103 protein-coding genes, 2 tRNA genes, 1 pseudogene and 1 riboswitch (1 of these 107 cut by a window edge) are annotated in these 112,843 nt (G+C 69.0%); of the genes and pseudogenes, 63 read left to right on the top strand and 43 right to left on the bottom strand.

All coding sequences use genetic code 11. The annotated features are described in order from the left end of the window. The first annotated feature begins 89 nt into the window (after positions 1-89). Positions 90-1,319, top strand: coding sequence for a serine hydrolase domain-containing protein (locus tag AB0B91_RS18960; RefSeq protein WP_358320761.1), 1,230 nt, complete (start codon positions 90-92; stop codon positions 1,317-1,319). 15 nt (positions 1,320-1,334) lie between these two features. Here AB0B91_RS18960 and AB0B91_RS18955 read toward each other — a convergent pair whose 3' ends face one another. The 6 genes from AB0B91_RS18955 to AB0B91_RS18930 form a co-directional block, all read right to left on the bottom strand. Continuing rightward, complete coding sequence (locus tag AB0B91_RS18955; protein ID WP_358320759.1) at positions 1,335-2,093, bottom strand: class I SAM-dependent methyltransferase; 759 nt, start codon at positions 2,091-2,093, stop codon at positions 1,335-1,337. 335 nt (positions 2,094-2,428) lie between these two features. Further along, on the bottom strand, positions 2,429-3,988 hold the full coding sequence (locus tag AB0B91_RS18950; protein WP_358320756.1) for a DUF4038 domain-containing protein: 1,560 nt from the start codon (positions 3,986-3,988) through the stop codon (positions 2,429-2,431). Then, complete coding sequence (locus AB0B91_RS18945; protein ID WP_358320753.1) at positions 3,988-4,980, bottom strand: sugar phosphate isomerase/epimerase family protein; 993 nt, start codon at positions 4,978-4,980, stop codon at positions 3,988-3,990. Before AB0B91_RS18945 ends, AB0B91_RS18950 begins: the two co-directional genes overlap by 1 nt. 10 nt (positions 4,981-4,990) lie before the next feature. Next, positions 4,991-5,830, bottom strand: coding sequence for a carbohydrate ABC transporter permease (locus tag AB0B91_RS18940; RefSeq protein ID WP_358320751.1), 840 nt, complete (start codon positions 5,828-5,830; stop codon positions 4,991-4,993). Next, a complete protein-coding gene (locus AB0B91_RS18935) occupies positions 5,827-6,780 on the bottom strand; it encodes a sugar ABC transporter permease (protein WP_358320748.1) in 954 nt (317 codons plus the stop codon). Before AB0B91_RS18935 ends, AB0B91_RS18940 begins: the two co-directional genes overlap by 4 nt. Before the next feature lie 48 nt (positions 6,781-6,828). Further along, positions 6,829-8,109 (bottom strand): extracellular solute-binding protein, encoded by a 1,281-nt coding sequence (locus tag AB0B91_RS18930; protein WP_358320745.1) that lies wholly within the window; start codon positions 8,107-8,109, stop codon positions 6,829-6,831. Between the two features lie 295 nt (positions 8,110-8,404). On the opposite strand from AB0B91_RS18930, the gene AB0B91_RS18925 reads away from it, so the two are divergent. Then, positions 8,405-9,292 (top strand): transketolase, encoded by an 888-nt coding sequence (locus tag AB0B91_RS18925; protein WP_358320823.1) that lies wholly within the window; start codon positions 8,405-8,407, stop codon positions 9,290-9,292. Then, a complete protein-coding gene (locus AB0B91_RS18920; RefSeq protein ID WP_358320742.1) occupies positions 9,289-10,242 on the top strand; it encodes a transketolase C-terminal domain-containing protein in 954 nt (317 codons plus the stop codon). Before AB0B91_RS18925 ends, AB0B91_RS18920 begins: the two co-directional genes overlap by 4 nt. 6 nt (positions 10,243-10,248) lie before the next feature. On the opposite strand, the gene AB0B91_RS18915 is transcribed toward AB0B91_RS18920, so the two are convergent. Further along, positions 10,249-13,110: a BTAD domain-containing putative transcriptional regulator gene (locus AB0B91_RS18915; RefSeq protein ID WP_358320739.1), complete on the bottom strand. Its 2,862-nt coding sequence runs from the start codon at positions 13,108-13,110 to the stop codon at positions 10,249-10,251. A 176-nt stretch (positions 13,111-13,286) separates the two neighbouring features. On the opposite strand from AB0B91_RS18915, the gene AB0B91_RS18910 reads away from it, so the two are divergent. Continuing rightward, a complete protein-coding gene (locus AB0B91_RS18910) occupies positions 13,287-13,889 on the top strand; it encodes an RICIN domain-containing protein (protein ID WP_358320736.1) in 603 nt (200 codons plus the stop codon). Between the two features lie 263 nt (positions 13,890-14,152). After that, positions 14,153-14,452 (top strand): SMI1/KNR4 family protein, encoded by a 300-nt coding sequence (locus tag AB0B91_RS18905; protein WP_358320733.1) that lies wholly within the window; start codon positions 14,153-14,155, stop codon positions 14,450-14,452. Between the two features lie 50 nt (positions 14,453-14,502). On the opposite strand, the gene AB0B91_RS18900 is transcribed toward AB0B91_RS18905, so the two are convergent. Continuing rightward, on the bottom strand, positions 14,503-15,645 hold the full coding sequence (locus AB0B91_RS18900; RefSeq protein WP_358320730.1) for a serine hydrolase domain-containing protein: 1,143 nt from the start codon (positions 15,643-15,645) through the stop codon (positions 14,503-14,505). A gap of 141 nt (positions 15,646-15,786) precedes the next feature. Between AB0B91_RS18900 and AB0B91_RS18895 the strand changes: the two genes are divergently transcribed. Beyond that, positions 15,787-16,005 carry an NAD(P)-dependent oxidoreductase gene (locus AB0B91_RS18895; RefSeq protein WP_358320728.1) on the top strand — a complete coding sequence of 73 codons (219 nt, stop codon included), beginning with the start codon at positions 15,787-15,789 and terminating at the stop codon, positions 16,003-16,005. Between the two features lie 178 nt (positions 16,006-16,183). Next, the gene (locus AB0B91_RS18890; RefSeq protein ID WP_358320726.1) at positions 16,184-18,967 is read left to right on the top strand and encodes a LuxR family transcriptional regulator; all 2,784 of its coding nucleotides are present in this window, start codon (positions 16,184-16,186) and stop codon (positions 18,965-18,967) included. Here the strand turns inward: AB0B91_RS18890 and AB0B91_RS18885 are convergent. The 5 genes from AB0B91_RS18885 to AB0B91_RS18865 all read right to left on the bottom strand — a co-directional run bounded on the left by AB0B91_RS18885 (position 18,962) and on the right by AB0B91_RS18865 (position 25,356). Then, a complete protein-coding gene (locus AB0B91_RS18885) occupies positions 18,962-20,017 on the bottom strand; it encodes a ferritin-like protein (RefSeq protein WP_358320723.1) in 1,056 nt (351 codons plus the stop codon). The genes AB0B91_RS18890 and AB0B91_RS18885 overlap by 6 nt on opposite strands. An 18-nt stretch (positions 20,018-20,035) precedes the next feature. Beyond that, entirely contained in the window at positions 20,036-20,770 is a 735-nt protein-coding gene (locus AB0B91_RS18880; protein ID WP_358320722.1) for an alpha/beta hydrolase, read from the bottom strand. A gap of 7 nt (positions 20,771-20,777) precedes the next feature. After that, entirely contained in the window at positions 20,778-21,497 is a 720-nt protein-coding gene (locus AB0B91_RS18875) for an alpha/beta hydrolase (RefSeq protein ID WP_358320719.1), read from the bottom strand. Next, complete coding sequence (locus AB0B91_RS18870; RefSeq protein ID WP_358320716.1) at positions 21,497-22,456, bottom strand: alpha/beta hydrolase; 960 nt, start codon at positions 22,454-22,456, stop codon at positions 21,497-21,499. The genes AB0B91_RS18875 and AB0B91_RS18870 overlap by 1 nt, the downstream gene beginning before the upstream one ends. Positions 22,457-22,584: 128 nt before the next feature. Further along, a complete protein-coding gene (locus AB0B91_RS18865) occupies positions 22,585-25,356 on the bottom strand; it encodes an AAA family ATPase (protein ID WP_358320713.1) in 2,772 nt (923 codons plus the stop codon). Between the two features lie 159 nt (positions 25,357-25,515). Between AB0B91_RS18865 and AB0B91_RS18860 the strand changes: the two genes are divergently transcribed. Next, complete coding sequence (locus tag AB0B91_RS18860; protein ID WP_358320821.1) at positions 25,516-26,175, top strand: sigma factor; 660 nt, start codon at positions 25,516-25,518, stop codon at positions 26,173-26,175. A 23-nt stretch (positions 26,176-26,198) separates the two neighbouring features. Here the strand turns inward: AB0B91_RS18860 and AB0B91_RS18855 are convergent, their stop codons facing one another. The 4 genes from AB0B91_RS18855 to AB0B91_RS18840 form a co-directional block, all read right to left on the bottom strand. Further along, positions 26,199-26,936 (bottom strand): SDR family NAD(P)-dependent oxidoreductase, encoded by a 738-nt coding sequence (locus AB0B91_RS18855; protein ID WP_358320710.1) that lies wholly within the window; start codon positions 26,934-26,936, stop codon positions 26,199-26,201. 160 nt (positions 26,937-27,096) lie between these two features. After that, positions 27,097-27,573: a tannase/feruloyl esterase family alpha/beta hydrolase gene (locus tag AB0B91_RS18850; RefSeq protein ID WP_358320707.1), complete on the bottom strand. Its 477-nt coding sequence runs from the start codon at positions 27,571-27,573 to the stop codon at positions 27,097-27,099. A gap of 64 nt (positions 27,574-27,637) precedes the next feature. Next, the gene (locus tag AB0B91_RS18845; RefSeq protein WP_358320704.1) at positions 27,638-27,805 is read right to left on the bottom strand and encodes a hypothetical protein; all 168 of its coding nucleotides are present in this window, start codon (positions 27,803-27,805) and stop codon (positions 27,638-27,640) included. 151 nt (positions 27,806-27,956) lie between these two features. Further along, on the bottom strand, positions 27,957-29,834 hold the full coding sequence (locus AB0B91_RS18840; RefSeq protein WP_358320701.1) for a potassium transporter TrkA: 1,878 nt from the start codon (positions 29,832-29,834) through the stop codon (positions 27,957-27,959). Positions 29,835-30,689: 855 nt separating this feature from the next. Between AB0B91_RS18840 and AB0B91_RS18835 the strand changes: the two genes are divergently transcribed. Further along, positions 30,690-32,183: an arabinofuranosidase catalytic domain-containing protein gene (locus AB0B91_RS18835; RefSeq protein ID WP_358320698.1), complete on the top strand. Its 1,494-nt coding sequence runs from the start codon at positions 30,690-30,692 to the stop codon at positions 32,181-32,183. Positions 32,184-32,688: 505 nt separating this feature from the next. On the opposite strand, the gene AB0B91_RS18830 is transcribed toward AB0B91_RS18835, so the two are convergent. After that, positions 32,689-32,774, bottom strand: a tRNA-Leu gene (locus tag AB0B91_RS18830). A gap of 129 nt (positions 32,775-32,903) precedes the next feature. Here AB0B91_RS18830 and AB0B91_RS18825 point away from each other — a divergent pair. The 3 genes from AB0B91_RS18825 (at position 32,904) to AB0B91_RS18815 (ending at position 37,091) form a co-directional block, all read left to right on the top strand. After that, positions 32,904-34,175, top strand: a complete 1,272-nt coding sequence (locus tag AB0B91_RS18825) for a M20/M25/M40 family metallo-hydrolase (RefSeq protein ID WP_358320695.1) — start codon at positions 32,904-32,906, stop codon at positions 34,173-34,175. A 174-nt stretch (positions 34,176-34,349) separates the two neighbouring features. Further along, positions 34,350-34,913 carry a hypothetical protein gene (locus tag AB0B91_RS18820; RefSeq protein WP_358320692.1) on the top strand — a complete coding sequence of 188 codons (564 nt, stop codon included), beginning with the start codon at positions 34,350-34,352 and terminating at the stop codon, positions 34,911-34,913. A gap of 195 nt (positions 34,914-35,108) precedes the next feature. Then, entirely contained in the window at positions 35,109-37,091 is a 1,983-nt protein-coding gene (locus AB0B91_RS18815) for a chaplin family protein (protein WP_358320690.1), read from the top strand. Between the two features lie 98 nt (positions 37,092-37,189). On the opposite strand, the gene AB0B91_RS18810 is transcribed toward AB0B91_RS18815, so the two are convergent. Continuing rightward, positions 37,190-37,375: a DUF5703 family protein gene (locus tag AB0B91_RS18810; protein ID WP_175590066.1), complete on the bottom strand. Its 186-nt coding sequence runs from the start codon at positions 37,373-37,375 to the stop codon at positions 37,190-37,192. Positions 37,376-37,566: 191 nt separating this feature from the next. Here AB0B91_RS18810 and topA point away from each other — a divergent pair, with 191 nt between their 5' ends. The 11 genes from topA to AB0B91_RS18755 all read left to right on the top strand — a co-directional run bounded on the left by topA (position 37,567) and on the right by AB0B91_RS18755 (position 50,804). Next, positions 37,567-40,254 (top strand): type I DNA topoisomerase, encoded by a 2,688-nt coding sequence (gene topA / locus AB0B91_RS18805; RefSeq protein ID WP_358320687.1) that lies wholly within the window; start codon positions 37,567-37,569, stop codon positions 40,252-40,254. A gap of 14 nt (positions 40,255-40,268) precedes the next feature. After that, positions 40,269-41,495: a metallophosphoesterase gene (locus tag AB0B91_RS18800; RefSeq protein ID WP_358320684.1), complete on the top strand. Its 1,227-nt coding sequence runs from the start codon at positions 40,269-40,271 to the stop codon at positions 41,493-41,495. A gap of 68 nt (positions 41,496-41,563) precedes the next feature. Next, positions 41,564-42,157: a helix-turn-helix domain-containing protein gene (locus tag AB0B91_RS18795; protein ID WP_358320681.1), complete on the top strand. Its 594-nt coding sequence runs from the start codon at positions 41,564-41,566 to the stop codon at positions 42,155-42,157. 161 nt (positions 42,158-42,318) lie between these two features. Continuing rightward, complete coding sequence (gene tmk / locus AB0B91_RS18790; RefSeq protein WP_358320678.1) at positions 42,319-44,361, top strand: dTMP kinase; 2,043 nt, start codon at positions 42,319-42,321, stop codon at positions 44,359-44,361. A 9-nt stretch (positions 44,362-44,370) separates the two neighbouring features. Beyond that, positions 44,371-45,549, top strand: coding sequence for a DNA polymerase III subunit delta' (locus AB0B91_RS18785; RefSeq protein ID WP_358320675.1), 1,179 nt, complete (start codon positions 44,371-44,373; stop codon positions 45,547-45,549). A gap of 275 nt (positions 45,550-45,824) precedes the next feature. Continuing rightward, positions 45,825-46,352: a SigE family RNA polymerase sigma factor gene (locus AB0B91_RS18780; protein WP_308127204.1), complete on the top strand. Its 528-nt coding sequence runs from the start codon at positions 45,825-45,827 to the stop codon at positions 46,350-46,352. Between the two features lie 8 nt (positions 46,353-46,360). Further along, on the top strand, positions 46,361-47,431 hold the full coding sequence (locus AB0B91_RS18775; RefSeq protein ID WP_358320672.1) for a permease-like cell division protein FtsX: 1,071 nt from the start codon (positions 46,361-46,363) through the stop codon (positions 47,429-47,431). A gap of 95 nt (positions 47,432-47,526) precedes the next feature. Then, the gene (gene ricT / locus AB0B91_RS18770) at positions 47,527-48,372 is read left to right on the top strand and encodes a regulatory iron-sulfur-containing complex subunit RicT (protein ID WP_358320819.1); all 846 of its coding nucleotides are present in this window, start codon (positions 47,527-47,529) and stop codon (positions 48,370-48,372) included. Between the two features lie 237 nt (positions 48,373-48,609). Next, positions 48,610-50,061, top strand: a complete 1,452-nt coding sequence (locus AB0B91_RS18765; RefSeq protein ID WP_358320669.1) for an alpha/beta hydrolase — start codon at positions 48,610-48,612, stop codon at positions 50,059-50,061. Positions 50,062-50,117: 56 nt separating this feature from the next. After that, positions 50,118-50,191, top strand: a tRNA-Thr gene (locus tag AB0B91_RS18760). A 94-nt stretch (positions 50,192-50,285) separates the two neighbouring features. Further along, positions 50,286-50,804 carry a pyridoxamine 5'-phosphate oxidase family protein gene (locus AB0B91_RS18755; protein ID WP_358320667.1) on the top strand — a complete coding sequence of 173 codons (519 nt, stop codon included), beginning with the start codon at positions 50,286-50,288 and terminating at the stop codon, positions 50,802-50,804. Positions 50,805-50,930: 126 nt separating this feature from the next. Here AB0B91_RS18755 and AB0B91_RS18750 read toward each other — a convergent pair whose 3' ends face one another. The 3 genes from AB0B91_RS18750 to AB0B91_RS18740 form a co-directional block, all read right to left on the bottom strand. Beyond that, positions 50,931-52,127: a hypothetical protein gene (locus tag AB0B91_RS18750; RefSeq protein ID WP_358320665.1), complete on the bottom strand. Its 1,197-nt coding sequence runs from the start codon at positions 52,125-52,127 to the stop codon at positions 50,931-50,933. Then, the gene (locus tag AB0B91_RS18745) at positions 52,124-52,645 is read right to left on the bottom strand and encodes a SigE family RNA polymerase sigma factor (RefSeq protein WP_358320662.1); all 522 of its coding nucleotides are present in this window, start codon (positions 52,643-52,645) and stop codon (positions 52,124-52,126) included. The genes AB0B91_RS18750 and AB0B91_RS18745 overlap by 4 nt, the downstream gene beginning before the upstream one ends. A 228-nt stretch (positions 52,646-52,873) precedes the next feature. Beyond that, positions 52,874-53,833 carry an ankyrin repeat domain-containing protein gene (locus AB0B91_RS18740; protein WP_358320659.1) on the bottom strand — a complete coding sequence of 320 codons (960 nt, stop codon included), beginning with the start codon at positions 53,831-53,833 and terminating at the stop codon, positions 52,874-52,876. Positions 53,834-54,365: 532 nt separating this feature from the next. On the opposite strand from AB0B91_RS18740, the gene AB0B91_RS18735 reads away from it, so the two are divergent. After that, the gene (locus tag AB0B91_RS18735) at positions 54,366-54,788 is read left to right on the top strand and encodes a PepSY domain-containing protein (RefSeq protein ID WP_358320656.1); all 423 of its coding nucleotides are present in this window, start codon (positions 54,366-54,368) and stop codon (positions 54,786-54,788) included. Here AB0B91_RS18735 and AB0B91_RS18730 read toward each other — a convergent pair. Genes AB0B91_RS18730 through AB0B91_RS18720 form a run of 3 tightly spaced genes read right to left on the bottom strand, consistent with a single transcriptional unit; the run spans position 54,785 to position 58,139 of the window. Next, entirely contained in the window at positions 54,785-55,810 is a 1,026-nt protein-coding gene (locus AB0B91_RS18730; protein ID WP_358320653.1) for a class I mannose-6-phosphate isomerase, read from the bottom strand. The genes AB0B91_RS18735 and AB0B91_RS18730 overlap by 4 nt on opposite strands. Further along, on the bottom strand, positions 55,807-56,823 hold the full coding sequence (locus AB0B91_RS18725) for a tagatose 1,6-diphosphate aldolase (protein ID WP_358320650.1): 1,017 nt from the start codon (positions 56,821-56,823) through the stop codon (positions 55,807-55,809). The genes AB0B91_RS18730 and AB0B91_RS18725 overlap by 4 nt, the downstream gene beginning before the upstream one ends. Next, entirely contained in the window at positions 56,820-58,139 is a 1,320-nt protein-coding gene (locus AB0B91_RS18720; protein WP_358320647.1) for an ADP-dependent glucokinase/phosphofructokinase, read from the bottom strand. Before AB0B91_RS18720 ends, AB0B91_RS18725 begins: the two co-directional genes overlap by 4 nt. 29 nt (positions 58,140-58,168) lie before the next feature. Between AB0B91_RS18720 and AB0B91_RS18715 the strand changes: the two genes are divergently transcribed. After that, positions 58,169-58,525: a hypothetical protein gene (locus AB0B91_RS18715; protein WP_358320644.1), complete on the top strand. Its 357-nt coding sequence runs from the start codon at positions 58,169-58,171 to the stop codon at positions 58,523-58,525. Between the two features lie 32 nt (positions 58,526-58,557). Next, complete coding sequence (locus AB0B91_RS18710; protein WP_358320641.1) at positions 58,558-59,337, top strand: DeoR/GlpR family DNA-binding transcription regulator; 780 nt, start codon at positions 58,558-58,560, stop codon at positions 59,335-59,337. Positions 59,338-59,352: 15 nt separating this feature from the next. On the opposite strand, the gene AB0B91_RS18705 is transcribed toward AB0B91_RS18710, so the two are convergent. The 4 genes from AB0B91_RS18705 to AB0B91_RS18690 form a co-directional block, all read right to left on the bottom strand. Continuing rightward, positions 59,353-60,153 (bottom strand): ABC-2 family transporter protein, encoded by an 801-nt coding sequence (locus AB0B91_RS18705; RefSeq protein ID WP_358320638.1) that lies wholly within the window; start codon positions 60,151-60,153, stop codon positions 59,353-59,355. After that, positions 60,146-60,928: an ABC-2 family transporter protein gene (locus AB0B91_RS18700; protein WP_358320635.1), complete on the bottom strand. Its 783-nt coding sequence runs from the start codon at positions 60,926-60,928 to the stop codon at positions 60,146-60,148. The genes AB0B91_RS18705 and AB0B91_RS18700 overlap by 8 nt, the downstream gene beginning before the upstream one ends. After that, positions 60,925-61,866 carry an ATP-binding cassette domain-containing protein gene (locus AB0B91_RS18695; RefSeq protein ID WP_358320632.1) on the bottom strand — a complete coding sequence of 314 codons (942 nt, stop codon included), beginning with the start codon at positions 61,864-61,866 and terminating at the stop codon, positions 60,925-60,927. Before AB0B91_RS18695 ends, AB0B91_RS18700 begins: the two co-directional genes overlap by 4 nt. 242 nt (positions 61,867-62,108) lie before the next feature. Next, positions 62,109-63,092, bottom strand: coding sequence for an LLM class flavin-dependent oxidoreductase (locus AB0B91_RS18690; protein ID WP_358320631.1), 984 nt, complete (start codon positions 63,090-63,092; stop codon positions 62,109-62,111). 103 nt (positions 63,093-63,195) lie between these two features. Between AB0B91_RS18690 and AB0B91_RS18685 the strand changes: the two are divergent. The 3 genes and pseudogenes from AB0B91_RS18685 to AB0B91_RS18675 all read left to right on the top strand — a co-directional run. Next, a pseudogene (locus tag AB0B91_RS18685) lies at positions 63,196-63,531 on the top strand (Tc toxin subunit A); the annotation flags it as partial. Positions 63,532-63,817: 286 nt separating this feature from the next. After that, complete coding sequence (locus AB0B91_RS18680) at positions 63,818-65,470, top strand: hypothetical protein (RefSeq protein ID WP_358320628.1); 1,653 nt, start codon at positions 63,818-63,820, stop codon at positions 65,468-65,470. 8 nt (positions 65,471-65,478) lie between these two features. Further along, positions 65,479-65,991, top strand: a complete 513-nt coding sequence (locus AB0B91_RS18675; RefSeq protein ID WP_358320625.1) for a DUF305 domain-containing protein — start codon at positions 65,479-65,481, stop codon at positions 65,989-65,991. Here the strand turns inward: AB0B91_RS18675 and AB0B91_RS18670 are convergent. Then, complete coding sequence (locus AB0B91_RS18670) at positions 65,981-67,087, bottom strand: hypothetical protein (RefSeq protein ID WP_358320622.1); 1,107 nt, start codon at positions 67,085-67,087, stop codon at positions 65,981-65,983. The genes AB0B91_RS18675 and AB0B91_RS18670 overlap by 11 nt on opposite strands. 67 nt (positions 67,088-67,154) lie before the next feature. Between AB0B91_RS18670 and AB0B91_RS18665 the strand changes: the two genes are divergently transcribed. From AB0B91_RS18665 to AB0B91_RS18640, 6 genes are read left to right on the top strand one after another with little or no spacing between them, the layout of a single operon-like run. Beyond that, positions 67,155-67,856 (top strand): FCD domain-containing protein, encoded by a 702-nt coding sequence (locus AB0B91_RS18665; protein WP_219532939.1) that lies wholly within the window; start codon positions 67,155-67,157, stop codon positions 67,854-67,856. 17 nt (positions 67,857-67,873) lie between these two features. Further along, positions 67,874-69,121, top strand: coding sequence for an extracellular solute-binding protein (locus tag AB0B91_RS18660; RefSeq protein WP_358320619.1), 1,248 nt, complete (start codon positions 67,874-67,876; stop codon positions 69,119-69,121). Then, positions 69,121-69,960, top strand: a complete 840-nt coding sequence (locus tag AB0B91_RS18655; protein WP_358320616.1) for a sugar ABC transporter permease — start codon at positions 69,121-69,123, stop codon at positions 69,958-69,960. The genes AB0B91_RS18660 and AB0B91_RS18655 overlap by 1 nt, the downstream gene beginning before the upstream one ends. Continuing rightward, a complete protein-coding gene (locus AB0B91_RS18650) occupies positions 69,957-70,766 on the top strand; it encodes a carbohydrate ABC transporter permease (RefSeq protein WP_358320613.1) in 810 nt (269 codons plus the stop codon). Before AB0B91_RS18655 ends, AB0B91_RS18650 begins: the two co-directional genes overlap by 4 nt. Further along, on the top strand, positions 70,766-73,777 hold the full coding sequence (locus AB0B91_RS18645) for a glycoside hydrolase family 38 C-terminal domain-containing protein (RefSeq protein WP_358320610.1): 3,012 nt from the start codon (positions 70,766-70,768) through the stop codon (positions 73,775-73,777). Before AB0B91_RS18650 ends, AB0B91_RS18645 begins: the two co-directional genes overlap by 1 nt. Beyond that, entirely contained in the window at positions 73,774-75,006 is a 1,233-nt protein-coding gene (locus AB0B91_RS18640; RefSeq protein WP_358320607.1) for an enolase C-terminal domain-like protein, read from the top strand. The genes AB0B91_RS18645 and AB0B91_RS18640 overlap by 4 nt, the downstream gene beginning before the upstream one ends. A 4-nt stretch (positions 75,007-75,010) precedes the next feature. On the opposite strand, the gene AB0B91_RS18635 is transcribed toward AB0B91_RS18640, so the two are convergent. Then, positions 75,011-75,919 (bottom strand): aminoglycoside phosphotransferase family protein, encoded by a 909-nt coding sequence (locus tag AB0B91_RS18635; RefSeq protein WP_358320604.1) that lies wholly within the window; start codon positions 75,917-75,919, stop codon positions 75,011-75,013. Between the two features lie 69 nt (positions 75,920-75,988). Beyond that, positions 75,989-76,576 (bottom strand): TetR family transcriptional regulator, encoded by a 588-nt coding sequence (locus AB0B91_RS18630; protein WP_358320601.1) that lies wholly within the window; start codon positions 76,574-76,576, stop codon positions 75,989-75,991. Positions 76,577-76,688: 112 nt separating this feature from the next. On the opposite strand from AB0B91_RS18630, the gene AB0B91_RS18625 reads away from it, so the two are divergent. Genes AB0B91_RS18625 through AB0B91_RS18605 form a run of 5 tightly spaced genes read left to right on the top strand, consistent with a single transcriptional unit; the run spans position 76,689 to position 80,536 of the window. Beyond that, positions 76,689-77,552 (top strand): oxidoreductase, encoded by an 864-nt coding sequence (locus AB0B91_RS18625; protein ID WP_358320598.1) that lies wholly within the window; start codon positions 76,689-76,691, stop codon positions 77,550-77,552. Positions 77,553-77,591: 39 nt separating this feature from the next. Then, the gene (locus AB0B91_RS18620) at positions 77,592-78,203 is read left to right on the top strand and encodes a TetR/AcrR family transcriptional regulator (RefSeq protein ID WP_214641992.1); all 612 of its coding nucleotides are present in this window, start codon (positions 77,592-77,594) and stop codon (positions 78,201-78,203) included. After that, positions 78,200-78,889: a VC0807 family protein gene (locus tag AB0B91_RS18615; protein ID WP_358320595.1), complete on the top strand. Its 690-nt coding sequence runs from the start codon at positions 78,200-78,202 to the stop codon at positions 78,887-78,889. The genes AB0B91_RS18620 and AB0B91_RS18615 overlap by 4 nt, the downstream gene beginning before the upstream one ends. 55 nt (positions 78,890-78,944) lie before the next feature. Then, positions 78,945-79,910 (top strand): GlxA family transcriptional regulator, encoded by a 966-nt coding sequence (locus AB0B91_RS18610; RefSeq protein ID WP_358320592.1) that lies wholly within the window; start codon positions 78,945-78,947, stop codon positions 79,908-79,910. A 2-nt stretch (positions 79,911-79,912) separates the two neighbouring features. Next, a complete protein-coding gene (locus AB0B91_RS18605; RefSeq protein WP_358320590.1) occupies positions 79,913-80,536 on the top strand; it encodes a DJ-1/PfpI family protein in 624 nt (207 codons plus the stop codon). Here the strand turns inward: AB0B91_RS18605 and AB0B91_RS18600 are convergent. From AB0B91_RS18600 to AB0B91_RS18590, 3 genes are read right to left on the bottom strand one after another with little or no spacing between them, the layout of a single operon-like run. Further along, entirely contained in the window at positions 80,525-81,295 is a 771-nt protein-coding gene (locus AB0B91_RS18600) for an SDR family oxidoreductase (protein WP_219532950.1), read from the bottom strand. The genes AB0B91_RS18605 and AB0B91_RS18600 overlap by 12 nt on opposite strands. Beyond that, the gene (locus AB0B91_RS18595) at positions 81,292-82,305 is read right to left on the bottom strand and encodes a DUF4432 family protein (RefSeq protein ID WP_358320587.1); all 1,014 of its coding nucleotides are present in this window, start codon (positions 82,303-82,305) and stop codon (positions 81,292-81,294) included. Before AB0B91_RS18595 ends, AB0B91_RS18600 begins: the two co-directional genes overlap by 4 nt. After that, positions 82,302-83,471: a DUF4185 domain-containing protein gene (locus tag AB0B91_RS18590; protein WP_358320584.1), complete on the bottom strand. Its 1,170-nt coding sequence runs from the start codon at positions 83,469-83,471 to the stop codon at positions 82,302-82,304. Before AB0B91_RS18590 ends, AB0B91_RS18595 begins: the two co-directional genes overlap by 4 nt. Before the next feature lie 177 nt (positions 83,472-83,648). On the opposite strand from AB0B91_RS18590, the gene AB0B91_RS18585 reads away from it, so the two are divergent. Then, positions 83,649-85,121, top strand: a complete 1,473-nt coding sequence (locus tag AB0B91_RS18585; protein WP_358320582.1) for a protein kinase — start codon at positions 83,649-83,651, stop codon at positions 85,119-85,121. 166 nt (positions 85,122-85,287) lie between these two features. Here the strand turns inward: AB0B91_RS18585 and AB0B91_RS18580 are convergent, their stop codons facing one another. Further along, positions 85,288-85,749 (bottom strand): hypothetical protein, encoded by a 462-nt coding sequence (locus AB0B91_RS18580; protein WP_358320580.1) that lies wholly within the window; start codon positions 85,747-85,749, stop codon positions 85,288-85,290. A 155-nt stretch (positions 85,750-85,904) separates the two neighbouring features. Between AB0B91_RS18580 and AB0B91_RS18575 the strand changes: the two genes are divergently transcribed. The 5 genes from AB0B91_RS18575 (at position 85,905) to AB0B91_RS18555 (ending at position 91,862) form a co-directional block, all read left to right on the top strand. Beyond that, positions 85,905-87,515, top strand: coding sequence for an ATP-binding cassette domain-containing protein (locus AB0B91_RS18575; RefSeq protein WP_358320577.1), 1,611 nt, complete (start codon positions 85,905-85,907; stop codon positions 87,513-87,515). A 190-nt stretch (positions 87,516-87,705) separates the two neighbouring features. Next, positions 87,706-88,389, top strand: a complete 684-nt coding sequence (locus tag AB0B91_RS18570; protein WP_358320574.1) for a hypothetical protein — start codon at positions 87,706-87,708, stop codon at positions 88,387-88,389. A 172-nt stretch (positions 88,390-88,561) separates the two neighbouring features. After that, positions 88,562-90,004: a sigma factor-like helix-turn-helix DNA-binding protein gene (locus AB0B91_RS18565; RefSeq protein WP_358320571.1), complete on the top strand. Its 1,443-nt coding sequence runs from the start codon at positions 88,562-88,564 to the stop codon at positions 90,002-90,004. Between the two features lie 10 nt (positions 90,005-90,014). After that, positions 90,015-90,686: a hypothetical protein gene (locus tag AB0B91_RS18560; protein ID WP_358320568.1), complete on the top strand. Its 672-nt coding sequence runs from the start codon at positions 90,015-90,017 to the stop codon at positions 90,684-90,686. 54 nt (positions 90,687-90,740) lie between these two features. Beyond that, positions 90,741-91,862: a C40 family peptidase gene (locus tag AB0B91_RS18555; RefSeq protein ID WP_358320565.1), complete on the top strand. Its 1,122-nt coding sequence runs from the start codon at positions 90,741-90,743 to the stop codon at positions 91,860-91,862. Between the two features lie 48 nt (positions 91,863-91,910). On the opposite strand, the gene AB0B91_RS18550 is transcribed toward AB0B91_RS18555, so the two are convergent. Further along, a complete protein-coding gene (locus tag AB0B91_RS18550) occupies positions 91,911-92,405 on the bottom strand; it encodes an inorganic diphosphatase (RefSeq protein ID WP_214641977.1) in 495 nt (164 codons plus the stop codon). 72 nt (positions 92,406-92,477) lie between these two features. On the opposite strand from AB0B91_RS18550, the gene dacB reads away from it, so the two are divergent. From dacB to AB0B91_RS18495, 11 genes are all read left to right on the top strand, one after another. Continuing rightward, on the top strand, positions 92,478-93,899 hold the full coding sequence (dacB, locus tag AB0B91_RS18545; RefSeq protein ID WP_358320562.1) for a D-alanyl-D-alanine carboxypeptidase/D-alanyl-D-alanine-endopeptidase: 1,422 nt from the start codon (positions 92,478-92,480) through the stop codon (positions 93,897-93,899). A gap of 255 nt (positions 93,900-94,154) precedes the next feature. Then, positions 94,155-95,231, top strand: coding sequence for a zinc-dependent metalloprotease (locus tag AB0B91_RS18540; protein WP_358320560.1), 1,077 nt, complete (start codon positions 94,155-94,157; stop codon positions 95,229-95,231). 7 nt (positions 95,232-95,238) lie between these two features. Further along, complete coding sequence (tilS, locus tag AB0B91_RS18535) at positions 95,239-96,231, top strand: tRNA lysidine(34) synthetase TilS (RefSeq protein ID WP_358320557.1); 993 nt, start codon at positions 95,239-95,241, stop codon at positions 96,229-96,231. 11 nt (positions 96,232-96,242) lie between these two features. After that, on the top strand, positions 96,243-96,794 hold the full coding sequence (hpt, locus tag AB0B91_RS18530) for a hypoxanthine phosphoribosyltransferase (protein ID WP_358320555.1): 552 nt from the start codon (positions 96,243-96,245) through the stop codon (positions 96,792-96,794). 226 nt (positions 96,795-97,020) lie between these two features. Next, positions 97,021-99,015, top strand: coding sequence for an ATP-dependent zinc metalloprotease FtsH (gene ftsH, locus AB0B91_RS18525; RefSeq protein ID WP_358320553.1), 1,995 nt, complete (start codon positions 97,021-97,023; stop codon positions 99,013-99,015). Then, on the top strand, positions 99,012-99,590 hold the full coding sequence (gene folE / locus AB0B91_RS18520; protein WP_214641972.1) for a GTP cyclohydrolase I FolE: 579 nt from the start codon (positions 99,012-99,014) through the stop codon (positions 99,588-99,590). Before ftsH ends, folE begins: the two co-directional genes overlap by 4 nt. A gap of 149 nt (positions 99,591-99,739) precedes the next feature. Continuing rightward, positions 99,740-100,546: a dihydropteroate synthase gene (folP, locus tag AB0B91_RS18515; protein ID WP_358320818.1), complete on the top strand. Its 807-nt coding sequence runs from the start codon at positions 99,740-99,742 to the stop codon at positions 100,544-100,546. Continuing rightward, positions 100,543-100,986 carry a nuclear transport factor 2 family protein gene (locus AB0B91_RS18510; RefSeq protein WP_214641971.1) on the top strand — a complete coding sequence of 148 codons (444 nt, stop codon included), beginning with the start codon at positions 100,543-100,545 and terminating at the stop codon, positions 100,984-100,986. Before folP ends, AB0B91_RS18510 begins: the two co-directional genes overlap by 4 nt. Next, a complete protein-coding gene (gene folB / locus AB0B91_RS18505; protein ID WP_358320550.1) occupies positions 100,976-101,341 on the top strand; it encodes a dihydroneopterin aldolase in 366 nt (121 codons plus the stop codon). Before AB0B91_RS18510 ends, folB begins: the two co-directional genes overlap by 11 nt. A 25-nt stretch (positions 101,342-101,366) precedes the next feature. Then, complete coding sequence (folK, locus tag AB0B91_RS18500) at positions 101,367-101,870, top strand: 2-amino-4-hydroxy-6-hydroxymethyldihydropteridine diphosphokinase (RefSeq protein ID WP_358320547.1); 504 nt, start codon at positions 101,367-101,369, stop codon at positions 101,868-101,870. Beyond that, on the top strand, positions 101,867-102,322 hold the full coding sequence (locus AB0B91_RS18495; RefSeq protein WP_358320544.1) for a DUF3180 domain-containing protein: 456 nt from the start codon (positions 101,867-101,869) through the stop codon (positions 102,320-102,322). Before folK ends, AB0B91_RS18495 begins: the two co-directional genes overlap by 4 nt. On the opposite strand, the gene AB0B91_RS18490 is transcribed toward AB0B91_RS18495, so the two are convergent. The 4 genes from AB0B91_RS18490 to AB0B91_RS18475 are packed head-to-tail and all read right to left on the bottom strand — an operon-like array spanning position 102,307 to position 105,092. Beyond that, positions 102,307-102,624, bottom strand: a complete 318-nt coding sequence (locus AB0B91_RS18490) for a type II toxin-antitoxin system PemK/MazF family toxin (RefSeq protein WP_358320541.1) — start codon at positions 102,622-102,624, stop codon at positions 102,307-102,309. The genes AB0B91_RS18495 and AB0B91_RS18490 overlap by 16 nt on opposite strands. Then, entirely contained in the window at positions 102,621-102,821 is a 201-nt protein-coding gene (locus AB0B91_RS18485) for a hypothetical protein (RefSeq protein WP_358320538.1), read from the bottom strand. Before AB0B91_RS18485 ends, AB0B91_RS18490 begins: the two co-directional genes overlap by 4 nt. 22 nt (positions 102,822-102,843) lie before the next feature. Then, positions 102,844-103,950 carry an acyltransferase gene (locus AB0B91_RS18480; protein ID WP_358320537.1) on the bottom strand — a complete coding sequence of 369 codons (1,107 nt, stop codon included), beginning with the start codon at positions 103,948-103,950 and terminating at the stop codon, positions 102,844-102,846. Continuing rightward, positions 103,947-105,092 (bottom strand): NADH-quinone oxidoreductase subunit D, encoded by a 1,146-nt coding sequence (locus tag AB0B91_RS18475; RefSeq protein ID WP_358320534.1) that lies wholly within the window; start codon positions 105,090-105,092, stop codon positions 103,947-103,949. The genes AB0B91_RS18480 and AB0B91_RS18475 overlap by 4 nt, the downstream gene beginning before the upstream one ends. A gap of 121 nt (positions 105,093-105,213) precedes the next feature. On the opposite strand from AB0B91_RS18475, the gene AB0B91_RS18470 reads away from it, so the two are divergent. Next, positions 105,214-105,786 carry a DoxX family protein gene (locus AB0B91_RS18470; RefSeq protein WP_358320532.1) on the top strand — a complete coding sequence of 191 codons (573 nt, stop codon included), beginning with the start codon at positions 105,214-105,216 and terminating at the stop codon, positions 105,784-105,786. 2 nt (positions 105,787-105,788) lie between these two features. Here AB0B91_RS18470 and AB0B91_RS18465 read toward each other — a convergent pair whose 3' ends face one another. Further along, the gene (locus AB0B91_RS18465) at positions 105,789-107,099 is read right to left on the bottom strand and encodes an aminotransferase class V-fold PLP-dependent enzyme (RefSeq protein WP_358320529.1); all 1,311 of its coding nucleotides are present in this window, start codon (positions 107,097-107,099) and stop codon (positions 105,789-105,791) included. Between the two features lie 42 nt (positions 107,100-107,141). After that, positions 107,142-107,257: riboswitch (SAM riboswitch) on the bottom strand. A gap of 102 nt (positions 107,258-107,359) precedes the next feature. Here AB0B91_RS18465 and AB0B91_RS18460 point away from each other — a divergent pair. Next, positions 107,360-108,085, top strand: coding sequence for a TerC family protein (locus tag AB0B91_RS18460; RefSeq protein ID WP_358320526.1), 726 nt, complete (start codon positions 107,360-107,362; stop codon positions 108,083-108,085). A gap of 9 nt (positions 108,086-108,094) precedes the next feature. After that, positions 108,095-109,285, top strand: a complete 1,191-nt coding sequence (locus AB0B91_RS18455; protein WP_358320524.1) for a cytochrome P450 — start codon at positions 108,095-108,097, stop codon at positions 109,283-109,285. A gap of 211 nt (positions 109,286-109,496) precedes the next feature. Here AB0B91_RS18455 and AB0B91_RS18450 read toward each other — a convergent pair whose 3' ends face one another. Then, on the bottom strand, positions 109,497-110,459 hold the full coding sequence (locus tag AB0B91_RS18450; RefSeq protein ID WP_358320521.1) for an SAM-dependent methyltransferase: 963 nt from the start codon (positions 110,457-110,459) through the stop codon (positions 109,497-109,499). Between the two features lie 282 nt (positions 110,460-110,741). Between AB0B91_RS18450 and AB0B91_RS18445 the strand changes: the two genes are divergently transcribed. The 3 genes from AB0B91_RS18445 to AB0B91_RS18435 form a co-directional block, all read left to right on the top strand. After that, the gene (locus tag AB0B91_RS18445) at positions 110,742-111,632 is read left to right on the top strand and encodes a DUF2520 domain-containing protein (protein WP_358320518.1); all 891 of its coding nucleotides are present in this window, start codon (positions 110,742-110,744) and stop codon (positions 111,630-111,632) included. Continuing rightward, complete coding sequence (panC, locus tag AB0B91_RS18440; RefSeq protein ID WP_358320515.1) at positions 111,623-112,459, top strand: pantoate--beta-alanine ligase; 837 nt, start codon at positions 111,623-111,625, stop codon at positions 112,457-112,459. The genes AB0B91_RS18445 and panC overlap by 10 nt, the downstream gene beginning before the upstream one ends. Positions 112,460-112,539: 80 nt before the next feature. Further along, positions 112,540-112,843, top strand: partial view of an L-aspartate oxidase gene (locus AB0B91_RS18435; protein ID WP_358320512.1) — the beginning only. Its footprint extends 2,282 nt past the window's final position; 304 of the gene's 2,586 nt are visible here — the first part of the coding sequence; its start codon is at positions 112,540-112,542; its stop codon lies off the right edge, out of view.

The raw sequence follows: 112,843 nt of genomic DNA, 5'->3' as shown, positions 1-112,843 counted from the left end.
GAACTGTGTGTTGACGTATTTCTAAACGCAATGTACTGTCCCAGACGTTCAGCGATTCCCGAACGTTCGTGTGCGCAAGGAGATTGATGATGGAAACTGGCAAGGGCGGCTTCTCCGAGGCGGGGTTGCGCAGGCTTCGTGAGGTGCTGGCGCGGCATGTGGAGTCGGGGAAGATTCCCGGGCTTGTCGCCCTGGTCGGCCGGGGCGGTGTGACGCATGTCGAGGCGCTCGGGACGATGCGTCATGACGGTGGCGCGCCGATGCGCCGGGACACCATCTTCCGGATGGCCTCGACGTCCAAGCCGGTCGCGATGGCGGCGGCGATGGTCCTGCTGGACGAGTGCCGGCTGCGGCTGGATGACCTGGCAGAGCAGTGGCTGCCCGAACTCGCCGACCGGCAGGTGCTGAAGCGGATCGACAGCCCGCTGGACGACACCGTGCCGGCCCGGCGGCCGATCACCGTACGAGACCTCCTGACCTCCACCTTCGGGCTCGGCATGGACATGACGGCACTGGGCACCCCGATCATGGGCGCGATCTTCGAGCAGGGCCTCACCCCCGACCTGCCGGAGCCGATGCCCGGACCGGATGAGTGGATACGCCGTCTCGGCACGCTGCCGCTGATGTACCAGCCCGGCGAGCGCTGGCAGTACCAGATCAGCCACGACGTGCTCAGCGTGCTGGTGGCCAGGGTCACCGGCCAGCCGTTGGAGACGTTCCTGCGCGAACGCGTCTTCGGCCCGCTGGGCATGGCCGACACCGCCTTCCACGTACCCGCCGACAAGATCGACCGGCTGCCGACCCTGTACGCCCCCGACCCGCAGACCGGCGAGTTCCACGTGTGGGACGAGGCCGAAGGCGGACGCTGGAGCCGCCCTCCCGCCTTCCAGGGCAGCGGCGGCGGACTCGTCTCCACCGTCGACGACTACCACGCCTACTTCCAGATGCTGCTCAACGGCGGGACGCACGACGGCCGGCGGATCCTGTCCCGGCCCGCCGTCGAACTGATGACCACCAACCGCCTCACCCCCGAACAGAACGCCGCCCGCACCGCCATGGCCACCGACAACGTCCACCTCTCCTACGGCCAGGGCCAGCACGGCGGCTGGGGCATGGGCATGGCGGTACGCACCTACCGCGGCGACTACGCCCCCATCGGCCAGTTCGGCTGGGACGGCGGCAGCGGCACCTCCACCTACGCCGACCCGAGCAACCAGCTCACCGGACTCCTGCTCACCCAGGTCGGCATGTCAGTCCCGAATTCAGCCCGGCTCATCCACGACTTCTGGACCACGCTCTACCAGGCACTCGACGACTGATACGTGGGTGGTGGCCTACGGTCGTCGGGCCACCAAGAGCAGCCGGGGGCTGCCGAGCCGGAACGGTGTGCCGTCGGCGTCGCCGTACAGTTCGACGCCGTTGAACCCGGCCTCGGTGACCAGCCGGACGACCTCCGCCGCGGTGTAGACGTACTGCACGGAGGTCCCGCAGTGCTCCTGCCTACCCCGGCGGAAGGTGAACGAGGTGAGCCAGCGGCTGTTCGCCGCGTCGTACTCGTTGACCGAGACGGCCTCGACCCCGCCGAACGTCATCGGCGGCTCTTCCAGGGTCAGGTTCGGCAGCAGTGACTCGGCCACGAACCCGTAGTCCAGGATGAGCGTGCCTCCGGGCACGACGAGCCCGGCGAGGCCCGCGAGGAACCCCTGCGTGCCGGCGTGCTCCAGGTAGCCGAAGGCGTTGCCCATGCACATCGCCGCTTCGGCCCGGACCTCGGCGGGAAGCGCCCGCATGTCGCCTTGGCGCAGATCGAGGTCGAGCCGCTCGCCCGCGGCGGCGGCGCGGGCGTGGGCGATGGCCTCGGCCGAGACGTCCAGGCCGGTGACCTGGTAGCCGCGCCGGGCGAGTTCGAGGGCGTGCCGGCCGCTGCCGCAGGCCACGTCCAGCACCCGGGAACCGGGGCGGAGCCCGGCCAGGCGGGCGACGAAGTCAACCTCGGCGGCGGTCATCCACTCGGGTACGGCCGCCCGCCAGAAAGCGTTGGGCAGTTCGGTGAAGAAGTCCGCGTACCACGCGGACAGGGAGTCGTGCGACATTTCCGTGTGCTCCAGATCAGGTGCGCGGCGACCGGCACCGCGCGGACGAGACAATCTCCGCGAGACCGGGGCACGACGAACCCGTGCGTTCACACGCACCACACTGGCCGCCGGAACGGCCGTCTCGTCATCCGCCCCGGAGTGACCGGGCGGTGACCATGGCATCGCCTTCTCGTGATCGGCCGGGCCTGACCCGGCAGGAGCAACCAGAGCCAGCGTACGATCCACCCCACCGGCTCTTCAACGGGATAACCGGCCGGGACGCCCGCCGGCCGCCATGACGGCGATCGGCAGGCGACGTGCACGAGCACGTGGGGGGTTGGGCATATGCCCGGCTAAGAGGCGGGTTCGTCGTCGTAGAAGATGACGATCCGTGCGGTGTGCCGGTCGTCCTCGATCGGTTCGCCCGGTGACCGGCGGCCGGTGGCCAGAATGTCGCCGGTGCGGGGATCGACGACCCGGTAGGCCACGGGCAGTTCGTCCTCCCGCTTGAGACGGAGAGCGCCGCCGTGTTCTTGGTAGACGACGTGCAGCCGGCCTGGCACGCGCAGGGTTCGCGGGCTGATGAAGGTCTGCCAGTCCGGCTCCATGTCGGTGGTGGGCAGGCCGTCGAGGATCTTGCCGAGGAGGCCGACGTAGGTGGATCCCTCGAAGTCGAGGGACTCGCGCCAGCCGCCGGAAGGGGCCAGGAAGTACGGTTCGTGGCCGGGTTCGCCGTCGTGCAGCCTCCACTGCCAGATGTTGGCGCCACCGTAGACCACGCCCATGGTGCCGCCCGCGCACAGGTTGCTCCACGCCTCGTGGCCCTGCCACCAACCGGCGGCGTTGGTGGCCGAGCGGGTCTGCTCGTAGGTCGGCTCGCCGTTGGCGACGGCCTTGATGGGGGTGTTGCGCCACATGTCGGCCACCCGTTCGGGGACGTGCTCGCCGCCGTGGCCGGTCTGGCACCACTGGAAGTCCAGCCACTCGGCGTCCTGCCAGGCCCGGTTGTCGCCATGAGGGCGGTAGTGGATGCCGGTGGGCTGGGCGTAGCAGTCCCAGGCGTGGACCTCGGCGCCACCGGCCGGGATCTGCGGCTCGTGGCCGGAGCCGTCGGCCCCCACCAGGTAGATCGCCGGTCGGGCGCCGTAGCGGGCCACCAGGTAGCGGCAGTAGCGGGCGTACTCGGCGGGCGGGACGACGGTCCCGGCCACGTCCAGGCCCTTCCAGCCGAACCCCTGGAAGACCGGTTGCAGCACGGGGACGATCTCGTGCTCGACGAGGATGTCCAGCAGTCGGTCCAGGTACTGGAAGTAGGCGGGGTTGAGGGCGTTGATGTGGCCGGTGGGCAGGTCCTCGAAGGCGACGTCGAACCCCGTGTCGGCGCCGCGGTCGCGCGGTCCGACCGCGCGCATGTCGGGTTGGACGGACATGAGCAGCACCGCGTTGAAGCCCTTGGCCTGCCGGTCGGCCGCGTAGACGCGCACCTGTTCCTCGGTGGCGCGCCAGGGCAGCCCCCAGGCGGTGTCGGCCACGAGGATCGCCGGGGTGCCGTCGGCGTGGACGAGGTTGCGTCCGCCCGGTGACATCGTCCAGAAGCCGTGGCGCTGGAAACGATTGGTCGCCGGGCCGCCGGGTTCGACCTCGACGAACCCCGTCGCTCCGCGAAGACCGGGATCGTCGAGGGACGCGTCGGACGTCCACTGCCAACGCCCGTGCGGCAGCGGCGAGCTGAAGCGGATACGCCAGGTGCGGCCGCCGTCGTGGAAGGCGGGCCGGCGCAGGGTGAGACCGTTGTCGTGGGTGAATTCAGCCCAGACGTCTACACCGGTGTAGGCGTCGGGGATGTCGGCGGAGGCGGTGAGGGTGATCTCCGCTTCGCGCCAGGCGCCGCGGACTTGAGTGACTTCGCCCATCAGCCGTCGACCTCGGCGCTCAGCAGGGCCTTGCGGGCGATGCGCTGCGCGGCCAGGGCGTCCTGGCGGGCCTGGGCCTCGGCGAGGGCGTCGACGTCGAGGATCTGCAGGGCGCGCCAGATGGTACGCATGACCTCGACGCCGGCACGGGCCGCCTCGACGGAGTCCTCGCGGAAGGGGAACTGGTCGAGCTGCCAGACGCCCTGCCAGCCGGCCTGGCGCAGGGTGTGGAAGAACTCGAAGGTCTCCACCAGGTGGATGGAGCCGACGACCATGTCGTCGTCCCAGCCGCGGAAGTTGTCGTTGACGTCGATGGCGTACAGACGGTCGTGGTCGAGGATGAGCTGGGCGGCGTCGGCGGGGGATTCCAGGCCGTAGAGGGAGTGGCCGAAGTCGAGCAGGATGCCGACGTTGGGCACGTCCATCTTCTCGATGGCCAGCAGGGTGCGGGCCGCGGAGGAGAAGGTCATGCGGTTGCGCGGCTCGCGCGGCTTGTACTCGATGGCGAAGCGCAGGTCGGGATGGCGCTGCGCGAGCTCGCGGACGGCGTCGATGGACATCGCCCACAGGGCCTTGTAGTCGGCCTGGAAGGGGTAGTCCCAGCCGTCCTGGCCGGGCCAGAGCTTGACGTAGTCGCAGCCGAGCCGGCGGGACAGGTCCGCCGCGTCGCTGACCAGCTCGATCGCGGCGCGCCGGACCTCGGGGTCGGGGTTGGTGAAGCCGCCGCGACTGAACTTGCGGGTGTAGATCTCGGGCGTCAGGGCGATGGCGCGCAGCCCGTTGGCCTTCAGCCGCTCTTCCAGAAGCGCCACGTCGAGGTCGGCGGGGTTGAACGGGTAGTTGATGTCGACGACCGACAGGCTGCCGACCTGGCCGGCCCGGTCGACGGCCTCCAGCGTGGAGACGGGCGGGCCGTAGCCGTCGGTGGCGTAGCGGTCGCGGAACTGGCCGAAGTGCCAGAGTCCCGCGCCGAAGAGAGGTTCTGCGGCCATGGAACGGTTCCTATCCCTTGACGGCGCCGGCCAGGGCGCCTTGTGTGAAGAATCGCTGGAACATCAGGTAGACGATGAGAACGGGCAGGATGGACATGATGATGAAGGCGTTGAGCTGGCCGTAGTTGGAGGCGAACTGCGACTGGAAGGCCTGCAGCGCCAGCGGCACGGTGCGCACCTCCTGGTCCTGCAGCAAGACCAGAGCCATGCCGTACTCGTTCCAGGTCGCGACGAAGTCCAGGATGAACAGCGCGGCCAGCGCCGGCTTCGCGAGCGGCAGGCACACGCTCAGGAACAGCCGCCAGTTGCCGGAGCCGTCGATGCGGGCGGCCTCGTCGAGCTCTAGCGGCAGCGAGCGGAAGAACCCGTACAGGAAGAACACCTGGTACGGGATGCCGAAGGCGAGATACGGCAGGATGATGCCGTTGGTGGAGTTCAGCAGGCCCATGCTCGACAGCGTGGTGAACATCGGGGCGAGGGCCACCTGGACCGGGACCATCGACCCCAGGGTGATCACGATGAGCAGGGCCCGATGCCGCTTGAAGCGCAACCGGGCGATCGCGAAGGCGGCGGCGGCCGACACCAGCAGCCCCAGCGGCACCTTGATGAGCGCGATGTAGGCGCTGTTGGCGGCAACGGTCCACAGCTCGCCGCGTTCGGCGGCGTTGGCGTAGTTGTCCCAGTGCCACACCTCCGGCAGGGCCCAGATGGAGCTGTGGCCGATATCGGCGGTGGACTTCAACGACGTCAAGACCATGAAGGCGAACGGCGCCAGCCAGACCAACGCGCTGATGACCAAGGCGATCCACAGCCCGATGAGGGGGTAATTGGTACGGCGGACCGCGCTCATCGCTCGTCCTCCTTCAGGGTCCACATCAGGTACGGCAGCACGAGCGCCAAGGTGATCAGGAGCAGGACGACGGCGAGGGCGTTGCCGCCGCCGAAGTTGTGGTTGATGAACGACTGGCTGTAGGACCACAGGGCCAGGACCTGGCTGGACTGGGCGGGGCCGCCGTTGGTCATGCCGACGATGAGGTCGAACACCTTCAGCGAGCTGATGACGGTCAGGACCAGGACGACCGTGAAGGTGGGCCGCAGAGCCGGCAGGGTGACGTTGCGGAAGGTCTGCCAGGCGGAGGCGCCGTCGAGCTTGGCCGCCTCCACCAGGTCGACGGGCACCGTCTGCAGCCCGGCCAGGAAGAGCACCATGGAGAAACCGGTGGTCTGCCAGACGAAGGCGACGAAGACCGAATAGAGCGCGATCTGCGGGTCGCCGAGCCAGTCCTGAATCCACGACGACAGGCCGAGCGAGGTCAGCGTCCCGTTGACCAGGCCGGAGTTCGGGTTGTACATCCAGGTCCACATGGTCGCCACGGCGATCGAGGCGAGTACGGCGGGGATGTAGAACACCGACCTCAGCAGGTTGCGTCCCAGCAGCCTGCGGTTGAGGGCCAGGGCGAGCAGCAGGGCCAGCACGGTGGGCACGATGAGCGACAGCACCACCCAGATGAGGCTGTTGCGCAGGGCGGTGTGGAAGACGGTGTCGTTGGTGAGGATGTCCCGGTAGTTGGCCAGCCCCGCCCACACCTGCGGCACGGTGGGGAAACCGTTCCACCGCATGAAGCTCAGGTAGACGGCCGAGACGATCGGGAACAGCAGGAACACCGCGTACAGCGCCAAGGCCGGGGCCAGGAATGGCAGCGCGCCCAGGATCGGCATCTTCCCCCGTCTTCGTCGGGGGTGGTGAGGGCGATGATCGGTGGGGCGTGGCGTGGCCGGGGCGGTGGACACGGTGGCCATGGCCGCTCCTTGTCGGTTGATTGTTCGGTGCCGGTGGGGCCTGGCAGGTCAGTTCTTATGGGTGTCCATGAACTTCTGCAGCAGCGCGCCGGCTTCCTTGGGCGCGATGGAGCCGCTGGTGACCCCGTTCTGGATGCGCCAGTACTCGGTCGTCACGTCCGTCGGGAAGTTCTGGTCATTGTTGAGGAAGAAGCCCTTGGCCTGACCCGTGAGCTGGGCGATCTGGGCGTTGATGGGCTGAAGGGCGTTGGCCGACTTGCTCTCCTTGTTGACCGGCAAGGAGGAGAAGACGCCCAGGTACTTCCCCTCGACCGGCGCGGAGGAAAGGTAGTCCAGGAACTTGGCGGCCTCGTCGGGGTGCTTGCTGCTCTTGCTGATGTACATGCCTTCGAAGAAGCCGTAGAGCCGGCCGGTGCCCGTCGGCATCGGGAAGACGCCGACGTTGTTCTGATCGTCGCCGGCGTCGACGTTCTGCTGGGTGAACCAGTCGCCTTCGAGCTGCATCGCCGACTTGCCGGAGTTGAACAGGGCGGCCGCCTCGGCCGCCGGCAGCCCGGCGAAGCCCTTGTTGAAGTAGTTGGCGGACCACTGCTTGAGCTGCTCGAAGGACTTGTCGACGCAGGGCTGGCCGGCCCAGCTCGTCGCGCGGGTGTTGAGCTTGTCGCCCAGCTCGGCGCCGCAGTTGGTCTCGATGAAGGTGTCCAGCAGGCGCATGACGTGCCAGTTGTCCTTGCCGCCCATGGAGATCGGCGTGAGGCCCGCGTCCTTGAGCTTCTGCGCCGCCGCGGCCCACTCCGCATAGGTGGTGGGCGGTGCGCTGATGCCCGCCTTGGCGAACTGGTCCTTGTGGTAGTAGACGACCTCTGTCCGCTGCGTCCAGGGGATGCCGTGGTGGCCGCCGTACTGGGTGAACGCGGACAGCGTGGCGGCGTTGAAGCGGTTGTTCCACTGGTACTGCTGGTAGTACTTGCTGAGGTCGAGGCTCACGCCGGACTTGACCAGCTCACCCCCGAGACCGGGTCCTGCCCAGTTGTAGTAGATGTCCGGACCCGAGGTGCTGCCGGCCGTGGTGCGTAGCGCGTCCTTGTGGGCGTCCACGGCTCGGTACTGCAGATCCACCTTGATGTTCGGGTTCTGCTTCTCGAAGTCGGCGATGATCGACTTCAGTGCGGCGCCCGCCGTGTCGGCGTTCTGCGTGACCATCCACCAGCTGAGCTTGACCTGGCCCCCGCTCCCGCTGGTCGCACCGGTGTCTTGCACACGGCCGCTACAAGCGGCCAGGAGCAGCACGGAGGCTGCCAGCGCCGCGGCTTTCGTTGGGATGTTCATGTGCGTCTCCAAGAGCAGGGGAGAGTATTCGGTAGCGATTCGTGAGGCGCGCTCGGGTACGTCAACGTCGCCATGCGACGTTTCCGCTGGTCGGAGGACCATCGTAGGAGCGAAAGCAGAGTGTGAATATCTATTCAATGCTGCTTTGCTATTCAGCCGGAATGTAACGTCGGCGACTGCGCCCGTCAAGGAGCCGGCGCGTAAGTGATCATCACCCCCTCGTTGACACGAATCCGCCGACGGCCGTAGCTTCTAGTTATGTCTAGTCGCTATGGAATATATATTCACATCGGTGATGTCGATGCTCGCCCCTGATCTGGTGCGAGCGGCCGCCTACCGCAAGACGGTCGAGCGCATCCGGGAGACCGACCGGGAGAGCGCCGCGGCAGAGCTGGACCGGTTGGCCACGGACGTGCGCCGGAGCATCATCCAGACCATCGGTCGGGCCGGCATGGGACACATCGGCGGCGATCTGTCGGTGACCGACATCTTGGTGTCCTGTTTCTACGGAGCGTTGTCCGTCGACCCTGAGCGTCCGCACTGGTCCGGGCGCGACCGGTTCGTGCTGAGCAAGGGCCACTGTGCCGCCGCGCTCTACTCGACCCTGGCCCAGTGCGGCTTCTTCGCCCCGGCGGAGCTGGAGACGTTCATGGCGCCGCTGTCGGCGTTGAACGGCCATCCCAACCGGCTCAAGGTTCCCGGGGTCGAGACCAACACCGGCGCGCTCGGGCACGGCCTGCCGGTGGCGACCGGCTGTGCGCTGGCGGCCCAGCTGGATGGTCTGAGCTGGCGTACCTTCGTCGTGCTGGGCGACGGTGAGCTGCAGGAAGGCAGCAACTGGGAGGCCGCGATGGCCGCCTCTCACCATGGCCTGTCGTCGCTGACGGCGATCGTCGATCGCAACCGGCTGCAGCAGGGCGCCAGGACGGAGGAGACCAACGCTCTCGGCGCTCTGGGGGACAAGTGGCGCAGCTTCGGCTGGGAGGTGCGCGAGATCGACGGTCATGACCACCAAGCGCTGCTGCGGGCGATGAACGGCTCGCTCACCGGCCGGCCGGTCGTCGTCATCGCCGACACGATCAAGGGGAAGGGCGTTTCGTTCATGGAGGACAGGGTGGAGTGGCACCACAAGGTGCCCAGCCCGGACCAGGTCGAGACGGCGCTGGCGGAGCTGGCACGATGACCCTCACCGAGCAGCAGGCCGTCTTCGACTGCCGCCAGGACTTCGCCGACGAGTTGCTGGCCCTGGCCGGCGCGGACGAGCGGATCGTGGCGGTGTGCAACGACTCCGTGGGCTCCAGCAATCTCGTCGGGTTCCGTGAGCGCTATCCCGACCGCCTGATCAACGTTGGCATCGCCGAGCAGGATCTTGTGGGCGTGGCCGCCGGTCTGGCGAACGCGGGCAAGATCCCTTTCGTGTGCGCGGCGGCGCCGTTCCTGACCGGACGGGCCCTGGAGCAGATCAAAGCCGATGTCGCCTACAGCGAAGCCCATGTCGTGCTCTGCGGGCAGAGCCCCGGCATGGCCTATGGCGAGCTGGGGCCGACCCATCATTCGATCGAGGACCTGTCCTGGATGCGCGCGGTCGCGAACCTGGACGTGATCATCCCGGCCGACCCGGTGCAGACCCGGGCCGCCGTACGCTGGGCGGCGGCCTCACCAAGGCCCTCCTACCTGCGCATCCCACGCTTCAAGGTGCCGGTCGTCACTCCCGACGACGCGCCGTTCGAGCCGCGCCGCGCCGTGCTGCTGCAGGACGGCGGCGACGCCACCGTCATCGCGATCGGCTCGCTGACCTCCCGCGCTCTGGAGGCGGCGGCCCGGCTGCGCGGCGAGGGCGTGTCGGTGCGGGTGCTCAACATGCCCTTCCTCGAACCGCTGGACGAGGAGGCCGTCGTCGCTGCGGCCCGCGAGACCGGCCGGATCGTCACGGCCGAGGAGGCCACGGTCAGCGGGGGCCTGGGCGCGGCGGTGTCGGCGGCCGTCGTCACCCACCACCCGGTGCCGATGCGGATCCTCGGCGTGCCCCGCGTGTTCGCGCCGACCGGTGACACCGCTTTCCTGCTCGACCACTTCGGGCTGTCGGCCGAGGGCATCGTGGCCGCGGTGAAGGACCTGCTGCGCCAGGGCTAGGTGGTTCTACCGGTGAGGCCAATACAACCGTGGACCAGCGGCCGCGGTCTGGTGCGGTTCGGTGTCGGCGAGCTGGGCGCGGACATAACTGGCGTCGGGGTGCGCGAGCTCGTCGAGAATGACGAGGGCTTGCCGCCAGGTGTCGCGGGCGGTGTCGTGCTCGCCGTCGGTGTGGTGGGCGTTGCCGAGACGGATCAGCGCCTCGACTTCGCCGATGCGATCGCCCAGCTCCAGGTGCAGCTTGAGCGCCTGCCGGTGACAGCATTTGGCCAGGTCGTACTGACCGAGGTGGTGGTGTGCGTACCCAAGGCCGTCGAGAGACGCGGCCTGACCGTTGAGGTCGCCGAGTTCCTCGAACAGGGTGAGGGCTCGCCGGCAGTACCCGAGCGCTCGGTTGTGGTGTCCGAGGAGGGCGTGGCAGTTGCCGACCCCGTTGAGCGCCTTGGCGTGTCCAGGGCGGTGGCCGGCCGTTCGGAACAGGTCGAGGGCTTGCTCCGCGTGGTCGAGTGCCTCCCGGTAGCGACCCTGTCGCGACAGCGCCCAGGTGAGCTCGTGATGTGCGTGCGCCTGGCCAGGCTGATCGGCGAGCTCGACGGCCAGGCCGAGGGCCCGCGCAGCGTGTGTGTGGGCGCTGTCGAAGCGGCCGAGCAGGGTGAAGGCGCGGCTGAGGTGGCGGTGGGCGTGGGCTTGTCCGCGAGGATCGGCCAGCCGGCGCGAAGCGTCCAGGGCGGCCTGCTCGACGGTGACCCAGTCGAGCAGCAGGCCGCGCCATCGCAGGAATGCGCTCAGTGTCCAGGCCAGGTGCCGCACGGCTTCGTCGTACCTCTCGGCGGCCGCCTCCGCCACGGTCGCGAGCAGCACGGGGTGTTCGACGGTGAACCAGGTCAGCGCCTGCTCGGACCCGGCCATCGCCTCGGCGGTCACCCCCGGCGCGGCGGGGGCGTGCGCGATCGGGCGTCGGTGTGGGGCCAGCAGCAGTGTCGCGGCATGAGCGGTGTGCAGGTAGTGGTCGAGCAGCCGGCGGAACGCTTCCTGCCGGTCGGGTTCGGTGTCGATGGCGTGGACAAGCTCGACCGTGTAGGCACGGAGCAGGTCATGCAGGGTGTACCGGCCGGGCTGGTGTTCGATGATCAGGTGCGCGCCGGCCAGTTCGGCCAGCAGCGGCCGGACCTCGTCCACGGCCACGCCGGCCAGGCTGGCCGCGGCGGGTGGGGCGAGGTCCGGGCCGGTGAGCACCCCCAGGAACCGGAACAACCGTGCGGCCGCGGGACTCAGCGCGTCGTAGGACCAGGAGAACACCGCCCGCGGATCGGTGGCCGCGTCTTGACCGGCCAGGGCGTCGAGCCGACCACGGGCGTCGCTCAGTTCGCCGGCCAGCGCGGTGAGGGGGAACGCGGGGTGGGTGGCGGCTCGGGCGGCCACGATCACCAGGGCGAGAGGTAGCCCCGCACACCGGGCGATGATCTCATCCACCGCTTGGGGCTCGGCTGCCATCCGGGCCGGCCCCAGGCGGTGGACCAGCAACTCGTGTGCCTCGGCGTCCGACAGCGGATCCAGCCTCAGCGGGTGGGCGCCCTCCGAGGCGACCAGGCCGGAGAGCTGGTTGCGGCTGGTCACCACCACCAGGCAGCCTGGTGCGCCGGGCAGCAGCGGACGGACCTGCTCGGCGTCGCGGGCGTTGTCCAGCACCACCAGCATCCGGCGGTCCGCCAACAGACTGCGGTACAGGCCGGCCTGCCTGTCCGGGTCGGCCGGGACACGGTCCGGTGGCACCCCCAGCGCGTCCAGGAATCCGGCCAGCGCCTCCGCCGCACCCACGCAGGACCCGCCCGGGTCGAAGCCTCTCAGGTTCACGTACAACTGCCCGTCACCGAATCGGTGGCGTACCCGATGCGCCCAACGCATGGTCAGTGCGGTCTTGCCCACCCCCGCGATACCGGCGATCACGGAGACCCGCACCCGCCCGGGGCCGAGCAGGTCGTCCAGCCGATTGAGGTATCCGGTGCGGCCGGCGAACGCCTGCACCTCCGCCGGGAGCTGGGCCGGCTGCGGACGCTCCGACACGTGAACATCCTGTGGCTCGGGCACTGAGGGAGCCGTCGGCGCGCCGGCTGCGAGAGTGACGGCTTCTCCGCGGAGGATGGCCGTGTGCAGTGAGCGCAGCTCGGGACCGGGCTGGGCGCCGAGTTCGTCGTCGATTCGCCGGCATGCCCTCGCGTAGACCTCCAGAGCTTCCGCACCGCGGCCGGCCAGGCTCAGCGCCTGGATCAGCCGGACCACCAGGGACTCCGCCAGCGGGTAGTGGACGATCAGCTCCTCAAGGCGCTCGATCACCGGTGAGTAGCGGCCCAGCTCCAGCTCGGCCTCGGCCCAGTCGGTCAACGCACCCAGCCGCTGTTGCCGGAGCCCTTCGCGGACCCGCGCCGCCCACGCCCCGCTCATCCCGTCCAGTGGGGCCGACCGCCACAGGCCGACGGCCTCGGCAAACAGGGCGGCGCGCTCCGGCCGGCGGCGGTGATGGGCGCGCGCCCGCTCGACCAGCCGGCGAAACCGGTGAAGGTCGATGCGATCGAGGTCCATGATCAGCTGGTAGCCGTCCGCCCGGCGCTCCAGCGCGAGCTGTCCATCCTCGGGATGCCGCGCCCGTTCCAGCACACGGCGGGAGCGGGCGACATAGGTGTGCAGCACCTTGCGGGGTTCGCGCGGTGGGGCGTCGTCCCATATTCGGTCGATGAGCGTCTCTGTGGGCACCGGGTGCCCGGCGTCGACGGCCAAGGACGCGAACAGGATCCGTTGCTTGGCCGGCCCGAGATCGACGCTCTGGCCGCCGACCACCAACTCGAACGCGCCCAGCAGCCGAAACTCCACGGTGCATCCCCCCATTGGCGCGGAAACCGCGAACGCCATCGAACCACAATTGCCGACGGCCATTCAAGAAAGGCGAAAGCTTTTCGAAGGCGATCCTATTTACTCTTTGTCACGTCCGCGCTCGTAAATCGACTCGCAGAGTAGAAAGGACATCTCACATGAGACGAAGATTGGCGGTGCCCGTTCTGGCGGTACTGCTTCTGGCGCTCGGCGCAGGAGGCGGGACAAGCGCGTCCGCCGCCTCCGCGTCGAGTGCCGAGCTGGCCGACAGGTTCGCGGCGAGCATGGGGCTTCATGCCGTGCCGGTCGCGGTGGAGGCCGACTTGACGTACTACCTCTTCTTCACCAGAGCAGCGGGAAGCCTGGACTTCTGCCTCGATGCGAAAGCCCAGACCATCGGCAACGGCGGCATCGTCCAGCTCTGGACCTGCAACGGCGGGAACCAGCAGCAATGGGCGTTCTACCGCAACGTCGGTACGTACACGTACTTGAAGAACAGGGCGTCACCGGCCGGCCGGACACTCGTGCTCGACGCGAAAGCCCAGACGATCGGAAACGGTGGCACCATCCAGCTCTGGGACTACAACGGCCAGGCCCAGCAGCGGTGGGCACCGTACGGTAACGACGCCTTGAGGAATGTCGCCTCCCCAGCGGGGCACAATTACGTCCTCGACGCGAAGGCGCAGGAAATCCGCGACGGCGGCAAGATTCAGCTCTGGGAATACAACGGAGGGCCTCAACAGCAATGGGACACGGTGCAATGGGACGTCGGTCCGTGAATCGGTGATACGGGCGGGGAGCGGCATCAGTCTCGCTCCCCGCTCTTGGGATCAGGTTCGCTGGGCATGTCACCACGCTGATCGACCGGTTCGAGGGCAAGGACCTTCGACGGTGTCGCCCCACCCTCATGATCACGCCCGCCCGCGCCACTGCCTCAGCCCCGGGGCAGCACTGTCGACTTCGTTACCTTCCTGGCTGCCTGGCCCCCGAGCAGGTCACTGCGACGGTCGACCATCGCCTCCTCAGGGACGCGCACGATCAGATGATCTTCGACGGCCGGGTCTCCCGCGAACTCGACCCGGCCAAGGGCTACGTGCGGTGCGTGTGGTGGCATCGTGGCTGGATACGTTTCGCCGAAGACAGCGGTGGCAACCTGCTCTGCATCGACCTCGCGCCCGCTCACCACGGAAGCCGCGGTCAGGTGATCCAATGGGAGACCCACGGCGGACCGTACGGCCCCCAAGCCTGGTCGTTCGAGGATCACCTGCGCAAACACCATGACACGCTGATCAGCGTGCAGCATACCTACGACGTGCAGGGACGGCTGGGACGCCCCTGCTGACGGCCGAGCGCATGTGACTCGCCCTCGGGAACCCCAGAGAAGCGTTGCGTCTAGCCGGCGGCGGACGCAGGGCAGAACACCGATACGAGGGCCTGATCGACGCGCCTCCCAACAGCGCCGCGCTCGGCATCGTCTGCGGCCACCGTCACGGAGACCGCGAACTGCAGCTTCCCGTCCGGGGAGGTGTAGGTCACGGCGACGAAGCCGGGAGCGCTGCCGCCGCGTGGCTGGAAGCTGGGGTTACCCTCGCACAGGCCGCCCTTCGGCGGCGGCTGCTGGCCGGGCGCCGGGTCGGTGATCACTTTTTGCAGGGAGTCCGGCAGCAGTCTGCCCTGAACGAAGGCGCGTTCGAAGGCGCTGATGTCGTGCGCGGTGGAGATCACGCCGCCGGCGCCCAGCATGGTGGTGGCGTTGAGCTTGTCGACATCGAGCAGCTTGCCCGTCTCATCCACCATGTAGCCGTGCCCATGCGGGCCCTTGATCCCCTCGGCGGCCTTGACCGGCAGGTAGGTGTCTCGCATGCCCAGCGGGGTGAAGATCCTCCGCTTGAGCTCGGTCGCCAGCGAATGCCCGGTCAGCTTCTCGATGATCATGCCGACCAGGATGTAGTTGGTGTTGGAGTAGTTGAAGGTCCCGATCTCCGATGGCCGTTGCCGCTTGCGGGAGGCGGCCAGCAAGTCGGCGGGGCGATACGTGATCGTGGTGTCGAGCGGGTCGATGTCGGGGGTGAGGAAGTCGGGGATGCCCGAGGTCTGCTGGATCAGGTCGCGTACCGTGATCTCGTCGGCCCGTTCCACGAGATCCTTCTCCGCCACCTCGGGGAGCAGCTCGCTGAGCTTGTCGTCCAGCTTCAGCTTCCCGCTCCGCACGAGTTGCAGGGCCGCGGTGGCGGTCATGTTCTTGCTCTGTGAGCCGATCCGGTAGCGGGCGGTGGAGGGGATCGCGCCACCGTCGCCGTCGAGCAGCTGGGATCCGGCCGATCCCTTTCCGGCCCGCTTGCCGTTCACGTACACCTCGCCGATGGCGCCCACCACGTGGCCTGTCTTCACCAAGGCCTCCATCGCCTTCTGCACGTCCCCCACCTTGCCGGAGGCGTTGTCCGTCGACGCGGTGGCGGGCGCGGACACGCTCAGAGCCAACGCCGCGCATCCTGCGGAGACGACGCGGGCGACTGCCGATTGACGCGAAACCATGAGTCACTTCTCCTAGAAAGCCGAAGCTCCGATGTGATGCTCCAGTCCTAGTCAGGAGATCGTTTCCTCGGCGTTTCCATCGAGCCGGTACGAGCCAGGCCCGCGAGCGGCTGGGTCACCTTCGACTGCTACGGCACGCTGGTGAATCGGAAGGCGGCCCTGACGGGCGCCCTGCGCACCGCACAGCTCGCCGGCGCCGCCCTCGACGTCCTGGCGCTGGAACCACCGGATGAGCATGAGGACCTCATCGGCCCGCCCAATGTCGTCATCACCCCCCACGCAGGTTTCTGCTCCGAGCAGTCGCCGGCCGACCTCAGGTCCGTACGGCACTGCGCGGGGAGATCCCGCGGAACGCCGTGAACCGGCTCGGCGGCTAGGGAAGACAAGGAAAGACGTCGAGGAAAGGATCGCGCGTTCCTGTTCACCAGTGAGGCGGCCGGAAACGCCGAAGGCTCGCGGCCCGTGTCGCCGATGTCTCAGATAGGATCTGGCCCGCCAAAGGCACCATTTATCGGTAAATCCCCGCAAAGGTGGCATCGTGACAGAGACCGCGCCGCTGCGGGGACGGCATCGCGAGTTAATGGAGCTGGGCGCGCTGATGGACCGTGCCCGCGCAGGTCACAGCGGCGCGCTGATCGTCTCCGGCGAGGCCGGCGTCGGCAAGACGGCACTTCTGGACCGCATGGCGGCGCGCGCCGCGACCGACGTCCGGGTCGAGCGCATCGTCGCGTCGGAGTCCGAGATGGAGCTGGCCTACGCCGGTCTGCAGCAGTTGTGCGGGCACATGATGGGTTCTGCCGGGCGCCTGCCCGCCCCGCAGCGCGAGGCGATCGAGGCGGCGTTCGGCCTGCGCCAGGCTTCCGCGCCCAGCTCGTTCCTCATCGGGCTCGCGCTGCTCGGGTTGCTCACCGAGGCCGCGGGAGACCGGACGCTGCTCTGTATCGTCGACGACGCGCAGTGGCTCGACGAGGCGTCGGCGCGCGCTGTCGCGTTCGCCGCCCGGCGGCTCGACGTCGAGGGGATCGTCATCGTGCTCGCCATGCGCACGGTCAACGAGGTGTTCGCCGGGCTTCGGCAGCTGGTCGTCGAAGGGGTGGGCGACGACGACGCCCGCGAGCTCCTGCGCCTCGCGGTCCCCGGCGGCCTCGACCGGCGGGTACGCGACCAGCTGATCGCGGAGGCGCGCGGCAACCCGCTCGCGCTGCGGGAGCTGCCCCGGGCGCTGAGCCCGGCCGAGATCGCCGGCGGGTTCACTCTCACCGGCTCGATCCCGCTGGAGAGCCGCATTGAGCAGAGCCTGGTCGCGCAGCTCGAACCGCTGCCCGAGTCGGTGCGCCTGCTGTTGCTGCTGGCGGCCGCGGACCCGACCGGAGATCCCGGGCTGTTGTGGCGGGCGAGCGCGGCACTGGGACTGGGCCCGGAGGACTTCGACGCCGCCAGGAACGCCGACGCGCTCGCCGTCGGCACGCGCGTCGGCTTTCGCCATCCGCTCGTGCGGTCGGCGGTCTACCGGGCGGCGTCGCCGCAGGATCGGCGGCGCGTCCACGCCGCGCTGGCCGACGTCACCAGCGTCGAGCACGACCCGGATCGCCGGGCATGGCATCGGGCCAGCGCGACGCTGCGCCCGGACGAGGAGGTCGCTGCCGACCTCGAGCGGTCCGCGGTGCGTGCGCGGACCCGCGGCGGCGCGGCCGCCGCGGGCGCGTTCTTGGAGCGGGCGGCGGAGCTGACGCCCGCGCCGGTCCGCCGCGTGCAGCGGCTGATCGCGGCCGCCGAGGCCAAGCACGAGGCGGGCGCGCCCGCAGCGGCCCTGCACCTGCTCGACACCGCCCGCGACCATCCTCTCACCGCGTTGCAAGAGGCGCTGGTCGCCCGGCTGCGCGCCCGCGCCGGATACGCACTGCATCGAGACAGCAGCGGGCCGCAGCTCCTCCTCGCCGCGGCCCAGGGCCTCGAAGGGCTCGACCCGGTGCTCGCCCGCGACACCTACATCGAGGCGCTGTCGGCCGCGATCTACGGCGGTCGGCTCGGTGACGCCGAGCAGGTGGCCGCGGTCTCGAACGCGATCCTGGAGGCGACCGCCGCCGAGGAGCCCGACGCCGCCGAGGAGCCCAGCCCAGCCGAGGAGTCCGGCCGTGCGCGGGATCTGATTCTGCGCGGCCAGGCGCTGCTCGCCGCCAAAGGGCAGGAGGCCGCGATCGACACCCTGCGCCGGGCGCAGCGCGCGTTCCTCGAGCAGGCCCCGGACTCGCTCGAGCTGCACTGGATGTGGTTCGCCTCCCGCGCCGCGCAGGACCTCTGGGATGCCCGCGGGCTCCGCTCGCTCGCCGATCGGCAGGTCGAGCTCGCCCGCGCCGAAGGCGTCGTGACAGTGCTGCCGATCGCCCTGAGCCTGCTGATGGTGGCGCAGACGGTCGACGGCGAGCTGGACGCGGCCGAAGCCTCCTGCGACGAGATCGACGCCATCAAGGACGTCACCGGCCACCCGCTCCCGCAGTACGGGCGATTCTTCCTCGCGGCGTATCGAGGGCAGGCCGGCGAGGCGGAGCCCCTGGCGGAGCAGATCCGAGCCGACGCGCAGGCGCGTGGCGAGGGGTACGGGCTGAGCGCGGTCAACTTCGGGGAGGCCATCCTCTACAACGGCCTGGGACGCTTCGCCGAGGCGGTGGCCAGCGGTTGCCGTGAGCTGCCGTACACGCACGAGCTGAGTCACGCGATGCGCACGCTGCTCGAGCTCGTGGAGGCGGCCACGCACACCGGCGAGCTCGCGCTCGCCGAGCAGGCGTTCGAGCAACTGGCGAACGTCACGCGGCCGGTGGGGACCAACTGGGCGTTGGCCGTGCTGGTGATGGCCGAGGCGCAGTTGCGCGAAGGTGACGAGGCCCAGGCCCTGTACCTGGATGCGATCGACCGCTTCGAGCGCGAGCGGATTCCGATCATGGTCGGGCGCTGCCGCTTGCTGTACGGGGAGGAGCTGAACCGCCAGGGCCGGCACGCCGATGCCCGCGAGCAGCTCCGAGCCGCGTACGAGGTGTTGTCGGGCATCGGCTTGAGCGGCTTCGCCGGGCGCGCCGCACGCGAGCTGAGCGCGAGCGGCGAGACCTTGCGCGTGCGCGCGCATGGGTCAGCGGCGCAACTCACCGACCAGGAGCTCAATGTGGCGCGCCTCGCACGCGAAGGACTCACGAACCGGGACATCGGCGCGCGGCTGTTCATCAGCGCGCGCACCGCCGAGTACCACCTGCGCAAGGTCTTCATGAAGCTCGGCATCAGGGGGCGCGCCGAACTGAAGACCGCGCTCGCCGATGATGGACGCTCATGAGCGTTGCTCCGGTGGCACGTATTCGAAGGTGGGGCCCGCCGTGGTGCCGTCCTCGTCGGGCATCAGCATGAGGGCGCCGGCCTGGGCCTTGAGCGCGTACATGGTGCCGACGGCGGCCCCGAGCTGTTTCGGGTCGCCGTTGAAGGCCTGCTCCAGCTGGTTCAACAGGGTGCAGTAAGTACGGTTGAACTCTTCCTGCGCGGTACGGATGGCGCTGCCCGAGGCATGATCGGACAGCCGCGGGTTGGGCCGCATCGGGCGCGCGGCGGCCAGATTCATCGAGATCGGCTCGCCGGTGGGCCCGGACTGCGGGGTGTCGCCGCGCTGGTAGCGTCGGCCGAGTTTGAGTTCCTGGAAGCGGTAGTAGTGGGCGACCTCGTCCCGGTCGGGGTGGAAAACGTCCTGGTCGCCGTCCCAGACCTCGCCCCGGGCCGTGCCCTCGCCCTGTTCGACGATCTCCTCCAGCGCGCCCAGCGCCGACTCCAGATCCTCCACCGCGAACAGCGAACCAGCGGTGTGCCGGAAATGGCTGCCGTTCACCTGGCGGGCAGAGTCGCCGCAGAAGACCTCCCGCTCGCCGAGTTGCTCGCACAGGTGGCGCAGTCCTTGTTCTATCGCGTCGTAGAACTGCCCGATTGTCTCGTAGCCGTCGCCTTGCGCCGGGGCGCCGGGCGGAGCGGGCCGTTCCAGACGCAGGAACACCTCCAGGGCCTCCGGGCCGAACGGGAGCAGCGACAGTTCCACATCGCTGTGGGGCAGCCGCCGGGGATGCGGCGGCAACATCCCCGGCAGGTCGAGGCGCGGCCGGCCGCCGACGGCGTTGAGCAGGTTCGCGGCCAGCGCCAGGTGCAGCATCTCCTCGGCGAAGACGCTGCCCACCACCTCCATCGCCTCGGGGTTGCGCTCCGGGTCCAGGGAGTACAGCGCGCACAGGTACGGCGGCAACGTCGCGTGTTCCAGCTCGACGGCCCACTGCAGGTGCTCACGCAGACTGTCGAGGGTGTCGATCCGTCCTGCCCCGGAAACAGCGACAGGTTCCAGATTCTTCATCAAAGTCCTACCTCTATGTCAGGCGGCTTGGTGGCGCTGCCAGTGCTCCTCGAGAGCGGCGGCGACCCGCGCCGGCCGCTGCAGCAGCGGCCAGTGGTTACAGTCGAGCTTGAGTACGTGTTCCGTGTGGACGGCCCGGCCCAGTTCGTCGGCGAACTCGACCTGACAGGCGGGGTCGCGTGCACCCCAGAACACGAGGCCGGGCGCGGTCATCTTCGCCAGCTCGGGCTCCCACTCACTGCCCATCCGCACCGCGGAGCGGTAGAGCTTGAGAATGCTGTCCTTCATCGGCGCGTCCACGTGCCGCACCATCTCCTGGGCCAGGTCGTCGGGCACCTCGAAGCCGTTGATCAGGGCGTCGGCGAAGCCCTGCGGCGTCAGCCCGGCCATGAAGCGGTCCCCCTCGACGGGGTCCTGCCAGATCTTGGCCAGCGGATGCCAGACGTACCGGGCGCTGATGGGGCCGTTGCCGCCGGCCCAGGTGCGTACCAGGTCGGGGCGCAGTGACGCGACCCGGGCGGTGAGGATGCAGCCCCAGTCGTGGCCGACCAGGTCGACCGGCTCGCCGATTTCCGCCAGGCGGCCGATCAGCCAGTCGGCGTACTCCTCCTTGGTGCTGTTGAAGCCGTCCGGGCGTGGAGCGCCGAAGCCCGGCAGGTCCCAAGCCTCCACGTCCGTGCGCGTCAGGCGCCGGCGGACGCCGGCCCAGACGCGGTGGGTGTCGGGGACGCCGTGAATGAGGATCGCGGGCAAGGTGGTGTCACTCCTGCGCGTGGTCGGCGGCGTCGCGGATGACCGCGGTCACGGCGTCGGGCTGCGAGGCGGCGACCGCGTGCGAGGCGCTGGGGATCTCGCGGGTTCCGCGTGAGCCGGCGCGTTCGGCCATGAACCGCAGCGCCGCGGCCGGGATGTTGAGGTCGCGCTCGCCGTGGACGAACCAGGACGGTTTGCTGCGCCAGCCCGGCTCGCTCGCGGTCAGGGCGTCGGTCAGCGCCCGCTCGGTCACCGGCCGCTGGGTCGCGGCCATCTGAGCGGCCTCGCCGGTATCGAGGTCGGCGCAGAACTGGTGGTGGAACTTGTCCTCGGCGATACGGAACTCGTTCCCGCCGGAGGCGACCGGATACGCCTCCAGCGCGCCGGCCAGGGTGCTGCCTTCGAACTTGGCCGACAGCAGCAGCGCGCTCTCACCGGGTTCGGGAGCGAAGGCGGCGACGTAGACCAGAGCGCGGACCGCCGGGTTGCCGACGGCGGCCTGGGTGATCACCATGCCGCCGTAGGAGTGGCCCACCAGCACGACCGGGCGGCCGATGCCGGCGATCACGTCGCGCACGTACGCGGCGTCGCCTTCGACGCCGCGCAGCGGGTTGGCCACGGCGACGGCGGTGAGCCGGTCGCTGTGCAGGCGTTGGATGACGCGGTTCCAGCTGGCCGATTCGGCGAAGGCGCCGTGAACCAGGACGATGACCGGCCGTTCGCTCATCAGTTGGCCTTTCCGGTGTTCAGGGCGGCGTCGAGGACCTCGATGGCCTGGGCGGTGGCGGCGCGCGCGGCGTGGGTGTCGCGGACGGGGTTGAGCATCATGAAGTCGTGGAGGGTGCCGTTGTAGCGGACGCTGGTGGTCGGCACGCCGGCCGCGGTGAGCTTGCGGGCGTAGGCCTCGCCCTCGTCGCGCAGCACGTCGTTCTCGTCGACGATGACGAACGCGGGCGGCAGCCCTGCCAGGTCCTCCAGGCCGGCGCGCAGCGGTGAGGCGGTGATCTCGGCGCGCTGGGCGGGGTCGGTGGTGTAGGCGTCCCAGAACCAGGCCATGGCCTTGGCGGTCAGGTACGGGCCGTGGGCGAACTCGCGGTAGCTGCCGGTGTCCTGGGCGGCGTCGGTCACCGGGTAGTACAGCGACTGGTGCACGAAGGTCACGTCGCCGCGCCGCTTGGCCAGGATGGTCAGCGCGGCGGTCATGTTGCCACCGACCGAGTCACCGGCCACCGCCAGCCGGGAGGCGTCCAGCCCTTCGTCCGCGCCGTGCCTGGTGATCCACTGGGCGGTGGCGTAGGCCTGCTCGATGGCGACCGGGTAGCGGGCTTCGGGCGAGCGGTCGTACTCCACGAAAACGACCGCGGCGTTCGCGCCGACGGCCAGCTCGCGGACGAGGCGGTCGTGGGTGCCGGCGTTACCGAGGATCCAGCCGCCGCCGTGGACGTACAGGACGGTGGGCAGCGCGGCGGTCGTGCCGGCGGGCTTGACGATGCGTACTCGTACGTCGCCGACCTCGGCCGACACCGTGATCCACTTCTCGTCCACCCCGGGCTTGTCGACCGGGGCGGACTGGAGGTCGTCGAGGACCTTGCGGGCGCCTTCCACGCCCAGCTCGTACAGGAACGGGGGCTTGGAGGTGGCGTCGGCGAGCTCCTGCGCCGCCGGCTCCAGGACGTGGCTATTCATGCGGAATTCTCCGTTTCCAAGTTCGGGTCGACTCACCCACTTAGACCGGACAGCCCCCCGATCCGTGACACCGGGGATCGAGAGGAAAGGAGATGACCATGGGCACCGGGGCCCGACCAGGTCGCGGGTCAGGCCGTGGCCGCCGTGCCTTCGAGCAGCGTGGTGCTGATCTGTTTGCGGGACACGATGCCGAGCTTGACGAAGATTTTGCGTAGGTGCCATTCGACGGTGTGCGGGCTGATGAAGAGCTGAGCGCCGATCTCGGGGTTCGTCAGCCCGTCACCGGCCAGGCGGGCGATCTGCGCTTCCTGGGCGGTGAGAGTGGTTCGCGCCTCGGCGGTGCGCTTGCGTACCGTCAGGCCGGTGGCTTGGAGCTCGCGCCGGGCGCGTTCCGCGAACGCCTCGGCCCCCATCCGGCTGAACATCTCGTACGCGATGTCCAGTTGCTCGCGTGCGTCGACACGCCGGTTCTCCCGCCGCAGCCACTCGCCGTAGAGCAGTCGGCCACGGGCGAGCGTCACCCGGACCTCGGTGCGGTCGAGCCGCTCGATCGACTCACGGTACAGAGCGTCGGCGGCCGATCCGTCGCTCACCTGGGCACGCGCGCTCGCCGAGGTGCCGAGGGCCCAGTCGGTGCCACTGGCCCGGGCCATCTCGTCGAGTCGCCGGGCGGCTTCGGCGGCGCGGGCCGGCCTTCCGCTCCGGGCGGCGGCCTCGACAAGCTCGATCAAGGACCTGATGAACGGGCCCCCGAGCTCCTGTGGGTGCTCGCAGCCTCGCTCTGCCGCGACGTACGCCTCCTCGTAGCGACCGAGGCTGTTGTAGAGCACCGCGTTCGCCCATTGGGTGGCGGTCACCACCTTGCCTTCCCCGTGAAGGGCCGTGTCCTGCGTGAGCGCTTCGATCGCCTGTCGTGTCGCGGCCTCCCGGCCCCTCCAGGGCTCGAGCACCAGGGCCGCGTACTGGGCGAAGAAGCGGCTGCCCGTCACCTCGCCGATCGTCACCGCCTCAGCGAGCAGCGCGTCGGCGACGGCGAGTTCGCCGGCGAGGGCCCGGTTCGACACGAGCATGTGGAGAGCCGACGGCAGCACCGACAGAGCCCCCGTCTCGCGTGCCAGGTCGACCAGCCTGGCCGAGAGCGCCGACCAGCTGTCGAAATCCCAGACGTTATGGGCCATGCGGCACGCGAACGAGAGCCAGCCAAGGCTTTCTTCCCTGGAGACCCCTTCGGCGCGGAAGGCGACCAGGGCCTGGAGCACCATCGGCACACCCGCCGAGTACCCCTCAGTGGCCACCACGGCCACGCCGTTCAGGAACAGATCGTTGCGCTCCGGCGGCGGCCCCGGCGGTGCGGCGAGCGTCGCCTTGGCGACGTCCGCCAATTGAGCGCCTCTCGGCAGGCGGCCGGCCGTCAGGGCCGCGTTCAGCGCGTCTCGGTAGGTCTCGCGGGCCAGTCCGGGGTCCAGCGGCTCAAGTTGCTTGCCGGCTTTGAGCAGCAGCGGCAAGGCGGCGCCGGCACTTCTGGAGACGAACACGATCTGACCGCGCAGCAGCTGGGACCGGGCGAGTTCGCGTTCGTCCAGAGGGCTGAGTTCCGCCGCGTTCAGCAGCTCGAGCGCGGCGCCGTACCCACCGGCCTGATACTTGGCCCGGGCCGCCGCCAACGCTCTGGCGCCGCGGCGTGCGGAATCGGGGGTCAGCTCGGCCGCCCGCTCGAGGAACGCGGCCGCCGCCGCGACTCCGCCGCGCGCCTGCGCCCGGTCGGCGGAGCGCTCCAACTCGGCGGCCACCGTCTCGTCCGGGCTGGTCGTCGCGTTGGCCAGATGCCACGCCCGGCGGTCGGGATCCGACTGGGGGTCGGTCGCGTCGGCCAGCGCGCGGTGCACGTTGTGCCGGTCCTGCGGGGCCGCCACACGGTAGGCCGCCGAACGTACGAGGGGATGACGGAAACGTACCCGGGTCCCGATGGTGATCAACCCCGCCGCTTCGGCCGGCGACGCGCCGGCCCTCGCGATTCCCGACAGCTCGGCCGCTCGCGTCAACAAGGTCACATCGCCTACCGGCTCGGCCGCCGCGATGAGCAGCAACTGCTGCGTCTCGGCCGGTAGCGACCGGATCTGCCGGAGGAAGCTCTGCTCGATCTGGCCGGCCAGCGGCCGGGCGTCGGGCCGCCCGAACCCACCTGCCAGCTCCGCCGGTGTCAACCCCCGGGGCAGCTCGAGCAGGGCCAGCGGGTTTCCCCGCGTTTCGGCGATGATCTGGTCCCGGACCTGCTCGTCGAGTCGCCCGGGAGCCACGGAGTCGAGCAGGGCGCGGGCGTCGCTGTCACTCAAGCCCCCCACCTCAAGCTGCGGCAGCCCCGCCAACTCGAGTTCGAGGCTGTGCTCGCGCACCGCGAGCACCAGCCCGATCGGCTCCGCGAGCAGGCGCCGCGCGACGAAGGCGAGGGCCTGCGCGGAGGCTTCGTCCAGCCACTGGGCGTCATCGACGAGGCAGACCAGAGGCTCTTGCCCGGCTACGTCGGCGAGCAGGCTGAGCACCGCGAGCCCGACCAGGAAGCGGTCCGACGGGGTCCCTGAGCTCAGGCCGAATGCCGTCCCGAGCGCGTCGCGTTGCGGGCCCGGAAGGCGGTCGAGATGATCCAGGAACGGGGCGCACAGCTGATGCAGGCCGCCGAAGGCCAGCTCCATCTCCGACTCGACGCCCGCCGCTCTGGCGATCCGGCAGCCGGACGCGCTGCCCCGCGCGTACTCCAGCAAGGCCGTCTTGCCGATGCCGGCCTCGCCGCGCAGGACCAGGACAGAGCTATGGCCGACCCGCACAGCCGTCACGAGTTGGTCCAGCGTCTCGCACTCGATCCGCCGCCCACGAAGCCGCGACCCGGGACTTCTGCCTGCCATGGACACCGCCCCCGCCGACCGTTGACCGCTGACTGCAGCGGTCCGGACCAGGGTACCGACCAGGCTCTCCCCAGGGCGCGATGGAGGGGCCCATGAAGCGACCGTGATCACAGTGGCATCGCCGGATGCTGGGGTGCGAACGGAGCCGAGATCGTGACCATGAACCTGTTGGAGTCGTACAGAGGCCATGCGGAGCCGAGCGATGAGGGGTCGATCAGCGGATGGGACGGAGCCGTTTCAGCGTTCGTCAGTGCCGCGCCCCGGCTCTTCACGATCGGGCTGCGTGTCCTGCAAGACGTGGGGGAGACCGAAGACGTGGTGCAGGAGACCTGGCTGCGATGGGCCGGCGCCGATCGCTCGGTCGTCATCAGCCCGCCCGCGTTCCTTGCGCTGACCACCACCAGGCTCGCCCTCAACGTCGCCCAATCCGCCCGCAGGCGCCACGAGACCTCCGCCGGCCCTTGGCTTCCCGAGACGATAGACGGCTCTGTCAGCCCCGAGACGGCAGCCGAACGGCGCGATGCGGTCGACACCGCGATCCGGCTGCTGCTGGAGAGGGTGCCCCCCGCCGAACGCGCGGTCTATCTCCTGCGCATAGCCTTCGACTACCCCTACCGTCGGCCCTCCGAGATTTTCCACCTGGGCGAAGACCATGCGCGTCAACTCGCGCGACGCGCCCGCCACCACCTCGCCACCGAACGACGCCACCCGGTGAGCACCACCGCGCACCGGCGCCTCGTACAGACGTTCCTCGCCGCCGCGCAGACCGGCGACCTCGCCGAACTGGAAGAGCTGCTCGCCGCCGACGTCGTCCGCTAGGTCCGGGGGCTGGCGTCGCTCGCCTACTGGGTCTGGTCGGTCGGGCGAATGAGGATCTCGTTGACCGCGACGTGCTCCGGCTGGGTGACCGCGTACACGACGGCATTGGCGATGTCCTCGGGTTGCAGGGTGCGCATAGAGGTGGCCAGTTGCCGCGCGGCGGCCCGCATCGTGGGGTCGGTGATGTGGTCGGCCAGTTCGGTGGCGACGAAACCGGGCTCGACGACCACGACACGCACGCCTTGGGCGGTGACCTCCTGCCGCAGCGACTCGGAGAAGGCGGTGACGCCGAACTTCGTCGCGGCGTAGACGCCGTTGTAGGCCGAAGCGATCCGGCCCGAGGTAGAGGAGACCTGCACGACGGCGCCCTTGCGCTCCAGCAGCTGCGGCAACGCCGCGTGGACCGTGTACATCGACCCGAGCAGGTTGGTCTCGACCATGCGCGTCCATTCCGTGACGTCCGCCCCCACGATCGGGCCGGCGAGCATCACCCCGGCGTTGTTCACCAGGATGTCCAGGGCGCCGAAGCGTTCGACGGTCTTCGCGACCGCGGCCCGCACCGACTCCTGGTCGGTCACGTCGAGTTCGAGGGCCAGCACCTCGCCGGGCGCCTTGCGCACCAGAGCCTCCAACCGGTCGGCGCGCCGGGCCCCGACCGCGACCCGGGCCCCCTCTGCGGAGAGGGCCAGCGCAGTGGCCTCTCCGATGCCCGACGACGCTCCAGTGATGAGGACGACTCTTCCATCCAACGCGTTGCTCATGTGCTTCCTTTCGCAGGGGTCTCACAGGTTTCGTCATGCGCCGGGCCAGTCGTGGTAACGCGATCCCGTCTGTCCGCCGACCATCTCGTTGCCGCCCAGTCGCCAGCTAAGACCGGGCAGCCTCCAGGCTTGTGACAGCTACCGCCGAATTCCTTAACGGTCAGCGTTGCCCTTGGCCGCCACACGAGAAGTTCCTGGCCTGGCTGACGTCACCGTGGCCTTGGTACTTCGGCCACAGCGGGTATTCGCACAAGGGGCGTGTGCGGTTCTTCGTGGCGGGGTTGGCGTCGGTCGCCACCGGGTTGACCGGAGGGTTGTTCCGGCTCGTCCAGTCGTCCAGGGCAGTGAGGGAGTCCCACGCCAGGTCGAAGCGTCCGCCCCCGTGGGCGTAGCCGGGCTGGACGTAGTAGCGCACGAAGCGGCGGATCGATGGGCCGTAGCGTTCGGCCATCCGCTCGTAGTAGGAGTCGGTCAATGCTTCTGGGACCGCCATGTCGGTAGTGCCCTGGACGATGATGAGCTTGCCGCCGTGGCGCGCGAAACGGTCGATGTCGGGGTCCGTCGTGTTAAGGAGCCGGGACAGTTCCTTGACGAGGGCGGCCATTCCGGTGGCCAATAATCGCCTTGTCAAGCGCATGGTTCGGCCTTTCTGGACGAGGGGGTTCGGCCAGACGCCTTGCCTGGAGATCGTCAGCCGCTGCTCATCCGATGTCAACAACCGCTGCGTGTACGTCCCGCGCTTCGGCGGCGGCGATGGCAAGGCAGACGCGGTCGCGAGCCGACGGCAGCGTGCGGAACCGGATGCCGGTGGCATGCCGCGCCGCGTTGGCCGGCGCGGGAACCACCGGAGTGAACAGGCTCTCGCTCATCGACTTGGCTCCGAGCGGGCCGACGGTATCGGAGGCGCGATCCAGAAGCGCCGAGCGCGGGCACTCCGTTGCCGCGGCGCAGTGACTGTTCCTCCCGGGTGTGCGGACGTGCCAGGCGCTCCCGAGTACGCCCGAAGCGATGGATAAGGGATCAATCTTCGGCGAGGACGATGACCATGTCCCGGGGGCCGAGCGTGACCGGATCGGATTTGCCGGGGTTGAGCACCACGCCGAAGTTGGGTGGCGCGGTGGACTCGACCTGCAGCCGGTAGCCGATGGCGGTCTCGCCGCGCATCCGCGCCGAGGCGATGACGGTGGCGAAGCTGACCGTCATGCCGGGGTGAACGTAGTCGGTGGCGGGCTTGAGGTAGATCTCCGAACCTTCGGCATCGAACAGGTATTCGAACACGGCGCCCAGGTGCGGATTCTCCGAGAGCTGGGTCATCAGCAGGCTGATCAGCTTGTCGCCGACCACGAAGTCGTCGGCCTGGGTGACCTGGCCCAGGCGGCGGTTGCGGTCGTCGTTCATCTCGCTGACGATCGGGAACCGCTGCCCGGTCCGGGAGCCCATGTCGCGCAGGTGCAGCAGAGTGACCAGGGTCCGCGAGTCGGCGTACTGGGGCTCCAGATGCCCGTCGGCCAGCACGATGATGTGGTCGAACATGCCCGGGTTCAGCGACTCCAGCACGATCCGGTCGGTGGTGTCGCACTCCTTGACGTTCACCACCAGGTTGCGCAGTCCGGCGGTGAGCCGCTCCAGGTGCTCGGTGTCCTCGATGACGCCGGCCGCGATGTTCAGCGCCGAGCCGGGCGAGACGTACTGGGCGAGCTCGGTGACGACCTTCGGGGCACGCTTGTTCCAGCCCAGGAGGAGCGTGGTCTCCGGGGGCATGGGCTGGCGAGGGGGGTGAGTGATCGCCTGCTGGACGACGGGCGGGAAGCTGCGGACGAGCCGGATGGTCGAGTCGTCCTCGGCGATCACGATCATCTGGTCGCCGTCCATGATCTGGGTGTCCATCGGCGGATTCAGTACCACCGAGCCGTCGCCGTGCCGAATCCCGATCAGAGAGGCGGTCCCGTAGGCGAACAGCGCCTCCCCGTACGGGAAGCCGGTCAGCTTCGGCTCGGCCCGCATGTAGATCTCGTCGCCGCCGAAGTCCAGCAAATCGGTGCAGACCACCGACAGGCCCGACTGGCGGGAGGTCTGGACGATGAGTCGTGAGGCGATGTCGTCGCTGTCGACCACCTGTGCGTGGCCGCCTCCGGCCAGCTCGGCGGCGGCCAGGTTGTTGGTGTCGATCACCGAGGCGATGATCGGTGGGCGCCGCCTGCGCCAGTTGCGGTTGGTCAGCGCGAGCAGCGTCTTGATGACGTGCGCGTCGGAGTCCTCGCCGGGCGGCGAGAGCACGATGATCGAGCGGGCGCTGTCCAGGCTGAGCAGGTCGAGGTCGGACGGCTCGGCCGGGCTGCCGCTGCGTACGACGATCCGGGTCTTGCCGGTGTCGCCGACCCGGGCGCGCAGTTCCTCCTCCATCTCCAGCTTGTCGCCGTCGCCGAGGATGGCGATGCAGGACTTGGCCTCGCTCTCGTTGGCCTCGACCAGCTCCGGGATGATCGTGAAGATCTGGTCCGACCAGCCGATCAGCGCCGTGTGGCCGGACTCGACGATTCTGGAACGGCCCTTGCGCAGCTCGGTCAGCTTGTTGTCCAGGCCTGTGGTGAGCACGCCGACGAGGCTGGAGACGATGAGCAGCCCGCCGATCGTAATGGAGAACCCGAGGATCGTGAAGATCGTGCTGCCCTCGTTGTCGCCCGCCACAGTGCCGGCATCCATCGCGCGCATGAGGCTGCCCCACAGCGCTTCGTACCAGCTGTCGTGCACGTCCTTGTCGGCGAAGAGCATGGACAAGCCCGCGAACACCGTGACCATGACGACGGTGACCAGCGCGAGCCAGCCGATGAGAGCCGGTGTGCCTTTCGACATGCTGTTGTCGAACCGGTAGCGCAGACGTTCTCGTCGTGTGGCCATGACAACCCTGTCCTGTCGGCCCGGCCACCTGAAAGCTGCTCGATGAACTGTTGGCGGGCGAGCTGAGAGGAAGTGGCCAGGGAAGCGCGAATATTATCAATCGCCACAATTGTCACTTTGATGCTTTCCCATCACTTGCAGCTCCCTTACACCCAGGCCTCTCGGACTGGGACCAGCAGCGTCGCGGAGGTGGACGATGCCCAGCGGCCTCGTGCAGCTCGGCGGGTTCGTCGCCTTGACCGGCCACCTACCTGGCCTGCGCGATCACCGCCAAGGCCAGGCTCCAGCATCAGCCGCACTGAGTGAAGACGCGACGTCATACCGCCCAGCACCACGAGGCACCCTGCGCTAAGGGCCTTGATCGCGTTGGGGTATCAGGCCGACTGATCGTCAATGCCGAGGCCGGATCGACCCTTCACTGAACCACCTTGGCGATGTCGACGCCGTGTCGGACCGGATGTGTGTCCGAGGGCTGAGCACCACCAGTTCAGTCTTCGCGTAACGCCTTTTGCTGGTCACGGGCGACCGACTGAGTTCTCCTGTCGCACGTTGTGGCGGAATTGAAGCCGATCTTCGCCGGGTATTGACAGTCGCCGTGTCGTTGATGACACTTTGGTCGAAACACAGCGGAAATCTGCATGTTATGGCGGGACGCTCGTCGGCGCTTGACCTGCGGTTTACGTGACTGTGCGCAGAGCCATGCCGACGGTGCCATACCAAGGAACCGGCCAATTGCCCGTTGATAATAGAAACGCGTGTGGATATTTATGTTAACGCTAACAATTCAACTTTGTTTTATGAAGATGTTAGCGCTAACAGATTTGCTCTACCCCAATGGCACACGAAAGGCACGCTATGGGTTTCTGGTCTCTGCGCCACTGGCGGCGAACGGCCCTCTCGGTCGCCTCCTTCGCGGCGCTCGTCGTCACCGCGCTGGTCGCCGTGCCAGGCTCGGCACAGGCGGCCGGCACGTTGTCCTGCGACATCTACGCGAGCGGCGGTACGCCGTGCGTCGCCGCTCACAGCACCACCCGTGCGCTGTTCGGCTCCTACAACGGGGCGCTCTACCAGGTGCGGCGCTGGTCCGACGGTGCGACGACCAACATCGGCGTGCTCAGCGCCGGCGGTTACGCGAACGCCGCGACCCAGGACTCCTTCTGCTCGGGCACGTACTGCACGATCGTTCGCATCTACGACCAGACGTCGCGCCACAACGACCTCACGATCGCTCCCGGCGGCGGCGCCAATCCCACAGCCGACCAAGGCGCGAACGCGGCGGCTCTGCCTGTGACGGCAGGTGGCCACAAGGTCTACGGCGTCTACATCTCCGCGGGCAACGGCTACCGCAACAACGCGACGAACGGCGTCGCCACCGGCAGCCAGCCCGAGGGCATGTACATGGTGACCGAGGGCACCCACGTCAACAACCGGTGCTGCTTCGACTACGGCAACGCCGAGACCAACAACATGGACACCGGCAACGGCGACATGGACGCGATCTACTTCGGCACGCTGTGCTGGTTCACACCGTGCGCGGGCGGACCGCGCGTCGCGGCGGACCTCGAGAACGGGTTGTTCGCCGGCGGCGACGGTTCCTGGACCGCGAACACCGGCCGTAGCTCCGCATTCGTGACGGCGATGCTGAAGAACAACGGCACCTCGACATACGCCATCAAGGACGGCAACGCGCAGTCGGGCAGCCTGGCGACCCGGTACAACGGAGCGCTGCCGAGCCAGGCCGGCTACCGCCCGATGACCAAGCAAGGCGCGATCATCCTCGGCATCGGCGGCGACAACAGCAACGGCTCAGTCGGATCGTTCTTCGAAGGCGTGATGACCAGCGGCTATCCGAGCGACGCCACGGAGAACGCCGTGCAGGCCAACGTCGTCTCCGTCGGCTACGGCAAGAGCGTCACCTTCCCCGTGAACGGAGCCACCTACCGCCTCACGAACCTCACCAGCGGCAAGGTGCTCGACGCCGTCAACTGCGGCACGGCCAACGGCACGCAGATCGACCAGTGGCAGGCGCTCGGCAACACCTGCCAGCAGTGGCGCTTCAACAGCGTCGGCGCGAACAAGTGGACGATCACCAACGTCAACGCCGGCAAGGTGCTCGACGCTGTCAACTGCGGGCTGGCCCTCGGCACGGCCGTCAACCTGTGGGAGCCGCTCGGCAACACGTGCCAGCAGTGGGCGGTCATCCCCGCGGGCAACGGCCGATATGAGCTGGTGGTCGAGAACAGCGGCATGGTGCTCGACGACCAGAACTGCGGCACGGCGAACGGCACGCCGGCCCGGCTGTGGATGTGGCTCAACAACACCTGCCAGCTCTGGTCGATCGCACCGTAGGGCACCGGCTGGGCGCACTCGAACGGCATGAGCGTGGGACCGCCAGACGCCGGCGGTCCCACGCTCCATCTCGCACCGCAGATTCCGGCTGAGCGATCGAGTGCCCGTCACGACGATCGAAGAACGGCGATCGCGCCGGCCCCGCCGACCAGCACCGAGCGGTTCCGCCTTCCATCACTAAGCGCGTCTTGCCTCAGACGCTCAGTGCTGTCAGCAGCGACGATCGGCGTCGGACTGAACACGCTCAGGCTCGATCACCCCGAAGCTGCCGAGGTGAGCTCGGGGATGTGACAGGCGTGCATGGTGGCGTGCACCTGGCGAACAAGGTCGATGAGGCAGGCGTACAGGACCGCACGGGCAGCCGGCGGATGTCGAGCAGGGCCAACGTGACGCGTTGGACACTGCGGATCTCGAGAGGGTGAGCTGCCGCCTGGCTCTACAGGTCGCTACAGGCGCCGACATGCGAAACGGGAGAAGTCATCACTTCTCCCGCTTCAATATGAAGTGTCCGAGGGGGGACTTGAACCCCCATGCCCCGCAAAGGGCACTAGCACCTCAAGCTAGCGCGTCTGCCTATTCCGCCACCCGGACTTGGTGCCTGCACGCGAGACCGTCATCCCGCGTCGGCTCCGTAAGGTTAGCAAACTCTGAGGGGTGCGTCATACCAGGATTCCGGAGGGAGGATGAGACGGGAATTCGTACCCGAGCGAAGGAGCCGCCATGGCCGAGGACGAGGTCGTCGAGCTGTGCTGTGATCTGATCCGGATCGATTCGACCAACGCCGGTGACAACGCGGGGCCCGGGGAGAGGGCGGCGGCCGAGTACGTCGCGGCGAAGCTCGCCGAGGTGGGGCTTGAGGCGACGATCCTGGAGAGTGACGAGCGCCGGGCGAACGTCGTCGCGCGCGTCGAGGGCACCGATCCAGGGCGTGACGCGCTGCTGCTGCACGGGCATCTCGACGTGGCGCCGTTCGACGCGGGGGATTGGCGGCATCATCCGCTCTCGGCGGAAGTGGACGACGGGTGCGTCTGGGGGCGCGGGGCCGTGGACATGAAGGACATGGACGCGATGATCCTGGCGGTCGTGCGGCAGCGGCTCAGGGAGGGGCGCCGGCCTGGGCGGGACGTGGTGCTCATGTTCACCGCCGATGAGGAGGCAGGTGGGGAGTACGGGGCGAGGTTCCTGGTCGATGAGCATCCGGAGCTGTTCGAGGGGGTCACGGAGGCGATCGGGGAGGTCGGTGGGTTCAGCGTGTCGATCGGGACGGATCGTCGGCTCTACCTGATCGAGGCCGCGGAGAAGGGCATGGCGTGGATGCGGGTGGCCGCGAAGGGCCGGGCCGGGCACGGGTCGATGCTCAACCTGGACAACGCCGTGACCGAGCTCGCCGACGCCGTGGCGCGCGTGGGCAGGCATGAGTGGCCGGTACGGCTGACACCGACCATGAGCAGGTTCCTGGAAGAACTGGGCGCCGGCGATCCCGAGGTCGCGATCGCCAAGCTGGGGCCGGTGGCCAGGATGCTGGGCGCGGGGCTGCGCAACACGGTCAATCCGACCATGCTGGAGGCCGGTTACAAGTCGAACGTGGTGCCGCAGACGGCTTCGGCGGTGATCGACGGGCGGTTCCTGCCGGGGTTCGAGGAGGAGTTCTTCGCCACGATCGACGAGTTGCTCGGGCCCAACGTCACGAGGGAGTTCGTGCAGCACCAGGTGGCGCTGGAGTTCGGCTTCGAGGGGCCGCTGGTGACCGCCATGGTCGAGGCGCTGCTGGCCGAGGATCCGGACGGACGCGCCGTGCCGTACACGATGTCCGGAGGGACGGACCTCAAGTCGTTCAGCCGGCTGGGAATCCAGGGATACGGATTCGCGCCGCTCAAGTTGCCTGCTGACCTGGACTTCTCCGGGATGTTTCATGGGGTCGACGAGCGGGTGCCGGTTGATTCGCTCCGGTTTGGGGTGCGGGTGCTTGACCGCTTCCTGGATTACTGCTGAAAAGCCCTTGCGACGACTTTGAGTGATGCTACGGTTACGGATCGTTGAGGGGTGAGTCCATGGACCGGCCTCACACTGTGAGGTCGGTTCTGGAGCGCTTTGAGGGAGGGTCACGTGGCACGCATGCCGGTGCGGCAGTGGAGGCTGATGCCTCTCGCTGCTCGGCGCGTGCCCGTGAGCATCCCCGTAGAGGATGCGATCGCCGATCGGGCCGCCCGGATGGCGCGGTTCGCGGCCGGCGCCCGCGAGGTCATCGCACGAGCAGTCGCGGTCGGCGCCCTGCTGGCCGCGGGATGGCTGCTCGCCGTTCTCTTCGGAATGCTCTCCGCCGCTCCGGCGGCCGCGGATTCCACCGCGGCAGCAGGGACGGCGGCAGATACGGCTACAACAGTCGGCACACCTCACACCGTCACCGGGTCCATCATGGACGGTTTCCCCACGGCTGACGGAAAGGTCGCGGCGTCGGACAACGCCGAGGCGATGGCGGGGCGGACGGTCGACGGGCTCAACAGCCAGTCCGATCCCGGCCTGCCACCTTCTTCCACTGCCAGCGACATCCTGGACACCAATGGTCTGGTGCCCAACGGCGGTGGCAGTGGCCCCTTCGGGCCAGGCATGGGAGACATCGCGAGGTCCTGCTACGACCCGCGTATCGAGGCTCGGCGCGCCCCCCTGGCGTCCGTGCTTCCTCCGGTCGTCCGCACAGCGGCGGATGACCCCTCTTTCTCACCTGACTGACCCCCGCCACAGATTCCGGTAAGTACGGCGGCGGAGCGCGGCTCGATCCCCTCCGCCAGCGGGTGACATGTCAGTCATCTTGGTTCGCGATTTCCCCGAGGTCTCCGCTGTGCGCGGCGTTCTGCGACCTCGCATGCCCTCGGCTGCCCGCGAACTGTCAGGTATCTCCCCATGAACCAAGTAGGAGCATTCATCATGCGTACGTGGGCGAAGGCTTCGGCCCCCGCGGCTCTGCTAGCTGTCGCGGTCATGTCCCTCGGCAGCGGCACCGCGCTGGCCGACACCTCCGGCGACTCCTCCATCGGCGGCGGCAACCAGATCAACGCGCCTGTCTCGCTGCCGATCGACATCAGCGGCAACGCCGTCGGCGTGGTTGGCAAGTCCCACGCCGACTCCGAGGGCGGCGCTTCGGTCGAGAACAAGGGTGCCGGCACCGGCGGCAACACCACCTCGGGCCGTCACTCCGTGCTCGGCGGTAACCAGGTCAACGCGCCGATCAGCGCCCCGATCAACGCCTGTGGCAACGCCCTCTCCCTGATCGGCAGCTCCGACGCGGGCTGCAAGGGCGGCGCCTCGGTCAAGAACAAGGGTGTCGGCCGCGGCAACCGTACCTCGGGCGACTCCAGTGTCCTCGGCGGCAACCAGGTCAACGCGCCGATCTCCGCTCCGGTGAACGTCTGCGGCAACGCGCTGGCGATCTTCGGCAGCTCGACGGCGGGCTGCAAGGGCGGCGCCTCGGTCAAGAACAAGGGCGTCGGCGTCGGCGGCAACCGCACCTCGGGCCGTCACTCCGTGCTCGGCGGCAACCAGGTCATCGCACCGATCAGCGCACCGATCAACATCTGCGGCAACTCGGCCGCCGTGCTCGGCAGGGCATTCTCGGGCTGCAAGGGCGGCTCGTCCGTGACCAACGGCGGGCACACTCCTTACCGCAGCCCGCACGGCTCGACGGGCAACGACACTGACGGGCGCTTCGCGGTCGGCAGCGGCAACCAGGTCATCACGCCGGTCAGCCTGCCCATCACGGCCTGCGGCAACGCCGTCGGCAACGGGCACGCCGGGTGCAAGGGCGGCGCCTCGGTCAAGAACGGCGGCGGCTCGGGTGCGGGCGGCAACCGCACCTCGGGCAGCGGCTCCGTGCTCGGCGGCAACCAGGTCATCGCACCGATCACCGCGCCGATCAACGTCTGCGGCAACTCGGTCGCCGTGATCGGCAGGGCGTTCTCAGGCTGCAAGGGCGGCGCGTCGGTCAAGAACGGTGGCGGCTCGGGTGCGGGCGGCAACACCACTTCGGGCCGTGGCTCCGTGCTCGGCGGCAACCAGGTGGTGGCGCCGATCACCGCGCCGGTCAACGTCTGCGGCAACGCCGTGGCCGTGATCGGGCTGGCCCAGGCCCACTGCAAGGGCGGTGCCAGCGTCTCACCGCAGGGCGGCACCGGGGCCGGCGGCAACCGCACCTCGGGCAGCCACTCCGTGCTCGGCGGCAACCAGGTCATCGCACCGATCACCGCGCCGATCAACGTCTGCGGCAACGCCGTGGCCGTGCTGGGCGACGCCGCGGCCGGGTGCGTCGGCGGCTCGCGCGTCGGCAAGCCGGTGGACGAGGACTACGCCCCTAACAGCCACTACAGCTACCGCAGCAAGGTCGCCAGTTCCAAGTCCGACGGGGTGCTGCCCGCGCTTCCCCCGGTGCCGGTCCTGGGTGGCCTGCAGAGTGTCGGCAAAGTCACTCCGATGCGCGGTGGCGGGTCGCCCGAAGTGCCCCTCGTCGAGGGCATGCCGCTGGTCGGGGAACTGCAGGAGATGTTCAACCTGCCCGACCTGCCCGAGCTGCCCGGCCTCGCCGGCCAGCCCTCGACCCCGGTGAGGCACGTCACTCCGGCCAAGCACGTCAAGAACGGCAAGGCTCCGGTCGCCAACGCCGCTCGCGCCGCGGACCCGCAGTCGCCCCTCGCTCCGGCCACCTCGCTGATCGCCTCCACCCCCGTCGGCGGTGTGGTGAAGTCAGCGACCGGCAACCTGCCGACCGGCGCCCTGGGCCTGATGAGCGCGTCTCAGTCCGCGGGGGTCACCGGGATGACCACCGGCTCGCTGTTCGCGCTGGTTCTGGGCGCGATGTTCGCCGCCTCGGCGACGCTGTTCGCGGCCACCCGCCGCTTCCGGCTCGGCCGGAAGTAATGACAAGAACGTCTACCGCTCACAGCCGGTGAGCGAGTAGCGAAAGACGCTTTGCCCGTTCCGGGGGCGCGGCCCGGGGCGGGCAAAGCCATGCCCGATCACAGGGTGCTGCGGACGCGCATGACCTTGCGGCGCAACCGTACGTGACGACTTCCGTCAGGGTGCAGGCGTACGCGGGAGAGCTCCCACTGACCGTACTCCGCGTGCTCGGTGAGCAGTTGACGTGCTGCTTCGCGGGAGAGATCGCGCGGAATGAAGATATCCATGTAGGAGTAGTCGAGCACAACGATTAGTCTCCAGGGTGAGTCAGGGCGCAATGCCGCTCGATGGGGCTTATTCTGCGTGCTTGTGGGTGGGTCCGGAAGCTAGTGGGTAGTCCCGGGGGAAGGAAATTTCCGCGAGTCGGGTTACCTTTCAGATCAGTGCCGGCTCCCGGCAGGGGGAATTGCAAGCGAACAGTGAGGTAGGAAGCAGCGTGCCAGCCAACAACGGCAGCACCGGCGGAACCCGCCGCCTGGTGATCGTCGAGTCGCCCGCCAAGGCGAAGACGATCATGGGATACCTCGGTGCCGGCTACATGGTCGAGTCCAGCATTGGCCACATCCGTGACCTGCCGGAGCGGGCCGATGACATTCCCGAGAAGTTCAAGGGGGAGCCGTGGGCACGCCTCGGGGTGAACGTCGAGAACGAGTTCGAGCCGCTGTACGTCGTCAACCCTGACAAGAGATCGCAGGTCAGCAAGCTTAAGCAGCTGCTGAAGGATGCCGACGAACTTTACCTGGCGACTGACGAGGACCGTGAGGGCGAGGCCATCGCGTGGCACCTGCGTGAGGTGCTCAAGCCCAAGGTGCCGGTGCACCGCATGGTCTTCCACGAGATAACCCCGCAGGCCATCCGGGACGCGGTGGCCAACCCGCGTGACCTGAACCTGCGTCTCGTCGACGCCCAGGAGACCAGGCGCATCCTCGACCGGCTCTACGGCTACGAGGTCAGCCCGGTCCTGTGGAAGAAGGTCAAGCCGCGGCTGTCGGCGGGCCGGGTGCAGTCGGTGGCGACCAGGCTGGTGGTGGAGCGCGAGCGGGAGCGCCTGGCGTTCACCTCCGCCCATTACTGGGACCTGCAGGCGCTGTTCGACACCAACAAGCCCGATGAGCGTCCGCGTGACTTCACCGCGACGCTGACCTTGGTCGACGGCAAGCGGGTCGCCCAGGGCCGCGACTTCGCGAGCACCGGAGTGCTCAAGAACAACGACGTGCTCCACCTGTCGGAGGCCGCCGCCGGTGAGCTGGCGGGCAGGCTCCAGGGATCGTCGTTCGCCGTCAAGTCCGTGGAGCGCAAGCCGTACACCCGCAAGCCGTACGCTCCCTTCCGGACGACTACGTTGCAGCAGGAGGCCAGCCGGAAACTGGGCTTCTCCGCGAAGTACACGATGCAGGTGGCGCAGCGGCTCTACGAGAACGGCTTCATCACCTACATGCGTACCGACAGCATCACGCTGTCGGAGACGGCGGTGGCGGCCGCGCGCTCCCAGGCGATCAAGCTGTACGGCTCCGCGTATGTTCCCGACAAGCCCCGCGTCTACACCAGCAAGGTCAAGAGCGCCCAGGAGGCGCACGAGGCGATCCGGCCTTCTGGGGAGGAGTTCCGCACTCCTGGCGAGACCGGGTTGTCCGGTGACATGTTCCGCCTGTACGAGCTGATCTGGCAGCGGACCGTCTCGTCCCAGATGAAGGACGCGGTCGGCGAGTCGGTCACCGTCAAGGTGCGTGGCGCGTCCGCCTCCGGTGAGGACGTCGAGTTCAGCGCCTCGGGCCGGACGATCACGTTCTACGGCTTCCTCAAGGCGTACGTGGAGGGGGCCGACGATCCGTCGACCGACCGCGACGACTCCGAGAAGCGGCTGCCCAACCTGGTCGAGGGCGACGCGCTGAGCGTGTCGCGGCTCGACGTGGCCGGCCACTCGACCAAGCCGCCCGCCCGTTACACCGAGGCGTCGCTGGTCAAGGAGCTGGAGGATCGGGAGATCGGGCGTCCTTCGACGTACGCGTCGATCATCGGCACGATCCTCGACCGTGGCTACGTGTTCAAGAAGGGCACCGCGCTGGTGCCCTCGTTCCTGGCGTTCGCCGTGGTCAACCTGCTTGAGCAGCATTTCGGCAACCTGGTCGACTACGACTTCACCGCCGAGATGGAGAAGGTGCTCGACGACATCGCCAACGACCGGGCGGAGCGGGTGCCGGAGCTGCAGCGCTTCTACTACGGCGAGGAAGGCGACGAGGGTCTGAAGGAGATGGTCACCGACCTCGGCGACATCGACGCCAAGGAGATCAGCTCCTTCCCGATCAGGGACACTGACATCGTCATCCGGGTCGGGCGATACGGCCCATACCTGGACAGGGACGGCTCTCGGGTGAACATTCCCGAGGACATGACGCCCGACGAGCTGACCGCGGAGAAGGCGGAGGAGTTCTTCTCGCGGCCGACCGGCGACCGCGAGCTGGGCGTCGATCCGGTGAGCGGGCACAAGATCGTGGCCAAGGACGGGCGATTCGGGCCGTACGTCACGGAGATCCTGCCCACGCCGGAAGAGGAGACCCCGAAGCGGCGCACCAAGAAGGCCGACGCGGCGAAGCCGCGGACGAGCTCGCTGTTCAAGACGATGTCGCTTGACACCGTGACGCTCGACGACGCGCTCAAGCTGCTGTCGATCCCCCGAGCCGTCGGCGAGTTGGAGGGCGAGGAGGTCGTCGCGTACAACGGGAAGTTCGGCCCCTACCTGAAGAAGGGCACCGACTCGCGGTCGCTGACCTCGGAGGAGGACCTGCTCACGGTCACCATCGAGCAGGCCAAGGAGCTGTTCGCGCAGCCCAAGCCGCGCGGCAGGGGCCGGGCGGCGGCCGCGGCGCCACTGCGTGAGCTGGGTGATGACCCCAACTCCAAGAAGCCCGTCGTGGTCAAGGAGGGGCGATTCGGCCCGTACGTGACCGATGGCGAGACGAACGCGTCGCTGCGCAAGGGCGACACGGTCGAGGAGATCACGATCGAGCGGGCGGCGGAGCTGCTGGCCGAAAGGCGTGAGCGGGCTCCGGCGCCGAAGAAGACGACGACCAGGAAGGCGCCGGTCAAGAAGGCACCCGCGAAGAAGCCGGCGGCCAAGTCGTAAGTAGCATTGCCGGCGTGGTGGTCTTGGTCTTCGTGGGCTTGGTGTTCGCGGCACATCTCTATCTTTGGCAGCGGATGGTGCGGTCGACCACCCGGCCTGGGCGGTTACGCAAGGGCCTGAGCTGGGGGTTGGTAGGGCTCATCCTGCTGGTCGTCGCGACGTTCGCGGGGTCGCGGCTGGGGGTGTTCCAGTGGCTGGCGTGGCCGGGGTATCTGTGGATCGCGGTCATGTTCTACCTGGTGGTCTTCCTGGTCCTGCTGGAGATCCCCCGGCTGGTGGCGTGGTTCGCGCTGGTCCGTGGGCGTGCGGCCGTTTCGTCGCCGGCAGAGGCCGTGCTGGTGCCTGCTGGGCCGGTTTCGGTGGATGTGGCGCCGCCCCTTGAGGCGCCACCGGCGGGCATCGACGCGATGAGCAGGCGGCTCTTCCTCGGGCGGGCCACCGCCGCCGTCGCGGGCGTGAGCGCGCTCGGCACGGTCGGGTACGGCATGAGCGTCGCGCTGGGTGATCCGGTGATCGAGCCGATCAAGGTCACGCTGCCCGGGCTCGACTCCAGACTGAGCGGCCTGCGGTTCGCCGTGGTCAGCGACATCCACCTGGGGCCGCTCACGGGTAAAGGGCATACCGAGCGCATCGTACGGATGGTCAACGGGCTGCGGGCGGATGTGGTGGCGATCGTCGGCGACCTGGTCGACGGCTCGGTCGCCGAGCTGGGCGCGCTGGCCAGGCCGCTGCGGAGCCTCGAATCCCGCTATGGCGCTTATTTCGTGACAGGAAATCACGAGTACTACACGAGAAACGGCCCCGGTGAGTGGGTCGAGGAGCTGGACCGGCTCGGCGTGCGCTCGCTGCGGAACGAACGGGTGGAGATCCGGCACCAGGGCGGCGTGCTCGACCTGGCCGGGGTGAACGACCTCAACGGTGCCACCGCGAACGACGCGCCCGACTTCGACAAGGCGCTCGGTGGTCGTGACCCGAGCCGCTCCACGGTTCTGCTGGCCCACCAGCCGGTGCAGGTCGAGCAGGCCGCGCGTTACGGCGTCGATCTGCAGCTGTCCGGGCACACGCATGGCGGGCAGATGATGCCGTTCAACCTCGTGGTGCCGTTCCAGCAGCCGGTCGTGTCGGGGCTGGCCACGGTTGACGGGGTGCAGGTGTACGTCACGCGCGGCGCCGGGTTCTGGGGGCCGCCGGTCCGGGTGGGCGCGCCGCCCGAGATCACGCTGCTTGAGCTGCGCTCCTGACTTTCCGCGATCCGCTGGCTACTCAGGCCGCCAAGGCGTAGTATCCAAGCGGATACGTTGGAGGTGCGATGATCTCTTCCCCGGTGGAGGGGGTGTTCGGCGGTCTGCTGCCCGAGCGGGGCGAGGCGCCCGGGGGCTCGCCGCCCGATGTCACGTTCTGGGCGGAGCGTGGCGGTCTGCTGCTCAAACAGGCCAGACACGCCGCCAACATGAACCAGAAGGCGCTGGCCGGCATGAGCGGCACGTCGCGGACGACACTGTCGGCCTACGAGCACGGCCGCAAGTCGCCCACGCTCGAAACGGCCGGGCGCATCCTCGACGCCGCCGGGTTCCGGCTGACGCTGGAGGTGAAGGTCGAGTTCACCACCCACCGGGCCGCCGACGGGCGTCCGTTCTTCGTGCCCAACCGGTTGAGCAGGCTACCGACGTTGCGGGCCTTGGCCACCGTACGGCTCGGGGGCAGGGTCTTTGACCTGGCCGATCGCGGGGATCGCCGGGACGCGTACGCGGTGCTGTTGCGGGAAGGGAGCCAGGAGGAGCTGCTCGAACATGTGGACGGGCTGCTGCTGGTGGAGTTGTGGGATGAGCTGGTGCTGCCTGAGCCGGTCCGCGCCGGCTGGCAGCCTTTGGTGGAGCTCGCTCGGCCGTACAAACCGAACTAACGAGACGAGAGGGATCTGTCTGGTGTTTTCGGGGGCCTATTCGAGGTGTGTATCATGCGCGTCGGCCCGCATACGTAATACCCTCAGCGACGAGCAGCCGGGTATATCCGGCTGGTCGCCCATCTTCCCTTTTCCGGCGAACACCTGGATACGCTGACATCATGACCGCCCGTGGCCGACGCCAACCGACACATGTGCTGGCAAACGCATCTTTCCGCCGGCTCTGGACGGCGATGTCGGTGTGCAGCCTCGGCGACTGGCTGAACATCCTGGCACTCACCGCCCTCGCCGGAAACCTGACCCAGGGCGACTACCGCACGCAGTCACTGGCCGTCGGCGGTGTCTTCATCGCCAAGATGCTGCCCGCCGTCCTGCTCGGGCCGCTCGCGGGAGCGTTCGCCGACCGGTTTGACCGCCGGGTGACGATGTTCTCCTCCGACCTGGCCCGGTTCGCCGTGGTGCTGTCGATCCCGTTGATCGGCAGCTATCAGTGGATCATCGTCGCGACGATCCTGGTCGAGTGCGTCAACCTGTTCTGGGTCCCGGCCAAGGACGCCACGGTCCCCAACCTGGTGCCGAAGGAGCAGCTCGAATCGGCCAACCAGCTCAACCTGCTGGTCACCTACGGCAGCGCGCCGATCGCCGCGATCCTGTTCACGGCGCTGTCCGTGGTGGGCGACGTGCTGAAGAACGCCGTTCCGTTCCTGTCCGGCATGGACTCGACCGGGCCGGCGCTGGTCGTCAACGCCTGCGCGTACCTGGTGTCCGCGTTCCTGATCTTCACGCTGCGGGGCATCCCCAAGCGTGACGGCGCCATCTCCACCCCGTCGGTGCTCAAGCAGATCGTCGAGGGCTGGCGGTTCGTCGGCGGCAACCGGCTGGTGCGCGGCTTGATCATCGGCATGCTGGGGGCGTTCGCGGCGGGCGGCGCGGTCGTGGGCGTGGCGAAGATCTACGTGGGCGCGCTCGGCGGTGGCGACGCGGCCTACGGCGTGGTGTTCGCCGCGGTCTTCGTCGGCATGGCGCTGGGCATGTTCTTCGGCCTGCGGCTGCTGCGCGAGCTGTCGCGGCGGCGGCTGTTCGGCCTGGCGATCACCGTGGCGGGCGTGGTGCTGATCGCGATCGCCCTCGTGCACAACCTGGTGATCGTGGTCATGCTGACCGTGCTGCTCGGAGCGTGCGCGGGCATCGCGTGGATCATCGGCTACACGCTCATCGGCCTCGAGGTCGAGGACTCGATGCGCGGCCGGACGTTCTCGTTCCTGCAGTCGACCGCGCGGGTCACGCTGCTGTTCGTGGTGGCGGTGGCCAACCCGCTGGCCGCGCTCTTCGGCGCGCACCCGCTGCGGCTGGGCGATCTGGTCTACCAGTTCGACGGCTCCAACCTGGTGCTGGTGATCGGCGGCGTCCTCGCCACGGTCGTCGGCGTGCTGGCGCTGCGGCACATGGACGACAGGAAGGGCGTCTCGCTCTCCGAGGACCTGATCGCGGCGGTGCGTGGCGAACGGCCGCAGTCCGAGGCGGCGGAGCAGGTGCCGGGGCTGTTCGTGGCGTTCGAGGGCGGCGAGGGGTCGGGTAAGACGACCCAGTCGCGGCTGCTCGCCATCTGGCTGCGCGACCAGGGGTTCGATGTCGTACAGACCCGTGAGCCCGGTTCGACCAAGGTCGGCATGCGGCTGCGCGCGATCCTCCTCGACGCGGCCGAACGCGGGCTGTCGGCGCGCGCCGAGGCGCTGCTGTACGCCGCCGACCGGGCCGAGCACGTCGAGAAGGTCATCAGGCCGGCCCTCTACCGCGGCTCGCTGGTGATCTCCGACCGCTACGTCGACTCGTCGCTGGCCTACCAGGGAGCGGGGCGGGCGCTCGATCCCGACGACGTGTCCAAGGTCAACGCCTGGGCCACGGGCGGGCTGGTGCCGCATCTCACCGTGCTGATCGACACGCCGCCCGAGGTGGGGCTGACCAGGCTGGGCGGCGCGGCGGACCGGATCGAGTCCGAGCCGCTGGAGTTCCACGAGCGGGTGCGCAAGGAGTTCCGGACGCTGGCCGCCGCCGATCCCGGCCGCTATCTGGTGGTCGACGGGACGCTGCCGCCCGAGCAGATCACCCGGCTGATCCAGGATCGGGTGCACGAGATCCTGCCCGATCCGGTGCCCCAGGAGTCCGAGGACATCACCGGTACGATGCCCGCCATCCGCGACTAGCCTTGTCGGGTGAGCGTCTTCGATGACCTCGTCGGTCAGGACCAGGCGGTGGCCGTGCTGTCGCGCGCCGCAGCGGCGGCGGGCGACGCCGTGGGGGGTGGCCGCGGCGCGGGCATGACGCATGCCTGGCTGTTCACCGGCCCGCCCGGCTCTGGCAGGGAGGAGACGGCGCGGGCGTTCGCGGCGGCGCTGCTCTGCCCCGACGGCGGCTGCGGTCACTGCGACCAGTGCCACCAGGTGCTGATCGGCTCACACCCCGATCTCGAAACGGTACGTCCCCAGGGCCTGTCCTACAGCGTCAAGCAGACGCGCGAGCTCATCCTGCGGGCGGCCGGCGCGCCGACGCAGGGCCGCTGGCGCGTCATCCTGTTCGAAGACGCCGACCGGGCCACGGAGTCGGCGGCGAACGCCCTGCTCAAGGCCATCGAGGAGCCGCCACCCCGTACGGTCTGGCTACTGTGCTCGCCGGCCGCCGACGACATGATGATCACCATCCGGTCGCGCTGCCGCGTGGTCACCCTGGCCACCCCCCGCACGGAGGCCGTCGCCCACGTGCTGGCCACCCGCGACAGCGTGCCCTGGGACACCGCTCACTTCGCCGCCCGCGCCTCTCAGGGGCACATCAGCCGGGCTCGGGCGCTGGCCCTGGACGAAGGCGTACGCCGGCGCCGCGAGGCCGTCCTGGCCATCCCCCGCTCGCTGTCCGGGGTCGGCGAGTGCATCTCGGCCGCCGAACGCCTGGTCAAAACGGCCGAGGAAGAGGCCGCGGCGGCAACGGCCGCGCTCAACGAGACGGAGACCACCGAGCTGCGCAAGATCTACGGCGAGGGATCCACGGGCAAGGGCCTCAACCGTGGGTTGGTGCGGGGTGGCGCTGGGGCGTTGAAGGAGCTGGAGGACCGGCAGAAGTCACGCGCCACGCGCATCAAGCGGGACTCGCTCGACGCCGCTCTGCTGGAGCTGGTGTCGTTCTATCGGGACGTGCTGGCCATGCAGTTCTCGGCCGGGGTTGAGCTGGCCAACGACGACATCCGCTTTGACCTCGACCAACTGGCCAAGGTGTCGACGCCGGAGGAGACGCTGCGGCGGATCGACGCGATCATGCGGTGCCGCGAACGCCTGGACGCCAACGTCAACCCGCAGATCGCGGTCGAGGCGATGATGCTGTCCCTCCGGTCCGCCGCGTAGGCGGGTTGTTGGCTCGGTCGGTTTGGTCCGTCGTATGGCGGTCGGTTGGCTTGGGGCGCCGGGTGGCGGTCTGTCGGCTCGGGGTGGCCGGATATCGAAGCAGACGGCCAAGAAGACGCACGTCACGGCGCCCAGCCCGGTAAACCGCAGGAGCGTGCCCCTGGACGGGGGCCAGCTCCGTACGGAGGGTGGGGCCCACCGGGCTGGCCGTAAAAGGGCTCAGTAAAAGACGTGTGACCAGAGCAGCAGATGGGGCTGTGGGGCGTCTCTGTTATGTGAAAGTCGAGCAGCTGTCCCCTGGAGGGGCTCTGATACGGAAACGCGTCGATGTCGCGGCGATCTTCGCCGAGCATCATGTGGGTCTCGTCCGGCTGGCGCTGGTCATGGTCGGTGATCAGGCGACCGCCGAAGACGTCGTCCAGGAGGCGTTCACCCGTACCCACGCGGGCCGAGGGAGGTTGCGAGATCCGGACAAGGCGCTGACCTATGTGCGATCGGCGGTGTTCAACGGCTGCCGGTCGGTGATGCGGAGGCGGGCGACGGTTTTCCGCCGCGCCGTGCCGTACGAACCGCCTGTCTGGTCGGCTGAGAGCGCGGCCCTGCTGAGCGAGGAGCGTCGCGAGGTGCTGCGTGCCCTGCGAGGGCTGCCGGACCGGCAGCGCGAGGCGCTGACGCTCCGCTACTACCTCGACCTGTCCGATCAGGAGATCGCCGAGACCATGGGGATCAGCGGGAGCACCGCCAGATCCACGATCGCGCGAGGGCTCGCAGCTCTCGGCCGAGCACTTGGGGAGGATTCATGAACAGCCCTATGGAAGACCGCCTGCGCGAGGCGCTGGCCGAGGCGGGGGCGACCGTTGACACCAGCACGCTGAGCCCCCTGCAGTCGACGGGGCGGCCTCGGGTGCGGGTCGACTTCCGGCTGCTGGCTGCGGCGGGGGCGGTGGTGCTCGCGGGGGCCGTGACCGCCGCCGTGCTCATCTCACCCGGTGGCGAACAGTTCTCTCCCGGCGGCGAACAGCGAGCGGGGGTAGCCAACGCACCTGCCGATCAGAAATCCACGGATGTATCCATCTTCCTGTGCGGGAAGCTGTCGCCGAGCCAAACCTGTCCTGGGGGCAGCGTGACCGCTGAGCAGACAAAGGCGGTCATGGATGCTCTGAGGGAGGCGCCAGGGGTGATACAGGTGCTATACGTGAGTAAGGATCAGGCCTATGCGAGCTTCCGCCGAGACTACGCCGACGAAAAGGCGCTGCTTGACGCGATCGACGCGACCGACCTGCTTCCCTCGTTTCAGGTCAAACTGCGGCCGGGAGCCGATTCGAAGGTGTCGCTGGGCAAGATGAAGTCCATGGAAGGCGTGAGCGACATCACGTTTCCGGGGGAAGCCGCCGACCTGATCGGCTCAGGACCGGAGAAGACAGCAGATGTCTCTGCCTTTCTCTGCGGAGAGCAATCGAGCCTAGCGTCGTGCGGAGCCGTTGCCGCGCCCGACTCGACGCGTTCCGCTCCCAAGTTCGTCAAATACGGTAAGGCCGTCACGCCTGCCCAGCGGAGAGCTCTGGGCACGGTGATCGGCGCGATACCCGGCGTTCAGTCGACACATTTCGAGAGCCGGCAGGAGGCATACGAGAATTTCCAGCGCAGCTACAAGGGCAACAAGGCACTCGTTCAGGCCGCCAAGCAATCGGACATGCCGGAGTCGTTCCGCCTTCAGTTGAGGCCGGATGCTGACTGGGACAAGGTGATCACCAAGCTGCAGGGCATCCCCGGTGTCGCGATCGTCATCAACAGCAAGTGCATGACTGAGCGGGTCACGCTTCGGACGCACTATGGCATCTCCCTTCTTAAGGGCAAGGTCTGCGGCCCTCCGACGGAGTAGGGCTCTCACGCTGCGCGTGCCCGCACACGTAATGTGGCATCCGAAGGCCGTACCAACCCCCTAGGCCGTCAGGAGGCGAGCTCGAGCCCATGGGAATGATCATGGCCGTGAGCTTCACCCGCTACGGGCGGCTCTACTACCTCGATCCCGGTGGCCACACCCCCAAGGTGGGCGACAAGGTGCTGGTCCCGACCGACTCGGGTCCTGAGGTGGCGGAGTGCGTGTGGGCGCCGCAATATTCGAGTGAAGACATCGACGGAATGCCGGTGTGTGCGGGCATAGCGGGAGAGGAGCACCTCTCCCGCGACGAGACCAACAAGCGCCGCAGGGCCGAGGCCCGCAGCGTGTCCAAGCGGTTGATCAAACGGCACGAGCTGCCGATGAAGGTGGTGGGCGTCGACTACCTCGATCAGGACAATGTCTACACGGTTTACTTTTCCGCTCCGCATCGGGTCGACTTCCGCGCGCTCGTCCGGGACCTGGCCCGCAACCTGCGGGCCCGGGTGGAGCTGCGCCAGATCGGCCCGCGTGACGAGGCACGTTTGCAGGGCGGCATCGGCCCATGTGGCCGCGACCTGTGCTGCGCCACGTTCCTCAAGGACTTCGAGCCGGTCTCCGTACGCATGGCCAAGGACCAGGACCTACCGGTCAATCCTCTGCGTATCGCCGGGGCGTGCGGGCGGCTGATGTGCTGTCTCAAGTACGAGCATCCGCTCTATGTCGAGACCCGCAGCAGAATGCCGCGCACTGGAAGCCGGGTGAGCACGCCGCAGGGAGAGGGAAGTGTCCTCGGGCATAACGTTCCGGCGGACACGGTGACGGTCCGGCTGGACGACGGCGGAAGGCGCTGTGCGTGTCCGTCCGCCTCGGTCTGCTCGCCACGGCAGCAGCACGACAAGATGTACGGAGAGGACGGCGGCCCGCCGGCTCCCGGCGAGTAGCTCCACGACGGACAACGGGTATCTCTACCAGGGGCAACGGGTGAAAGTTCACGGGCGGTGCTCGTGAACTTTCACGCTCGCGGTTGTGCTCGCGAGTTGGCGAAGGCCGGGGATGGCATGGGGGTGGCAAGGCTTGCCTGGCCCAGATGCCGCGCGGAGCGCCCGTCGGTTTGTTGAGGACCGGGTAGTTGGGGGGCCGGGCAGTTGGGAGGTGGGAAGCGCGTAGGATTGCGGAGCGTGTGGTTCCGAGCACTGATCGCTGTCGCCGCGACTGTGTTGTTCGCCTCCGGCTGTGCCTCGACAGAGGAGCCGGCGAGCGGGCTGCGCTGGTCCGACTGCGGGGACGGGTTCGAGTGCGCGAAGCTCTCGGTGCCGCTCGACTACGGCGCCCCGGACGGGGAGCACATCAAGATCGGTGTGGTCCGGCTGCCGGCCACCGGCGACCGGATCGGCTCCTTGGTCGTCAACCCGGGCGGTCCTGGAAGTTCCGGCGTCAGCTATGCGCGGGCCGCCCGATCGATCATGAGCGAGAAGGTACGCGAACGGTTCGACGTCGTGGGGTTCGATCCACGCGGTGTGGGTGAGTCGGCGCCGATCGAGTGTCTGAGCGACGCGCGGCTCGATGCGTTCATCGCCCTGGACGCCACCCCCGACACACCGCAGGAGCGGGCCGCGCTCGAGCAGGGCTCACGCGAGTTCGCGAAGGGCTGCCAGGCCGGGGCCGGCCGCTTGCTGCCGCATGTGGGCACCGTTGACACCGCCCGGGACATGGACGCGCTGCGCCAGGCGCTCGGCGACCAGAAGCTGACCTACCTCGGCAAGTCCTATGGCACCTTCCTGGGCGCGGTATATGCGGATATGTTCCCCGGCAAGGTCCGAGCCCTCGTCCTCGACGGCGCTCTAGACCCGGCCGTCTCCCGCCTGAAGCTCAATGCCGACCAGGCCATGGGTTTCGAGCGCGCCCTCCATGCGTACATAGAGTCCTGCCTGACCGAAGGCAACTGCCCGTTCCGCAGCCGTACCGTCGACGGCGTCTTGGCCGAGATCACCGACCTGCTGCACCGCACGGACGCCAGCCCGCTGCCCGGCGAGGGACGGCAGGCCACCGAGGCGCTGGCCACGCTCGGCGCGTTGACCCCGCTCTACGACCGCGGCTCCTGGCCCGAGCTCACCGAAACGTTCCGTCAAGCCCTGAAAGGCGACGGCAAACTGCTCCTCCGCAACGCCGACCAACTCATCGACAGACACAACAACGGCGTCTATTCCAACCAGACCGAGGCCAACATGGCCATCAACTGCGTAGACAGCCCCTATCCCAAGAACGCCGCCGCCTACGCGACCGCGGCGGCGCAGGCCGAACGCGAGGCGCCCAGGTTCGGCGCCTACCTCATGTGGAGCTCGCTCCCGTGCGCCTTCTGGCCCGCCAAACCGACACTGATAAACCGCCCACTCACCGCCAAAGGCGCCGCCCCGATCCTGGTCATCGGCACCGAACGCGACCCGGCCACCCCGTACGAGTGGGCGCAGGCCCTGGCGGACGAACTCGACTCGGGCGTGTTCCTCGGCTACGACGGCGACGGGCACACGGCGTACTTCAACGGCTCGACCTGCGTGGACGACGCCGTGGACCACTACCTGCTGACGGGCACGCCACCACAGGACGGGACATTCTGTCCGGGCATCGGCTGATCGAAGGGAGCAAGAACCCCTTGGGCTCCTGTAGACTCATTCACGCTGTACGGCACGCCGCCTTAGCTCAGTCGGCCAGAGCACTTCACTCGTAATGAAGGGGTCTCGGGTTCGAATCCCGAAGGCGGCTCCCAGCTAGAAGGCCCCTCGTGGTGATCGCGAGGGGCCTTTTGCAATCAGGGGTACCGTGCCGGACCCTTGTGTGTCCTATGAGACCCTCTGCCATGCCCGTTGCCAATGAATGGCTGGCTGGTCCGTCACCAACCAAGCGCCTGGACAGAGAACTGCTGGAAGAGCGCATCCTGAACCTGCTCTCATCGCAGAACATGTGTGTCCTGGCGACATCCGGGGCTGACGGGCCGCTGGCGACCCCCGTGCGTTACTTCCACCTGGGCTTCGCGCTCATGTTCACGGCGGTGCCCACGTCTCCCAAGATGCGGAACGTAGCCGCGGACCCCAGGGTCTCGATCGGCATATTCGCCCCGCTGGTGGGACAGGCCAGCAGCCGAGGCGCCCAGGTCTTCGGACGAGCCCGCGTTCTCGGGATCGATGATCCGGAGTTCTCGCACTACTGGCCTGCGTTCAGGTGGCAGTCGGATCATGTGGAGCGTTCGCGCCCGCTCGACGAACCGCCGTCCGGCCCGCTGACCGTTGTCGAAGCTGATCGGATTGTCTATACAGAACACTGGCTTCGACGAAGCGGGTATGCACCGCGTCAGTTCTGGAAGCGGCAGGAAGATTGAGGCTGAACGAGAGGTGTGTCTGGTCCCATGAGATGCCTGCCGTTTCTGTCCACAACATAGGCGACAGGCGATCTCAGCGGCGACGTGGACGTTCGGAGCCGGCCAAAGCGAATGTGAAACCTGAGGTCAGAGCGCCCCGGGGGGTCCAGGTAGGACGATGCCGAAGAAGTCCTGCGCCTTGTACGTGGCGAGCTTCCTGGCCTTACCGGTCCTGACGTTCACCGCATAGGCGGTCATGGCCAGGGACGGCGGGTCGACCACCGCGGGCTCGTCGTCCGGCACTTCGGATGCCGGTCTGCACCGCACGGACGTGGTGAGAGCGGTTACCTCGTCGGCGCTGAGCCAGGTGCGCAGCGAGATCTGGGAGACGTCCGGGGACAGGCCGCTGATGGCGGTCGTCTTCCGCTTCTTGCCGGTGGACGTGTCCATGAGGGCGAGGTCGCCATGACGGCAGGGCTTCTCGGCGGTGCTGCGGTCCTCGATCACCGCGACGGTCTTCCCGTCGGGGGCGAGCGGGCTGAAGTGGTAGTGCTTCGGCAGGATGACCGATGTAGAGTTGCCCGCCGATGAGGACGGCCACAGGTTCGAGATCGTTCGCAGCTGCGAGTTGGGCGAGTATTCCGCGAGCGTGATGGTGGCGCCGTCCTGTGACAGGCCGATGGGGACCCAGCGGTTCGGCAACTGGCGGACGACTCTGTCGCGCATGTCGATGAGCAGCGCGGGGTCCTTGAAGTCCGGGACCTTGCTGAAAGCCACGAACCGGCCGTCGTCCGACAGCATCAGGTGCGAGATGCTGCCCAGCCAGCTCTTCGGTACCTTGTCGGCGGCCGTCGTACGCCGGCCCGAGGCCAGGTCGCGGACCTGGAAGGTCCCTTCCTTGGCGCTGTAGTAGGCGATCTTCCGGCCGTCCCGGCTGATCGCCAGTGGGCTGTCCCGCAGTCCGCTACGCCCAGGGCTGAGGCTGGGCAGCGCCTCGGTGACGTAGTAGGCCTTCCCGCTCCGCGTGACCACGCGCCAGCCCCCGTCCCGGCAGCCCGACGGCGCTTTTCCCCGGTCCGGCTTGCAGAAGGTCTTGTACGCGTGGCTCAGCGGCCCCACTCCGCGCGCCGGCAGGTCGCCTTGGGAAGCGGCCTCCTGCGATCCGTTCGGCAGTAGCCGGACGGCGGCCGTCACACCAAGAGCGGTGATCACGACCATGGCCGCCGCGAGAGACGACATCACGGTACGCCGCCTGCGATCACGCGTCGCGATCGTGCGTTCGGCCAGGTCCACCTGTGGAGACTCGTCGGCCAGGTCGACGAGCACGTTCCGTAGCCAGGTCATCGGTAGGCCTCCTCGGCTTCCAGGTCCGCGAGTTTCGGCGCCAGTTCGGGCGCCAGTTCGCGTAAACGGGCCAGTGCGTAGTGGGCCTGGCTCTTCACCGTCCCGATCGAGCAGTTCAGCAGCTCAGCTGTCTCACGTTCGGTCCGGTCCTCGTAGTAGCGCAGAACGATCACCGCCCGCTGCCGGGGTGGCAATCGCATGAGAGCCCGGCGCATGACGAGCCGCACGATGGTGGAGTCCTCGCTCGAGTACGGCCGGTCGGGCGGGTCTGCGGTCGGCAGCTCGGTCCTGACCCGGTGCCGCCGCCACGAGATGTACTGGTTCAGCAGCGCCTTGCGCACGTACGCCTCGGGGTGCTCGACGCGCGACAGCCTGGACCAGCGTCGGAGCACCTTGAGCAGGGCGCTCTGCAGCAGGTCCTCGGCCTGGTGGGCATCTCCCGTGAGCAGGTAAGCGGTGCGCATCAGCGCCTGCTGATGGCCGGCGACGAACTCGCGGAAGCTGTCATTGCGATCCAAGGCGACTCCTCTCGACCGTTACCGACTCCGGTGACGTGTCGAAAGGTTCGGTCCGCCCGGCCAGAACTTCGTGTCGCGTTCTTGCACACCGCCGGCAGCACCGCCGGCACAGCCCGATACCGCTGCTCGGCAACGGACATATCCCACCGGGACTAATCCCAGCCTCCCGACGCGCGATGCCGCACGAAAGGATGACCGACGACAGCACCCGTCACCGATGTCTTGGGATCAGTAGTCCCGCTCGGGCAGCCGCAGCCAGCTGTCGGCCGGGCCGATGATCGGCCGGGCGTCGGCCGGGCGCAGGTTTGCGCCGGCGCAGCAGAACGCTACAGGGTGGTTGCGGTAGAGGTGGGCAGCGAGGATCTTGTCGGCCACGGCGTCAGGGGGGACCATGTAGGCGCTGTCCGGCTCCCAGGCTACGACCACGCCGTGTCGGGCGATGTGCCCGAAGATGCCGCCTTTGGGATTGGAGTACATGCTGTAGCAGACCGTGCCCCGTGAGACGCGCTTGACGACGCCGGGCGTGGACGGGGTGAGACCCCAGGGTTGGGTGATGACGCAGCCGCCGGGCACGCCCGTGATGCCGACGATCGAGTCGGCGTCCGGGATGTTCCACCAGGCCTCGTAAAGAACGTCGATGTCCACGTCGTCGGCAGGTGCGGCTTCCAGGCGCGCTGTCGCCTCGGCTGCGCTGACATCGGCCACGCAGGCCAGGCTCAGGCCGCCGTGATAGAAGTCTCCCAGCGCGGGGATCAGACGTTTGGCCTCCGCCGCGGCGGCGGCCTCGGCCTCGGACAGACCGATCTCCGGAGAGGGGACGGGGAAGAGGTCGGGGGTGGGGCCGGCCAGGCTGAGGCGGCCGGGGGACCAGCCGTCCATCATGAGGCGCCACGGGTCCGCTCCAGCGGCGAGGAGAGCTCGGGCGTTGTCCACGCGGCCTTCGAAGACGGCCATCCAGAGCGCGGTACGGCCTCGATGTTCGGCGTCGACGTCGTCGACGCGCCTGGCCAGTTCGGCGACCACTTCAGGCGATCCCTGCTCAGCCGCGATGTGGAGCGGCTTTTCAAAGATGCGCACGCCGGAGTTGGGGTCAGCACCCGCGGCGAGCCGGGCGCGGATCAGGTCGAGGTCTGTCCACCCGTCATAGCCGACGACCCACCATCCGACATCGTCGTCGGTAGCAGCCATGGCACTCCTTCAAGAGCGCAGGGGACACGTGAGCTACTGATCATGGCCTGCTGGGCCGACAATTTTGGTGGTCGAGGGCCTTGCGGGTCTCTGGGCCGGCGATCTGGGGGTAGACGTTCATGGTCATCGAGATCTGCGAGTGTCGCGGGATGCGCCTCGCGACCCGAGGGTGAACGTCCGGGGCGGCGAGCATCGAGGCGCGCCGCTCAAGCGCATCGATCAGTCGTGTAGGTGACGCCGCCTGGCGGGGCCGCTACCTGCCGAGGTCTGCCAGCGTATTTCCACAAGCAGGAGCCTGTTGCCCGACTTTCGGGCGTGCCTTTATGGAGTCCCGGGCAGCGTCATCAGTATGAAGGCTGGAAGACGGATAAAGACCATCATATTCACCGGCTCTGCTCTGCTCGTGGCTGCGGCCTGCGGGAGCGCCGACACTCAGTCCAGTGCCGTCAAGGCGGCGCCCGCAGAGGGCGCCGCCGTCGGCCTTACCTCAACGTCGGCGCCATCGGGTGACCCCGCTCAGGGATCCGGCGGTATGGCGAGTCTCGAGAAGGCGATCGCCGCGGCCATGGACGCCGTCAAGGGCTCCACGGTCCTCTCGGTTCAGTCGGAGAACGGCGGCCAGCTCTGGGAGGTCCAGCTGGCCGGATCCGACGGCACCGAGCGGCTACTGGAGGTAGACGCGGCAGGGAAGGTGGTCTCGGGACCCAGGGTCAAAGACACTGGCAAGGGGGAGAAGGCCAGGGTCATGGGCATCATCAAGGATGCCGAGCTCACCTTCAAGGACGCGGTGGAGAAGGTGTCCTCCTCGGTGCACGGCAAGATCAGTCATATGAGCCTGGACAGGTACAACAACAACGATCTCCTCGTCTGGGATGTCGATGTCGCCACCCCGGACGGCACTTGGCAGGGGGTCAAGGTTGACGCCAAGACCGGCGCCGTGACCAAGAACGACTAGAGGGTTTGGGATGGTTTGCAGCGCACGGCCGTAGTCTCGCCGCGCAGGGTGCACCATCCGGCCGCGTACGGGACGAGCAGCGTGTCTCCGGCCTTGACCGGGACCGGCGGGCCCTGTTCGCTCGTGATGGTCCCGTCGCCGGAGGTGACTGTGACGACGGAGTACGCCGGTTCCAGCACGCTGACGGGATCGGGGCGCAGCCTCTCGGCCGCGAAGAACTCGTCGGCGAGCTGGGGGAAGAGGCGGCGGACTCCGGGCCGGTCGTCGCTGGACGAGGGGCGGGCTCGGTGTAGCTCGGTCAGCCGTTCCGCGCCCAAGCCGCTTCTGTCGACACAGCCGAGCGCCTGGTCGTAGCCGAGTCCCAGGTGCCCGTTGGCCGGGCCGTCAATGGCGAAGCCCTCCCATTCGAGCAGTACGGAGAAGTCGGTCGGCTCCTGCACCTCGACCAGGAGGATCCCGGCCCCGATGGCGTGCGGCAGACCGGCGGGGCACACGATGGCGTCGCCGGCCCGCACCTGCACGCGGTTCGTGGCGTCGAGCATCTGGTCGATCCGCTGGTCCGCGACCCAGCGGGACAGTTCGTCCGGCTCGACGTCCCGGGCGAAGCCGAGATGTACCGCCGCCTCCGGTTCGGCCGAGACGACCACCCATGCCTCGGTCTTTCCATAGGGCGAGGCCAGATGGGCGGCGGCGAAGCGCCGATCGGGGTGCACGTGCAGCGGTAGCCGTTCCCCCGCGTCCAGCAGCTTCACCAGGATCGCGGGGTCGGCGCCGTGCTCCGCGACGTGCCGTTCCCCCAGCCACCACACGGGATCGTCGGCGATCGCCTTGGCAAGGGACCGGCCGTCGGGCAGCGTGGTCAGTCCCGCGGGCGCCGCCCCGAACCGGCTGGTGGTCGAGGCGACCCAGTCCTCCGGATAATAGGGATCATCGGCGGATGGGATCCCGCGGAACTGGGCGATGCGTCCGGCACCGCGGTAGAACGATCGTGGGGTGTTCGCGGGTAGGGGATAGATGGTCATGCATGTGCTCCCAGGTCAGCGTGCCAGGTTCGGTACCACTCGGCGGGAAGTTCCTTGACCACCTCGTCGAGCGGCCGGGCCGGCGTGTAGGAGCGACCGTACCGGCGCGTCACGGCGTTGAGCTCTTCGAGTCGTGCCCTGGCCGCCCGGATGGCCTGGTCGCGGGCCTCGGCGTCGTGGGTGGACACGGCGTCGCGCCAGATCGAGCGGCCGGCGAGGTAGCCGGCGGCGCCGGCCTGGCACGCGATCTCGACTTGTGTCTTGAAGTCGGCATATTCCACCCCGGCGGACAGGATCACCCACGGCACGCTCACCATCCCGTCCAGCTCCGCACAGGCGGCGGCGGCCTGCGCGCGTCCTTCCGGCGTGTCGACGTAGCCGGGGAACTCCACCTTGAGCATGTCGACGCCGAGTTTGTTGGCGGCCGCGGCGGAGGCGATGATGCCGCGCACCCGGTGGGCCTTCCACTCGGCTGTGGTCGGGTCCTCGCCCGGCAGCGGGTACCAGATCGGCTCGACCACCAGCGGCAGGCTCAGCTCGGCGCACTCGGCGGCGAGGTCGGTCACGAGCTTCCGCTGCTGCTCGGCGACGACTCGATCACCGTCGAGGCGGTAGAACCACAGCAGCTTGCACATGTCGGCGCCGGCCATCTTGATCCGGGTGGCGCTCCAGTTCTCGCGCAGCCGGGTACGGCGTGGGCCCTCCAGATGCCGATAGTCCTCGTCCTCGATGCTCGACATCAGCCCGACGCTCCCCGGCACCGCGCCGGAGGCCACGAGATGGCCGAGGGCGTACAGCGGATCGAGCAGTACGGCCGAGATCGACGGGGCCAGGGCGCGGACCACCGCGTCCTTGGCGGTGACGACATCGGCGAAGGTGACGGTCGCCGGGTCGGGGGCGAGCAGTTCGGCGAAGTCGGACAGGTGATCGAGGGCGCAGATCAGGAAGAATCCGTCGGCGCTGGTGACGCGCTGCAGGCCACGGACCTTGCCAGGATCTATGAGCGGATTCATGGAATGTCTCCAGGTGATAGGCGGACATAGGGCTTGGGGGGTACGTCAGGGTTGGCGGGCAGGCAGCCGGCGAGCAGTACCCCGGCGACGAATGTGTCGCCGAGGCCGATCGTGGCGGCGGGGCGCGACAGGTACGGCGTCGGCACGCACTCGGCGTGCCAGCCGTCGCCGAGCGGCCTTCCCTCGGGCCGGTCGTCCGTTAACGTCACGGCCGGGTCGAGGCCGAGGTCGGCTGTGGGTCTTCCGTGGCGGGCGCGGGAGGCGGCGAGCAGGTTGCCGATGCGCAGCGCGCCGGCGGCCGGCTCAGGGTCGCCCCTGTGTACGACCAGCGACCAGGCGTCGGCATGCACGAACACCCGGTCGAACCGGTAGTGCTCGGCCAGCTCGCGCGCCGCGGCGGCGGGATCGCCGGCCGGCCGCATGATCGCCAGCTCGGCGAGGCTGAGCCCGAGGGTGTGGGCAATCCCGGTGTACGCGGCGCTGACCTCGGCGAGCGCGCCAGGCCGCGGATACTCGGCGAGCTCGAGATGTACCCATGGGAGCCCGGCCGTCCGCCAGCTCGCGGCCAGGTCGCGCAGCCAGGCCCGGGCGGTGTGATCCGCGTCGGGCACGCCGTTGAGCCCGGAGACGAGTCCCGCACCAGCGGTCTCGGCCAGCGCGGGGCCGAGCGCGGCGAACGCCTCGTCCCGCTCGATTCCGTCTTCGGAGAGCCGGACGATGATCCGGCTGGACCGGCGTACGGTGCCCGCGTGCCAGCGGGTGCCTGCCACGTACTCAAGGATGTAGTGGGGCGGTTTGGCCGGGACGCCATGGGCAGCCGTGCCGGCCACGGGCCGCACCGTACCGTCGTCGCACAGGCCGATGGCGGGGTGCAGTACGGCCAGTTGCTCGGTGCTGCGGTCGGCGAGGGCGAGCACGCTTGGCGCGTTCAGGACGGCCAGCACCCAGGCGGCCTGGGCGCCCGTCCCGCCGACCTGGCGCGCCGCCGGTGGGCCGAGCAGTTCGTCGAGCGCCGGCCGCAGTTCGGGCGCGGGTACGAACACCTCGCCGTCGCGGCCGTCCAGGATGCGGCGCAGCACCTCGCCCGAGAGGGCGGCGAGCGGCTCGCGGTCGGCCCGCGCCGCTGGGGTCAACCGGTTGAGCGGCCCGCGGTCGGCGCGCGCCGCCTCGGTCAGCCGGTCGAGTGCCGGGGGATCGAGCCGGTAGACGTGGTCGACGCAGGTGTTGAAGCCGGCGAGCAGTGGGCGGGCGGCGGGGGCGTCGTCCAGGACGGCGGCGGCGACCTGCTCGTACGTGGCGCGCCAGTCGCGGGCCATCAGCCTCTCACCGCCCCTGCGGTCAGGCCTTGTCCGATCCTGCGCCGGAAGATCATCAGGAGCATGACGAGCGATACGGCGACCACGATCGGTGCCGCGGCGACGAGGTCAGCTCGACGCTGCCGGTGCCGCCGCCTGAAGAGGAGCCACAGGCGGACAACAGCGGCACCGTAACCGCAGGGCTGAGGGTGGCGCGCCGACTGAAAGGTCGGGGATTGCTGGATTTCATCGCTTCTCCTCGGGCGCAGGAGCCTGAACGCAGTGGTTCGGGGGGCGACGTGTTGCGTTTGCCTGCTGTTTGCGCTAGGCATGTTCGCCGATATCTGCGAGAATATGCTTGGTTTAACAATGCGGTCAACGGTAATGTCGCAAAATCCGGGAACTAACCGCAACTAGCCGCATTCCTCAGGAGCGGATCATGCAGGATACGGCACTGCCTGGCAGACGTCGCGCCGAACTCGTGAGGCACGTTCGCGAACGCGGTCACGCCACGGTCGCCGAGCTGGCAGAACGCTTCGCCGTGTCGATGGACACCATCCGTCGCGACCTCGACCACCTCGCGGAGCGGCAGCTGATCGCCCGCACCCACGGTGGCGCGATGCACACCGACGAACTGGCCACGGCCGACTCTCCTTTCGACAGCCGCGCGGCCGTGCACCACCCGGCCAAGCAGGCCATCGGCATCGCCACGGCGAAGCTCATCTCCAACGGCGAGACCCTGATCGTCAACGGCGGCACGACCACGCTCGCGGTGGCCCGGGCCCTCACCGGCAAGCGCGACCTCACCGTGGTGACGAACAACCTCCGCCTGCCCGCCGAGATCCCGCAGGAAGCCGTGCGCGACCTCTATGTCATCGGCGGCACCTGCCGCATCCCGTCCAACGTCACCATCGGGCCGGTGGCGTTCGCCGACACCGACGGCATCAGCGCCGACACCGCTGTGATCGGCGTCGGCGGCATCTCGACCGGCGGCGGACTGTCCACCAGCAACCTGCACGAAGCCCAGATGATCCGCCAGATGATCGACGCCGGCACACGGGTCATCATCGTGGCCGACTCGTCGAAGTTCGGCAGAAGCGCATTCGTCCACATCTGCGGCCTCGACCGAGTATCGGTCCTGGTCACCGAAGCCTTGCCGCCCGATGACCTCGCCGTGGCGTTGAAGGACACCGGGGTGGAACTGGTCATGGTGGGATGAAGCGTCGTCTGGTCCTCAGCTTCCCACGCTCTGGTAGTGCCGGAGTTGGTGATCCCAGAAGCGGTAGGCAAGGGTGAACAGGGCGATCCCCAGAAACGGGCTTCCGTACGCCACGAAAGTCGGCATGTTCAGGGACTCGGCCCTGCCCAGCAGCACGCTCGCTGGTACATACGCCACAAAAGCTACCGGCAGTACGAACGTCAGCAACCACTCCGTGACCCCGCCGAACACGCTCATCGGGTACGAGCCGAACTTGCTGAACACATCATCCAGGAACCCGCGCAGAGCAGCGGTGTCCAGCATGCGCAGCGACAGCGACGCCAACGACAGGTGGACCGACGCCTCCACCAGCGCGCCGCCCGCGACGGCCAGCAGGCAGAGGACGGCCATGGGCGGGGTCCACGCGGGCGCCGCCACGAACACCAGGACGAGGCCGGTCAGCAGGTCGCCGACCTGGCCGACACCCATGCGCTTGGTCATGATCTGGAGGAGCGGGTTGAGCGGGCGCAGCAGGACACGGTCCAGTTCGCCTTCGCGTACCAGCCACTCCATGAAGATGAGGCTGCTCAGCGGCAACATGCAGAGCGCGTGGGCGGTCAGGCGCAGGCCGTACAGGAAGGCGATCTCTCGCAGGCTCCACCCGCCCATCGAGGGGAAGGTGTGCATGACGACCCACACGAAGGCGAAGCCGCTGCCCTGGTAGACCGCCCCGGTCAGGATGCCGATCACCGAGTTGAGCCGGTACTGCAGGGCGCCGCGCATGGTGGCGCGCTGGAGTCGCCAGTACAGGCGCAGAGTGCGCGTGAGTTCAGCCACCGTTGATCACCACCCGGCGGCGGGCCCGTTGCCACACCGCCCACAGCAGGACCGTGAGTCCGGCGGCCCACGACGCCTCGATGGCCAGCGCTTGCCAGACGTCGACTTCTGACAGATGGCCTACGTAGACGGCCGCGGGTACGTACCCCATGTACTTGAACGGCAGCGCCTCGGCCAGGGCGCCCAGCGCGCCGGGGAAGAACGACAGCGGCACCAGTGTGCCCGCGAAGAACTGGCTGATCAGCCGGTACAGCAGGGCGATCGCCCCCGTCTCCAGCGTCCAGAATCCGATCATGCAGATGAGCAGCGACAGCAGCACCGAGATGGCGTAGCCGAGCAGTAGCGTCGCCGCGTAGTCGAGGGGCTGTCCGGTGGGCGTGATTGAGCCGACCAGCAGGACCACGGGTACGGCCGGCGCGAGCAGGAGCAGGCCGCCGAAGGTGTGCCCGGCCTGGAAGGCGGCCAGCTGCGGCAGGTAGCCGGTCGGCCGGGACAGGTCGAAGAACACTATGCCGGTACGGATCCTGAACAGGGCGATGCGCGGGATGATCGGCGTGGTGGCGAACGCCTGCAGGTTCGCCAGGCTCAGGTAGGCCAGTAGTTGCTGGAGCGTCATGCCCTGGGCCTGCTGCTGCCCGCTGTAAACCGAGGTCCAGACCATGCGCAGCAGGAAGACCTGCGCGATCAGCGTCAACACGGTCATGATCATGTCGCTGCGGTACGCGAACTGGAAGCGTAAGCCGATGCGCGCGGTCCCGATCAGGGGACGGATCATCGTGAGCTCTCGGCATAGAGTTGCTTGATCACGCTCTCCAGATCGGGTTCCTGGATGGACAGGTCGCGGATGGCCTGTTCGGCGGCGATTTGGCCGATCAGTTCGGGGACGGAAGCGCCCTCGGCGATGTCAAAGGTGCGGGTCTGTCCGTCCGTCAGGTGGATCGCCAGCCGCCGGGGCGGGGCGTAGGCGGTGACGAGCGCGTCGATGCCGCCGTCGTAGAGCACCCGGCCCTTGTCGATCAGGATGATGCGCTTGCACAACGCCTCGACGTCGGCCAGGTCGTGGGTGGTCAGGACGACCGTGGTGCGTCCCGCCTTGTTCGTGTCGGAGATGAACTCGCGTACCGCCTGCTTGGCCAGGACGTCGAGGCCGACGGTCGGCTCGTCCAGGTACAGAATGGGCGGGTCGTACAGCATCGCGGCCGCCAGGTCGCCGCGCATCCGCTGGCCGAGGCTGAGCTGGCGGACCGGGGTGTCCAGGAAGTCGTCGAGGCCCAGGAGGTCGCGCATACGGCGCAGCGAGGCGGTGAAACGGTCGGCGGGTACGTCGTACAGGTCGCCGACTAGGCGTAACGACTCGATCAGCGGTAGGTCCCACCAGAGCTGGCTGCGTTGGCCGAAGACCACGCCGACGGACTTGGCGTTGGCCTTCCTGTCTCGCCACGGCACCCGGCCGGCCACCTCTACCAGGCCGCTGGTGGGGGTGAGGATGCCGGTCAGCATCTTCACGGTGGTGGACTTGCCCGCGCCGTTGGGGCCGAGGTAGCCGACGACCTCGCCCTCGGGGATCTCGAAGCTGACGTCGTCGACGGCGATCCGCTCGTCATAGCGGCGGGTCACCAGGGTGCGCAGGGTGCCCATGGGGCCGGGGAAGGTTCGAGGCCGGCGGAAGACCTTCGTCAGTGACTCGACCTTGATCATGACGACATCCTTCATGCGAAGGATGGGAAGTGGCAACTACTTTCCGAAGGCGGTCGCCGATCCGGTGCGGCGCGGGATCTCAGACCGAAGGCCCCGCCAGAGATCTGGCGGGGCCTTCGGTTGACGAGTGCGTACCGGTGTGCGTGTCGCCTCTCGGCGAAAGGCGCAACGCGGCTCCAGCCGGACGGTATTCCGCGAAGGCAATAGGTGAGGCCCGGGGACACTGGGCACACCGGCCACGAATGATGTAACCGCCGTCAGGCGCCGGATGTTCCCGGGGCCAGCAATTCGATGGAGCGTAGCCAGGCTCTCCGGTCGGGGGCCGCGGAGACGACGATCAGCTCGTCGGCCTGGGCCTGCTTGGCGAAGCGGTCGAGGTAGTCCTGCACCTCGTCGGCGGTTCCGATGGCGGAGTACTTGGCCATCTGCAGGAGCTGCTGACCGGCGGGTGAGGCGAGGACGAGGTCGGCCTCCTCCTCGGTGAACGTCTGGCCGCGGCCGAGGAACCGGCTCACCCTGGTGCGCTTCATGGCCAGGAACTGCGCCTCCGCCTCGTCCGTGGTGTCCGCCGCGATGACGTTGACCCCGGCGATGACGTACGGCTGCTCCAACTGCCTGGAGGGTTTGAACTCGCGCCGGTAAAGGGCGACGGCGTCCTCCAGCGCGGCTGGGGCGAAGTGGGAGGCGAAGGCGTACGGGAGACCGAGGGCGGCGGCGAGCTTGGCGCCGAACAGGGACGAGCCGAGGATGTAGAGCGGCACGTCGGTGCCCTTGCCCGGGGTCGCGTCCACGCCCGGGATGCGGGACTGGCCGGTCAGGTAGCCCTGCAGTTCCAGGACGTCCTCAGGGAAGGCGTCGGAGGAGGCGGGGTTGCGGCGCATGGCGCGCATGGTCTGCTGGTCGCTGCCCGGCGCCCGGCCGAGGCCGAGGTCGATGCGCCCCGGATGCAGGGTTTCGAGGGTGCCGAACTGTTCGGCGATGGTCAGCGGGGCGTGGTTGGGCAGCATGATGCCGCCGGCCCCGAGGCGGATCGTTTGGGTCTGTGCGGCCACGTGGGCTATGAGGACACTGGTGGCGGAGGAAGCGATGGAGGGCATGTTGTGGTGCTCCGCGTACCAGATCCGCTGGTAGCCCCACTCCTCCGCACGTTGCGCCAGGGTCACGCTGGCACGGAAGCTGTCGCCCGCCGTCTCCCCTTCTCCGATGTGTGCAAGGTCAAGGATGGAGAGCGGAAGAGCCATGAGACGTGCAACCGCGACGCCGCCCTGGTTATTTCAGAAACCGAACCGAGTTCAAGAAACTTACCTCGGCGGCCAGTAGTCCTGCCCCCAAAGCTAGGCGAGCATGAGTCGGCTGAACACGGGGATCCGTTTAGGGGGATCACGAGTGCGCAAGGATGGTTCATTACCCAGCTACGAGCAGCTCTTCGGTGACCTCGACTTCTGGGAGGGCGACGAGGCCCGGTCGGTCTACTCACCGGCCGCCTATCTGGTGGATCTCCTCCGGCTGCTGGAGGGCGCCTTCCGGGATCCAAGCCTGCTGGCGCGGCGTCCTGATCTGGGGAAGATCCCGCTCGACGCCGAGCACACGTTCACCGAGTCGCCCTACCTCGACATCGTCAACGAGGTGCTGGAGACGGTCGTCGGGAGCGAGCCGTACGAGCGGCTGCGGGCGGCCCGCCACCCGTTCGGGCTGCCGTTCTCGCTGGTGGCCGAGCAGTTCACGATGTACCTGCGCCATCTCAAGGTCGCGCCGGACGAGTTCTACCGGCTGTTCGCGCCGGAAGCGGATCCCGACGTGGTCGCGAGGTTGTCTCTCGGGCTCTCGGCCGAGGACGTCGAGGTCGTGACGGCGCGACGCGGAGGAGCTCGCCCTGCTGCAGAACCGGCAGGAGGGCTCGATCCTCGCCCTGACGCGGGGCGTCAAGGAGGCGCAGATCGACGCCGCCACGGAGAGCCTGGCCGAGGTGGAGGCGAGCAGGGACGGCGCGACCGCGCGGGTGCAGCACTACGAGAAGCTGATCGCCGACGGGATCTCGCAGTTGCAGAAGGACCAGCTCGACCGGATGAAGCGGGGGTCCGACGCGCACTTCGTCGCGGGCGGCCTGAAGATCGGCGCGGCGATCGCGCTGGGCGCGCCGCAGGCGCTGCTCGGCCCGTTCATCTTCGGTACGGAGTGGGGCGGCAAGCAGGTCGGAGACGCCCTCGACAAGGTGGCGGACGTCTCCTCGACGCTGGCCGAGGGCTTCAGCACGCTCGGCGAGCTGCTCGGCGTGCGGTCGGAGCAGGAGCGCGCGGCGCAGGAGTGGGGTCTCCAGCTCGCCATGGCCAAGAGCGACGTGACCCAGCTCGGCCACCAGGTGGCCGCCGCCCAGCTCCAGGTGACGATCGCCAAGCGCGAACTCGACGTCGTGACACAGGAGATCGCGAACCAGGAGTCGGTCGTCGCGTTCATGACGGACAAGTTCGCGGGCGCCCAGCTCTACCACTGGATGGCCGGGCGGATGGCCGGGCTGTACTTCCAGACGTACAACCTGGCGTACGAGACGGCGCGCTCCGCCGAACGGGCCTTCCAGTTCGAGCGGGGCGTCACCGACGGCGACGGCGGCTACATCCAGCCGAGGTACTGGGAGAGCCTGCGCAACGGCCTGCTCGCCGGCGACAGCCTCGGCTTCGACCTGGAACGGCTGGGCAAGGCGTACGCCGACACCGACGGCCGCGGGATGGAGATCACCAAGAAGGTGTCGCTGCTGGACCTGGACCCGCTCGCCCTGCTGGCCCTGCGGGGTGCCGGCCGCTGCGAGTTCGCGCTGACGGAGGCGCTGTTCGACCGGGACTTCCCCGGTCACTTCGGGCGCCGGATCCGGACGCTGTCCGTGGCGTTCCAGGGCACGGACGGGCCGCTCGGCGTCTACGCGACGCTGACGCAGCTCGACAGCAAGACCGTCCTGGAAGCCGACCCGAAGGCGGTGAAGTTCCTGCTCGATCCGAAGGGCGCGCCGCCGGACACGTTGCGCGCGGACTGGCGCTCGGGCCAGCAGATCGCGCTGTCGGACATCGAGGAGTACAAGGAGAACAATGGCCTGTTCGAGCTACGCCTGGACGACGAGCGCTACCTGCCGTTCGAGGGCACGGGCGCGATCTCGCGATGGCGGCTGCAGCTCTCCGGCCCGGCGCCGGCCGACCTGAGCGACGTGGTCGTCACCGTCAAGTACACCGCGGACCAGGGCGGGGACGTCTTCGCGAACGCGGTCAAGGGCATGCTCAAGCCGTATCCGACGGCCCGCTACTTCGACGTGGCGCGTGAGTTCCCCGACGAGTGGGCGCGGTTCCAGGAGAGCGAGGACGACCAGCTCGTCCTGTCGTTCACGCAGGACCGGTTCCCCGGCATGAGCGGGCGCCAGATCACCGGCATCTTCCCCAGGTACGAACTGGCCGGGCGCGATTCGGTGCGCTTCCTGCTCAACGGCGACAGGAGGCTCGCGCTCAACGACGGCAAACTCCTGCGTACCGTGGGGCTCAACGTCGGCGGGAACCCGTGGACCCTCGTCCTGGAGGGCGACAAGACGGCCCTCACCGACCTCGGGCTGGTGCTCACCTACCGGGCGAGCGTCCGATGAGGCACGTCATGGCGGTCCTCGCCCTGCTGCTGATCGCCGCCTGCGGGAACTCCCCGCCGGCCGGCGATCCGGTCAACGCCGAGGACGTGATGTTCGTGCAGATGATGGTCCAGCATCACCGCCAGGGCATCGAGATCGCCGGTGTGGCCGACGGGCGGGCGACCACACCGGAGGTACGGACGCTGGCGGCGGCGATCGCGAGCACGCAGCAGGACGAGGTGGAGATGATGCTGCGCTGGCTGCATGAGTGGGACCAGCCGCTGACCGCCGCGAAGGGAGCGCACGACCACCACGGCGGGATGCCCGAGACCGACCGCAAACAGATCGCCGCGCTGCGGAAGTCGAAGAGCTTCGAGCGGGACTTTCTCAACCTGCTGATCGCCCACCAGGACGACGCCGTGCAGATGGCCACCGCCGAGGAGACCGGCGGCGTCAGTCCCAAGGTCAAGACGTGGGCCGGTCAGGTGGAGTCGTCCCGGAGGGGTCAGGTGAAACTGATGCTGGACCTGCTCAAGCGCTGAACCTCATGGCGAAGTCGCGCAGTGCCTTCTCGTATCGGGCCCGGTCGGCGTTCCACGATCCGACGTGGCCGCCGCCCTTGGTCCGTACGAGGGTCACCAGGTCGGGCCGTCGCTCGGCGAACTCCAGCGAGGGCCCGATCGGCACCGAGGCGTCGTCGTCGTCCACGTACAGCAGGATCGGCACCTTGAACGCGGCCGCGTGACGTACCTGATCGAGATCGTCAAGGGAGATGCCGGTGCGGCGCTCGACCACGAACTTGCCGACGGAGGCCAGCCAGAGCGGCACGCCCCGCTGCTCGGCGCCCAGGTCGATGGGGCCGTTCCAGTCCATCACCGGGCTGTCCAGGATCATCCCCTTGATCGGCTCGCCGGGCAGGTTCCGCGCGGCCATGGGGACGATGCCGCCGCCCATCGAGAAGCCGTACAGCAGCACGCCCGTGGCGCCCTGGCCGCGCGCGTAGGTGATGGCGGCGGCCACCTCCTTCCACTCGGTGGCGCCGAGGTGGAACTTGCCGTCGGCGGCGGCCGGCGCGCCCGGGTCGTTGCGGTAGCTGATGCCCAGCACCGGCATCCCCAGCTTGTGGAAGACGGGCACGTAGCGCAGCGACTCCGAGGCGGTGGCGTTGCGGCCGTGCACGGTGATCACCCAGGTCTTCGAGCCGCCCTCGGTGCGCCAGGCGGGGAAGTCGCCCAGCTCGCTGCGGACGCTCACCTTCTGGTACGGCAGGCCGAGCGCGGTACGCGGGTCCTCGTGGCCCCACATCCAGCGGTCGAAATAGACGTGGACCCCCGGACGCAGGTCGCCCTTCCGAACCTCGCGCAGCTCGCGCGTGACGGTGCCGGCGCCGGTCGCGACCACCTCGCCCACCGTGGCGTTGCCTTCGGGCCAGGTCAGGCCGTAGGTTCCAGGGGCGGCCAGATCGCCGCCGCCCTTCAGCGTGACCCGGCCGGCCGCGACCGCGGTCACCTCCAAGGGGTACGAATCGCCTCTGGACGGGTCGATCACCAGCCCGGAGTAGTACCACCCGGCACCACCGACGCCGGCCACGGCCAGCACCAGGATGATCGACGTGACCCACGCCAGAATCCGCTTCATGGCCGGAAAAATACTCTCCTCATCAGACGATGGACGGCAGTCGCAACAAGTGATTAGATGACTTGATATGTCCGAGGTAACGCGGCCCAGCCTTTCCGACGCTCTGACCGAGCGCATGCTGGAGCTCATCCGTACAGGTGGGCACCGGCCGGGCGACAGGCTGCCCTCGACCCGGGAGCTCTCCCAGCGTTTCGCCGTCACCACCCCGACGCTGCGTGAAGCGCTGCGCAGGCTCGAGGCCACCGGGGCCATCGAGATGCGGCACGGCTCCGGCATCTATGTCGGCGCCGACATCGAGCGGCTCGTGCTCCCGAACCCGAACATGCGGGAGATGCGTGGCGCCCAGCTCCTTGAGCTCCTCGGCGCGCGCATCGTCATCGAGCCGCCGCTGGCCGCACTGGCCGCGGGGCGCGCGACCGGCGAGGAACTGGCCGCGCTCCAGCGGGTGCTCGTGGACGCCGCCAGGCATCTGCGCGGCCAGGACGCCGAGCTGCACGACGCCAACATGACCTTCCACCGGGCGACCGCCCGGCTGGCCGGCAACCGCGTGCTGCACGAGGTGGTCGACTCGCTGCTGACCGTCCACGGTCCCGAGCAGCGGGAAATACTGCAGATCTTCGACGACCGGCGCCGTGACTACGACGAGCACCTGGCGATCCTGGAGGCCATCGAGGCGCGCGACGCCGCGGCGGCCGAGGAACGCATGCGCGCTCACCTGGTGGACGTCAAGACCGTAATAGAGCAGAGGCTGCAACACCCCCCCAAGTGAAACAAGGAGGCCGGGGCATGATCCGGTCACGCGTTGCCACGCTCGGCGTGGCAGCCCTCTTTCTCGCCGCCTGTGGCGGCAATACCCAAGCGCCGCAGAAGAAGTCCGAACTGTCGCTGTACAACGACAAGGGCGCGTGGAGCAAGTACTTCGACGAGATGGGCGCTCTGTCGAAGCAGCAGATCAGCTTAGGCATGAAGCCGGTCGGCTACACCGATTCGGCCCAGTACCAGGCGTTCATCAAGGCGTCGTTCCGTACGAACGTCAAACCGGACCTGTTCACCTGGCAGACCGGGGGGATGCTGGAAGAGATCGTCAAGCAGAAGCAGGTGGCCGACACCACCTCCATCTGGCAGGAGGCGATCAAGGCCGGTGACCTGTCGCAGGACCTGGCGCCCTATTACACGGTCGGCGGCAAGCAGTACTGCGTGCCGATGAATGTCGCCTACTGGGGCATGTTCTACAACAAGAAGATCTTCGACAAGTACGGCCTGCAGCCGCCCACCACGTGGGACGAGCTGGTCAAGGTGGCCGAGACCCTGAAGAAGAACGACGTCAAGGCCTTCTACCACACCAGTGTGCTGTTCTCCTTCGTCTGGTTCGAGCAGCTCATGGCCGGGATGGACCCCGACCTGTACGACCGCCTCTCCACGGGCAAGGCCAAGTACACCGACCCCGGCGTGGTCCAGGTGATGGAGAAGTGGAAGCAGCTCATCGACGCCGGATATTTCATCAATCCCGGTGACAAGACCGACCCGGGGGATGTGCTGAAGAACGGCAAGGCGGCGATGGTCTCCTTCGGCACCTGGTTCAACACCAGCATGACCCAGCGCGACCTGAAGGCCGGCACCGACTACGGCTTCTTCGCGATCCCGAACGTGAACGCCTCCCTGCCCAAGACCTCGATGATCTTCGAGAGCGGCCCGCTCTGCTCGCTGACCAAGGCGGCCGACCCCGACGCCAGCCAGAAGTACCTCAAGTGGTGGACCACGCAGCCGGCCCAGGACAAGTGGGCCACGACCCGCGGCGACGTCAGCGCCAACCCCAAGGTGACGATCAAGGACGAGGCGCTCGGCCAGGTCACCAAGGACGCGGGCAGCGGCAAGTACCGCCTGGTCAACCGCTACTTCGAGGCCACGCCGCCACCCATTCTGACGGCCGCGCTCGACGGGTTCAGCAAGTTCGTGACCGAGCCCGGCACCTACAAGGAAGTGCTCGGCACCATCCAGAAGGCGGCCGACGACTACTGGAGCACGCATCAGTGATGCGCGCACCTATGCTCGGCCGTTTCAGGCACGGCTATGTCGCTCCTGCTGCCCTGCTTGTCGCTGGGTTGCTCTACGTGCCGTTCATCTGGACGGCGTACCTGAGCTTCACCAACTATGACGGGCTCGCGCCACCCGAGTGGGTCGGCCTGCGTAACTTCGGCAAGCTGCTCCAGGACCCGGCGCTGATCTCCTCGCTGGGCAACACGCTGCTCTGGGTGGTCGGCACGATGGCGCTGCCGGTCGGGCTCGGCCTGCTGGTGGCGGTGCTGTCGTACGACATCAAGGGCGGCGTCTGGTACCGGGTGCCGTTCATGCTGCCCTACGCGCTCAGCGGCGCCGGGCTGGCCATGGTGTGGAGCCCGATCCTGTCGCACGACGGCATCGCGAACCTGCTGCTCGGCGTCGACACCGCGTTCCTGCAGAAGGCGCCGCACAACACGATCGCCATGCTGCTGGTCTGGACCTGGCAGCAGCTCGGCGTCAACACGCTGCTGTTCGTGGTCGGGCTGCAGTCCATCCCCAAGGCGCCGATCGAGGCCGCCCGGATCGACGGGGCCTCGGGGTGGCAGCTGTTCCGGCACGTCATCTGGCCGCTGATGGCGCCGCTCACCGCGGTCGTGGTGGGGCTGGCGCTGGTGGCGAGCCTGAAGACGTTCGACATCGTCTGGGTACTGACCCAGGGTGGCCCCGGACGCAACTCCGAGACGCTCGCGGTGACCATGTACAAGGACACGTTCGTGGCCAGCCAGTACGGTTACGGCGCCTCGGTGGCGGTCGTGCTCACCGTGGTCACGGGGCTGGCGTCCTACCTCTACCTCAGGAGGCAGGTGCGATGATCCGGCGTGCCGTACTGATCGTGCTCGGCCTGATCTGGCTGGGACCGACGTACCTGCTGCTCGTCAACGCCGCGCGGCCCGCGGCGTCGTACGACCCGGCGAAGGCGTGGCAGCCCTCCGGCAGCTTCGCGCTGTTCGACAACTTCGCCCGGGCCCTGGACAGCGCGAACCTGTCCGACAGCCTGGCCAGCACAGCGCTCTACAGCATCGTCTCGCCCATGCTCGGCGTGCTCATCGGGGCGCTGGCCGGGTACACCATCGTGGTGCTCCGGCTGCGGCACGGCTTCTGGTGGTTCCTGCTCATCTTCGGCGGCACGATCTTCCCGTCGCAGATGCTGCTCGTGCCGCTGTTCGTGGGCTACAGCGATCTCGGCCTGTACGACACCAGGGGCGGCCTGCTCCTGGTCTACACGGCGATCAACGTGCCGTTGGCGGCTTTCGTGCTGCGGAACTTCTACAGTGGAGTGGCGTTCTCGATCTTCGAGGCGGCCCGCATGGACGGGGCCACCACCTGGCGGATCTTCTGGCGCATCTACCTGCCGCTGTCGGTCAGCGCGCTGGCGGCCGTGTTCATCCTTGAGTTCACCTTCATCTGGAACGACCTGATCTTCGGCCTGACGCTCACGCAGACCGAGGACGTACGGCCGGTGATGACCGCGCTGGCCGGGCTGATGACCGACGTCTACGCGGGCACCCCGGTGCCCGTGGGCCTCGCGGCGGGGCTCGTGGTCTCGCTGCCGACGGTCCTGCTGTTCCTCGCCACCCAGCGGCTGTTCGCCCGTGGCCTGTCTCTAGGGAGTGTCTGATGACCAGCCGGTTGCTGCAGCGGAGCCTCGGCTCGCCCGACTATGACGGGATCAGGCAGGCGCTGCGCAACGACACCTCGACACCGGTGATCGGCGTGCGCGGCGCGGAGGTGCGGGTCGCGGTGCTGCCGCTGTTCACCCATGACGGCCGGCAGGCGGTCCGGGTGTCGAGCACGGTGCCGCTGACGCACGTGCTGGTGGGCGAGGACAGTGCCTCCGGCACCGATGTCACGCTGCTCGTGCCCGAGGTGACCGCGCCCCGCGTGCTGACCCTGGAGTCGCGCGACGACGCCGGGCTCGTCGGCTCCACGGAGATCACGATCACCCCGCAGCGCAAGTGGAGTGTGTTCGTCGTCCATCACTCGCACCTCGACATCGGCTACACCGACCCGCAGGGTACGGTGCTCCGCCACCACCTCGACTACCTCGACGCGGCGCTCCGGCTGGCCGAGGAGACCGCCTCCTGGCCGGACGACGCCAAGTTCAGGTGGACGGTCGAGTCCTCGATGCCCGCGCTGAAGTGGCTCGACGCCCGGCCGGCCGACCAGGTCGAACGGTTCGCCGCGCTGGCCCGCGCCGGCGTCATCGAGGTGACCGCGCTGCCGTTCCAGCTGCACACCGAAGCCTGCTCGACCGAGGAGCTCTACCGGCAGCTCCGCTTCACCACCCAGCTCCAGGAGAAGTACGGCTTCGCCACCAAGTCGGCCATGCACACCGACGTGCCGGGCGCGGTCGTCGGCGTGATCGACGCGCTGAACGCCGCCGGGGTGCGCTACCTCGCCGCGGCGCACAACTGGGCCGGGCGGTCGGTGCCGTACCTGCACGGAGGCGACAAGCTGACCCGGCCGTTCCGGTGGCGGGCGCCGAGCGGTCAGGAGGTGATCGTCTGGTTCACCGACACCCCCCACGGCATGGCGTACATGGAGGGCAACACGGTCGGGCTCACCGACTCCTACGAGCTGGCCGACGACCTGCTGCCGCGCTACCTGTCGGCGCTGGCCTCGCGCGGCTACCCCTACGGTCCCGGCACATTCGGCTGGCAGGGCCCGGACGCGCCGCGAGAGCCGTACGAGCTGGACGTCCTGCACCTGCGGGTCCAGGGCGCGCACGCCGACAACGCCGGACCGTCGATCGTGCCCGCCGCCATCGCGCGCCGGTGGAACGAGCAGTGGGCCTTCCCCCGGCTGCGGTCCGCGGTCAACAGTGACTTCTTCGAGCACGTCGAAGAGCGCTACCACGACCGCCTGGCCGTGCACGAGGGCGACTGGACCGACTGGTGGGCCGACGGGCTCGGCTCCGGCGCGCGTCCCCTCGGTTACGTACGCCGGGCGCAGTCGGCGCTGCGCGTCGCCGAGACGCTGCACACGATCGCCGGCGCCGACGCGACGGAGCAGATCGACGAGGCCTACGACAAGGTGGCGCTGTTCAACGAGCACACCTGGGGCGCGGCCAACCCCTGGCAGGACGCGGAGGAGGCGGGCGACTCGGGCGGGCTGCAGTGGACCCGCAAGTCGTCGGGCGCCTACGACGCCCAGGACGACGCGGCCGACCTGCTGCACGCCGCCGCCCGCCGGTTCGGCGCCGCGCTCTCCGACCGCGGGGTCGCCGACCCGTCGGCGCTCGCGTCCTTCGCGGTCTTCAACCCCGGGACGGAGAGCAGGACCGACGTCGTACGCGCGTTCCTTCCCCGGGACGTGGTCAGGACGGACGTGCCGATCGCCCTCGTCGACGCGCGCACGGGTGAGACGATCCCGCACCACGAGGAGTTCGTGGACCCGGTCGACTGGCCGACCAGGCCGATCGGGCGGCACCTGCACGCCGTGGTGCCGGAGGTCCCCGGCTACGGGTACGCGCGGATCGACGTCGTCAGGGGCGCGAGCCAGGCGCCCGAGCCGGTCGAGCCCGACCTGGGCGGGGTGATCGAGAACGAGTTCTACCGGGTCACCTACGACGTCCGCGAAGGCGTGATCCGCTCGATCTTCGACAAGGCGGCCGGGCGGGAACTGGTCAACGACGGCGCCGCGGCCGGTTTCGGTCAGTACGTTTATGATCAATATGCCACCGCCCCGCACTTCAACCACCTGTCCGGGCATGTCGGGGCGCACGACCGCACGCTGCTCGGTGACCGGGCGATCGGGAGGAACGCCACGATCGTCAAGGCGCAGCGGACCGCCGTGGGCGAGAAGCTGGTCGTCGAGCTGCAGGGCAAGGGCGTCGACTGGCTGCGCACCACGATCGAGCTGCACAACGGCGTCCCCCGCCTCGACCTGACCTACCAGCTCGCCAAGCAGGGCACGCCGGCCAAGGAGGCCGTCTTCCTGGCCTTCCCGTTCGCCTCGGGCCCCGCGACGGCCTGGGAGCTGACCGGCGGCGTCGGCGGACCGGACGTGCCGCGGGTGCCGGGCTCGGCCGAGTACATGCTGCCGATCAGGCACTGGATCGCCTTCGAGGACCCCGAGCTGACCGTCGCCTGGGCCACGCTGGAGGCGCCGCTGGTGCAGCTCGGCACCATCCACATGCCGTACGCCCCGTTCCCTCCGACGCTGGACGAGGAGCCGGGCACGGTCTACTCCTGGGCGCTGAACAACATCTGGGACACGAACTTCCCCTCCCAGCAGCAGGGGGAGACCACGTTCCGCTACTCGATCATGTCGTCCCCGGGGATCGAGGGCAGGCGACTGGGCACGCGGGCGGCCGCCGGGCTGACCGACCAGTTCGTCGGCGCCTTGCTCACCAGCTCGCCCGACGCGGTCAAGTCGTTCGTCTCGGTCGACCACCCCGACGTGCTGGTCACCTCGCTCGGGCAGAAGAGCGACAACGAGCTCGTGGTCCGGCTGCAGTCGCTCGCCGCCGAGCCGGTCGAGGTTACGGTCCGGCTGCCAGGGCTCCGCCAGGCATCGGTGAGTGCCGGTTTGGAGCGAGAGCTGCGATCATTGGTGGTCTCGGCGGATTCGGTCAAGGTACGGCTGCCCGCGTGCGGTGTGGCCGCTATTTGGGGGACGTGCGAGTGAAGATCGTTGACATTCGGGCCACCACGGTCGCCGTTCCGCTGGAGGCGCCGCTCCGGCACAGCAACGGCGCCCACTGGGGCCGGTTCGTCCGCACGATCGTCGAGGTCGAGGCCGACAACGGGCTGGTCGGCCTGGGGGAGATGGGCGGGGGCGGGGAGAGCGCCGAGGCGGCGTTCAGCGCGCTCCTGCCGTACCTGAGGGGCCACGACCCGTTCCAGTTGGAGGCGCTCCGGTTCAAGATCGCCAATCCGACCGCGTCGCTCTACAACAACCGCACCCAGCTCCTGGCGGCCATCGAGTTCGCCTGCATCGACCTGATCGGGCAGCAGCTCGGCGTCCCCGCCAGTGACCTGCTCGGCGGGCGGCTGCGCGACTCCGTGCCGTTCGCCTCGTACCTGTTCTACCGGTACGCGGCGGAGGGCTACGCCGAGGTGCGCACACCCGACCAGCTCGTCGAGCACACCAGGCAGCTGAAGGCGGCGCACGGGTTCACCGTGCACAAGCTCAAGGGCGGGGTGTTCCCGCCCGACTTCGAGCTGGAGTGCTACCGGGCGCTCGCGGCGGCCTTCCCCGATGACCGGCTCCGCTACGACCCCAACGCGGTGCTGTCGGTGGCCGAGGGACTGCGGTTCGGGCGGGCCATCGAAGAGCTGAACAACGAATACCTGGAGGACCCGGTCTGGGGGCTCGAAGGGCTCAGGGTCATCCGCGAGCAGGTCCGGGTGCCGCTGGCGACCAACACCGTGGTCGTCAACTTCGAGCAGCTCGCCTCCAACGTGCTGCGCCGGGCCGCCGACGTGGTGCTGCTCGACACCACGTTCTGGGGCGGGATCCGGCCGTGCGTCAAGGCGGCCGGGGTGTGCGAGACCTTCCAGCTCGGGGTCGCGGTCCACTCCTCCGGCGAGCTGGGCATCCAGCTGGCGACCATGCTGCATCTCGGCGCGGTCCTGCCCAACCTGACGTACGCGGCCGACGCCCACTACCACCAGCTCCGCGACGACGTGATCGAAGGCGGCAAGCTGGCCTACGCCGACGGAGCCATCGCGGTGCCGACGGGCCCGGGGCTGGGCGTCCGGCTCGACAAGGACCGGGTCGCCCAATACGCCGAGCTCTACCGCGAACTGGGCGGATACCCCTACGACCGGGACCCGGGACGGCCCGGCTGGTACGCCCAGGTGCCGAACGAACGCTTCGCCGACCCCGCCGTGTCCCTGGAGGTCGACACCTAGGTCACTACCCGAGATCGGCGATGAGCTCGTCGAGCTGGCGCAGGGCGGCCTCCCGGCGGCCCGGGACGTCGAAGTAGGGGTCGTCGGGGACGGGCAGGGACGACGCCAGCCCCCAGCCACGGCCCCGCGCCCAGGTGGCGTCGTCGACGTCGAGGGTCGCGCGGAACGCGCCCCGCGCCTCGGCCGGCAGGAACGTCCACGCGGGCATGAGATCGCACGCCGGGTCACCCACGGCCAGCGTCCCGAAGTCGATCACGGCGCTCAACCGGCCGTCCACGACCAGCAGGTTCCCCTGCGCGAGGTCACCGTGGACCCACACCGGCGGACCGTCCCACGCGGGCGCCGCCAGCGCGGCCTCCCACACGGCCGTCACCGCGCCGACGTCGATCATTCCCCGCAACGCCGCGATCTTGGGACGTACGCGGGCCTCGACGGCCACGGAGTCGCGCTCGTCACCCATGGGCACGCCCCGGAACGCGTTGCTCCACTGGGGCCCCGGCCCGCCGGTGGCATCGATCTTCCGTAGCGCCACGATGAACTCGGCCAGCTCCTTGGCCGTTCCGACGGGATCGGCGAGCCCCTCGATGGTCGCGGTCTCGCCGGGCAGCCACCGGTAGACCGACCAGGGAAACGGGTAACCCTCCCCGGGCGTGCCCATGGCGAGCGGCTCGGAGACCGGCAGTGGCAGGTGCGGGGCGAGCCTCGGGAGCCAGTGGTGCTCGCGTTCGACCTGTCCGACCCACCGGGGATAGCGGGGCAGGCGTACGGACAGGTCCTCGCCCAGCCGGTACGTCGCGTTGTCCATGCCGGACACCGGGACGGGCGAAAGGGGCAGCTCCGCCCACTGCGGGAACTGCGCCGCCAGCAACCGGCGCACCAGGGTCTCATCGATGGATACGTCGTCGGCTGACACGCACTCTCCTTGCCATGGGCAACGACGCCTCATCCCACAGGTCGGGGCCACCGCCTGTCCAACGAATTTCTAGCCTCGCGGTCGAGCGAGTCGCTGGGCCGCGCGCACCACACTGGCGCGGCGCCGCGCGTGCTCTGTCTGGTCGTCGGCGCCGGTGAGCATGCCGGCGAGATGGGGCACGGAGAACCACCAGGCGGACAGTCCGATGATCATGAACGCCAGGTGATCGGGGTCGACATCGTCGTCCAGGATGCCGGCGCGCTGGGCGGCCGCGTAGGCCCGCGTCTTGTTCCGGTAGTGGGCGGCGCGGTTCGCCTCGTCGGCCACCGGACCCCCGGCCAGTCCTTCCCACAGCAGCAGGCGGACCAGATGGGGATGCGCCGCGTGGTAGTCGTAGGTGCGGCCGGCGAACTCGCCGATGTTCGCGAAGCCGTCCTCGGGCGGCGGCACCGAGGCGGCGAGCTTCTGGAGCTCGTCGGCGAGCACGGTCTCGAACAGCGCCTGCTTGTCGCCGAAGTACTTGTACAGGCGCTCCTTGTTGATCCCGGCCCGCTCGGCGATGCGGGCCATGGTCGTGCCGTCCGGCCCGCGCTCGGCGAACTCGACGGTCGCCGCTTCCTTGAGCCGCCGCCGCGTCCCCTCGGTGTCCCACGCCATGGCGACACCCTATCGTCAAACCAAATCCAACGTTGCGGTTGGATTTTTCTCGCGCTAGTCTCGAAACAGCAACCGCACCGTTGGAGATGCAGTTCAGAGGAAAGGTACGGATATGTCGGAGAACCTTCCCGGCGGGACCCTCACGCTCGCGCACGACCTCACCATCACCCGCATGGGCTTCGGCGCCATGCAACTGGCCGGGCCCGGGGTCTTCGGGCCGCCCAAGGATCGCGACCAGGCCCTCGCGGTGCTGCGCGAGGCCGTCGAGCGGGGCATCACCCACATCGACACCAGCGACTTCTACGGGCCCTTCGTCGTCAACGAGCTCATCAAGGAGGCCCTGCACCCCTACCCGGCGGACCTCCGCATCGTCACCAAGGTCGGCGCCCGCCGCGGCTCGGACGGCAGTTGGAACCACGCACTGGAGCCCGAGGACCTCAAGGCCGCGGTCCATGAGAACCTCCAGCGCCTCGCCGTGGACGCCCTCGACGTCGTCAACCTGCGCCTGGCCGAAGGCGGCACCGGCGAGGAGTCGCTCGCGGAGCCGTTCGGCGCCCTGGTGGAGCTGCAGAAGGAGGGCCTGATCCGCCACCTCGGCCTCAGCGCCGTCTCCGCGGCCCAGCTCACCGAGGCGCAGGCCATCGCGCCCGTCGTCACGGTGCAGAACCTCTACAACCTCGCCAACCGGCAGGACGACGCCCTCGTCGACCGGTGCGCGGCCGAGAACATCGCCTTCGCCGCGTTCTTCCCCCTTGGCGGCTTCACCCCGCTCCAGTCCGCGACCCTCACGAACGTGGCCGCCCGCCTGGACGCCTCCCCGCAGCAGGTCGCCCTGGCCTGGCTGCTCCAGCGCTCGGCCACGACCGTGCTCATCCCCGGGACCTCGTCCCTGGCCCACCTTCGCGAGAACATCGCCGCGGCGAGCCTGGCCCTGCCGGCCGACGCGCTCGCCGAACTCGACACCATCGGCGGCTGAGGACTTGCCAGATTTACTCGGCTAAGTTAAAAATTACTTGTGCAAGTAAGGAAGGAAGACTCCGTCACGACCTCCGCCCGGCGGGCGCAGATCGTGGCGGCCACCATCGAGACGATCGCCGACCTGGGCTACCACCAGGCGACCTTCGCCCGCATCGCCGAGAAAGCCGGGCTCAGCAGCACGCGGCTGATCTCCTACCACTTCGACGGCAAGGACGACCTGATCGGCCAGACGATCACCACGATCTACACGGAGATCGGGACGTTCATGGCCGAGCGGGTCGGCGCCCAGACCAGCCCCGGCGCCGCGCTCGACACCTACATCCGCTCGCTGATCGAGTTCATCAGGGACCACCGCCGCGAGATGCGCGCGGCCACCGAGGTCTTCCTGAACTACCGGCCGGAGAAGGGGACCACCGCGCAGGAGGCGGCCATCGACCCGGCCTCGCTCCAGCACATCGAGCGGCTGCTGTCCTGGGGGCAGGAGTCCGGCGAATTCCGCAGGTTCAACACCCGCGTGGTGGCGATGGCCATCCAGCGGGCCCTGGACGGCCTGCCGTTCCTCCTGGAGGGCGACCCCACCGCCGACCTCGACGTCTACACGGAAGAGCTGGTCGAGCTCTTCCGCCTGGCGACCCGGGCCAGGTCATGAGCTCACGGAGCAAGGCACTGCTGCTCGTGCTCATCGACCTGGTCCTGCCCATCGGCCTCTACTACGTGATGCGCGCGGCCGGCGTGAGCTATCACCACGCGCTGCTGATCAGCTCCCTGCTGCCGGGCCTGAGCGTCGTCGCCAACCTGGTACGCCTCCGCAAGCCCGACGGGCTCAGCCTGTTCATGACGGCCATGATGGTGGGCAGCGCGGCGATCTCCCTGCTCGTCCACGACGCCCGCTTCCTGCTGGCCAAGGACGGCTGGGTCACCGCCATCTCGGGCCTGTGGTTCCTGGCCAGTGTCAGAGGCCGGCAGCCGCTGGTGTTCGCCTTCACCCGCTTCTTCCTGGAAGGACGCGTCGGCCCCCTGGACGGCGGCGGCTCGCGCCGCGAGTCCTGGGACGTCCTGTGGGACCGGCTGCCCGCCTTCCGCAGGATCTGGCGGGTGGCGACGGTCATCTGGGGCATCGGGCTGCTGGCCGACGCCGCCGTCCGCGTGACCATGGCCTACACCCTGCCGCCCGACGTCGTCCCCGGCCTGGGCGGCCTGCAGTACGGCGTCTTCATGGTGCTGATGCAGGTCGTGATGGCCTGCTACCTCGTCCCCACCGGCCTGTACAACCGCTGGTCGGCGCTCTACTCCCCGCTCAAGGAGACACCCGTGGCTCCTGCCCCGTTGGCGTAATCTGCAATAGTCGTGTCATTGACGCCATGGACGGCCGCTGACCAGCATGGAAGGCATGGACCGCCGCGTCGTCATCGTGATCTTCGAGGGCTTTCAGCTGCTCGACATGGCAGGTCCGGCCGACGTGTTCTCGGTGGCGGACCTGCTGGTCAAGGAGGGCGGATACCGGGTCGAGGTGACCGCGGTCAGCGCCGGGCCCGTGGCGGCCGGGCACGGGATCGCCACCCTGGTGCCGACGCCGCTGCACGAGATCGAGGGGCCGATCGACACGCTGCTGGTCGCGGGCGGGTTCGGCACGATGACAGGGCTACGCGACCGCCGGATGATCGAAGGCGTCACCCGCCTGGCCGCGACCGCTCGCCGTACCACGTCTGTCTGCAGCGGAGCACTCATCCTGGCCGAGGCCGGGCTGCTCGACGGCCGGCGGGCCACCACGCACTGGCTGGTCGCCGACCAGATGCGCGAGTGGTACCCACGCGTGGAGGTGGATCCCGACCCGATCTACATCAAGGACGGTGACGTGTGGACCTCGGCGGGGGTCAGCGCGGGCGTGGATCTCGCGCTGGCCCTGGTGGCCGCGGACCACGGGCACGAACTGGCCCGGCAGGTGGCCAGCGGGCTGGTCGTCTACCTGCACCGACCCGGCGGACAGAGCCAGTTCAGCACCTCGATGAGCGCCGTCGCGCCGCGGAGCGAGCCGCTCAGGGAGTTGCAGGCGTACATCGACGCCAACCCGGACGCCGACCTGAGCGTGCCCGCGCTCGCGCGCCGCGCCGGGATGAGCGAGCGCCACTTCTCCCGCGTCTTCACCGAGCAGGTCGGTCTGTCGCCTGGCCGGTACGTGGAGCGCAGCAGGGCCGACGCCGCCCGCCGCCTGCTGGAGATCACCGACCGGCCGCTCGACCGGGTGGCCAGGGACTCGGGGCTGGGCCGGCCGGAGACCCTCTACCGCGTGTTCCGCCGCAATTGGCGGGTTTCGCCCGGCGACTATCGCCGCCGGTTCCAGGCAAAGGAGAGTTGATCATGCATGTCGCGATCCCCCTGTACGACGGCTTCACCGCGCTCGACGCCGTCGGGCCGTACACGACCTTGGCCTACGCGCCCGGTGTCAAGGTCACGTTCGTCGCCGCGGAACGTGGGCCCGTCGACGACGACCGCGGCACCCTGACGATCACGGCGACCGCGACGTACGCGGAGCTGCCGGACCCGGACGTGGTGCTGGTCCCGGGCGGGTTCGGCACGTTCGCCGCGCTGTCGGACCAGGCGCTCGTCGGCTGGATCGCCGCGGCGGCCAGGCAGGCGCGGTGGACGACCTCGGTCTGCAGCGGTTCACTGTTGCTCGGCGCCGCGGGCCTGCTGGAGGGGCGCAAGGCGACCAGCCACTGGGCGGTGCTCGACCAGCTGACCGAGTACGGGGCGGAGCCGGTGAGCGAGCGCGTGGTCGTCGACGGCACGGTGGTGACGGCCGCCGGGGTGTCCGCCGGGATCGACATGGGCCTGACGCTGCTCGCCCGGGCGAGCGACGTGGAGACGGCCGAGGCCGTTCAACTGCTGATGGAGTACGACCCGGAGCCGCCGTTCAACGCCGGCTCGCTGAAGACGGCTCCCGAGGGCACCCTGGAGCGGGCGATGGCTCTATTCGGGTAGCGCGGCCGGGTTGCGGGCGAGCAGGCCGCCGTCCACCCGGTGCTCGGCGCCCGTGATGAACGACGAGCGCGGCCCGGCCAGGAACGCCACCAGTTCCGCCACCTCCTCCGGCCGGCCCACCCGGCCGAGGGGGTGCGCCCGGCCCCACTCCGCGACCTGCTCCTCCTGCGACAGCTTCCCGCGCCACAGATCGGCCGCCCAGCGCAGCATCGGCGTGTCCACCGAGCCGGGACAGACCACGTTCACCCGGATGCCGTCGGCCGCGTGGTCGAGCGCCATCGCTCTGGTCAGCCCGTTCAGCGCGGACTTGCTGGCGGTGTAGGCGGCCACCTGCGCCTGCGAGGCGAACGCCTGCACCGACGACATCACCACGATCGAGCCGCCGCCGCGCGCCCGCATCCTGGGGATGGCGGCCTTGCAGGCCAGGTAGACGCCCTTGAGGTTGATGTCGAGCACCTCGTCCCAGACGTCCTCCGGCGTGTCCTCGACCGTGCCGTAGCGCTGGACGCCCGCGCACGTCACCACGATGTCGAGCCCGCCGTACCTGGCCACGGCCAGGTCGACCAGGTCCCGCATGTCGCCCGCCCGCCGTACGTCCGCCACCCGCCCGGTCACGTGCTCGCTGTCGAGCACCGCCTCCTTGTCCACCCCGCAGAACACCACGGACGCCCCGCCGTCGGCCAGCCGGTCGACCACCGCCCGCCCGATGCCCATCGAACCGCCCGTCACCAGGGCCACTTTGCCGTCGAACTCACTCACGCCAATACCTCCGCGCGCAACCTCAGCACCTTCGTCTCGTGCGGGCCCAGGGTAAGCGCGGTGCCGTTCGCCACCGCCTCGGCCAGGCCGTTGGTGGGCATGCTGGAGAACGGTTCGAGCCCGACCGTGTAAGCCCGGCCCCACCAGGGATAATCGGTGGTCGCGCCGACCTCCTGCCACATCCACAGATACGGCAGAACGGAGGCATCCCACTCCACCCGCATGCCAACATCACCGGAAATTTCGTACCAACCTTCGGTAAATCCGGTGAGGTAGACGACGTCGCTCGGCGACCCGCGCTCCGGCACCACGCTGAGATCCGTCTCGCCGCCGCCGTCGGCGGGCACCATGGGCCACGTCCACGGCCCGCCCGCGCTGACCCGGCGGCCGAGCGGGTTGATGGCGCTCTCGTGCGGGATGACCGTCACGCCCTCGGGCAGCCGGATGCGGGCACCCGGCTTCAGGAACGGCCGGCCGTACACGATGTGCTGCCCCCACATGGCGTGCAGCTCGACGCCGGACTCGTTGGTCACGCGTCCCTCGATCTCCAGCGCGGCCGACCCCGCCGCCAGCCGGAACGTCTTCTCCACCCGGTACGGCAGGCGCCGGGTGCGCACGCTCAGCCGTACCGCGACCTCCTGCTCGGAGTCGGCCACGATCTCGGCCTGCCACGGCAGCCCGGCGACCTCCCCGTGCTGCGCCAGCCGGGCGCCTCGGTACTCGCTGGGCGCGCCGCCGCTGGGGAAGATCTCCTGCCAGCCGCCCTCGTAGTGGTCGATGAACTGGGCGACGTCGTCCGCGGCACCCTGCAGGTGATCGTGCGGATTGCGCAGCCCCTGCGGGGAGAGCCACACGAAGTCGGTGTCGGTTGGCTTGTGCAGGAATTCGATGACGTCGCCGCCCTTGTCGGGCACGACGGTCACCCGGAGCCGCTCGTTCTCCAACACGACCGCCCGCAGCCCGTCGATCACGACGGGCCGCAGGCGTGCCGCCCAGTTCCGCGTGCTCACCCGAACGTCACGTCGATGAAGCGCGGCCGGTAGATCGACGAGTCCCGGTAGTGGTCGGTGTTGACGAAGCTGTTGACGTTGTAGGAGACCACGAGCCCCTTGCCGGACACGTCGGGGTGCGCGTGGGCGTTGTAGGTGAAGATGTTCCCGTTGGTCTCGGGGGTGGTGTAGACGGCCTGCTTGCCGGTGAACGGCCCGAACGGCGAGCACGAGGTGTAGGCCACGATGTGCGAGCTCAGCACCTCGGTCGTGTCATGCGTGATCAGCACGTAGGCGTTGCCGACCTTGGTGACGCTGTACTCGTTGGCCACGCCGCTCATGATCCGGGCCGAGTCGGCCTCGTTCGCCGACCAGGTGCCGTCGGCCTTGAGGTACTGCCACTGGCCGAGCAGGCTCTGGCCGTACACCCTCGCGATGTGCATGTACTTGGGCGAGCCGAGGTCCTCCACCCCGTAAACGTAGGTGTAGCCGCCGTCCTTGAGAATGCCGGAGGCCCACGACACGCCGGCCGACGACGGCAGGTCGGTCACGCTGAGCGGCTGGTCGAGCCGGCTCGGCGCGAACCTGGCCAGCACGTTCCGGTGCCAGCGCCAGTCCCACGCGCCGGTGCCGTACCGCTCGTACTCCTGGTAGGTCACCTCCACGATGCCGCCCGCCACGGTGCCGTCTCCGGCCCAGTACCAGTGGTTCTGGTCGCGCGGCGGCATCACCGCGGTCGGCTGCGCGGTGGTGCCGGCGTGGATCGTGGACAGCTTGCCGGCGCTCTCCACGGCGAAGGAGTTGTTCAGGAAGACGGTGTCGCCGCCCTCCCCGACCACCGGCGGACGGCTGCCGTCGGCGTTGATCCTGCCCAGGAAGGTGTCGGAGAAGATCCACACCTCACGCCCGTTGGGCAGCTTCAACGAGTAGGTGCCGTCGGCACCGGTCCAGTCGTCGACGCGGCTGTTGTCGTTGCCGTACGCGGTGAACAGGCTGGTCAGCCTGGCGTCGACGGACGCGCCCCGCACTGTCGGCGCGCACGCGGCGCGGGTGGTCACCTGCTGCGGCGTGGCGGCGGCGACGGACGGCACCGGTTTGGGCGGTGCGGCCAGCGCCTGCTGGGGCACGGCGGAGAGGCTCAGTAATCCGATGGCGAGGGGGATGAGGGCGGACCGGAATCGCGTCATCACACGTCCTAAGGGAGGGGGGTACGCCTACAGTTCTAGTCATTTGATCACTTGGTGTCCAGAGGCTCACCGTGCACTGATCGGAATGTTGCGGAAGTGACCAGACTGTTGTCGTGGTTTGCGAGGTTTCGCGGCTTCCGATGGCATGAGGCGATGATGATCGGGTAGGCCGGTGCCATGTCCATTGCGCGCTATGAGGGATGGCTCCTGGCCGGGCGCTACCGGTTACTGTCCGAGCTGGGCCGGGGTGCCATGGGCAAGGTCTGGCGGGCCCACGACGAGCTCCTGGATCGCGAGGTCGCGGTCAAAGAGGTCATACTCTCCGGCCCGCGGCACGAAGAACTGGCCGGCCGGACCATGCGGGAGGCCCGCATCGCCGCCCGGCTGAGCCATCCGCACATCGCCGCCATCTACGACGTGGTGCTGGTCGACGAACGCCCCTGGATCGTGCTGCAACTCATCCCCGCCCGCAGCCTCGCCCAGGTGATCGCCGAGCAGGGCCCGCTCCCCGTGGCCACCGTCACCCGCATCGCCCTGGAACTGCTGGACGCCCTGCGCGCCGCCCACGCCGCCGGCGTCCTGCACCGCGACATCAAGCCCGCCAACATCCTGCTCACCGACGACGAGCACGCGGTCCTGACCGACTTCGGCCTGGCCACCACCGTCGACGAGGAGTCCCACGTCACCCGGACGGGCATGGTCGTCGGCACCCCCGCCTACATAGCTCCTGAGCGGGCCAGCGGCGGCCCCTCCACCCCGGCGGCCGATCTGTGGTCGCTGGGCGCCACCTTGTACGCGGCCGCCGAGGGCCGAGCCCCCTTCGACCACAGCACCGAGGCGGCCACGCTGACCGCGGTGCTGACCGGCCCGCCCGCTCCGTACCACCGAGCCGGGCCACTGGCCCCGATCATCGCCGGCCTGCTGGACAAGGACCCCACCCAGCGCAGCGACGCCGACCGCGTCCACGAACAACTGCTGCGCGTGGCCGCCCTGACCGAGCCACGACCTACCTCACCCGCATACCCCGACGCGTACTGGCACCCCGAGGCCGAGGCGATGGGAAGCCTGAGGGCGGCGCGTCGGCTGACGGCAGAGCGCCGGCTGACGGCGGCGACCCGGCTGAAGGAGGTGGGTCGGTTAAAGGAGGTGGGTCGGTTAAAGGAGGTGGGTCGGTTAAAGGAGGGGCGACCGCCGAAGACCGCGCCATCGCTGAAGGCGGTACGCCGGCAAGGGAAGGTGCGGCGGCTGAAGGCGGCGCGGCGGCTGATCGCCGTGCGCTGGCGCGAGGCGGCCGTCATCGCCGCCCTGTTCGCCAGCGTCGTCGCCACCGGCTCCTGGTGGAACGCCGCCCCCACCGTCACTCCCATCGCCGACCCCGTCGCACCCACCCAAACCACCCCCGCCAAGGTCGCCGCCCACCCGGCATTCGACCTGACCGGCATCCCGCAGGTCCAGAACGTGTCCCGCAACCGACTCCCCGACACCTCCGACGGACCCGAACAACCCGCCGTCCGCCCGGCCACCTCCTCCGGCAAGGCTGCCGCCGCCCTGAAGAAGGCCCAGAAGGCCGCCGCCAAGAAGGCCGCCAAACTGGCCAAAGCCAAACCGGCCAAGCCCGTCAAGGTCCACGGCAACGGCAAGAAAAGTTAGCCAGGCTGCCGATTCGCCGTGCGAGCGATGCTCCTCATCGGCCACGCCGTGAGTCGGTCTGCTTCGGGTGCCCAGTCCCGGCACGGGTGATCTACAGGGTGCGACTCTCGTCGTCGATCGCGTACCAGACCCGGCGGCCGGGGAACATCATCACCTCGTCCTGCCATCATGACTCGCCAGTCGGACGAGGGACGTCTGGCCCGTCACCGGGGAAGGGGCCCAGGAGCTCGCGGGCGAGTTGCGGATCGCTCCAGACCACGGCAGTGGATCGCCAGGAGGTCAGGGCGCGTCCGAACGGCAGCAACTCCCCCGTGTCCGCTCCCGCGATCAGGTGGTCGAGGAGTTCGCGTACGCATTCACGGCGCTCGGCGTCGGGCAGCCAGGTGACCCAGGGGAGCTCCTCGGTAAGAACCTCCTCGGCGAGGCCGACGTTGCGACGCGCGACGATGGCCAGCGCACGGGCGGCGATGCGAAGGCTGGCCGTCCCCGCCTCGAAACGCTCCGCACGCATCAAGATGAGGTTCTCCTCGTCGCGCCGCTCAAGGATCACGTCGGCGTGGTCGAGTGAGGGGAGGATCTTCGAGGGGCCGCGCAGGAAGGCGCTGTAAGGAAAACTCTTCGTCGCCATGGGAACAGCATATCTGAAGTAGTTCAGACGTTTGGTGGGCGACATCTTTGTGGCGAGCCCAATTCACTGGTTACGAGAAGCCGGGCGTGGAAAAGGAGGTGCCCTTCGGAGTTCTGGATAGGTAGCCTGCCCGGAGGTATGCGAAGGGAATCGCCGTGGCGCACGTCGAAGTGGGACATCTGACATACGTGCTGCCCGATGGGCGGCCGCTGCTCAACGACGTGTCCTTCAGGATCGGCGAAGGCGTCAAGGCCGCGCTCGTCGGGCCCAACGGCGCGGGCAAGACCACGCTGATGCGGCTGGTCGCCGGGGATCTGCAGCCGGTCGCGGGCAGTGTGGCGAGTTCCGGCGGGCTGGGGGTGATGCGGCAGTTCATCGGCAGCGTGCGTGACGGGAGCACGGTGCACGACCTGCTGCTCAGCGTCGCGCCGCCGGCCGTGCGGCAGGCGGCCGAGCGGCTGGACCGGGCCGAGTTGATGATGATGGAGCGCGACGACGAGAAGGCGCAGATGCGCTACGCGCAGGCCATCACCGACTACACCGACGCCGGTGGCTATGACATCGAGGTGCTCTGGGACACGTGTACGGTGGCCGCGCTCGGCGCGCCGTACGACAACGTGAAATATCGGGATGTGGCGACGTTGTCCGGCGGCGAGCAGAAGCGGCTCGTGCTCGAAGCGCTGCTCCGCGGGCCGGACCAGACGCTGCTGCTCGACGAGCCCGACAACTACCTCGACGTGCCGGGCAAGGAGTGGCTGGAACAGGCGCTCAGGGAGACGTCCAAGACGGTCCTGCTGGTCAGCCACGACCGGCAGTTGCTGGCCAACGCGGCCGATCGCATTGTCACCGTCGAGTCCGGAAATATCTGGATCCATGGTGGCGGGTTCGCCACGTACGCCGAGGCCCGCAAGACCCGCAACGAGCGCCTCGACGAGCTCCGCCGGCGCTGGGACGAGGAGCACGCCAAGATCAAGGCCCTGGTCATCATGCTGAAGAACAAGGCCAGATACAACGACGGCATGGCCGCCGCCTACCACGCGGCCCAGACGCGGCTGCGTAAGTTCGAGGAGGCGGGCCCGCCCGAGGAGGCCCCCGCCGACCAGAACATCAAGATGCGCCTCAAAGGCGGCCGCACCGGCAAGCGCGCCGTCATCTGCGAGGGACTGGAACTGACCGGCCTGATGCGGCCCTTCGACCTCGAGGTCTGGTACGGCGAGCGCATCGCGGTGCTCGGCTCCAACGGCTCGGGCAAGTCCCACTTCCTGCGGCTGCTCGCGGACGAGCCGATCGGCCACTCCGGCGTCGCCAGGCTCGGCGCCCGCGTGGTCCCGGGCCACTTCGCCCAGACGCACGCCCGGCCCGACCTGCGCGCCCGCACGCCGGTGGAGATCGTCATGACCGAGCACGCCAGGCTGAAGAACGAGGCCATGAAGATCCTGGCCCGCTACGAGCTGGCCGGGCTGATCGCCGAGCAGCGGTTCGACACGCTCTCGGGCGGTCAGCAGGCGCGGTTGCAGATCCTGCTGCTGGAGCTGTCCGGCGCGACGCTCCTGCTGCTCGACGAGCCGACCGACAACCTCGACCTGGCCAGCGCCGAAGCACTCCAGGTGGGCCTGGACGCGTTCGAGGGCACGGTGGTGGCGGTCACGCACGACCGCTGGTTCGCCGCGGATTTCGATCGCTTCCTGGTGTTCGGCGCGGATGGCACCGTTTACGAGTCCGCCGAGCCGGTTTGGGATGAGGCCAGGGTCGTACGCCCTCGTTGAATGCGTTAAAGAGTTGGTACGGCAGGCGCGTGTCCCGTCTCTGCCGTGCCCATAGACCGGTTATTACGGCAAAGTGATCCCGCGTAGCCGAACCGTCAGCCTCCTCGCACTCGGGGCGATCTGCCTAGCCGGGTGCTCGAGCGAGGAATCGCCAGTACAACAGCTCAAGCCGCTCGCCCTCAAGGAGCAGGTGGCCAACATCGTCAAGTCCTCCGACGGCTACGCCGTGAACTGGGCAGGAGTCCTCAACAACGTCAATCCATGGCACTTCGGCGAACACGTGGTGGCGACGGTCATCGGCCGTGACGCCGCCGGCGCCGAGGTGGTCCGGATGGACCAGTCGCTCGACGCCGTGCCGCCGGGTGGCTCGCTGGCCTTCACCGGCCAGGTCAACGCGGCCCAGAAGCCGGCCAAGGTGACGATCGAGTATCGCCCCGCCCAGTGGCGGCCGGCCGCCCGCATCGCGTCGGCGTTCAAGGAGTTTCCCGTTTCGCGGGTGCAGACGCTCCGACAAAAGGACCATTCTTATCTCATCACCGGCTATGTCGGAAATCCCTATCAGCTTTCTGCCAGCAGTCTCGTGGTCAACGTGTTGCTGCGCGACAAGGCGGGCAAACTGCTCGGCGGCGGCAGTACGTTCGTCGACGACGTGAAGGCGGGCAGCCCGCCGCGTTTCATCCTGACGGTCGGCGGGCTCCCCGCGGGCAGCGAGGTGGCCAAGACCGAGGTGACGGCCCGGACCTGGGGTTCGACCGGCCGTCCCTTCGAGGATCTGGCGCTGGGCGGCGCGGTGCCGGTGCACACGGTCAAGCCGACCACCGAACCGTTCGCCGTGGACCGCGGCAGCCAGGCCATGGCCGAGCACCAGCAGTGAATGGCTCATAAAATATCAATCAAATAAGCCGATAAATCGGGCGGAGCGGCCATTCGACGCAGGCTGGCAGCGCTGAATACGCGGGCTTTCTGGTGAAGTAGCCGACGACAAGCGCTGCCATTCCCGCAGAATCGGTAGAACTACAAGTTACCAATCCATTACCTTCGGTCATATGAATGACCGCGCCCTGGTCGAGTCACTCCGCGCCCGCGCCCCGGGCGCCCTCGCCGCGCTCTACGACGCCTACGCCGAGGGCATCCACAGATACTGCTGGTCCCTTCTCCTCAGCTCCGACGGTGCCCAGGTGGCGCTCCGCGACACGATGATCGCGGCGGAGGCCCACGCCGGCTCCCTGGTGGATCCCGGCCGCCTGCGCCCATGGCTGTACGCCCTGGCCCGCGCCGAATGCCTGCGCCGGCGGATGGCCGAGCCGCCGGGCGCCGACGAGGCACTGGCGCAGGCGCCGCCACTCGACGACGCGGCCGACGCCGACCTGCGCATCATGGCCTGGAACGCGATCCAGAGCCTGCGCCCCGGCGACCGTGAGGTGCTGGAGCTGTCCGCCGCGCACGAGCTGTCCACGCCGGAGCTCGCCGCGGTGCTGGGGACGGCGGCGCGCCACGTCGAGGCGGCGCACGAGGAGGCGCGCGAACGGCTGCGCGACGCGATCACGGCGGAGATCCTGGCCAGGAAGGGCCCCTACGACTGCCCGCGACGGGCCGGCATCCTGACCGGCTTCTCCGGCGAGCTGACCGCCGAGATGCGCGCCCAGTTGATCGGCCACCTCCCGCGCTGCCTGACCTGCTCCCCGCACCGCACCCGCCAGGTGTCGGCGGCCAAGGTGTTCGAGCTGCTGCCCCGCGTCCCGCTGCCGGAGTCGCTCGGGGTCAGGGTGATGAGCTGCTTCGCCGACCCGGAGCTGCTGCCCTATCGCCGTTACGTGGCCAGGCGGTCGGGGGCGCTCGACGCCGCCGGATTTCCCGTTGCCACGGCGCGGCACTCTCGGAAGTGGCCTCAGGCGCTGGCTGGCGCGATGGCGGCAGTCGCGACCGTGGTGGCGATAGTGGTGATCTTCCAGCAGTTCGGCCGGGTCGACGGCGGGGTGCCGGGCATCGCGTCCGCCGCCTTCCCCGCGCCGGGCGAGCCGCCCGCCATCAGGCTGCCCTGGCACTCCGCGCCTCGGGACGTGCCGATCATCGTCGAACCCATCCTGGACAGTACGGTCACGGTCCCGCTGGGAACCCTCACCCCGACGACGCCGGCCACCGGCCCCACCTCGCCCGCCCGAAGCACGCCAGAGACCCGAGAGGCCACCGAGACCGCCAAGGACCAGACCAAGCCTCAGCTCACGGGCACCCCCACGCCCGACCACCAGTCCGCCGAGCCCGCGCAAGAGCCGGACAAGCACCCGGACACGCGGCCGGAGCGGCAGCCGGACAAACGGCCCGGCGACCACCCGGACAAGGGACACCACCCCAGGCGCACGCCCTGCCCCACCGACACCCCGACCCCCGCCGCGCCACCGACCCAGACGCCGGTCGCCACACCGATCGCCACGCCGACCGTCGCACCGGCACAGACGCCGACCGCACCCGCCGTCGTCCCGGCCGGCTGAGCCCTCCCACATGGAGTTGTACCAACTGCGCGAGGACCCCCAACTGGGCTGCCGGGTCTGCCCTCTACCGGTCAGCGAGAACCTGGCCGAGCTGATGGCCAGGAGCCACCACATCGCCTGGCCCACCTGGCTCGACCAGGGCCCCCGCATGCTCCGCGACATCCTCGAACTCTGCCGCCTGCGCACCGCCCGCGGCCTCGCCGTCCTGTCCTGGCTGTCGGGGAGCGAGCCGCCGTCCGGGCCGGCCGCCGAGCTCGGCTGGCTCTGGACCTCACGCCGCCTGACCGGCCAGCGCCAGGAGCGCTTGTACGGCGCCGCGGCCGCGGTGCCGGAGCCCGTGCTCGGCCTGGTGCTCGCCAACTGGACCTGGGCGCTCGGCACCTGCCACGGCGGCCGGGTCGCCGCCCCCTACCTGGCGGGCACCGCCTACCCCGGTGACGGGTCGGTGGCCGCCGCCGCCACGATGACCCTTTACCAGACCTTCGACCGGCACCCGGAGTCGCGCCCGGCCATCGCGGCGGCCTGGGCCGTGGCCCGGGCGGGCGCCGACTGGTGCCGGGCGGCCGAGCTGCACGCCGCCTATGGGACGCAGACGCCGGTGTTCACCTATCCGCGAGGGACGGGCCCGGTCCCGGCGGGTGTCCGGCCGTGGATAGAGCGCCTGTTCCGGTTGCGGGGCTGATGTTACGAAAGAGGTCAGGGTTACACAGAGTGACGGACGGGAACTGTGTGCACTATGCACGCCATAAGAGCCGGACTCATGGTCGTCTGCCTGTTCGTCACCCTGTGCCCGCCGGCCGACGCTGCTCCCGGGCCTTCCCGACGGAAGGTGATACAGGCTCGTCACACCGTACGGGAGCGGACCAAGGAACTGGGGACGGCGAGCGCGCGGCTCGCCGAGGCCGAGTCGCGGCTCGATGACCTGGCGGCGGGGGCGGAGCGGCTGGTGGAGGCGTACAACGGTGAGCTCGTCAACCTCCGGCACGCCCAGCAGGCCCGCGAGCAGGCGCAGGCACGGCTGGAGCTGGCCGACGCCGAGGTGCAGAAGGCCCGCGCGCCCGTGGCGCTGCTGGCGGTGCAGAGCTACAGCGGGCTCGACATGATCAGGCCGATGCTCGGCATGCTGACCGACACCGGAGACAGCGACGGCTTCCTGCACCGGGCGAGCGTCCTGCAGGAGCTCGGCGGCGAGCGCGGCATCGTGCTCGACCGGATGCGTGACGCCCAGGAGGTCTCCGCCATCCTGCGCAGCCAGGCGGCCCACGCGTACGCCGAGCAGGAGGCCGCGTCCGAGCGCGCCAGGCAGGCCAAGATCGCCGCGGAGACGGCCGTCGCCGCGCAGCAGCAGGAGACCAGGGAGCTGAAAACCGAGCAGGCGACGTGGCGGCGGCGGGTCGACGCCGCGCGCACCCACGCGGACCTGCTGGCCAGACGCCGTGCCGCGGCGTTGGCGCAGGCGCGGCTCAGCCGCGGCCTGCACGCGTCCGGGTCGCTCATGGGCGACGTCGCGGCCAACTGGGCGCTGACCCAGCTCGGCAAGCCGTACGTGTGGGCGGCCGACGGCCCGGACAGCTTCGACTGCTCGGGCCTGACCATGCGGGCCTGGGAGCAGGCGGGCGTCGGCCTCGACCACTGGACCGGCACCCAGTGGAGCTCGGGGCCGCACGTGCCGCTCGACCAGTTGCGCCGCGGCGACCTGCTGTTCTTCGGCTACGTCCCCGACGACCCGGACACGATCCACCACGTCGGCATGTACGTGGGGGACGGGCTCATGGTGCACGCGCCGCAGACCGGCGACGTGGTGCGGGTCGCCTCGATGTGGCGGGGGGACCTGGTGGGCGCCACCAGGCCCCAGTGACGATCAGGCCCCAGTGACTGAGCCGCGATCCGCAGGATCGCCATCAGCTCAGTGGGCGTGGCCCTCGTCCTTGGCGCGCTGGAAGGACCGCTTGATCTCGACCTCGGCCTCCATCCGGCCCACCCAGTTGGCGCCCTCGACGGACTTGCCGGGCTCCAGGTCCTTGTAGACCTCGAAGAAGTGCTGGATCTCCAGCCGGTCGAACTCCGGCACGTGATGGATGTCGCGGATGTGCTCCATCCGCGGGTCGGTGGCGGGAACGCAGAGGACCTTGTCGTCTCCGCCCTTCTCATCCGTCATCCGGAACATGCCGACCGCGCGGCAGCTGATGTAACAGCCGGGAAAGGTCGGCTCCTGAAGCAGCACCAGCGCGTCGAGCGGGTCGCCGTCCTCGCCTAGCGTGTTCTCGATGAACCCGTAGTCGGCGGGGTATTGCGTGGAGGTGAACAGCAGCCGGTCAAGCCTGATGCGACCGGTTTCATGGTCCACTTCGTACTTGTTCCGTTGTCCCTTGGGAATCTCAACGACAACGTCGAACTCCACCGCGGTTCCTCCGCTCACGCCGAGTGGGCGTTAATGTCTCGTAGGCGAACACCAGGAGAGAGGTCAGGCGACGTGGCGCGGCACGAGCGGTTGGTGATGCTGACCACACTCGTCATGCTCCAGGTGCTGACCATTGTCATCGGCATCTATGCGATGACCAATGAGTTCAGTCTGGGCGCGTTGACGAGGGGGTCGTCACCGACCGAGCCGACACCGTCTCCCGAAGGGTCTCCCCCCGTCCCCGTGATCACCGCGGGGCCGGTGCTGGCCCAGCTCCAGGTGAGGGCCGGAGACGGACCTCTCGCTGCCAAGCGTACTTTGACCCAGCAGCTCACCGATGCCCTGGGTGACAAAGAGCTGGGGGACCGGGTGGGCGCGGTGGTCATCGACGCCGCCACCGGCCAGCAGATCTTCGCCTCCAACGCCGACACCGGCATCACCCCCGCGTCCACCACCAAGCTGGTCACCTGCACGGCCGCGCTGGCCTCGCTCGGCCCCGACGCGCGTCTGTCGACCCGGGTGACGCAGGGGCAGTCGGCCAACTCGATCGTGCTGGTGGGCGGCGGCGACCCGACGCTCGCCGGGCCGTCGGCCAAGCCCCTGCAGTACCCCAAGCAGGCGTCGCTGGCCACCCTCGCCTCGCGCACCGCCGCCGCGTTGAAGGCCAAGGGCATCACCAAGGTCACGCTCTCCTACGACGCCTCCCTGTTCACCGGCTCCACGCTGGCACCCGGCTGGAAGCCGGGCTACGTGCCCGACGGCGAAGTGGCGCCCGTCTACGCGCTGGCGATCGACGAGGGCCGGCGCGACCCGGCCGCGAGGCAGCCGCGCGTCTCCAACCCGCCCCAGTACGCCGCCGCCGCGTTCGCCAGACTCCTGGGCAAGTACGGCGTGAGCGTCGCCAAGTCCGTACGGCCGGGCAAGGCGCCCGCCGGGGCCGCCGAGCTCGGCAGGGTCGACTCGGCGCCGGTCTACGCCCTGGTCGAGCACACGCTGACGTTCAGCGACAACGACCTGGCCGAGGCACTGGCCAGGCACGTCGCCATCAAGGAAGGGCAGCCGGCGTCCTTCCAGGGCGCGACCGGGGCCGTGCTCGCGGTGCTGCAGCGGCTCGGCGCGGCCAAGGGCATCCAGGTCCACGACGGCAGCGGCCTGTCCGCCCGCAACCGCATCAGCGCCGACGGGCTGGCCCGGGTCATCTCGACCGCCTCCGCCGCGGCCCACCCCGACCTGCACGCCATCGCCTCCGGCATGCCGATCGCCGGATTCAGCGGCACGCTCGGCAACGGCCGGCGCTTCACCGGCAGCGACAGCAAGGGCCAGGTCGGCCTCGTACGCGCCAAGACCGGCACACTCAACAACGTCAACACCCTGGCCGGCATGGCCACCACCAAGGAAGGGCGCCTGGTCACCTTCGCCTTCCTGGCGGACCGCGTACCAGCCTCCGCCGAGCCGGTCCTGGACCGCCTCGCCGCCATCGTCGCAAAGTCCTGATGGCGATCCTGCGGATCGCGGCTCAGTCGCTGGGATCCGGCGTCTTCCGATCGTCGTTCAGTCGCTTCGCTCCCTCTCTCCTCACTCCAGACACCGGCGCTCCTTCGCGTGCTGATGGCGATCCTGCGGATCGCGGCTCAGTCGCTGGGATCCGGCGTCTTCCGATCGTCGTTCAGTCGCTTCGCTCCCTCTCTCCTCACTCCAGACACCGGCGCTCCTTCGCGGGTCGAGCGTGGACCACGTACGGTGGACGGTATGCAGGTGATCGACTGGGATCTGGCCGTCACGACCGGCACGCGCCTGGTGCGCCCCGGTCCTCAGGTGAGCCGGGAGGAGGCCAGGCAGGCCGTCACCGAACTCCGCGCTCTGTCACGCGAGGCCGAGGGGCACGTACGCGAGTTCACCAAGATTCACACTGAGACCGCACCACAGGCGGCGACCATCGTCGACCGCCCCGGCTGGATCAAGGCCAACGTCGAGGGCTTCCGTGTGGTGCTCGAACCGCTCACCCAGCGGGTCGGGGCCGGAGCCAACCCGCCACCGGCGATCGTCACGGCTGTGGGCTCTCGCATCACCGGCGTGGAGGTGGGCGCGGTGCTCGCCTTCCTCGCCTCGCGGGTGCTCGGCCAGTACGAGCTGTTCCTGCCGCCCGACCCGACGGGCCGCGAGCCGGCGGGGCGGCTGACGCTCGTCGCGCCCAACATCGTGCACGCCGAGCGCGAGATGAACGTCGACCCGCACGACTTCCGCCTCTGGGTGTGCCTGCACGAGGAGACGCACCGCGTGCAGTTCACCGGCGTGCCGTGGCTGCGCGAATACATCCGCTCGCAGATGACCGAGTTCTTGCTGGCCTCCGACCTCGACCTGGGCACGCTGCTTGAGCGGCTGCGCAGCGCCGCCGACACGGTGGCCGACGTGGTGCGCGGCGGCGAGGGCAACCTCATCGACGCCATCCAGACGCCTGCCCAGAAGGAGATCCTCGACCGGCTCACGGCCGTGATGACCCTGGTCGAAGGGCACGGCGACTACGTCATGGACGCCGTCGGCCCCTCGGTGGTGCCGTCGGTGGCCGACATCCGCGCCAAGTTCGCCCATCGCCGCGAGGGCGGCTCGCGCCTCGACCGCACGGTCCGGCGGCTGCTGGGCATCGAGGTCAAGATGAAGCAGTACGCCGAGGGCTCGGCCTTCGTCCGCGCGGTGGTGGACCAGGCCGGCATGGACGGTTTCAACCGCGTCTGGACCTCGCCCGAGACCCTGCCGACCACCTCCGAGATCACCGACCCCAGCGCCTGGGTACGCCGCGTGACCGGCAGCAACGCCCTGCCCGCCTGACCTGGTCATGGGCCCGCACCCGGCAGTCGCGGACGTCCGCAGGGCCGTCCGCGAGGCGCTGGCCGACCTCGGCGACGGCGAGCTCGTGCTGGTGGCCTGCAGCGGGGGAGCCGACTCCCTCGCGCTGGCCGCCGCGCTCGGCTTCGTCGCGCCGCGCGCGGGCCTGAAGGCCGGGCTGCTCACGGTGGACCACCAGCTCCAGGAAGGCTCCGCCGCACGCGCGGCGACGGTGGCCGCACTGGCCCCGGCCCTGGGCCTCGACCACGCCGACATCCTGACCGTGGACGTCGGTACGACCGGCGGCCCGGAAGCGGCGGCCAGGGACGCCCGCTACGCCGCCCTCGCCGAGGCGGCCGACAAGCTCCAAGCCGCGGCCGTGCTGCTCGGCCACACCAGGAACGACCAGGCAGAAACCGTGCTGCTCGGCCTGGCCAGGGGCAGCGGGCTCAGGTCGCTGTCCGGCATGGCTCCGGTGACCGGCCGCTATCGCCGGCCGTTCCTCACTCTCTCCCGCGCCACCACGGTCGCCGCGTGCACGGCGCTCGGCCTCAGCCCTTGGGACGACCCGCACAACGAGGATCCCCGCTACACCCGCGTCCGGGTACGCACCAGGGTGCTCCCGCTGCTGGAGTCGGAACTGGGTCCCGGTGTGTCCGAGGCGCTCGCCAGAACCGCCGATCTCGCCAGGGACGACGCCGACGCCCTCGACGCATGGGCCGAATCGGCCTACCAGGATTGCGCTCTAAGCGATATCGCCGGTTCGGTGACACTGGCCGTTCCCGAGCTGGAACGCCTCCCAGACGCCGTCCGGCGACGCGTGCTGCGACGGGCGGCCATCGCGGCGGGAGCGCAGTCCGGGGCACTCTCCGCGACCCACGTGCGTGCCGTGGACCGGCTGATCACGGCGTGGCGGGGGCAGAAGGCCGTGGATCTACCCGGGGGGATGGCCGCTGTGCGGCGGTATGACACCCTGATACTCGCCATGAGTCCTATCGCGTAAGGAACCATCAGGTGGATGCTGCCGACATGGGCAAGGACCTCGAGAAAGTCCTGATTCCCGAGGACCAACTCCAGGCCAAGATCAAAGAGCTTGCCGGCCGGATCGACGCCGACTACGCGGGCACGGACATCCTGCTCGTAGGCGTGCTGAAAGGCGCGGTCATGGTGATGGCCGACCTGGCCAGGGCCCTGCACGTGCCTGTTCAGATGGACTGGATGGCGGTGTCGTCCTACGGTGCGGGCACCAAGTCGTCCGGCGTCGTACGGGTGCTGAAGGACCTCGACACCGACATCATGGGCCGCCACGTGCTGATCGTCGAGGACATCATCGACTCGGGCCTGACGCTGCACTGGCTGCTGGAAAACCTCAAGTCGCGCAATCCCGCGTCGCTGGAGATCTGCGCCGCGCTGCGCAAGCCCGACGCGGTGAAGGTGCCGATCGAGGTGAAGTACGTCGGCTTCGACATTCCCAGCGAGTTCGTCATCGGTTATGGGCTCGACTACGCGGAGCGATATCGCAATCTCCCCTTCATCGGGACGCTGGCTCCCCATGTTTACAAGTAGTCGCCGGGAACACCGCGCCACCTGACGTACGTTGGTAGGGCAAGACCGGTGTAGCGGGCGGTCCCTCCGCTCGCTTTGCCGGTGTACCTTCTGACTCCGGGAGGGTGACCAAGCGTCCCCTTCGGGTAGTCAGAAGTCGCGGCGTCGGATGCCGCGGCCCCGGGACATTTCCGGGGTTCCAGGCCATGGTCAGGAAGGGACGGGCCCGCAAGGGGTTCCGCATCGGATGGATCTCAAGCGATTTACACGTGGGCCACTGCTGTGGATCCTGGGCATCGTCGTGCTACTCCTGCTCGTCACCCAGCTCTGGAGCGGCGGCGGCAACTTCAAGCAGGCCGACACGTCCACAGTCCTCCAGCAGATTCGCACCGGCAATGTAAGCAACGCGAAGATTGTCGACAAGGATCAGCGGATCGAGCTGACGCTGATCAAGCCGATCACGGTCAGGCCGGGCGACACGGCGACCAACATGATCCAGTCTGACTGGGTCGCCGGTTACGGGCCGAAGCTGACCGAAGAGCTGCAGGCGCAGGTTCAGGCAGGCACGACCAAGAGCTTCACCACCGAGGTGCCCCAGGAGAACTTCCTGATCAGCATCCTGGTGAGCTTCCTGCCGATCGTCATCATCGTGCTCATCTTCCTGTTCATCATGAACCAGATGCAGGGCGGCGGCTCGCGGGTGATGAGCTTCGGCAAGTCCAAGGCCAAGCTGATCACCAAGGACACACCCAAGACCACCTTCTCCGACGTCGCGGGCGCGGACGAGGCCATCGAGGAGCTCCAGGAGATCAAGGAGTTCCTGCAGGCCCCGGCCAAGTTCCAGGCGATCGGTGCGAAGATTCCCAAGGGCGTGCTGCTGTACGGCCCGCCCGGCACCGGCAAGACGCTGCTCGCCCGCGCGGTCGCCGGTGAGGCCGGCGTGCCGTTCTACTCGATCTCCGGTTCCGACTTCGTCGAGATGTTCGTCGGTGTCGGCGCCTCTCGTGTCCGCGACCTGTTCGAGCAGGCGAAGGCCAACGCACCGGCGATCATCTTCATCGACGAGATCGACGCCGTCGGCCGGCACCGCGGCGCGGGCCTGGGCGGCGGCCACGACGAGCGCGAGCAGACGCTCAACCAGCTGCTCGTCGAGATGGACGGCTTCGACGTCAAGGGCGGCGTGATCCTCATCGCCGCGACCAACCGGCCCGACATCCTCGACCCGGCGCTGCTGCGTCCGGGCCGCTTCGACCGGCAGGTCACCGTCGACCGCCCCGACCTGGAGGGCCGCAAGGGCATCCTCAGGGTCCACGGCCGCGGCAAGCCGTTCGAGCCGAACGTCGACCTCGACGTCATCGCCCGGCGCACTCCCGGGTTCACCGGCGCCGACCTGGCCAACGTGATCAACGAGGCGGCGCTGCTCACCGCGCGCGCCGACAAGAAGCTGATCTCGATGGACATCCTGGAGGAGTCGATCGACCGCGTCATGGCAGGGCCCGAGCGCAAGTCGCGGGTCATGTCCGACAAGGAAAAGAAGATGATCGCCTACCACGAAGGCGGTCACGCGTTGGTGGCGCACGCGCTGCCCAACTCCGACCCGGTCCACAAGATCACGATCCTGTCCCGTGGCCGCGCCCTGGGTTACACCATGACGCTGCCGATGGAGGACAAGTTCCTGGCCACCAGGTCCGAGATGATGGACCAGCTCGCGATGCTGATCGGCGGTCGCGCGGCGGAGGAGCTCGTCTTCCACGAGCCCACCACCGGCGCCTCCAACGACATCGAGAAGGCCACGGCGGTCGCCCGCCGCATGGTGACCGAATACGGCATGAGCGAGCAGCTCGGCGCCCGCAAGTTCGGCTCCGGGCAGGCCGAGGTGTTCCTGGGCCGGGAGATGGGCCACGAGCGCGACTACTCCGAGAAGATCGCTTCGACGATCGACGAGGAGGTCCGCCGGATGATCGAGACGGCGCACGACCAGGCGTGGGACATCCTGGTCGAATACCGCGACGTGCTCGACAACCTGGTGCTGCAGCTCATGGAGAAGGAGACGCTCTCCCGCGACCAGGTGCTGGACATCTTCGCCCCGGTGGTCGTCAAGGAGCACCGCCCGTCCTACGCGGGTTACGGCAAGCGGCTCCCCTCGGACCGCCCGCCGATCCTGACCCCGAAGGAGCTGTCGGCCAACGGCTCGCTCACCGCGAGCCACCAGGACGCGCTGCCCTCTGGAGACGGTGCGTGAAGTCGCACGACGTAGACCTGGGCCGGATCGAGAAGGCCGTCCGCGAGATCCTCTACGCCATCGGCGAGGATCCCGACCGTGACGGCCTCCTCGACACCCCTTCCCGGGTGGCCCGGGCCTACGCCGAGCAGTTCTCCGGCCTCGGACAGACGCCGGAGGACGTGCTCAACAAGGTGTTCGACGTCGACCACGACGAGATGGTGCTCGTCAGGGACATCGAGGTCTACTCCACCTGCGAACACCACCTGGTGCCCTTCCACGGGGTGGCCCACGTGGGCTACATCCCCAACGAGCGCGGCCAGGTGACCGGGCTGTCCAAGCTGGCCCGCCTGGTGGACGTGTTCGCCCGCCGCCCGCAGGTGCAGGAGCGGATGACGTCGCAGATCGCCGACGCCCTGATGCGGGTCCTGGAGCCGCGCGGGGTGATCGTGGTGGTGGAGTGCGAGCACCTGTGCATGACCATGCGCGGGGTCCGCAAGCCGGGCGCCAAGACGGTGACGTCGGCGGTGCGCGGTGACTTCCGTACGAGTGACAAGACCCGCGCCGAGGCGATGGCGCTCATCCTGCACCGATAGAGCTTCACCGATAAGAGCGGCACCCGATAAAGCGCCAGATGGCACGGATCGGATTGTTATTTTCGTGTGGGGACCCTCCACAGACCCCACCAACCACGACCGCCTAGGCTTGGGGCATGGTTGTCGGAGCTGAGGCGCGGTGCCTCGTCATGGGCGTGGTCAATGTCACGCCGGACTCGTTCTCCGACGGCGGCCTGTGGTTCGACGAGGGGGTCGCGATCCGGCACGGTCTGGAGCTGGTAGGTGAAGGGGCCGACATCGTCGACGTGGGTGGTGAGTCCACCCGCCCCGGCGCCGCCAGGGTGCCGCTCGACGAGGAGCTGGCCCGCGTCGTGCCCGTGATCAGGGCGCTCAGCACCGAGGGGGTGACGGTCAGCGTCGACACCATGCGGGCCGAGGTCGCCAAGGCCGCGGTGGAGGCGGGGGCGAGCCTGGTCAACGACGTGAGCGGCGGCCTGGCCGATCCCGCCATGCCCCGCGTGGTGGCCGCCACCGGCGTCGACTACGTGGTGATGCACTGGCGCGGTCACAGCCATGACATGGAGCGCCGGGCCGTCTACACCGACGTCGTGACCGAGGTGCGCGAGGAGCTCGCCAAGCGGGTCGACCTGGTGTTGGCCGAAGGCGTCTCCGAGAAGCAGATCGTGCTCGATCCCGGGCTGGGCTTCGCGAAGAACTCCGAGCACAACTGGGCGCTGCTCGCCGGGATGGGCGAGCTGGCCGAGCTGGGCTATCCGCTGCTGATCGGGGCCTCGCGCAAGCGGTTCCTGGGGCGGCTGCTCGCCGACGCCGACGGCGCGCCGCGCCCGTTCGGCCGCAGTGACGACGCCACGGTGGCCGTGACGGCGCTGGCCGCGCACGCCGGCGCCTGGTGCGTACGAGTGCACGAAGTACGTCCCAATGCCGATGCCGTGCGCGTGGCCGCCGCATGGAAGAGACCCGGAGCCAACACATGAGTGTCGACACCGCCGCGATCGAGACCGTCAACCAGGACTTCTATCTCGCGATCGAGGACGCCAACCTCGACAAGATGACCGAGATCTGGGCGGAGGACTCCGCCGACGAGCAGGTCAGCTGCGTGCATCCGGGCTGGACCCTGCTGTCCGGGCGGTCCGAGGTGCTGCGCTCCTGGGCGCTCATCATGGCCAACACCACCTACATCCAGTTCGTGCTGACCGACGTCAACACCACCGTCCTGGGCGACGTGGCCGTGCTCACCTGCGTCGAGAACATCCTCACCGCGGGCGAGGAGGGCGAGTCCAGCTTCGCCGCCGGCAAGGTGGTGGCCAGTAACGTCTACGTGCGCACGGCGCAGGGCTGGCGGCTGTGGATGCACCACGGTTCGCCGGTGCTCCAAGGTGACGACGACGAGGAGGAAGGCGAGCTTGAGGTCTGATCGCATCGCGCTGAAGGGCCTGCGGGCCCGGGGACGACACGGCGTGCTGGCGGCCGAGCGTGAGCTGGGGCAGGAGTTCGTGGTCGACGCGACGCTGTTCCTCGACACCGCCCCCGCCGCCGCCTCCGACGACCTCACCAAGACGGTCCACTACGGCGAGCTCGCCCAGGCGCTGGTCCGGGTCGTGGAAGGCGAGCCGGTCGAGCTGATCGAGACGCTCGCGCAGCGCCTCGCCGACGTATGCCTGGCCGCCGGCCTGGTGGAGTCGGTCGAGGTGAGTGTGCACAAGCCCGCGGCACCGATCCCGCTGCCGTTCGACGACGTGGTCGTCACCATCCAACGGAGTCGCGAATGAACGTCGTGAGCGAGGGGAGCAGCAGGTGAACGTCGTACTGTCTCTCGGCAGCAATCTCGGGCGGCGCTTCCAGACGTTGCAGGGCGCCATCGACACACTGTTCGACGCACCGGGGCTGTCGTTCGTCGCGGCCTCACCCGTCTACGAGACCGACCCGGTGGGCGGTCCCGCCGGGCAGCGCCCCTTCCTCAACGCGATCGTCATCGCCGAGACCACGCTCCAGCCGCGCGCGCTGCTGGAGCGGGCGCAGAGCGTCGAGAACGCCTTCGGCCGGGAGCGCAAGGAACGCTGGGGCCCGCGTACCCTCGACATCGACCTGATCTCCGTGGGCGGCACGATCTCCGACGACCCGGACCTGACGCTGCCGCATCCGCTCGCGCATGAGCGGGCCTTCGTCCTCGTCCCCTGGTCGGAGGTGGACCCGGCCGGCGTGCTGCCCGGCCAGGGTCAGGTCGCCGACCTGCTCACGGACCTTGACCAGAGCGGCGTACGGCTGCGTGAGGACCTCAAGCTGCAGAGGCCGGATTGAGGCCCACCCGCCCCGGCCTGCTGGTCGGCATCATCGTGATCGTGGCGTTGGTCTCCTGGATGGTGGTCCGGGAGTTCTACGCCGACCTCCCCATCGTGCCGTGGACCGCCATCCCCACCGTCCTGCTGCTGGCCGTCGGTGAGGCCTACAGCGGCTGGGTGACGAAGGCCAGGATCGACCACAAACCTGACACCAAGCCGGTCGAGCCGCTGGCGGTGGCCCGGCTGGCGGCACTGGGCAAGGCGTCGGCCTACGTGGGGGCGGTGTTCGCGGGCTTCTTCGGCGGGTTCGCCCTGCACACGGTCCAGTTGTTCACCAGGGAGACGCCGCGGGCCGAGTTCTTCATCGCGACGGGCTCGCTGCTGGCGTTCGTGGTGCTGATCTGCGCGGCCCTCTTCCTGGAGCACGCCTGCCGCATCCCCAAGGATCCCGAGGATCAGAGGCCCAGGTAGAGCGTGACCGCATGCTCGACCTCGGCCAGCTCGTCGCGGCCCAGGTAGTAGACGGGCTCCCCGTGGATGAAGTTGGCGTCGATCGTGCGGATCTGGTCGACGAGCAGCTTGGTCCGTCGCCCGCCGAACTCCACCTCGGGGCGGAAGACGGTGGCCTGCGCGCTGGTGGAGGCAGGGATCACCGTGACCACGCTCCATGACATGTCCGCCGGGCTGAGCACGAGACCGTGGCGACGGCCCCGCTGCTCGTGCCCCCGCTTCGCGTCGCCCAGATCCACCCGGTAGATGGCGCCGCGGATCACCAGGCGTCCTCTTCCTCGGACAGGTCCTCGTCGGCCAGCCGCGCGGCGTCGGCGCGTGCCCGCGTGAGCCAGACCTCCCGTTCGAGCAGGCGGAGCGCGCGCCGGATCACGTCGCTGGTCCGCTCGCCCTCGCGCATGGCGGCCTGGATGATGCGCTCGTCCTCCGGGGTGGCCCGGAACCCTATGTTGGCCATCATGCTTCCAGGCTAGCGACGATGTTCAACGTTTGTCAGGCACATGTTCGGCAGAGACTCGCCGGTGGCCGAAGAGGTAGACGACCGGCATGGTGCAGACCAGAGGGCCCAGGATGGCGAGCGGGCGCTCCAGCCACCATCTGAGGTCCGGTGGCACCTCGCCGCCGAGCGTGCCGAAGAACCACCACAGCAGGCCCAGCGCGATCGCCATACCGGTGGTGTGGAAGAGGAACAGCGGCAGGGCATAGCGGTTGATGGTGTCGTTGACCCGGCGCCAGCCGGGCTTCTCCAGGACCCGTTCCATCGACGGCCGCAACACCTCCACCAACCCGATCTGGAAGAGCAGCAGCGCCACGATGACGAAGGTGGGCGGGGCCATGTTCGACCACTTGTCGCCGGGCACCCCGACCATCGAGCCCGGGTAGATGCCGGAGTAGACCAGGCCGAACAGGGCGAACAGCCCGGTCCACAGGATGCCCACGTCATAGCGCCGGGGCAGGATGACGACCCGCTCGTAGAAGAAGCCGGCCTGGTGGGCCAGCCCCCAGACGATGATCATGTTCAGCCAGCCGGCCCACTCGACACCGTACCGGAAGCGGACCACGTCGACCACCAGGGCGGCGCCGCCCAGCCAGATGAGCACCAGCACGTCGTAGTGGCGGTGCAGCCACAGCGCCACGGGCAGCAGCGCGATCAGTACCAGGTAGACGCCGAGGAACCAGAGCGGGCTGAGCACGAGCAGCACCACCCGCCACATCCACTCGACGTGGAACACCCAGGTCACGACCGCGCCGATGGCGATCCACACGCCCGCAAGCACGAGCGCGGGAGCGGACAACGCGCGGATGCGCCGCCAGACGAACCGGCCGATGCCGACGCCGCGCGCCTGGGCGCGGTTCCACGACAGCAGGTGGACGTGGCCGCCGACGTAGAAGAAGAGCGGCAGCACCTGAAGCAGCCAGGTGAGTATCCACAGCCCCGAGGTGAAGCCGAGCGGGCTGGTCGGCTCGGGCCCATCGGGCTTCCACTGCAGGATGGTGAACGCCCAGTGCCACACCACCACGACGATCAGGCTGAGGGCGCGCAGCCAGTCGACGTATTTGTCCCGCTGCGGAGTCACGACGCCGGTCACTTGTCGATGTCACCCACGACGAAGAACATCGAGCCGAGAATCGCCACCATGTCGGCCACGAGGTGCCCCGGCAGCATCTCCCGGAGCACCTGGATGTTGCTGTAGGAGGCGGAGCGCAGCTTGAGCCGCCATGGGGTCTTGTCTCCCTTGGACACGAGGTAGTAGCCGTTGATGCCGAGCGGGTTCTCGGTCCAGGCGTACGTGTGCCCTTCCGGCACCTTCAGCACCTTGGGCAGCCGCTGGTTGATGGGGCCCGGCGGCAGCGAGCGCAGCCGGTCGACACAGGCGTCGGCCAGCTCCAGCGAGACCTTGAGCTGTTCGAGGAGGATCTCGAAGCGGGCGTGGCAGTCGCCCGCACTACGCGTGACGACCTTCACCGGCAGCTCGGGATAGGCGAGGTACGGCTGGTCGCGGCGCAGGTCGATGTCGACACTGGAGGCACGGGCGATGGGGCCGCTCACGCCGTACTGCAGGACCTGCTCGCGGGACAGGACGCCGACGCCCTTGGTGCGGGCGAGGAAGATCTCGTTGTTCAGGATGAGATTCTCGATGTCCGGCACGCGGCGCCGGGTCTCGGCGACGGTCTCCGACACCCGGTCGAGCCAGCCGAGCGGCAGGTCCTCCTTCAGCCCGCCGACCCGGTTGAACATGTAGTGCATCCGGCCGCCGGAGATCTCCTCCATCACGGCCTGGATGCGTTCGCGCTCGTTGAAGGCGTAGAAGATCGGCGTGATCGCGCCCAGCTCCAGTGGGTACGAGCCGAGGAACATCAGGTGGCTGAGCACCCGGTTGAGCTCGGCCAGTAGCGTACGGGCCCAGACGGCCCGGACCGGCACCTCCATGCCCAGCATGCGCTCGGCGGCCAGGACCACGCCCAGCTCGTTGGCGAACCCCGCCAGCCAGTCGTGCCGGTTGGCCAGCATGATGATCTGCCGGAAGTCGCGGACCTCGAACAGCTTCTCCGCGCCCCGGTGCATGTAGCCGATGATCGGCTCGGCCGTGGCGATGCGCTCGCCGTCGAGGGTGAGCCGCAGCCTGAGCACGCCGTGCGTCGACGGGTGCTGAGGGCCGATATTGAGGATCATGTCCTCGGTGGCCAGCTCTTTCGCCCCGACGCCGATCCCGACCACGCGTTCCGTCATATGGCAATGCTGCCACCAGCAGTGGTGGTGATCCAGCACAGGACAGGGTCAAGGAACGTTATGCCGGCGCATCCTGCCTACCTGACAGGGGAGGAATACCGGGAACGGGGGGAGTTATACCGTGCAAAGAATTGGCTTTGATCTGGCCGCCCTGATCGCGCGAGTGGCGATCGGTGTGATCTTCGTGACCCACGGGTGGCAGAAGTTGCAGGGCGGGGTGCCGGCCACGGCCGCCGCCTTCGCTCAGATCGGCGTGCCGCTGCCGCAGCTCTCGGCCTTGTTCGCCATCGTCGTGGAGAGCGTCGGAGGGGCGCTGCTGATCATCGGCCTGCTGGTCCGGCTGGCGGCCCTCGGGCTGCTGATCGACATGCTGGGCGCGATCATGTTCGTCCACGGTGGGCACGGCGTCATGGTGCAGAACGGCGGCTGGGAGCTCGCCGGTTCGCTGGGCGTGGTCTGCCTGCTGCTCGTGGCGCTGGGCGGTGGCCGGATCGGGATCGACGGCATCCTGCACAGTACGTACCGGCGGCGCGCCGAGCGCCGCGCGGCCGAGCAGGATCTCGCCGGTCACGCCCCGGCCACCTCCATCAGACCGGAGGCGGACACCACCAGACCCATGTCCACGCGCCCCACCGGGTACTTCGATGAGACCGTCGCCGACGAGCCATCGCGCAGACGCCCACCGCCCGGCTGACCTCAGCGGGCGGCGAGGTCCCGGAGTGCGTCGACGAGGCGGTCCACGTGCTCCTCCGTGGTGCCGATGCCGATCGAGGCACGCACCGCGGAGGCCGTGTCGTCCTCGCAGCCGCCGTCCGCGGTGCCGAGCAGGTGCCGGACGAAGGGGTGCGCGCAGAACTTGCCGTCACGCACGCCGATGCCGTACTCGCCGGACAGCACCTCGGCCACCTCGCGCGCCGAGTGCCCGTCCACGACGAACGAGACGATGCCCACGCGCGGCTGGTCCGGCCCCCACAGCGACAGCTCGCGCACGCCCTCGATCGTGGCCAGCCCGGACCGGAGCCGGGCGATCAGCCGCTCCTCCTCGCGCACCAGCTCGGTCCAGCCGGTCGCGCTGAGCGCGTCACAGGCGGCGGCCAAGGCGATGGCACCCAGCACGTTAGGGGTGCCCGCCTCGTGCCGCGGCTCGGCATCGTCATGCCACTCGATACCTTCCTGGACGTCACCTTCCTGGACGTCAGCGGCGACCGAACGCACCGCGCCACCGCCCTTCAGGTACGGCTCGCCGGACGAGAGCCAGTCACGGCGGCCGACCAGCACCCCGGCGCCGAAGGGGGCGTAGAGCTTGTGGCCGGAGAAGGCGACGTAGTCGAGGTCGAGCGCGGTCAGGTTGAGCCGCCGGTGCGGCACCAGCTGGGCGGCGTCCACCAGGATCCGGGCCCCGTGGCGGTGCGCGATGTGCGCCAGGGCGGCGATCGGCCAGAGCTCGCCGGTGACGTTCGAGGCTGCGGTGACGACCAGCAGCTTGGGGCCGTCGATCCCGGCCAGCGCCTCGTCGGCCACGCGGACCGCCTCACCGGGGAAGGCGGGCGGCGCCAGCCGTACGGACCGCTTCCAGGGCAGGAGCGAGGCGTGGTGCTCGGTGTCGAAGACGACCGCGGTCGTGCCCTCGGGCAGGCAGCGGGCCAGCAGGTTCGTGGCGTCGGTGGTGTTGCGGGTGAAGATCACGGCATCGTCGGGGCGGGCGCCGACGAAGGCCCTGACCGTGTGGCGGGCCTGCTCGTAGCGGGCCGTGGTGAGCTGGGAGGCGTACCCCGCGCCGCGGTGCACGCTGGAGTAGGCCGGGAGCGCGGCGGTGACGGCGGCGCTGACCGGCTCCAGACAGGGGGCGCTCGCCGCGTAGTCGAGGTTCGCGTACGTCACGAGCCGGCCGCCCTTGACCGGGACCTCCAGATCCGTGCCGAGCACGGCGGGGATCGGACGGCTGTGCCCGACCGGCGTCTCGGTGGCCTGGGCGGGCAGGGAGCTGAAAATCGTCAAAGTGGACATGGCGCACCTCCTGGGGACATCGGACCCCTGGAGCACCCAGCAAGCCCGCGCTTGCCCGCCACACCTCGTGACGGACCAGGTCTTCACCCGGGGCACCCCGCCGCGGACGCGAGGGTTGCCGGCCAGCAAGCCGGGGCTGTGCGCTGGCACTCATGACCTACACCCCGCACTATAACCGACACTCGGCCATCAATCACAACGGTGAACTTCTGCGGCCCTTGCCTCGTTGGAACCTGAAACCCCTGCCGTGAGGAGTACTAATGCTGGACTGGGTGACCGACCCTCAGATCTGGATCGGGTTTTTCACCCTGGTCGCGCTGGAGATCGTGCTCGGTATCGACAACATCATCTTCATCTCCATCCTGGCCGGGAAGCTGCCGCCGGAGCAGCGTGACAGGGCCCGCGTCATGGGTCTGGGCGCGGCTCTGATCAGCCGGTTGCTCCTGCTGCTCGCGTTGTCGTGGGTGGTGCGGCTGACCGCGCCGCTGTTCGAGGTCTTCGGCCACGAGATATCGGGGCGCGACCTGATCCTGCTGCTGGGCGGTCTGTTCCTGCTGGCCAAGAGCGTCACCGAGATCGGGCACAGCATGGAGCTGAAGGAGGAGGACGGCAAGACGCGGGCCGTCACGTCGTTCGCCTCGGTGATCGCGCAGATCATGGTGCTGGACGTGGTGTTCTCGCTCGACTCGGTGATCACCGCCGTGGGCATGGTGGACGAGCTCGGCGTGATGATCGCCGCGGTGATCGTGGCGGTGCTGGTCATGCTGTTCGCATCGGGGCCGATCAGCAGGTTCGTGGACAAGCATCCGAGCATCAAGATGCTGGCTCTGGCGTTCCTGGTGCTGATCGGGGTGGTGCTCATCGCCGAGGGGCTCGGCCAGCACATCTCGAAGGGCTACATCTACTTCGCGATGGCATTCTCGGTCATCGTGGAGCTGCTCAACATCCGGATGCGCAGCAGGCATGCCAAGCAAGCATCCTCATAAGATGAAATAGTGCGCTTCGACCCCTGGAATCCGGATTTTGTCGCCTATCCGTACGGCGCCTACGCGGCGCTGAGGCATGACGCGCCCGTCAGCTACTTCGAGCCGACGGGTCAGTGGCTGGTCTCCCGGCACGCGGACGTGAACGCGCTGCTCAGAGACCGTCGCCTGGGCCGCTCCTACCTGCACGTGGCCACGCACGAGGAGTTCGGCCGACCGGCCGAGCCGGAGTTCCAGGAGCCGTTCTGGCGGGTGACCAGGGCGGGCATGCTCGACGTCGAGCCGCCGGTGCACACCAGGCTGCGCCGGCTGGTCTCCAAGGCGTTCACGCCGCGCATGGTCGAGTCGCTGCGTCCCCGGGTCAGGTCGATCGCGGAGGGGCTGGTCGCCGCGTACGTCGAGAAGGGCGGCGGCGACCTGATCGCCGAGGTGGCCGAGCCGCTGCCGGTGACCGTCATCGCGGAGATGCTCGGCGTGCCCGAGGCGGACCGGCACCTGCTGCGCCCCTGGTCGGCCGACATCTGCCGCATGTACGAGCTGAACCCGAGCCTGGAGTCGCAGCACCTGGCCGCCAAGGCGGCGTCGGAGTTCGCCGGCTACCTCGCGGACCTGGCGCGCGAGCGCGCCGTGCGACCGGGCGACGACCTGATCAGCGCGCTCGCGGCGATCGACGAGCTCACCGAGGACGAGCTGGTCGGCACGTGTGTGCTGCTGCTCAACGCCGGCCACGAGGCGACCGTGAACGTGACCGGCAACGGCTGGTGGTCCCTGTTCCGCAACCCCGCCGAGCTGGCCCGGCTGCGCGCGGACCGGAGCCTGCTGCCCACGGCCGTCGAGGAGCTGATGCGCTGGGACACCCCGCTGCAGATGTTCGAGCGGTGGGTGCTGGAGGACATCGAGGTGCACGGGGTCGAGATCCCGCGCGGGGCCGAGGTGGCGCTGCTGTTCGGCTCGGCCAACCGGGACGAGACGGTGTTCGACGACCCGGACCGGCTCGACGTCGGGCGGCCGGACAACCCGCACATCTCCTTCGGGGCCGGGATCCACTTCTGCCTCGGCGCGCCATTGGCCCGCCTGGAGCTGATCGAGTCGTTCGGCGCCCTGCTGGAGCGGGCGCCGAAGCTGGAGCTCGTCACCGAGCCGGAGTGGAAGCCCGGCTACGTCATCCGCGGCCTGCAGTCCCTCGACCTCACAACCGGCTAGCCGCGCTTTCGCACAGACCGCTCCGTTTCCGACCCCGCGAACAACCGCCCCCCACTCCCCAGGCGAAAGTATGGCGAAAGGACCCCAGCCGCCCCGCTCCTCAGGCCGAAGCACGGCGGAAGGACCCCAGCCGCCCCCGCTCCCCAGAAGGACCCCAGCCGAAGTACTGCGGGAACAAGGGGTAGTCGTGATGACGCGCCGAATACCAGGGTCAGCGGTCCTGGGTGAGCCAGCCGAAGCCGCCGAGACCCTTCGCGTCGATCAGCTCCCCCTCCTCCGAGGCACGGGCCAGAGCCCGCAGATAGCCCGGCGGATCGAGGTGGGCGAGGTCGATGGGCGGACGCGTGCCGGTGACCCCCAGAGCCTTTAGCGCATCCCGCTGTGTGGACAAGCCTGTGGATATCGCACCGGCCCGCCGACCGGCCTCGGCGCACGCGTCGAGCGCCACGTGCGCGGTGATGTCGCAGGTCCCGTCGGGTATGGGCGCCACGACCGCACCGTCGCGGTACCCGGTGAGCGTGCCGTGACAGGGACGGTTATCCACAGGGTGTGCATAATCAATGGCCACCGCGCGCCCCCTGCTGAGCCGGGTCAGCACCGCCGCCCAGGCGGCGTCCCGAGGGCACCCGATCTCCCCGCGCGAACCGATGCGGCCCAGCGGCCACCACCGGTCGAGCCAGGCGCGGCCGATGCCGGGCACCGGGTCGCCCAGCCGTTCCTCACCTGTCTCGGTCTCGACCAGAACCAGCCGCGGCCCGTCGGCCGTCTGCTCGGCCACGTCGAGCGGGATGTTGTCCAGCCACTCGTTGGCGATCGCCAGCCCGGTGATGCCGTACGGGATCCGGGATCGCCAGGCGATGCTCTCCGGCAGGCCGTCGGGCCGGGGCGAGAGGTCGACGGCGGTGATGTTGAGCCGGGCGCGCAGTGCGGGGTCGGCGGCGTCGAGCACGCGGGCGACCAGAACGCCCTCTCCCGCGCCGATGTCGACCAGGTCGAGGCGGTCCGGCGAGCCGAGCTCGGCGTCGACCTGGGTCAGCAGCGCCAGAACCGCCTCGGCGAATGCCGCCGAGGCGCTGACCGAGGTACGAAAGTGGCCCGAAGGGCGCTCGCGAAGGTAAAAGCCGTCCTCGCCATAAAGCGCGTGCCGCATCGCGGCGCGCCAGGTGAGCCACATGCCCTGGACTATCTCATGGCTCGCCGAAACGAGGACCTGGCCGGCCAAGTCCGCACCTCCAAGAGGCTCGCATTTCTACGCGGGCGTCGGGTCGCAACTCGGCGCCCGCCACCAATGCGATGACCCCTCTCCTCATCTCTTCCGACAGGGGGTGCATAGTTTTATATGCCCTTGTCCCATTTGTCGGTAACTCAACATGCAGCAAAAGCCTGGTCACGTACGTAGTCTCAAGCGGCCGTTACGCTGAACGGCAGTGCCATCAGGTCGACAGGGGTGGACGTCATGGACGCAGGGGATCGCCCGGGGCGGTTGGCAGTGGGTGTGCTGGGCGCGGGCAAGGTGGGTTCGGTGCTCGGTGCCGCACTGGCTCAGGCCGGGCATCACGTGGTCGCCGCCAGCGGAGTTTCCGACGCCTCGCAGCGGTGGGCGGCGAAGCGGCTCGGTGTGCAGCCGACCCGGCCCGAGGAGGTCGTCAAGGTCGCTGAGCTGATCCTGCTCACCGTGCCCGACGACGCGCTGCCCGATCTGGTCAACGGGCTGGCGTCGACCGGCGCCGACCTTCAGGGCAAGCTGCTCGTGCACACCAGCGGCGCGTACGGGCTGTCGGTGCTCGACCCGGCCGCCAGGGCGGGCGCGCTGCCGCTCGCGCTCCATCCGGTGATGACGTTCACCGGGAGGGACGACGACCTCAACCGCATCACCGGCATCTCGTTCGGTGTGACGGCGCCCGATCCGCTCAGGCCCATCGCCGAGGCCCTGGTCATCGAGATGGGCGCCGAGCCGGTCTGGATCGCTGAGGCCGACCGTGCGCTCTATCACGCGGCCCTGGCCGGGGCGGCCAACCACATGGTCACGCTCATCGCGGAGTCGCAGGAACTGCTGCGGGGGATCGGCGTCGAGCATCCGGGGATCATGCTCGGCCCGTTGCTCGGCGCGGCGCTCGACAACGTGCTCCGGCTCGGCATCGCCGGGCTGACCGGTCCCGTGGTGCGGGGCGACGCGGGCACCGTGCGCAAGCACGTCGACGCGCTGATCCTGGCCGCCCCCGAGGCGGCCGACGCCTACATCGCCCTCGCTAGGCTCACCGCGGACCGCGCGCTCGCCGCAGGGCTGCTGAAGCCCGAAGAGGCCGAGCGCCTGCTCGACGCGCTCGGAGGCAACATATGGACCTGATCGTCGCCAGGAACCGCACCGACCTGGTCAAAGCACGCGGCCAGGGGAGCGTCGCCCTGGTGCCCACGATGGGCGCGCTGCACGAGGGCCACCGCTCCCTGATCCGCGAGGCCCGCACCCGCGCCGACCAGGTCGTGGTCAGCATCTTCGTCAACCCCCTGCAATTCTCCCCAAACGAGGATTTTTCCCGCTATCCACGGACGTTCGACGCGGACCTGGAGGCGTGCCGGGACGAAGGCGTGGACGTCGTCTTCGCTCCGACAGCCGACGACATGTATCCCCCCGACCGCCAGGTCAGCGTCCAGTCCGGGGAGATGGGCACGATCGTCGAGGGCGCGGTCCGGCCCGGCCACTTCGACGGCGTGCTCACGGTCGTGCTCAAGCTGTTCAACCTCGTCCAGCCCGACGTGGCGATCTTCGGACAGAAGGACGCCCAGCAGCTCGCCATGATCCGCAGGATGGTCGCCGACCTCGACCTGCCGATCGACATCGTCGGCGCCCCCACGGTCCGCGAGCCCGACGGCCTGGCGCTGTCGAGCCGCAACCGCTACCTGTCCGCCGACGAGCGGCAGGTCGCCCTCGCGCTCTCCACGGCCCTGCGGGCGGGCGCGGCGGAGTCCGTCCCGTCGAAGATCCGCGCGGCGGCGCTGTCCGTACTCGAAGCCGCGGCGCCCCGGCTCGCGCTCGACTACCTGGTGCTCGTCGACCCGGCCACGTTCACCGAGGTGTACGAGCCCTTCCAGGGCGAGGCGGTGCTCGCGGTCGCCGCCAAGGTCGGCACCACCCGGCTGATCGACAACGTCGTCCTGACGCTGCGCCCTGCTTGACAGACCCACCCCCCGGAGTCATCGCATCCTCCGATGGCGTTATCGTCATAGTGACGAAATCGCCTCTTTGAGGAGACTCCATGAGCGCACCGGCGATTCCCCTCCGACTGACGGCCCCCGATCCCGGCTGGATCGCCGAGGCCGACGTGGTCGTCGTGGGCTCCGGCATCGCGGGGCTGACCGTGGCCCTGCGCTACGCCGAGCTGGATCCCGCGGCCAAGGTCCTCGTCGTCACCAAGGACGTGCTCTCGTCCGGGTCCACCCGCTGGGCTCAGGGCGGGATCGCGGCCGTGCTCGATCCGCGCGACAGCCCCGACGAGCATCTGAACGACACCTTGGTCGCCGGGGTGGGCCTGTGCGACGTACGGGCCGTACGGACGCTGG

It is taken from the genome of Nonomuraea sp. NPDC049141, from assembly GCF_040648415.1.
Classification (GTDB): Bacteria; Actinomycetota; Actinomycetes; order Streptosporangiales; family Streptosporangiaceae; genus Nonomuraea.
Note: the sequence above shows the minus strand (reverse complement) of the source record. Positions and strands in the feature narration are given on the sequence as shown.

Excerpts from the sequence above, each read along its gene's own strand:
- AB0B91_RS18960 (WP_358320761.1), top strand. The coding sequence starts at position 90 with ATGGAAACTGGCAAGGGCGGCTTCTCCGAGGCGGGGTTGCGCAGGCTT.
- AB0B91_RS18955 (WP_358320759.1), bottom strand. The coding sequence starts at position 2,093 with ATGTCGCACGACTCCCTGTCCGCGTGGTACGCGGACTTCTTCACCGAA.
- AB0B91_RS18950 (WP_358320756.1), bottom strand. The coding sequence starts at position 3,988 with ATGGGCGAAGTCACTCAAGTCCGCGGCGCCTGGCGCGAAGCGGAGATC.
- AB0B91_RS18945 (WP_358320753.1), bottom strand. The coding sequence starts at position 4,980 with ATGGCCGCAGAACCTCTCTTCGGCGCGGGACTCTGGCACTTCGGCCAG.
- AB0B91_RS18940 (WP_358320751.1), bottom strand. The coding sequence starts at position 5,830 with ATGAGCGCGGTCCGCCGTACCAATTACCCCCTCATCGGGCTGTGGATC.
- AB0B91_RS18935 (WP_358320748.1), bottom strand. The coding sequence starts at position 6,780 with ATGGCCACCGTGTCCACCGCCCCGGCCACGCCACGCCCCACCGATCAT.
- AB0B91_RS18930 (WP_358320745.1), bottom strand. The coding sequence starts at position 8,109 with ATGAACATCCCAACGAAAGCCGCGGCGCTGGCAGCCTCCGTGCTGCTC.
- AB0B91_RS18925 (WP_358320823.1), top strand. The coding sequence starts at position 8,405 with ATGTCGATGCTCGCCCCTGATCTGGTGCGAGCGGCCGCCTACCGCAAG.
- AB0B91_RS18920 (WP_358320742.1), top strand. The coding sequence starts at position 9,289 with ATGACCCTCACCGAGCAGCAGGCCGTCTTCGACTGCCGCCAGGACTTC.
- AB0B91_RS18905 (WP_358320733.1), top strand. The coding sequence starts at position 14,153 with ATGATCTTCGACGGCCGGGTCTCCCGCGAACTCGACCCGGCCAAGGGC.
- AB0B91_RS18900 (WP_358320730.1), bottom strand. The coding sequence starts at position 15,645 with ATGGTTTCGCGTCAATCGGCAGTCGCCCGCGTCGTCTCCGCAGGATGC.
- AB0B91_RS18885 (WP_358320723.1), bottom strand. The coding sequence starts at position 20,017 with ATGAAGAATCTGGAACCTGTCGCTGTTTCCGGGGCAGGACGGATCGAC.
- AB0B91_RS18875 (WP_358320719.1), bottom strand. The coding sequence starts at position 21,497 with ATGAGCGAACGGCCGGTCATCGTCCTGGTTCACGGCGCCTTCGCCGAA.
- AB0B91_RS18870 (WP_358320716.1), bottom strand. The coding sequence starts at position 22,456 with ATGAATAGCCACGTCCTGGAGCCGGCGGCGCAGGAGCTCGCCGACGCC.
- AB0B91_RS18865 (WP_358320713.1), bottom strand. The coding sequence starts at position 25,356 with ATGGCAGGCAGAAGTCCCGGGTCGCGGCTTCGTGGGCGGCGGATCGAG.
- AB0B91_RS18860 (WP_358320821.1), top strand. The coding sequence starts at position 25,516 with ATGAACCTGTTGGAGTCGTACAGAGGCCATGCGGAGCCGAGCGATGAG.
- AB0B91_RS18855 (WP_358320710.1), bottom strand. The coding sequence starts at position 26,936 with ATGAGCAACGCGTTGGATGGAAGAGTCGTCCTCATCACTGGAGCGTCG.
- AB0B91_RS18850 (WP_358320707.1), bottom strand. The coding sequence starts at position 27,573 with ATGCGCTTGACAAGGCGATTATTGGCCACCGGAATGGCCGCCCTCGTC.
- AB0B91_RS18845 (WP_358320704.1), bottom strand. The coding sequence starts at position 27,805 with ATGAGCGAGAGCCTGTTCACTCCGGTGGTTCCCGCGCCGGCCAACGCG.
- AB0B91_RS18840 (WP_358320701.1), bottom strand. The coding sequence starts at position 29,834 with ATGGCCACACGACGAGAACGTCTGCGCTACCGGTTCGACAACAGCATG.
- AB0B91_RS18835 (WP_358320698.1), top strand. The coding sequence starts at position 30,690 with ATGGGTTTCTGGTCTCTGCGCCACTGGCGGCGAACGGCCCTCTCGGTC.
- AB0B91_RS18825 (WP_358320695.1), top strand. The coding sequence starts at position 32,904 with ATGGCCGAGGACGAGGTCGTCGAGCTGTGCTGTGATCTGATCCGGATC.
- AB0B91_RS18815 (WP_358320690.1), top strand. The coding sequence starts at position 35,109 with ATGCGTACGTGGGCGAAGGCTTCGGCCCCCGCGGCTCTGCTAGCTGTC.
- AB0B91_RS18795 (WP_358320681.1), top strand. The coding sequence starts at position 41,564 with ATGATCTCTTCCCCGGTGGAGGGGGTGTTCGGCGGTCTGCTGCCCGAG.
- tmk (WP_358320678.1), top strand. The coding sequence starts at position 42,319 with ATGACCGCCCGTGGCCGACGCCAACCGACACATGTGCTGGCAAACGCA.
- AB0B91_RS18775 (WP_358320672.1), top strand. The coding sequence starts at position 46,361 with ATGGAAGACCGCCTGCGCGAGGCGCTGGCCGAGGCGGGGGCGACCGTT.
- ricT (WP_358320819.1), top strand. The coding sequence starts at position 47,527 with ATGATCATGGCCGTGAGCTTCACCCGCTACGGGCGGCTCTACTACCTC.
- AB0B91_RS18755 (WP_358320667.1), top strand. The coding sequence starts at position 50,286 with ATGCCCGTTGCCAATGAATGGCTGGCTGGTCCGTCACCAACCAAGCGC.
- AB0B91_RS18750 (WP_358320665.1), bottom strand. The coding sequence starts at position 52,127 with ATGACCTGGCTACGGAACGTGCTCGTCGACCTGGCCGACGAGTCTCCA.
- AB0B91_RS18740 (WP_358320659.1), bottom strand. The coding sequence starts at position 53,833 with ATGGCTGCTACCGACGACGATGTCGGATGGTGGGTCGTCGGCTATGAC.
- AB0B91_RS18735 (WP_358320656.1), top strand. The coding sequence starts at position 54,366 with ATGGCGAGTCTCGAGAAGGCGATCGCCGCGGCCATGGACGCCGTCAAG.
- AB0B91_RS18730 (WP_358320653.1), bottom strand. The coding sequence starts at position 55,810 with ATGACCATCTATCCCCTACCCGCGAACACCCCACGATCGTTCTACCGC.
- AB0B91_RS18725 (WP_358320650.1), bottom strand. The coding sequence starts at position 56,823 with ATGAATCCGCTCATAGATCCTGGCAAGGTCCGTGGCCTGCAGCGCGTC.
- AB0B91_RS18720 (WP_358320647.1), bottom strand. The coding sequence starts at position 58,139 with ATGGCCCGCGACTGGCGCGCCACGTACGAGCAGGTCGCCGCCGCCGTC.
- AB0B91_RS18710 (WP_358320641.1), top strand. The coding sequence starts at position 58,558 with ATGCAGGATACGGCACTGCCTGGCAGACGTCGCGCCGAACTCGTGAGG.
- AB0B91_RS18700 (WP_358320635.1), bottom strand. The coding sequence starts at position 60,928 with ATGATCCGTCCCCTGATCGGGACCGCGCGCATCGGCTTACGCTTCCAG.
- AB0B91_RS18695 (WP_358320632.1), bottom strand. The coding sequence starts at position 61,866 with ATGAAGGATGTCGTCATGATCAAGGTCGAGTCACTGACGAAGGTCTTC.
- AB0B91_RS18690 (WP_358320631.1), bottom strand. The coding sequence starts at position 63,092 with ATGGCTCTTCCGCTCTCCATCCTTGACCTTGCACACATCGGAGAAGGG.
- AB0B91_RS18675 (WP_358320625.1), top strand. The coding sequence starts at position 65,479 with ATGGCGGTCCTCGCCCTGCTGCTGATCGCCGCCTGCGGGAACTCCCCG.
- AB0B91_RS18670 (WP_358320622.1), bottom strand. The coding sequence starts at position 67,087 with ATGAAGCGGATTCTGGCGTGGGTCACGTCGATCATCCTGGTGCTGGCC.
- AB0B91_RS18665 (WP_219532939.1), top strand. The coding sequence starts at position 67,155 with ATGTCCGAGGTAACGCGGCCCAGCCTTTCCGACGCTCTGACCGAGCGC.
- AB0B91_RS18660 (WP_358320619.1), top strand. The coding sequence starts at position 67,874 with ATGATCCGGTCACGCGTTGCCACGCTCGGCGTGGCAGCCCTCTTTCTC.
- AB0B91_RS18655 (WP_358320616.1), top strand. The coding sequence starts at position 69,121 with ATGCGCGCACCTATGCTCGGCCGTTTCAGGCACGGCTATGTCGCTCCT.
- AB0B91_RS18650 (WP_358320613.1), top strand. The coding sequence starts at position 69,957 with ATGATCCGGCGTGCCGTACTGATCGTGCTCGGCCTGATCTGGCTGGGA.
- AB0B91_RS18645 (WP_358320610.1), top strand. The coding sequence starts at position 70,766 with ATGACCAGCCGGTTGCTGCAGCGGAGCCTCGGCTCGCCCGACTATGAC.
- AB0B91_RS18630 (WP_358320601.1), bottom strand. The coding sequence starts at position 76,576 with ATGGCGTGGGACACCGAGGGGACGCGGCGGCGGCTCAAGGAAGCGGCG.
- AB0B91_RS18625 (WP_358320598.1), top strand. The coding sequence starts at position 76,689 with ATGTCGGAGAACCTTCCCGGCGGGACCCTCACGCTCGCGCACGACCTC.
- AB0B91_RS18615 (WP_358320595.1), top strand. The coding sequence starts at position 78,200 with ATGAGCTCACGGAGCAAGGCACTGCTGCTCGTGCTCATCGACCTGGTC.
- AB0B91_RS18610 (WP_358320592.1), top strand. The coding sequence starts at position 78,945 with ATGGACCGCCGCGTCGTCATCGTGATCTTCGAGGGCTTTCAGCTGCTC.
- AB0B91_RS18605 (WP_358320590.1), top strand. The coding sequence starts at position 79,913 with ATGCATGTCGCGATCCCCCTGTACGACGGCTTCACCGCGCTCGACGCC.
- AB0B91_RS18590 (WP_358320584.1), bottom strand. The coding sequence starts at position 83,471 with ATGACGCGATTCCGGTCCGCCCTCATCCCCCTCGCCATCGGATTACTG.
- AB0B91_RS18585 (WP_358320582.1), top strand. The coding sequence starts at position 83,649 with ATGTCCATTGCGCGCTATGAGGGATGGCTCCTGGCCGGGCGCTACCGG.
- AB0B91_RS18580 (WP_358320580.1), bottom strand. The coding sequence starts at position 85,749 with ATGGCGACGAAGAGTTTTCCTTACAGCGCCTTCCTGCGCGGCCCCTCG.
- AB0B91_RS18565 (WP_358320571.1), top strand. The coding sequence starts at position 88,562 with ATGAATGACCGCGCCCTGGTCGAGTCACTCCGCGCCCGCGCCCCGGGC.
- AB0B91_RS18560 (WP_358320568.1), top strand. The coding sequence starts at position 90,015 with ATGGAGTTGTACCAACTGCGCGAGGACCCCCAACTGGGCTGCCGGGTC.
- AB0B91_RS18555 (WP_358320565.1), top strand. The coding sequence starts at position 90,741 with ATGCACGCCATAAGAGCCGGACTCATGGTCGTCTGCCTGTTCGTCACC.
- AB0B91_RS18540 (WP_358320560.1), top strand. The coding sequence starts at position 94,155 with ATGCAGGTGATCGACTGGGATCTGGCCGTCACGACCGGCACGCGCCTG.
- tilS (WP_358320557.1), top strand. The coding sequence starts at position 95,239 with ATGGGCCCGCACCCGGCAGTCGCGGACGTCCGCAGGGCCGTCCGCGAG.
- ftsH (WP_358320553.1), top strand. The coding sequence starts at position 97,021 with ATGGATCTCAAGCGATTTACACGTGGGCCACTGCTGTGGATCCTGGGC.
- folP (WP_358320818.1), top strand. The coding sequence starts at position 99,740 with ATGGGCGTGGTCAATGTCACGCCGGACTCGTTCTCCGACGGCGGCCTG.
- AB0B91_RS18510 (WP_214641971.1), top strand. The coding sequence starts at position 100,543 with ATGAGTGTCGACACCGCCGCGATCGAGACCGTCAACCAGGACTTCTAT.
- AB0B91_RS18485 (WP_358320538.1), bottom strand. The coding sequence starts at position 102,821 with ATGATGGCCAACATAGGGTTCCGGGCCACCCCGGAGGACGAGCGCATC.
- AB0B91_RS18475 (WP_358320534.1), bottom strand. The coding sequence starts at position 105,092 with ATGACGGAACGCGTGGTCGGGATCGGCGTCGGGGCGAAAGAGCTGGCC.
- AB0B91_RS18465 (WP_358320529.1), bottom strand. The coding sequence starts at position 107,099 with ATGTCCACTTTGACGATTTTCAGCTCCCTGCCCGCCCAGGCCACCGAG.
- AB0B91_RS18460 (WP_358320526.1), top strand. The coding sequence starts at position 107,360 with ATGCTGGACTGGGTGACCGACCCTCAGATCTGGATCGGGTTTTTCACC.
- AB0B91_RS18450 (WP_358320521.1), bottom strand. The coding sequence starts at position 110,459 with ATGTGGCTCACCTGGCGCGCCGCGATGCGGCACGCGCTTTATGGCGAG.
- AB0B91_RS18445 (WP_358320518.1), top strand. The coding sequence starts at position 110,742 with ATGGACGCAGGGGATCGCCCGGGGCGGTTGGCAGTGGGTGTGCTGGGC.
- panC (WP_358320515.1), top strand. The coding sequence starts at position 111,623 with ATGGACCTGATCGTCGCCAGGAACCGCACCGACCTGGTCAAAGCACGC.